This window comes from Phenylobacterium sp., from assembly GCF_035309685.1.
In the GTDB taxonomy this organism is placed as follows: domain Bacteria; phylum Pseudomonadota; class Alphaproteobacteria; order Caulobacterales; family Caulobacteraceae; genus Phenylobacterium.
Window position 1 is genome coordinate 1 of the sequence record NZ_DATGEX010000026.1, and the last position, 112115, is coordinate 112115.

Annotated in this window: 106 protein-coding genes (1 of these 106 running past the window's edge); 52 read left to right on the forward strand and 54 right to left on the reverse strand. The window is 70.0% G+C overall.

The window, feature by feature from the left end; all coding sequences use genetic code 11:
• The 3 genes from VKQ35_RS08035 to VKQ35_RS08045 form a co-directional block, all read left to right on the forward strand.
• The coding region (locus VKQ35_RS08035; protein WP_324360331.1) for an LLM class flavin-dependent oxidoreductase at positions 1 to 425 on the forward strand (425 nt) is incomplete at its 5' end.
• Entirely contained in the window at positions 422 to 1483 is a 1062-nt protein-coding gene (locus tag VKQ35_RS08040) for a type III polyketide synthase (RefSeq protein ID WP_324360333.1), read from the forward strand. The genes VKQ35_RS08035 and VKQ35_RS08040, both read left to right, overlap by 4 nt.
• Positions 1480 to 1989 carry an isoprenylcysteine carboxyl methyltransferase family protein gene (locus VKQ35_RS08045; protein WP_324360335.1) on the forward strand — a complete coding sequence of 170 codons (510 nt, stop codon included), beginning with the start codon at positions 1480 to 1482 and terminating at the stop codon, positions 1987 to 1989. The genes VKQ35_RS08040 and VKQ35_RS08045 overlap by 4 nt, the downstream gene beginning before the upstream one ends.
• Here the strand turns inward: VKQ35_RS08045 and VKQ35_RS08050 are convergent.
• The 3 genes from VKQ35_RS08050 to VKQ35_RS08060 form a co-directional block, all read right to left on the reverse strand.
• On the reverse strand, positions 1955 to 3655 hold the full coding sequence (locus VKQ35_RS08050; RefSeq protein ID WP_324360337.1) for a hypothetical protein: 1701 nt from the start codon (positions 3653 to 3655) through the stop codon (positions 1955 to 1957). The genes VKQ35_RS08045 and VKQ35_RS08050 overlap by 35 nt on opposite strands.
• Before the next feature lie 300 nt (positions 3656 to 3955).
• Positions 3956 to 5422 carry a methyltransferase gene (locus VKQ35_RS08055; RefSeq protein ID WP_324360339.1) on the reverse strand — a complete coding sequence of 489 codons (1467 nt, stop codon included), beginning with the start codon at positions 5420 to 5422 and terminating at the stop codon, positions 3956 to 3958.
• 202 nt (positions 5423 to 5624) lie between these two features.
• The gene (locus tag VKQ35_RS08060) at positions 5625 to 7652 is read right to left on the reverse strand and encodes a winged helix-turn-helix domain-containing protein (RefSeq protein WP_324360341.1); all 2028 of its coding nucleotides are present in this window, start codon (positions 7650 to 7652) and stop codon (positions 5625 to 5627) included.
• Positions 7653 to 7951: 299 nt separating this feature from the next.
• Here VKQ35_RS08060 and VKQ35_RS08065 point away from each other — a divergent pair, with 299 nt between their 5' ends.
• A complete protein-coding gene (locus VKQ35_RS08065) occupies positions 7952 to 9712 on the forward strand; it encodes a TRAFs-binding domain-containing protein (protein WP_324360343.1) in 1761 nt (586 codons plus the stop codon).
• Here the strand turns inward: VKQ35_RS08065 and VKQ35_RS08070 are convergent.
• A complete protein-coding gene (locus tag VKQ35_RS08070) occupies positions 9709 to 11487 on the reverse strand; it encodes a hypothetical protein (RefSeq protein ID WP_324360345.1) in 1779 nt (592 codons plus the stop codon). The genes VKQ35_RS08065 and VKQ35_RS08070 overlap by 4 nt on opposite strands.
• Positions 11488 to 11725: 238 nt before the next feature.
• Here VKQ35_RS08070 and VKQ35_RS08075 point away from each other — a divergent pair, with 238 nt between their 5' ends.
• Complete coding sequence (locus VKQ35_RS08075; protein ID WP_324360347.1) at positions 11726 to 12517, forward strand: PEPxxWA-CTERM sorting domain-containing protein; 792 nt, start codon at positions 11726 to 11728, stop codon at positions 12515 to 12517.
• Between the two features lie 19 nt (positions 12518 to 12536).
• A complete protein-coding gene (locus tag VKQ35_RS08080) occupies positions 12537 to 14510 on the forward strand; it encodes a toll/interleukin-1 receptor domain-containing protein (protein WP_324360349.1) in 1974 nt (657 codons plus the stop codon).
• Positions 14511 to 14602: 92 nt separating this feature from the next.
• Here the strand turns inward: VKQ35_RS08080 and VKQ35_RS08085 are convergent, their stop codons facing one another.
• Positions 14603 to 15307 (reverse strand): PEPxxWA-CTERM sorting domain-containing protein, encoded by a 705-nt coding sequence (locus VKQ35_RS08085; protein WP_324360351.1) that lies wholly within the window; start codon positions 15305 to 15307, stop codon positions 14603 to 14605.
• Between the two features lie 312 nt (positions 15308 to 15619).
• Here VKQ35_RS08085 and VKQ35_RS08090 point away from each other — a divergent pair, with 312 nt between their 5' ends.
• Positions 15620 to 16996 carry a sulfatase-like hydrolase/transferase gene (locus VKQ35_RS08090; protein ID WP_324360353.1) on the forward strand — a complete coding sequence of 459 codons (1377 nt, stop codon included), beginning with the start codon at positions 15620 to 15622 and terminating at the stop codon, positions 16994 to 16996.
• Here the strand turns inward: VKQ35_RS08090 and VKQ35_RS08095 are convergent.
• Positions 16993 to 18507, reverse strand: a complete 1515-nt coding sequence (locus VKQ35_RS08095; protein WP_324360355.1) for a tetratricopeptide repeat protein — start codon at positions 18505 to 18507, stop codon at positions 16993 to 16995. The genes VKQ35_RS08090 and VKQ35_RS08095 overlap by 4 nt on opposite strands.
• Before the next feature lie 172 nt (positions 18508 to 18679).
• On the opposite strand from VKQ35_RS08095, the gene VKQ35_RS08100 reads away from it, so the two are divergent.
• Complete coding sequence (locus VKQ35_RS08100; RefSeq protein ID WP_324360356.1) at positions 18680 to 20113, forward strand: pyridoxal phosphate-dependent decarboxylase family protein; 1434 nt, start codon at positions 18680 to 18682, stop codon at positions 20111 to 20113.
• Here the strand turns inward: VKQ35_RS08100 and VKQ35_RS08105 are convergent.
• On the reverse strand, positions 20084 to 21289 hold the full coding sequence (locus VKQ35_RS08105; protein ID WP_324360358.1) for a tetratricopeptide repeat protein: 1206 nt from the start codon (positions 21287 to 21289) through the stop codon (positions 20084 to 20086). The genes VKQ35_RS08100 and VKQ35_RS08105 overlap by 30 nt on opposite strands.
• Before the next feature lie 142 nt (positions 21290 to 21431).
• Between VKQ35_RS08105 and VKQ35_RS08110 the strand changes: the two genes are divergently transcribed.
• Genes VKQ35_RS08110 through VKQ35_RS08120 form a run of 3 tightly spaced genes read left to right on the forward strand, consistent with a single transcriptional unit; the run spans position 21432 to position 24504 of the window.
• Positions 21432 to 23096: a glycosyltransferase family 4 protein gene (locus tag VKQ35_RS08110; protein WP_324360361.1), complete on the forward strand. Its 1665-nt coding sequence runs from the start codon at positions 21432 to 21434 to the stop codon at positions 23094 to 23096.
• Positions 23097 to 23105: 9 nt separating this feature from the next.
• Positions 23106 to 23303 (forward strand): hypothetical protein, encoded by a 198-nt coding sequence (locus tag VKQ35_RS08115; protein WP_324360362.1) that lies wholly within the window; start codon positions 23106 to 23108, stop codon positions 23301 to 23303.
• Positions 23304 to 23310: 7 nt separating this feature from the next.
• Positions 23311 to 24504 carry an MFS transporter gene (locus VKQ35_RS08120; protein ID WP_324360364.1) on the forward strand — a complete coding sequence of 398 codons (1194 nt, stop codon included), beginning with the start codon at positions 23311 to 23313 and terminating at the stop codon, positions 24502 to 24504.
• Here the strand turns inward: VKQ35_RS08120 and VKQ35_RS08125 are convergent.
• The 5 genes from VKQ35_RS08125 to VKQ35_RS08145 all read right to left on the reverse strand — a co-directional run bounded on the left by VKQ35_RS08125 (position 24501) and on the right by VKQ35_RS08145 (position 29795).
• Positions 24501 to 25727, reverse strand: coding sequence for a glycosyltransferase family 4 protein (locus tag VKQ35_RS08125; protein ID WP_324360366.1), 1227 nt, complete (start codon positions 25725 to 25727; stop codon positions 24501 to 24503). The genes VKQ35_RS08120 and VKQ35_RS08125 overlap by 4 nt on opposite strands.
• Complete coding sequence (locus VKQ35_RS08130) at positions 25724 to 27940, reverse strand: hypothetical protein (protein WP_324360368.1); 2217 nt, start codon at positions 27938 to 27940, stop codon at positions 25724 to 25726. Before VKQ35_RS08130 ends, VKQ35_RS08125 begins: the two co-directional genes overlap by 4 nt.
• A 72-nt stretch (positions 27941 to 28012) precedes the next feature.
• On the reverse strand, positions 28013 to 28201 hold the full coding sequence (locus tag VKQ35_RS08135; RefSeq protein WP_324360370.1) for a hypothetical protein: 189 nt from the start codon (positions 28199 to 28201) through the stop codon (positions 28013 to 28015).
• Positions 28202 to 28212: 11 nt separating this feature from the next.
• Positions 28213 to 28962, reverse strand: coding sequence for an ABC transporter ATP-binding protein (locus tag VKQ35_RS08140; protein ID WP_324360372.1), 750 nt, complete (start codon positions 28960 to 28962; stop codon positions 28213 to 28215).
• Entirely contained in the window at positions 28959 to 29795 is an 837-nt protein-coding gene (locus tag VKQ35_RS08145) for an ABC transporter permease (RefSeq protein WP_324360374.1), read from the reverse strand. Before VKQ35_RS08145 ends, VKQ35_RS08140 begins: the two co-directional genes overlap by 4 nt.
• A 120-nt stretch (positions 29796 to 29915) precedes the next feature.
• Here VKQ35_RS08145 and VKQ35_RS08150 point away from each other — a divergent pair, with 120 nt between their 5' ends.
• Positions 29916 to 30989, forward strand: a complete 1074-nt coding sequence (locus VKQ35_RS08150; RefSeq protein ID WP_324360376.1) for a glycosyltransferase family 2 protein — start codon at positions 29916 to 29918, stop codon at positions 30987 to 30989.
• The gene (locus tag VKQ35_RS08155; RefSeq protein WP_324360378.1) at positions 30986 to 31354 is read left to right on the forward strand and encodes a hypothetical protein; all 369 of its coding nucleotides are present in this window, start codon (positions 30986 to 30988) and stop codon (positions 31352 to 31354) included. Before VKQ35_RS08150 ends, VKQ35_RS08155 begins: the two co-directional genes overlap by 4 nt.
• 241 nt (positions 31355 to 31595) lie before the next feature.
• Here the strand turns inward: VKQ35_RS08155 and VKQ35_RS08160 are convergent, their stop codons facing one another.
• Together VKQ35_RS08160 and VKQ35_RS08165 are read right to left on the reverse strand one after the other, a co-directional pair.
• On the reverse strand, positions 31596 to 32336 hold the full coding sequence (locus VKQ35_RS08160; RefSeq protein ID WP_324360380.1) for a PIG-L deacetylase family protein: 741 nt from the start codon (positions 32334 to 32336) through the stop codon (positions 31596 to 31598).
• On the reverse strand, positions 32336 to 33187 hold the full coding sequence (locus VKQ35_RS08165; protein WP_324360382.1) for a GNAT family N-acetyltransferase: 852 nt from the start codon (positions 33185 to 33187) through the stop codon (positions 32336 to 32338). Before VKQ35_RS08165 ends, VKQ35_RS08160 begins: the two co-directional genes overlap by 1 nt.
• 89 nt (positions 33188 to 33276) lie before the next feature.
• Between VKQ35_RS08165 and VKQ35_RS08170 the strand changes: the two genes are divergently transcribed.
• Positions 33277 to 34743 (forward strand): hypothetical protein, encoded by a 1467-nt coding sequence (locus tag VKQ35_RS08170; protein ID WP_324360384.1) that lies wholly within the window; start codon positions 33277 to 33279, stop codon positions 34741 to 34743.
• Positions 34744 to 34944: 201 nt separating this feature from the next.
• Here the strand turns inward: VKQ35_RS08170 and VKQ35_RS08175 are convergent, their stop codons facing one another.
• A complete protein-coding gene (locus tag VKQ35_RS08175) occupies positions 34945 to 35700 on the reverse strand; it encodes a hypothetical protein (protein ID WP_324360386.1) in 756 nt (251 codons plus the stop codon).
• Between the two features lie 83 nt (positions 35701 to 35783).
• Between VKQ35_RS08175 and VKQ35_RS08180 the strand changes: the two genes are divergently transcribed.
• The gene (locus VKQ35_RS08180) at positions 35784 to 37154 is read left to right on the forward strand and encodes a hypothetical protein (protein WP_324360388.1); all 1371 of its coding nucleotides are present in this window, start codon (positions 35784 to 35786) and stop codon (positions 37152 to 37154) included.
• On the opposite strand, the gene VKQ35_RS08185 is transcribed toward VKQ35_RS08180, so the two are convergent.
• Genes VKQ35_RS08185 through VKQ35_RS08195 form a run of 3 tightly spaced genes read right to left on the reverse strand, consistent with a single transcriptional unit; the run spans position 37151 to position 41433 of the window.
• Positions 37151 to 38284: a glycosyltransferase family 4 protein gene (locus VKQ35_RS08185; protein ID WP_324360390.1), complete on the reverse strand. Its 1134-nt coding sequence runs from the start codon at positions 38282 to 38284 to the stop codon at positions 37151 to 37153. The genes VKQ35_RS08180 and VKQ35_RS08185 overlap by 4 nt on opposite strands.
• The gene (locus tag VKQ35_RS08190; protein WP_324360392.1) at positions 38281 to 40377 is read right to left on the reverse strand and encodes a glycoside hydrolase family 99-like domain-containing protein; all 2097 of its coding nucleotides are present in this window, start codon (positions 40375 to 40377) and stop codon (positions 38281 to 38283) included. Before VKQ35_RS08190 ends, VKQ35_RS08185 begins: the two co-directional genes overlap by 4 nt.
• An 18-nt stretch (positions 40378 to 40395) precedes the next feature.
• Positions 40396 to 41433: a hypothetical protein gene (locus VKQ35_RS08195; protein ID WP_324360394.1), complete on the reverse strand. Its 1038-nt coding sequence runs from the start codon at positions 41431 to 41433 to the stop codon at positions 40396 to 40398.
• Between the two features lie 111 nt (positions 41434 to 41544).
• Here VKQ35_RS08195 and VKQ35_RS08200 point away from each other — a divergent pair, with 111 nt between their 5' ends.
• From VKQ35_RS08200 to VKQ35_RS08210, 3 genes are read left to right on the forward strand one after another with little or no spacing between them, the layout of a single operon-like run.
• Positions 41545 to 43530 (forward strand): hypothetical protein, encoded by a 1986-nt coding sequence (locus VKQ35_RS08200; RefSeq protein WP_324360396.1) that lies wholly within the window; start codon positions 41545 to 41547, stop codon positions 43528 to 43530.
• The gene (locus VKQ35_RS08205; protein ID WP_324360398.1) at positions 43527 to 44552 is read left to right on the forward strand and encodes a hypothetical protein; all 1026 of its coding nucleotides are present in this window, start codon (positions 43527 to 43529) and stop codon (positions 44550 to 44552) included. The genes VKQ35_RS08200 and VKQ35_RS08205 overlap by 4 nt, the downstream gene beginning before the upstream one ends.
• 47 nt (positions 44553 to 44599) lie before the next feature.
• On the forward strand, positions 44600 to 45832 hold the full coding sequence (locus VKQ35_RS08210) for a hypothetical protein (protein WP_324360400.1): 1233 nt from the start codon (positions 44600 to 44602) through the stop codon (positions 45830 to 45832).
• On the opposite strand, the gene VKQ35_RS08215 is transcribed toward VKQ35_RS08210, so the two are convergent.
• On the reverse strand, positions 45829 to 46728 hold the full coding sequence (locus VKQ35_RS08215) for a DUF6270 domain-containing protein (protein WP_324360402.1): 900 nt from the start codon (positions 46726 to 46728) through the stop codon (positions 45829 to 45831). The two genes, VKQ35_RS08210 and VKQ35_RS08215, sit on opposite strands and share 4 nt — an antisense overlap.
• Before the next feature lie 193 nt (positions 46729 to 46921).
• On the opposite strand from VKQ35_RS08215, the gene VKQ35_RS08220 reads away from it, so the two are divergent.
• The 4 genes from VKQ35_RS08220 to VKQ35_RS08235 all read left to right on the forward strand — a co-directional run bounded on the left by VKQ35_RS08220 (position 46922) and on the right by VKQ35_RS08235 (position 54064).
• Complete coding sequence (locus tag VKQ35_RS08220; protein ID WP_324360404.1) at positions 46922 to 48610, forward strand: type I secretion system permease/ATPase; 1689 nt, start codon at positions 46922 to 46924, stop codon at positions 48608 to 48610.
• Positions 48607 to 49977 carry an HlyD family type I secretion periplasmic adaptor subunit gene (locus tag VKQ35_RS08225; RefSeq protein WP_324360407.1) on the forward strand — a complete coding sequence of 457 codons (1371 nt, stop codon included), beginning with the start codon at positions 48607 to 48609 and terminating at the stop codon, positions 49975 to 49977. The genes VKQ35_RS08220 and VKQ35_RS08225 overlap by 4 nt, the downstream gene beginning before the upstream one ends.
• Positions 49978 to 50189: 212 nt before the next feature.
• Positions 50190 to 52235, forward strand: coding sequence for a calcium-binding protein (locus tag VKQ35_RS08230; RefSeq protein ID WP_324360409.1), 2046 nt, complete (start codon positions 50190 to 50192; stop codon positions 52233 to 52235).
• 176 nt (positions 52236 to 52411) lie between these two features.
• A complete protein-coding gene (locus VKQ35_RS08235) occupies positions 52412 to 54064 on the forward strand; it encodes a glycosyltransferase family 4 protein (RefSeq protein WP_324360411.1) in 1653 nt (550 codons plus the stop codon).
• Between the two features lie 252 nt (positions 54065 to 54316).
• On the opposite strand, the gene VKQ35_RS08240 is transcribed toward VKQ35_RS08235, so the two are convergent.
• Both VKQ35_RS08240 and VKQ35_RS08245 read right to left on the reverse strand, forming a co-directional pair.
• A complete protein-coding gene (locus VKQ35_RS08240) occupies positions 54317 to 55318 on the reverse strand; it encodes a M23 family metallopeptidase (protein ID WP_324360413.1) in 1002 nt (333 codons plus the stop codon).
• A gap of 88 nt (positions 55319 to 55406) precedes the next feature.
• Complete coding sequence (locus VKQ35_RS08245; protein ID WP_324360415.1) at positions 55407 to 56165, reverse strand: sulfotransferase domain-containing protein; 759 nt, start codon at positions 56163 to 56165, stop codon at positions 55407 to 55409.
• A gap of 90 nt (positions 56166 to 56255) precedes the next feature.
• Between VKQ35_RS08245 and VKQ35_RS08250 the strand changes: the two genes are divergently transcribed.
• The 8 genes from VKQ35_RS08250 (at position 56256) to VKQ35_RS08285 (ending at position 62637) form a co-directional block, all read left to right on the forward strand.
• On the forward strand, positions 56256 to 57005 hold the full coding sequence (locus VKQ35_RS08250) for an alpha/beta fold hydrolase (protein ID WP_324360417.1): 750 nt from the start codon (positions 56256 to 56258) through the stop codon (positions 57003 to 57005).
• Between the two features lie 61 nt (positions 57006 to 57066).
• On the forward strand, positions 57067 to 57834 hold the full coding sequence (rfbF, locus tag VKQ35_RS08255; protein ID WP_324360419.1) for a glucose-1-phosphate cytidylyltransferase: 768 nt from the start codon (positions 57067 to 57069) through the stop codon (positions 57832 to 57834).
• Positions 57822 to 58886 carry a CDP-glucose 4,6-dehydratase gene (rfbG, locus tag VKQ35_RS08260; protein ID WP_324360422.1) on the forward strand — a complete coding sequence of 355 codons (1065 nt, stop codon included), beginning with the start codon at positions 57822 to 57824 and terminating at the stop codon, positions 58884 to 58886. The genes rfbF and rfbG overlap by 13 nt, the downstream gene beginning before the upstream one ends.
• The gene (locus VKQ35_RS08265) at positions 58883 to 60127 is read left to right on the forward strand and encodes a class I SAM-dependent methyltransferase (RefSeq protein WP_324360423.1); all 1245 of its coding nucleotides are present in this window, start codon (positions 58883 to 58885) and stop codon (positions 60125 to 60127) included. Before rfbG ends, VKQ35_RS08265 begins: the two co-directional genes overlap by 4 nt.
• Positions 60127 to 60666 carry a dTDP-4-dehydrorhamnose 3,5-epimerase gene (gene rfbC / locus VKQ35_RS08270; protein WP_324360425.1) on the forward strand — a complete coding sequence of 180 codons (540 nt, stop codon included), beginning with the start codon at positions 60127 to 60129 and terminating at the stop codon, positions 60664 to 60666. Before VKQ35_RS08265 ends, rfbC begins: the two co-directional genes overlap by 1 nt.
• A gap of 11 nt (positions 60667 to 60677) precedes the next feature.
• On the forward strand, positions 60678 to 61169 hold the full coding sequence (locus tag VKQ35_RS08275) for an acyltransferase (protein ID WP_324360428.1): 492 nt from the start codon (positions 60678 to 60680) through the stop codon (positions 61167 to 61169).
• Positions 61166 to 61987 (forward strand): SDR family oxidoreductase, encoded by an 822-nt coding sequence (locus VKQ35_RS08280; RefSeq protein WP_324360430.1) that lies wholly within the window; start codon positions 61166 to 61168, stop codon positions 61985 to 61987. The genes VKQ35_RS08275 and VKQ35_RS08280 overlap by 4 nt, the downstream gene beginning before the upstream one ends.
• Complete coding sequence (locus VKQ35_RS08285; RefSeq protein WP_324360432.1) at positions 61984 to 62637, forward strand: hypothetical protein; 654 nt, start codon at positions 61984 to 61986, stop codon at positions 62635 to 62637. Before VKQ35_RS08280 ends, VKQ35_RS08285 begins: the two co-directional genes overlap by 4 nt.
• A 14-nt stretch (positions 62638 to 62651) precedes the next feature.
• Here VKQ35_RS08285 and VKQ35_RS08290 read toward each other — a convergent pair whose 3' ends face one another.
• From VKQ35_RS08290 to VKQ35_RS08300, 3 genes are all read right to left on the reverse strand, one after another.
• Positions 62652 to 64937, reverse strand: coding sequence for a tetratricopeptide repeat protein (locus VKQ35_RS08290; protein ID WP_324360434.1), 2286 nt, complete (start codon positions 64935 to 64937; stop codon positions 62652 to 62654).
• Between the two features lie 99 nt (positions 64938 to 65036).
• Positions 65037 to 65306, reverse strand: coding sequence for a SemiSWEET transporter (locus VKQ35_RS08295; RefSeq protein ID WP_324360436.1), 270 nt, complete (start codon positions 65304 to 65306; stop codon positions 65037 to 65039).
• Entirely contained in the window at positions 65303 to 65959 is a 657-nt protein-coding gene (locus tag VKQ35_RS08300; protein ID WP_324360438.1) for a sensor histidine kinase, read from the reverse strand. Before VKQ35_RS08300 ends, VKQ35_RS08295 begins: the two co-directional genes overlap by 4 nt.
• 140 nt (positions 65960 to 66099) lie before the next feature.
• Here VKQ35_RS08300 and VKQ35_RS08305 point away from each other — a divergent pair, with 140 nt between their 5' ends.
• The 4 genes from VKQ35_RS08305 (at position 66100) to purD (ending at position 70091) form a co-directional block, all read left to right on the forward strand.
• Positions 66100 to 67332: an ATP-binding protein gene (locus tag VKQ35_RS08305; protein ID WP_324360440.1), complete on the forward strand. Its 1233-nt coding sequence runs from the start codon at positions 66100 to 66102 to the stop codon at positions 67330 to 67332.
• A gap of 72 nt (positions 67333 to 67404) precedes the next feature.
• Entirely contained in the window at positions 67405 to 68094 is a 690-nt protein-coding gene (phoU, locus tag VKQ35_RS08310; RefSeq protein ID WP_324360442.1) for a phosphate signaling complex protein PhoU, read from the forward strand.
• 14 nt (positions 68095 to 68108) lie between these two features.
• Positions 68109 to 68798, forward strand: a complete 690-nt coding sequence (gene phoB, locus VKQ35_RS08315; protein ID WP_324360693.1) for a phosphate regulon transcriptional regulator PhoB — start codon at positions 68109 to 68111, stop codon at positions 68796 to 68798.
• Between the two features lie 21 nt (positions 68799 to 68819).
• Positions 68820 to 70091, forward strand: a complete 1272-nt coding sequence (gene purD / locus VKQ35_RS08320) for a phosphoribosylamine--glycine ligase (protein WP_324360444.1) — start codon at positions 68820 to 68822, stop codon at positions 70089 to 70091.
• Positions 70092 to 70102: 11 nt separating this feature from the next.
• On the opposite strand, the gene VKQ35_RS08325 is transcribed toward purD, so the two are convergent.
• The gene (locus VKQ35_RS08325; RefSeq protein WP_324360446.1) at positions 70103 to 70534 is read right to left on the reverse strand and encodes an SRPBCC domain-containing protein; all 432 of its coding nucleotides are present in this window, start codon (positions 70532 to 70534) and stop codon (positions 70103 to 70105) included.
• Complete coding sequence (locus tag VKQ35_RS08330; protein WP_324360448.1) at positions 70534 to 70845, reverse strand: metalloregulator ArsR/SmtB family transcription factor; 312 nt, start codon at positions 70843 to 70845, stop codon at positions 70534 to 70536. Before VKQ35_RS08330 ends, VKQ35_RS08325 begins: the two co-directional genes overlap by 1 nt.
• Before the next feature lie 114 nt (positions 70846 to 70959).
• Between VKQ35_RS08330 and VKQ35_RS08335 the strand changes: the two genes are divergently transcribed.
• The gene (locus VKQ35_RS08335) at positions 70960 to 72042 is read left to right on the forward strand and encodes a phosphotransferase family protein (protein WP_324360450.1); all 1083 of its coding nucleotides are present in this window, start codon (positions 70960 to 70962) and stop codon (positions 72040 to 72042) included.
• A gap of 24 nt (positions 72043 to 72066) precedes the next feature.
• Here VKQ35_RS08335 and VKQ35_RS08340 read toward each other — a convergent pair whose 3' ends face one another.
• From VKQ35_RS08340 to VKQ35_RS08370, 7 genes are all read right to left on the reverse strand, one after another.
• Entirely contained in the window at positions 72067 to 72750 is a 684-nt protein-coding gene (locus VKQ35_RS08340; RefSeq protein ID WP_324360452.1) for a hypothetical protein, read from the reverse strand.
• Positions 72734 to 73081, reverse strand: coding sequence for a PadR family transcriptional regulator (locus VKQ35_RS08345; RefSeq protein ID WP_324360454.1), 348 nt, complete (start codon positions 73079 to 73081; stop codon positions 72734 to 72736). The genes VKQ35_RS08340 and VKQ35_RS08345 overlap by 17 nt, the downstream gene beginning before the upstream one ends.
• 67 nt (positions 73082 to 73148) lie before the next feature.
• Positions 73149 to 74168, reverse strand: coding sequence for a tetraacyldisaccharide 4'-kinase (lpxK, locus tag VKQ35_RS08350; RefSeq protein WP_324360456.1), 1020 nt, complete (start codon positions 74166 to 74168; stop codon positions 73149 to 73151).
• Positions 74165 to 75445 (reverse strand): 3-deoxy-D-manno-octulosonic acid transferase, encoded by a 1281-nt coding sequence (locus tag VKQ35_RS08355; RefSeq protein ID WP_324360458.1) that lies wholly within the window; start codon positions 75443 to 75445, stop codon positions 74165 to 74167. Before VKQ35_RS08355 ends, lpxK begins: the two co-directional genes overlap by 4 nt.
• Positions 75442 to 76512 (reverse strand): cation diffusion facilitator family transporter, encoded by a 1071-nt coding sequence (locus VKQ35_RS08360; protein WP_324360460.1) that lies wholly within the window; start codon positions 76510 to 76512, stop codon positions 75442 to 75444. The genes VKQ35_RS08355 and VKQ35_RS08360 overlap by 4 nt, the downstream gene beginning before the upstream one ends.
• Before the next feature lie 30 nt (positions 76513 to 76542).
• Positions 76543 to 77247, reverse strand: coding sequence for a lysophospholipid acyltransferase family protein (locus VKQ35_RS08365; RefSeq protein WP_324360462.1), 705 nt, complete (start codon positions 77245 to 77247; stop codon positions 76543 to 76545).
• Positions 77244 to 79034 (reverse strand): ABC transporter ATP-binding protein, encoded by a 1791-nt coding sequence (locus VKQ35_RS08370; protein ID WP_324360464.1) that lies wholly within the window; start codon positions 79032 to 79034, stop codon positions 77244 to 77246. Before VKQ35_RS08370 ends, VKQ35_RS08365 begins: the two co-directional genes overlap by 4 nt.
• A gap of 107 nt (positions 79035 to 79141) precedes the next feature.
• Here VKQ35_RS08370 and VKQ35_RS08375 point away from each other — a divergent pair, with 107 nt between their 5' ends.
• Positions 79142 to 79825: a fused DSP-PTPase phosphatase/NAD kinase-like protein gene (locus tag VKQ35_RS08375; RefSeq protein WP_324360466.1), complete on the forward strand. Its 684-nt coding sequence runs from the start codon at positions 79142 to 79144 to the stop codon at positions 79823 to 79825.
• Between the two features lie 6 nt (positions 79826 to 79831).
• Here the strand turns inward: VKQ35_RS08375 and VKQ35_RS08380 are convergent, their stop codons facing one another.
• The 4 genes from VKQ35_RS08380 to VKQ35_RS08395 form a co-directional block, all read right to left on the reverse strand.
• Entirely contained in the window at positions 79832 to 80080 is a 249-nt protein-coding gene (locus tag VKQ35_RS08380; RefSeq protein WP_324360468.1) for a DUF4170 domain-containing protein, read from the reverse strand.
• A 60-nt stretch (positions 80081 to 80140) separates the two neighbouring features.
• On the reverse strand, positions 80141 to 81472 hold the full coding sequence (locus tag VKQ35_RS08385; protein WP_324360470.1) for a TldD/PmbA family protein: 1332 nt from the start codon (positions 81470 to 81472) through the stop codon (positions 80141 to 80143).
• A 52-nt stretch (positions 81473 to 81524) separates the two neighbouring features.
• Positions 81525 to 81926 (reverse strand): MAPEG family protein, encoded by a 402-nt coding sequence (locus VKQ35_RS08390; RefSeq protein WP_324360472.1) that lies wholly within the window; start codon positions 81924 to 81926, stop codon positions 81525 to 81527.
• 62 nt (positions 81927 to 81988) lie between these two features.
• Complete coding sequence (locus VKQ35_RS08395; RefSeq protein WP_324360474.1) at positions 81989 to 83515, reverse strand: UbiD family decarboxylase; 1527 nt, start codon at positions 83513 to 83515, stop codon at positions 81989 to 81991.
• Between the two features lie 57 nt (positions 83516 to 83572).
• Here VKQ35_RS08395 and VKQ35_RS08400 point away from each other — a divergent pair, with 57 nt between their 5' ends.
• The 3 genes from VKQ35_RS08400 to VKQ35_RS08410 all read left to right on the forward strand — a co-directional run bounded on the left by VKQ35_RS08400 (position 83573) and on the right by VKQ35_RS08410 (position 85395).
• A complete protein-coding gene (locus VKQ35_RS08400; RefSeq protein ID WP_324360476.1) occupies positions 83573 to 83803 on the forward strand; it encodes a hypothetical protein in 231 nt (76 codons plus the stop codon).
• Positions 83804 to 83817: 14 nt separating this feature from the next.
• The gene (locus tag VKQ35_RS08405; protein ID WP_324360478.1) at positions 83818 to 84372 is read left to right on the forward strand and encodes a lipocalin family protein; all 555 of its coding nucleotides are present in this window, start codon (positions 83818 to 83820) and stop codon (positions 84370 to 84372) included.
• 75 nt (positions 84373 to 84447) lie between these two features.
• Positions 84448 to 85395, forward strand: coding sequence for an RDD family protein (locus tag VKQ35_RS08410; protein WP_324360480.1), 948 nt, complete (start codon positions 84448 to 84450; stop codon positions 85393 to 85395).
• An 18-nt stretch (positions 85396 to 85413) separates the two neighbouring features.
• Here VKQ35_RS08410 and VKQ35_RS08415 read toward each other — a convergent pair whose 3' ends face one another.
• The 6 genes from VKQ35_RS08415 to VKQ35_RS08440 form a co-directional block, all read right to left on the reverse strand.
• Positions 85414 to 86043, reverse strand: a complete 630-nt coding sequence (locus VKQ35_RS08415; protein WP_324360482.1) for a PAS domain-containing protein — start codon at positions 86041 to 86043, stop codon at positions 85414 to 85416.
• Between the two features lie 121 nt (positions 86044 to 86164).
• Positions 86165 to 86515, reverse strand: coding sequence for an MmcQ/YjbR family DNA-binding protein (locus tag VKQ35_RS08420; protein ID WP_324360483.1), 351 nt, complete (start codon positions 86513 to 86515; stop codon positions 86165 to 86167).
• A gap of 12 nt (positions 86516 to 86527) precedes the next feature.
• Positions 86528 to 87109 carry a YdeI/OmpD-associated family protein gene (locus VKQ35_RS08425; protein WP_324360485.1) on the reverse strand — a complete coding sequence of 194 codons (582 nt, stop codon included), beginning with the start codon at positions 87107 to 87109 and terminating at the stop codon, positions 86528 to 86530.
• A 298-nt stretch (positions 87110 to 87407) separates the two neighbouring features.
• Entirely contained in the window at positions 87408 to 88169 is a 762-nt protein-coding gene (locus VKQ35_RS08430) for a PEP-CTERM sorting domain-containing protein (RefSeq protein WP_324360488.1), read from the reverse strand.
• Between the two features lie 274 nt (positions 88170 to 88443).
• Complete coding sequence (locus VKQ35_RS08435) at positions 88444 to 90222, reverse strand: gamma-glutamyltransferase family protein (RefSeq protein WP_324360490.1); 1779 nt, start codon at positions 90220 to 90222, stop codon at positions 88444 to 88446.
• A gap of 532 nt (positions 90223 to 90754) precedes the next feature.
• Positions 90755 to 91210, reverse strand: coding sequence for a VOC family protein (locus tag VKQ35_RS08440; protein ID WP_324360492.1), 456 nt, complete (start codon positions 91208 to 91210; stop codon positions 90755 to 90757).
• Positions 91211 to 91377: 167 nt separating this feature from the next.
• Here VKQ35_RS08440 and VKQ35_RS08445 point away from each other — a divergent pair, with 167 nt between their 5' ends.
• Positions 91378 to 92118, forward strand: a complete 741-nt coding sequence (locus tag VKQ35_RS08445) for a hypothetical protein (protein WP_324360494.1) — start codon at positions 91378 to 91380, stop codon at positions 92116 to 92118.
• 19 nt (positions 92119 to 92137) lie between these two features.
• Here VKQ35_RS08445 and VKQ35_RS08450 read toward each other — a convergent pair whose 3' ends face one another.
• A complete protein-coding gene (locus VKQ35_RS08450; protein ID WP_324360496.1) occupies positions 92138 to 92662 on the reverse strand; it encodes a glycine cleavage system protein R in 525 nt (174 codons plus the stop codon).
• 206 nt (positions 92663 to 92868) lie between these two features.
• On the opposite strand from VKQ35_RS08450, the gene VKQ35_RS08455 reads away from it, so the two are divergent.
• The 4 genes from VKQ35_RS08455 (at position 92869) to VKQ35_RS08470 (ending at position 97362) form a co-directional block, all read left to right on the forward strand.
• A complete protein-coding gene (locus VKQ35_RS08455; protein ID WP_324360498.1) occupies positions 92869 to 95037 on the forward strand; it encodes a hypothetical protein in 2169 nt (722 codons plus the stop codon).
• A gap of 45 nt (positions 95038 to 95082) precedes the next feature.
• A complete protein-coding gene (locus VKQ35_RS08460; protein ID WP_324360500.1) occupies positions 95083 to 95562 on the forward strand; it encodes a hypothetical protein in 480 nt (159 codons plus the stop codon).
• Between the two features lie 47 nt (positions 95563 to 95609).
• Complete coding sequence (locus tag VKQ35_RS08465; RefSeq protein WP_324360502.1) at positions 95610 to 96734, forward strand: FAD-binding oxidoreductase; 1125 nt, start codon at positions 95610 to 95612, stop codon at positions 96732 to 96734.
• Positions 96735 to 96798: 64 nt separating this feature from the next.
• A complete protein-coding gene (locus tag VKQ35_RS08470; protein WP_324360504.1) occupies positions 96799 to 97362 on the forward strand; it encodes a hypothetical protein in 564 nt (187 codons plus the stop codon).
• On the opposite strand, the gene VKQ35_RS08475 is transcribed toward VKQ35_RS08470, so the two are convergent.
• Positions 97359 to 98024: an FABP family protein gene (locus VKQ35_RS08475; protein ID WP_324360506.1), complete on the reverse strand. Its 666-nt coding sequence runs from the start codon at positions 98022 to 98024 to the stop codon at positions 97359 to 97361. The genes VKQ35_RS08470 and VKQ35_RS08475 overlap by 4 nt on opposite strands.
• Before the next feature lie 146 nt (positions 98025 to 98170).
• Between VKQ35_RS08475 and VKQ35_RS08480 the strand changes: the two genes are divergently transcribed.
• Positions 98171 to 99184 carry a Tim44 domain-containing protein gene (locus VKQ35_RS08480; protein WP_324360508.1) on the forward strand — a complete coding sequence of 338 codons (1014 nt, stop codon included), beginning with the start codon at positions 98171 to 98173 and terminating at the stop codon, positions 99182 to 99184.
• 71 nt (positions 99185 to 99255) lie between these two features.
• On the forward strand, positions 99256 to 100251 hold the full coding sequence (locus tag VKQ35_RS08485; RefSeq protein ID WP_324360511.1) for an alpha/beta hydrolase: 996 nt from the start codon (positions 99256 to 99258) through the stop codon (positions 100249 to 100251).
• Here VKQ35_RS08485 and VKQ35_RS08490 read toward each other — a convergent pair.
• The 4 genes from VKQ35_RS08490 to VKQ35_RS08505 all read right to left on the reverse strand — a co-directional run bounded on the left by VKQ35_RS08490 (position 100248) and on the right by VKQ35_RS08505 (position 104193).
• Positions 100248 to 100943: a sensor histidine kinase gene (locus VKQ35_RS08490; RefSeq protein ID WP_324360513.1), complete on the reverse strand. Its 696-nt coding sequence runs from the start codon at positions 100941 to 100943 to the stop codon at positions 100248 to 100250. The genes VKQ35_RS08485 and VKQ35_RS08490 overlap by 4 nt on opposite strands.
• Before the next feature lie 144 nt (positions 100944 to 101087).
• Positions 101088 to 102386 carry a Xaa-Pro peptidase family protein gene (locus VKQ35_RS08495; protein ID WP_324360515.1) on the reverse strand — a complete coding sequence of 433 codons (1299 nt, stop codon included), beginning with the start codon at positions 102384 to 102386 and terminating at the stop codon, positions 101088 to 101090.
• Positions 102387 to 102416: 30 nt separating this feature from the next.
• Positions 102417 to 103769, reverse strand: a complete 1353-nt coding sequence (locus tag VKQ35_RS08500) for a S1C family serine protease (RefSeq protein WP_324360517.1) — start codon at positions 103767 to 103769, stop codon at positions 102417 to 102419.
• Between the two features lie 70 nt (positions 103770 to 103839).
• Complete coding sequence (locus VKQ35_RS08505; RefSeq protein WP_324360518.1) at positions 103840 to 104193, reverse strand: VOC family protein; 354 nt, start codon at positions 104191 to 104193, stop codon at positions 103840 to 103842.
• Positions 104194 to 104329: 136 nt separating this feature from the next.
• Between VKQ35_RS08505 and VKQ35_RS08510 the strand changes: the two genes are divergently transcribed.
• Complete coding sequence (locus VKQ35_RS08510; RefSeq protein ID WP_349254740.1) at positions 104330 to 104764, forward strand: OsmC family protein; 435 nt, start codon at positions 104330 to 104332, stop codon at positions 104762 to 104764.
• Here the strand turns inward: VKQ35_RS08510 and VKQ35_RS08515 are convergent.
• The 3 genes from VKQ35_RS08515 to VKQ35_RS08525 form a co-directional block, all read right to left on the reverse strand.
• The gene (locus VKQ35_RS08515) at positions 104761 to 105615 is read right to left on the reverse strand and encodes an EamA family transporter (protein ID WP_324360520.1); all 855 of its coding nucleotides are present in this window, start codon (positions 105613 to 105615) and stop codon (positions 104761 to 104763) included. The genes VKQ35_RS08510 and VKQ35_RS08515 overlap by 4 nt on opposite strands.
• 13 nt (positions 105616 to 105628) lie before the next feature.
• Entirely contained in the window at positions 105629 to 106291 is a 663-nt protein-coding gene (locus VKQ35_RS08520) for a methyltransferase (protein ID WP_324360523.1), read from the reverse strand.
• 124 nt (positions 106292 to 106415) lie between these two features.
• A complete protein-coding gene (locus VKQ35_RS08525; protein WP_324360525.1) occupies positions 106416 to 106859 on the reverse strand; it encodes a hypothetical protein in 444 nt (147 codons plus the stop codon).
• Positions 106860 to 107056: 197 nt separating this feature from the next.
• Here VKQ35_RS08525 and VKQ35_RS08530 point away from each other — a divergent pair, with 197 nt between their 5' ends.
• Together VKQ35_RS08530 and VKQ35_RS08535 are read left to right on the forward strand one after the other, a co-directional pair.
• Positions 107057 to 107581 (forward strand): GFA family protein, encoded by a 525-nt coding sequence (locus VKQ35_RS08530; protein WP_324360527.1) that lies wholly within the window; start codon positions 107057 to 107059, stop codon positions 107579 to 107581.
• Between the two features lie 105 nt (positions 107582 to 107686).
• Positions 107687 to 109396: a S10 family peptidase gene (locus VKQ35_RS08535; protein ID WP_324360529.1), complete on the forward strand. Its 1710-nt coding sequence runs from the start codon at positions 107687 to 107689 to the stop codon at positions 109394 to 109396.
• A gap of 51 nt (positions 109397 to 109447) precedes the next feature.
• On the opposite strand, the gene VKQ35_RS08540 is transcribed toward VKQ35_RS08535, so the two are convergent.
• Both VKQ35_RS08540 and VKQ35_RS08545 read right to left on the reverse strand, forming a co-directional pair.
• On the reverse strand, positions 109448 to 109777 hold the full coding sequence (locus VKQ35_RS08540) for a hypothetical protein (RefSeq protein WP_324360531.1): 330 nt from the start codon (positions 109775 to 109777) through the stop codon (positions 109448 to 109450).
• 166 nt (positions 109778 to 109943) lie between these two features.
• Entirely contained in the window at positions 109944 to 110321 is a 378-nt protein-coding gene (locus VKQ35_RS08545; RefSeq protein WP_324360533.1) for a helix-turn-helix transcriptional regulator, read from the reverse strand.
• 181 nt (positions 110322 to 110502) lie between these two features.
• Between VKQ35_RS08545 and VKQ35_RS08550 the strand changes: the two genes are divergently transcribed.
• The 3 genes in view from VKQ35_RS08550 to VKQ35_RS08560 are tightly spaced (at most 37 nt apart) and all read left to right on the forward strand, a layout consistent with a single transcriptional unit that may run on beyond the window.
• A complete protein-coding gene (locus VKQ35_RS08550) occupies positions 110503 to 111531 on the forward strand; it encodes an aldehyde reductase (RefSeq protein WP_324360535.1) in 1029 nt (342 codons plus the stop codon).
• 5 nt (positions 111532 to 111536) lie between these two features.
• Positions 111537 to 111905, forward strand: coding sequence for an MmcQ/YjbR family DNA-binding protein (locus VKQ35_RS08555; RefSeq protein ID WP_324360536.1), 369 nt, complete (start codon positions 111537 to 111539; stop codon positions 111903 to 111905).
• A gap of 37 nt (positions 111906 to 111942) precedes the next feature.
• Positions 111943 to 112115, forward strand: partial view of a serine hydrolase domain-containing protein gene (locus VKQ35_RS08560; RefSeq protein WP_324360538.1) — the 5' end (the start) only. The gene runs 1204 nt beyond the window's last position; only the first 173 of its 1377 coding nucleotides appear in the window; it begins with the start codon at positions 111943 to 111945; its stop codon lies off the right edge, out of view.

Genomic DNA, 112115 nt, shown 5'->3' on the forward strand with positions numbered 1-112115 from the left:
GCGACGCCTATGTCATGCACGGCGACACCGCCGACGTGATCGCCGAGAAGATCGCCGACATGCGCGCGCGCCGGGAGAAGACCGGCAAGCCGCCGATGAGCTTCGGCATGGCCGCCTACGCCATCGTGCGCGACACCGAGGCGGAGGCCCGCGAGGAAGTCGCCCGGATCACCACGCTGGACCCCAACGCCCCGGGTTTCGGCAACTACGACCAGTGGCTCAGCGGCACCCAGCTCGAGCGCGAGATGAAGATCGCCGAGTACTCCGTCTCCAACCGCGGACTGCGCCCCAACCTCATCGGCACGGCCGAGCAGATCAAGCAGCGCATCGCCGCCTACGAGGCCGCCGGCCTCGACCTGCTCCTGCTGCAGATGAGCCCGCAGTACGAGGAGATGGAGCGCTTCGCCGAAAAGGTGATCGCATGAGCCGCGCCCAGGCCCCGGTCGCCCTGCTGTCGCTCGCGACCGCCTCGCCGCCGCACGTCCTGGCGCAGGTCGATGTGGCCGAGGCGGCGCGCCGGCTATTCCAGGACCGCTTCCCGCAGTTCGAGCGGATGGCGGGGGTCTTCAAGACGGCCGGCGTCCGCACCCGGCAGGCCGTGCAGCCAATCGAGTGGTATCTGGAGCCTCGCGGCTGGCCGGAGCGCACCGCCGCCTATCTCGAGGGTGGGGTCGATCTGTTCGTTCAGGCCGCCGAGCTGGCGCTCGCAAGGGCCGGGCTCCGCGGCGCGGACGTGGACATCGTTGTCACGGTGTCCTCGACGGGCATCGCCACCCCGAGCCTCGAAGCGCGGGCCATGGCCCGGCTGGGGTTGCGGCCCGACGTCAAGCGCGTTCCGGTGTTCGGTCTGGGCTGCGCCGGCGGCGCCACCGGCTTGGGGCTCGCGAGCGCCCTGGCCCGGGCCTCGCCGCGCGCGATCGTGCTGCTGGTCACGGTCGAGCTGTGCAGCCTGGCGTTCCGTCTCGAGGACCTGAGCAAGGCCGACATCGTCGCCACGGCGCTGTTCGGCGACGGCGCCGCGGCCTGCGTCCTCGCGAGCGACGGCGAAGGGTTCGCCGAGGTTGAGGCGAGCGCCGAGCGGACCTGGCCGGACACCCTCGACATCATGGGCTGGCGCGTCGAACCCAAGGGGCTGGGGGTCATCCTCGCGCGGTCGATACCCACCTTCGCCAAGCAACATCTGCGCGCGGCCATGGTCTGCATGCTCGCCGCCGACCGGCGCGAGCTCGGCGACGTCGACCGGTTCCTCTGCCACCCGGGCGGCATGAAGGTGATCGAGGCTTTGGAGGCCACCCTCGGCCTGCATCAGGGCCAGCTCGATCATGAGCGCGACGTGCTCGCCGACCACGGGAATATGTCGGCCCCGACCGTGCTCTTCGTCCTCGATCGGGCGCGGCGCGCCGGCTTGCCGGATCTCTCCGTCCTGACCGCGCTCGGCCCAGGCTTCACCGCCAGTAGCGTCACCCTGCGGCGGACCAATTGACCGCCGCCGAGATCGTCCTGGCGCTTGTGACGGGCCAGCGTCTGGGCGAACTGATCCTGGCGGCGCGGAATACGCGGCGGCTGCTGGCGCGGGGCGCCATGGAGTCGGGGCGGGCCCACTATCCCTATATGGTCGCCCTCCACGCCGCCTGGCTCGTCGGCCTCTGGGTGTTGGCGCGTCATCGGCCGATCGACCCGGTCTGCCTAGGGCTCTTCGTCGTGCTGCAAGCGGCCCGGATCTGGGTGGTCGCCAGTCTCGGAGACCGCTGGACCACCCGGATCATCACCCTGCCGGATTCGCCGCTGATCCGCCGGGGCCCTTACCGGTTCCTCGCCCACCCGAACTATGTGGTGGTGGCCGGCGAGATCGCCTTGCTGCCCCTGGCGTTCGGCCTGACCGGCTTCGCGCTGCTGTTCTCAGCCTTGAACGCCGTCATGCTCAGGGTCCGGATCGGCGCCGAAGCCCTGGCGCTCAAGCGGTCGCAGTCTCAGGAGCAGGGGGCGTGACCGACCCTCTGGTCTCAACGGCCCGGCCAGCGTCGAACCGGGTCTTGGCCTCCGCCAGGGTGTCGACCAGGTCCGTCGCCGCCTCGGCGTCCAGGAACGGATTGAGGATGTACAGGCGCAAGGCCACCACCGGATCGCCCGCCTCGGTGTAGAAGGCGGCGGACGTCTTGCTGACCGCGAGCCCCGTTTCGCCGGAGGCGTAGTGGCGGCCCAGGAACTGGAAGAACGCATCGTTGTAGTCGGTGATCGCCTTGCGGGCGGCGGCGCACGACATCTCCGTTCGGAACGTGGCGTCCCCGTCCATCTCTGGCGGGTAGGCGCGGATGAAGACGTCGGACCCCGATGAATCCGGATTGACCACCAGCAGGCCCGATCCGCGACGTCCGACATCGCGCTTGATGCGCATGGAGATGTCCTGAGCGTGGCCGAGCAGCACCTGGAACCCTTCCAGGCCGAGGGCCGACACCGACATGAGGGTCGCCACCATGTTGGCCGAAGAGCGCGACGTCTCGAGGCTGTACTTCCCGGGGTTGTAAGCGACCGCGTCGTGAAACAGCGGCGTCATCATGTCGCTTTCTCGGCCGAGGGCGGCGAGCTTTGCCCGGCGTTTGGCGACCAGCATGCTGGAGACGTAGGGCGCGTAGCCGGTCTTATGAAAATCGATCCCGAAGCTGTCAGCCCACCTCAGGGTGCGGATTTTCGATGAGATCCGCCAGAGGCGGCCGAGGACCTCTTCACGGAAGCCGAGCGGATTTCCCGCGAAATCATAGGCCGAGAAATGAAGGTAGGCCCAACCGATGACGCTGTCGGCGTGCAGATGCGGCCGATAGGGAAGGCCGAAGTCCTCCACCAGACGATCGATCAGGCCGGACAGCTGGGCGAAATCGTCGATGCCCATGCAGGAGGTGGTGCCGCCGACGCCCACGATGCAGGCGATCCTCCTGCCGGCGGCGATCTGCGCGCGGCAGATCCGATCGAGATCCTCGAGATCGGTCGTCTGATCGCGGTGAGAGCGCGCCATCAGATAGTTGTCGCGCCCGAGGCCCAGCCAGGAGACCGCCGTCTGGTGAGAATAGTGGGCGGGACGCGAGCCCACCACGACGACATCGCGCGAGACCCCGCGGAGCAGGGCGTCCGGATCGACGTTCAGCAATCCCATCCGGAAGGCGTACAGATTGGTGGCCGTGCCGCCGAAGGTGAACAGGCCGCCGGCCTCCGCGCCGTCATAGCCCGCCAGACCGGCGTAGAGGCGCGCCAGATCGATCTCGGCCTGCAGGGCGGCGCCGGCGTCCTCCGCGCTGACGCCGTTCCCCATGTAGACCGCGGCGGCGACGTAGCTCGACAGATAGGCCAGGGTGGGCGTCGGGATGACGTTCTTGACCATTCGCGGATGGTTCGACTTCACGGTCCCGGCCAGCAGATCGGGGAGGCCGTCCATGTGACGGACGAGGTCGTCCGCCAGACGATCTGGAACCGTCCATGGCGTGGCGGCGGGGTCCGGCGGAGGCGCGTCCGCGTCCCCGAACAGCGGGCCCGCCCCCTGATGGCTGCGGGCGGTGCGGAGGGCCGCCGCGATCGATGCTTCGAACTGGTCGAGGTTCGATCCGCCGGGATCGAGGAAGTGGTTGGCGCGAAGACTCGTCAGCACCGCGCGATAGCGTTCCATGAGCCCCTCCCGTCCGCGTAAGCGTGGCCTCAACCGCGGTCCCACCGCCCCAAGACGGGGCGCAACCGAGGGCCTCAACTCGACCTTGCGCCGCGACCGGAGGCGCTGCGGCCGCTTGTTCGGCCGGCGCCGCCCGATGGGCATGCGAGCGCCGCGCGGCCGGTCGGGCCGGCGGCCGTTCCTTAGATGACTCGCGGAACCTCGATTCTATTCCCGGATCCCTCTGCGCTGTTCAGGCGGCCCGCGCCAAGGCGGCCGCGCCATCCGGCCCCGAGGCGCCGGCCAGCTTCGCCTGCTGAGTCAGGTCACGCGGCGCAGCAGGAAGTAGCCGCCTTCGACGGCCTGCCCTGCTTCGCGCCGCAGCAGGCTTCGATGGTGGACGGCGATGTCGAACCGCCCGACCGCCAGGTGCGCAAGATAGCCGGCCGAATGGGCGAAGCGGCCGTTGCCGCGCAGCTGGTAGCCTTCGCCCTCGATGTGCTCGGTAGATAGGGCGAACCAGCCTCCCGGCCGCAGGACCGCGGCGACCACCTCGAACAAGCTCTCCAGCCCGCCCAGATAGGGCAAGGTGTCGAACGCAACGATCAGGTCCCACCTCTCGCCCAAAGTGAGCATGACCTCGATGGCGTCGCCCTCCTCGAGGCGGTCGTAGAGCGCCCGTTCGCGCGCCTTGGCCAGCATGCCTCCGGACAGATCGATCCCGACGAGCCGTTTGGCGTAGGGTCGCAGCACTTCGCCGCACAGCCCCGTGCCGCAGCCCAGGTCCAGGGTCTCGAGCTGGCCCTGCCGCGCCTCGCAAGCGGCTATCAGGGCGGCGAGCTGGGAGGGCCCGTCATAGGCCAACTGGCCCACCAGGTGCTGGTCGAAGGTTTCGGCGGCGTCGTCGAACTGCTGCCTGACCAGCGCCGCCGGCGGCCGCGCCGCGCCGCGCGACGATTGGGCGTCCCGGAAATACAGCGCCTCCACGCAGTCCGGCCGGCGCTCGACCCATGCCTCCGCCACGCGCGCGGCCGCGTCCGCTTGATCGCCGGCGCCGAGCAGCAGCAGAGCGGTCTTGAAGAGCCTGTCGACGTCGGCGTCCGCGCCGGCGCAAACCCGCACGAGCGTTTCCGCTGAGGCGTCCCGGAGGGCGCCGACGATCACGGCGCACAGCCGTTTGCCCTCGGCGATCGGTCCGGACTCCGGATCGAGATCGAGCGCCCGCGCAAAAGCCGCGTCGGCTTCGGGGAAGCGGCCGCACTTGAGGAGGGCGGCCCCGAGGTTGGCGCGGAGGGCCGCGTTGTCGGGATCGAGGTCTGCCGCTGCGGCCAGCGCCTCGCTGGCGCCCCGGAAGTCGTTCCGCGCCGTCCGACCGTTGGCGCGGATCTGCCAGATCTCCGCGGACTCGCCGGCGAGGGCGACCGCGGCCTCGCCGGCGGCGTCAGCATCGTCCCAGCGCTGCAGCTGGGCGAGGGAACTCGCCAGGCTCGCCCAGACCTCGGCCTGGTTCGCATCGATATCCAGAGACCGGCGCAGCGCGGCGATCGCCTCTTCGCGCCGTTCCAGGCCGGTGAGGGCCATGGCGTGGAGGTTCCACGACAGCGCGTGCTCCGGCCAGCCTCCGACCAGTGCGGTGAAGATGCGGCTCGCCTGCTCGACGTCGCCCGCCGCAAAGCGGCGCAGCCCATGTCGGGTGAGGTCGGTGATCTCGGCCGATTCGGAGGCCTCCGCCGCTGTCGCCGATGGCGGCTGCAGCGCCTCGGAATTCACCTGCTGGGAGACGGACACGGCGAGGCTCCGAAGCGGCGAGCTCTTTGCGCCGCCTGACGGACGTCAATTCGCCGAAACCACCGGCGGAGTTACAGCGGTCCAGGAGGAATTTTCGCAGACGGCTTCCGCGCGTCGTCGCTACGCCGCGGAACCGCTCGACGTGGTCCTGTAGCCGGCCATCGTCGCAGGGCTGTGGTCAGCGCCGTTGGGCGTGGCCGCGCTATGACCAATCCGGGCCGCGCTTGACCGGGCCGGCGGTCTGGCCGGCGGCGCGGGCCGATCGGCGAGACTCCATCAGTTCGATCAGGTGCGGGTCGCTGCGCCAGAGCGCGGCGTAGCGCGGGTCGCTGCGCATCGGCTCGGGGAACTCGGCGGGGCCGTAAGGCAACGCGGCGACATAGTAGAGCGAATGGCCGGCGAGCGCGCGGGCCAGCAGGTCGAGCGCGCGGCCGGTGGCCCCGGCCCAGCCGTACTCCAGGGCCCAGATGTAGAGCAGGTCGACGCTGGCCCGGCCATGCTGGGTCGCCGCCACGCCTCGCCCGGCGGCGTCGTAGGCCGCCACGTCGGCGTCGACCAGGGCCACCAGCCGGTCGGGCGCCCCGCGCAGGGCGGCCACCGCGGCGTCGGTGCGGGTCATCAGCGCAGAGATCTTCGGCGGGACCTGCCGGCCTTTCCAGAGCTCGGCGACCTTGGCCTTGAAGCGCCGCAGCGCGCCGACATTCCCCTCCGCCAGGTAGGTCTGGTAGATTTCCTGGACCAGGAAGACGTTCTCCGGGGCGGCCGCCAGCTCGATGTCGTAGCGTTTGAGCGCCGCCTCCCGTCCGCCCTCGACGAGGTAGAGCAGGCGCGGCAGGGCGATGCGCCGGTAGGGGTCTTCCGGATCCAGGCGAAACACCTCGCGGGCGTGGACCAGCCCTTCCTTCGAGCGGCCGAGCTCGCCCAGCTCATAGCCGTAGGCCCAGTGGGCCTCGATCAGGTTGGGGTTGCCGGCGATGGCGCGGCGGAACAGGGTCTCGGCCTCCTTCCAGCGCCATTCGAAGCGGCGATAGTAGTCACCGAGCGCGGCGAGCGCGGCGGGATCGTTGGGGTCAGCCGTCAGCGCCCGGCGGATGACGTCAGCCGAGGCCGCCGCCCGCTCGGCCTGCGTCGCGGGCTGGGCCGCGAGCGCGCGGGTCCAACCGTTCCGGGTCAGGGTGGCGACCACCAGCAGCGCGCCGACGTCGTTGGGGTCGATCTTCAGCGAGGCCTGGGCCAGGTCCCACGCGCGGTCGGCGGCGTCGAGGCCCTCCGCGTCGTTCCCGACCATCCGCAGGGTGCGCGTGCGCTCCAGGAGGTCGTCGGCCTCCAGGATATTGCGGAAGGCGATCGGGTTGCGGGGCCGCTGCGCCGACGGCGCGCGCAGGCGGTCGGGGCCGACGCGGGCGCTCAGCGCGGCAAGCGCCTCGGCCGAGGCGGTGTCCAGCAGCCGGAAGAGGTCGTCGACGCGGCCGTCCGTGGTGCGGCTCCAGACCTCCAGGCCGCTTTTGGGGTCGACCAGTTCGAGACTGATCCGCACCGCTCCGGCGTTCTCGGTCACCGCGCCGGTGAGCAGCAGGTCCGCGCCCAGGCGCCTGGCGATTTCGGCCAGGCTCAACTTCTTCTCCGACAGCGCCGAGGACGAGGCGTCGGCGATGACCCGCAGGCCGCCGATCTGGCTCAGGCCATCGCGCACGGCGCGGGTCAGGCCGGCCGACAGATAGGCCGTGCCCGGATCGATGCTCAGGTTGTTGAACGGCAGGACCGCAAGGGTCAGGGGCTCCTGCCGCCCTGGCCGCCGCCAGTCCCACACCGCGACCGCGCCGGCGCCGGCGATCAGGGCCGCCGCCGCGCCGCCCGCGATCAGCGTCCGGCGACCCAGCCGAAAGCCTGGCCGTGGCGGCGCAACCTCGCTGTCCGCCGCGGTTAGTTGATAGCCCACCCGGGGAATGGTCTGGAGGCTGAAGGCCGCGCCGCCCGTCCGGTGGGCGAGCTGGCGAAGTTGGACCATGACGCGGGTGATGGCGTCCTCGCCGACAACGCGCCCGTCCCAACAGGCCGCGATCAACCCATCGCGTGACACCACCGCCCCGTTGGCCTTTGCCAGCAGCACCAGCGCCTGCATGACGCGCGGCTGCAAGACTTCCTGGCCCTCCGGCCAGCACACGGTGCAGGTCGACGGCGACACCTGCAGCTTTCCGAGAGCGAACGCCGCCTCTTCCGCTAGGTCCATCCAGACGCACTCCCCCCAGAGCGAATCGAGGCTAGCACGCTCGGTGCTAAGCGCCAGAGTTGCAACCAATGGTTTCGGAGACTGGAGTCGGCGAACGGAGTCGGCGAAAGATCGGCTTCGGATAGGGCATAGATCGGTCCGCGGTTCTGGCGTGCACCCTGGCGCCATGCCCAGCTGCCGAGGCTTTCGGGGCGCTATGAGGCTTCCGCGGCGCTGGCGTCGATGGCGGTCTCCTCCAGCTTCCTGGACACAAACCTGTTCACGAGACTGAATGACGCAGATGGCGACTCGGAAACCCAATGGCGCTCAATTCGGCCGACCCTGAGCAGAACCGGTTCATCGATCGCACGCGCGAGGCGCTGCGGCAGGGCGACCTGCTGCGGGCCTGCGACATCGCCGAAGAGGGCCTGCTGATCCATTCGCAGGACAAGGCGCTGGCCTACGGCCTGGTGCTGGCCTGCGCGCGGTTGGGCAAGCTCGACCAGGCCATGGCGCTGCATGACGTCCATGGCCTGTCAGGGCCTGACGAGGGGCTCGACGCCCATTCCTTGCGCGCCCGGATTCTCAAGGACATGGCGCTCAGCGAGAGGCCGCCCGATCGCGGGAAGCTGGCCGAGGCCATCGGAGCCTACCGGGACGCCTACCAGCGCTTCGGCGATCCGTTCCCGGGGATCAACGCGGCCAGCCTGATGCTGTTGGCCGGTGACGGCGATGGCGCCCGCGAGCTGGCGGCCGCCTTGCTGGACATGCCGCGGCTCCGCACGCCGGAGGGCTACTACGACACGGTCACCCGGGCCGAGGCGCTGCTGATCCTGGGACGGACGGCGGAGACAGCGCAGGCCGTGACCGAGGGCTGCGCCCTGGTCGACGCCAACCCCGGCGCCCGGGCGGGCACGCGCCGGCAGCTGCGGCTGATCGCTCAGCGCCTGAACCTCGACGCCGAGACGATGGAGGCGCTGCTGGCCCCCCTCGCGCCGCCGACCGTGGCGGTGTTCGGCGGCCAGATGTTCGAGGCCGACGCCGCGGGGGAGGCGGCGCTCGCCGAGGAGATCGACGCCGTCGTGCGGCGCCAGGGTGTCGGCTTCGCCTATGGCGCGCTGGCGGCCGGGGCCGACATCGTCATCGCCGAGCGGCTCTTGGAACTAGGCGTCGAGCTGAACGTGGTGCTGCCGTTCCGCACCGACGACTTCATCGCCGCGGCGGTGGGCCGTGACGCTGGCTGGACGGCGCGGTTCGAAGCCTGTCTCAAGCGGGCCGCCAGCGTCAGCCACGCCACCGAAGCCAGCTATGTGGGCGACCCACACCAGATCCGGTTCGGCGCCGACGTGGCCATGGGCATGGCGAAGCTGAGAGCCGCGGCGCTCGACGCCCAGACGGTGCAGATCGCGGCCTGGGACGGCGCGCCCGGCCTGACGGCGGACGATGTCGCACGCTGGCGGGCGCACGGCGGCGTCACCGAGACGGTCGTCCCGCGCTTCGCCGCCCGCCGCGCGGTCGGAGGCCCGACGCCGCCGCAGGCCGACCGCGTCGTCAAGGCGATCATCTTCACCGATTTCCCGGGGTTTTCGAAGCTCTCCGAGGCCGTGCTCCCGGCCTTCTGGCGCGAGGTGATGCAGCGCATCGCGGTCGTCCTGGCGCGCCATGAGGGCGCGATCGCCTACCGCAACACCTGGGGCGACGCGCTCTATGCGGTGATCGATACCGCCGCGGAGGCCGCCGCCATCGCGCTCGAACTGCACGACGAACTGGCCAACGTCGACCATCAGGTGCTGGAGATCGACCGCACGGCGGGCATGCGGATCGGCGCGCACCTGGGCCCGATCTACCGCGGGCCGGACTTCGTCACCGGATCCCTGAACTTCTTCGGGACCGAGGTCTCGCGCACCGCCCGCATCGAGCCGATCACGCCGCCCGGCGCGGTCTATGTCACCGAGCCCTTCGCCGCGATCCTGGCGCTGGAGGCGCCCGGACGGTTCGGCTGCGACTATGTCGGGCGTCTGGAGCTCCCCAAGGCCTTCGGCGTGCAGCGGATGTACCGGCTGGGCCGCGGCGCGAGCTAGGCCGGTATCGCCAGCTTTCGGTGGCGGTAGGCGGTGCGCCAATCGGTGAGGTCCGACAGCATGGTGGCCGCGGCGTTCTCCGCCGCCCGGCAGGACAGCATCAGGTCGGTGGGGTGACTGCGCAGGGTCGCCGCCGCGGCGCGAAGCCGGGCCTCGGTCTCGCTCGATCGGCCCGCGGCGCCGACGAAGTCGCCCTGCCCGCGGATGCCGAACAGCGCCGCGCCGACCGTCGGCAGGCCCGCAGAGATCAGGATCGAAAACACCGACGCGCGATGCAGCGCGGCGCCCCCCAGCAGAAGGCCGGCCAGGGAGGCCAGACCCACGGCGACGGTGATGACGAAGAGCGCGGTCCCCACCAGGTGCAGACGATGGTCGGCGCGGTGCATGCGCTCGGCGTTGGAGGCGTTGTAGCGCACCTGCGAATCCAGCTCCTGGCCGGCGATGTGCGCCACCAGCTCCGCCAGCACCTCGGCGCCGCCCAGGGTGGGTGGCGGCCCCATCTGGCGCCAGATGGCGCGGGCGTACCAATCGGTCCATCGGCCCGCCGGCCCGATCGCGGCGGCGACCTGCCGCGGCGGCGTGGCTGCGCCCAGCAGCTTGAGGCTGCGCAGCGGCCGAAGCTGTTCGGCGAGGTAGCGGTAGTTCAGCCAACGCCGGTGCCATTGGCGTCGCGCGCCGGCGCTGGTGTTGAGGATCAGGAGCGCGATCAGGGCGAGTTCGGCAAGCTCCAGCCCGATCCGGGCCGGGGGCAGGACGATGCCCAGCAACGCCATCAGCACCGAGCCCGCGGCCGCCACATAGTTGAACACCAGGCCGCTGCGGTAGCTCTGGGCCACGTGGTCGGCCAGCCCGTCGGCCCAGACGAAGGCCTCTTCCAGCACGGCCAGCCCTCCGGCGGCGGCGTCGGAGCCGGCCACGGGCTGGTCGCGGAAGGTCTGCCAGTCCTCGCCGCCGCCCCAGCGGGTCGGGCGAAGCGGCGCGCCGACCAGGGCCATGAGCGCGGGATACTCCATCCGCCAGCGCCACCGCGGCTTGCGTTCGGAAAGGTACCAGGCGACGCAGGCGCGCTCGTCGCCATCGCTCGGCGGCGCCAGCACCGCCTCGAGCAGTTGTTTGAGGACGGCGGCGTCCAGCAGGCGCCTGGGCACGCAGTCGCGGTCCAGCCGGTCGGGCGCCCAGCCCTCGAAGCCGGCCCAAAGGACGCTGGGCGGCGAGACCCCGTCGGCCGGAATCCAGATCACCGGCGCCCCGCGCCGCACGGCGTATTCGATGACATCGGCCGTGCCGCCCCGGCCGCGCGCCGGCTCGCCGTCCCAGACCGCGACCAGCAGGTCGGACTGGGCGACCGTGCTCTCGCCGCCGCAGGCGTAGGCCTTCTCGCGCGGCCCGTCCTGAGGCGGCAGCGACCAGGCCTGCGACTGGGCCAGCAAGGCGTCGAACGCCTTGGCGTCCCGGCCCCGGAAATCCTTGCGGTAGACCGCCGGCGCGAACGGCAGGACCGCGCGCAGCGCATAGCCGCCGGCCAGGGCCTGCCGCGCCGCCATCTGGTCGGTTCCGATCGCCAGGCCCGACAGCAGGTAGAAGGCCGCCTCGTCCGGGGCGAACACGCCGGCATGCTCGCCGTGCAGCGCCCGGGTCACCGACGCCAGGTCGGCCAACAGCCGCGCGATCACCGGCGTCAAAGCCGCCTGCGCCTTGGCCGTCAGCTGGCGATGCCCGGTCACGCCGACGCAGAGCGCGAGCTGCGGCCGTGGCGGCGAAGTCGTTGAACTCATGTCGGCCCCGATCGAACGTGACATCAGAGCAGCCGCCGCCCCGCCACCGCAAGGGCGGTTTTGCCGCCCCGCGGGACTCTATTCGCCCGACAGGGGAAAGGCGCCGCAAGATCGGCAATAGATCGGCTTCAGATCGGCGAGAAGTCGTCCCGCGCGTCTATCTGTCCCGCGCCCGCCGTGGCCCCATTCAGGCGTGGAAGCCGCCCCGAGCGAGGGGTGGCGAACGGGGTGGGTTCACATGCGTAAGCAATCGAAGCGTATCGCAAAACAGGCTGGGGCGCGCGCCATCAGCGCAGCCGGATTGGCCGCTGTCGTGCTGCTCGGGGGAGCGGCGCCGGCGTTCGCGGGGAGGCCGCTGGTAGCGGACACGCCCACCAATCCCAACCCGACGCCGTTCGCGGGCTGCTCGCTCGGAAGCGCCTGCAGTCCAACGCTCACCCTGGACGGCACCCCGGGCATTGACGCGTTTAACGACGGGTTCGGCGCCAGCAATGTCTACGTCTACGGCGAGGGTGTGGTGAGCTTCGGTGCGCCGCTGCCGTTGACCGCGAGCCTCGCCGGCGGCACCGCCTCCTTCGGCGACGGGACCTGGTTCGCACCCGGCCTCGGCGCGCCCCTGGAGATCACGTCCTACCAGTCAATACTCGGCAACCATTGGTTCAACTGGGACGACGCGGGGGGCCACATCATGTTCCAGATGGAGATCCGCGACGACGGCGCCTGCCACTCCTGCGTGTTCGGCAATCCATTCTGGAACCCGCGCGACGCGAACCTCGCGGATTTCGATGTGACCTTCAATGGTCCCGGACGTGGGATCGAAGCCTACAATGTGGCCCCCGAGGCGCAGCCTGGGTTCCCACCTTGCGCCCCGGATTCCGGGGGCCCGGGGAACCTCGCCTGTCCAGGGCATTTCAACAATGACCTGCGGGGCTCCAGTGGGACTCCGGAGCCGGCGAGCTGGGCTTTGATGATTGCAGGCTTCGGCGCCGTTGGCTCGCTGCTGCGCCATCGGCGGCGCCTCGTGGCCTGATCATGGACCGCCGGCGGTTGTGAAGTACGCCGCCTTCATCAGCTACAATCATCGCGACCGGCGCACCGCATCGTGGCTGCACCGGGCGATCGAGAACTATCGCGTCCCGAAAGCTCTGTGGGGGCGTGAGGGCGCGTTGGGCGCGATCGGATCTCGGCTTCCGCCCTTGTTCCAGGACCGCGAGGAACTGGCGGCCTCGTCGGACCTGGCGGCGTCCGTGCGCGAGGCTCTGGAGCAATCCAGCAGCCTGATCGTCGTCTGCACGCCGCACGGCGCGAAATCGCGATGGGTCAACGAGGAGGTCCGCGCCTTCACGGCCATGGGCCGCCGGGACCGCATCCAGTGCGTGATCGCCGGCGGCGAGCCGAACGCCTCACGCCGCGAGGACCTGGACTCCGATCTCGAGTGCCTGCCGCCGGCGCTGTTTGAAGGCGGCGGCGGAGAGCCGCTCGGCGCGGACATCCGCCCCGGCCAGGACGGCCGCGAATTGGCGAAGCTCAAGCTCATCGCCGGCGTGCTCGGCGTGGGCTTCGACGAGCTGCGGCAACGCGAGGCGGCGCGGCGGCAAAGGCGGATGATGATCGCCACCACCGCCTCTGTGGCGGGGTTTGCGGCGATGACGGCGCTGGCGGCCACGGCGATCGTGTCGCGCAACGAGGCCGTCCGGCAGCGGGACCTCGCGCGGGAAAAGACGCTTACGGCGCAGCGCACGGTGGAGTTCGTGAAGAGCATCTTCGCCGTGGCCGATCCTTCTGAATCGCGCGGGGCCACGATCACCGCCCGCGAGATCCTGAACCGTGGCGCGGCCCATATCGACCAGGGCCTGGAGCGCGAGCCCACCGTGAAGGCGGAGCTCGGGACCACCCTGGGCGAGGTCTACACCAACCTCGGCCTGTTGCATGACGGCGCGGGTTTGATCAGCCGGATGTTGTCGGTAAGGGGCGTGGCTCCAAGCACGCGCGCTCGGCAGTACTTGGCCCTGGGCGACACTCGCGAGTTGGCGGCCGACGACGAGGCGGCGATCAAGGCCTACGAGCAGGCGCTGGCCCTTGCCGCCGCGCCGGGCGCCGATCGCGAGGACCTGGTTCCGCGGATTCTGAGCGGCCTGGGCGAGGCGCGCGCGAACAGCGGCGACCCGGCCCGCGGGGAGCGCGACGCACGACAGGCCCTTGCCGCCGACCGGCGCGCCAAGCCGGCGTCGGTCGATGTGGCGCGGGACCTTGAGGCGCTGGCCACGACCCAGATCCTCGCCAACAAGCTGGCCGCGGCGCCTGCGCTGCTCCAAGAGGCGCTCGCGCTGCGAACGCGCCTGCAGGGCACCGATCACCCCCTCGTGCTGCAAGACCTCAACCGGCTGGGCTACGTCGCCTACATGCGTCACGATTCGGCCCAGGCCGGGCGGCTGTGGCGCCAGGAGCTGACCAGCGAGGAGCGGCTGCTGGGGCCCGACCATCCGGTGGTCGCCACCGCCCTGAACAACGTCGCCCTTACCGAGGTGGAGCAGCGCCAATACGCCCAGGCCCTGCCGCTGCTGAATCGCGCCATCCACATCAATCTGACGCAGCGCAGCGACACCGTGGCCGACGTCGTCTTCATGTACACGAACCTCGGGATCGCGCTGCGCGCCACGGGCGACCCGGCGGGCGCGGTGGCGGCTCTGCGAAAGGCGATCGTGGCGGGGCGGCTGCACAAACACCGCGGCCTCGCGCCGGCGATGGCCATGCTGAGCGACCTTCAGTGCGCGCGGGGAGACGTGAAGGCGGGCCTCGCGGGTCTGGACGAGGCGACGCCGATCATGGCTCACGACTACCCGGGCGACCCTTGGCGGCGCGCATGGATCGACACGATCCGCGGCGGCTGCCTGCTCAAGACCGGCCAGAAGGCGACCGCGGCGCGTTTGCTGGCCGAAGCGGGTCCGGCCATCCGCGAGCGCTGGCCGCCGGGCAGCCACTATTTGGCGCGCTATGCAGAATTGGCGGCGGCCGCCCGATAGCACGGCGCCCGCGCGTGGCGGCGCTGGCGGGACGCTGGCGAGACTAGGGATCGCGCCAACGCCCCGCCGCGACACGGCGAGGCCTGTGGACGTCAGGCCGCCGTCATCGCGCGCTGCTGGCGGCGGCGAAGGGCCGCCCCCATGCCCCCAAAGCCCAGGATCATCAGCGCCCAACTCGCCGGCTCGGGGGCCGAGGCGAGGGGCGCGTAGGTCGAATTCTCGTTGGTGATGACACTGGCGAAAGACCGGGCGAGGTCGAGATCGCCGGTGTCGGCGAATTGAGTCGCCGTGGTCCTCAGGAAGATGAAGGTCGAGGACGGGTCGGTTGGCGGCAGGCCGTCCGTCCTTACGGTCGGATCGCCGAAGCGGAAATTGATGTCTCCGGCAAAGGGGGCGCCGAAGACGAAGGCGGAGATCGGCAGGACGGTCCCGAGGCCGTCGGTGCGGTAGTCGCCGTCGGTGATGAAATTCGAGAAACCGGCGATGCGCAGGTCCTGCACATTGTCCGTGCTCGACGCGTCCGGAATGACCCGCCAGGCGAAGTCGAGCGTGCCCGTGCCGTTTTCGCGGATCACGCGTTCCTGGACCTGGCCCGTGCCCGAGCCGTCGGTGAAGGCGTAGTCGACGAGCCGGTCGGCGATGACCCCGCCGGCGAGTTCCGGCCGGGCGGCGACCGTGGTTCCCGGAAGCGTGGTGCTCGAGCCGGACGCCAGCGGGACCGCGGCGGCGGGAAGGGCGACGAGCGCGGCGAAGCCGACCCCAAGGGCGAGGCGTGATGCCGAAAGCAAATACTGCATGTCAGATGTCCTCTAAGCGACGCCCGAGCCCCCTTTGAGCGGTCCCGATTCGTCGAAGCGCCGCGGCGACTCCGCGGCGCGTTGCCGGAATTTGACGGTGCGCCTTGCGGCCTCCCGCCACGCATATGGCAACATTACCAAGGCGGCCGCGCTATCCGGCCAAGGCGATCTCTTCCCGAGCGAACGCCGATCTATTGCCGATCTCGGGGCGCCTTTCCCTTTCTAGGCGAGCGACCCCGGCGCGAGCGCTTGGACTGGCGCAAGGGTGGCGTCTTGGCTACCGGTGACACAGCGGGAAGACGGGGGACATCCATGAACCGTAGAAAGCTGTTGGCCGCGGCGGCGGCGAGCGCGGTGGTCTCGGGGACGGCGCGGGCCGCGGCGGCGCCGCCCGCCAAGCGGGCGCCGAACTTCATCGTCGTGCTCTGCGACGACCTGGGCTACGGCGACTGCAGCCTCTACGGGCCGGGCGGGCTTTCGACGCCGCATCTGGAGCAGATGGCCCGCGAGGGCGTGGTCGCCACCGACTACTATTCGCCGGCCAATCTCTGCAGCCCCTCGCGCGCGGGCCTGCTGACCGGGCGCTATCCGGTGCGCACGGGCCTGGGCTACGAGGTCATCATGCAGCAGGACGACCGTGGGCTGCCGCTGTCGGAAGTGACCATCGCCAAGGCGTTGAAGCCGGCGGGCTACGCCACCGCGCTGTTCGGCAAATGGCATCTGGGTCACCTGGGCGCGGCCTGGCCGCCGACCAGGCACGGCTTCGATGCGTTCTTCGGCATCCCCTACAGCCACGACATGAAGCCGCTGGCGCTCTTCGAGAGCCACGCCGGCTCCGACGAGACCGTCAGGAGCGAGGTCGACTATCCGCAGCTGCAGGAGCAGTTCTATAGCCATGCGGAGCGGTTCATCGAGGCGCACGCGAACCAGCCCTTCTTCGTCGAGCTGGCGCTCTCGGCGCCGCACCTGCCGGAGCATCCGCATCCGGGCTTCGACACCCAGGGCTACGCCGGCTCCTACGGCGCTGTCGTCGCCGAGATCGACGCGATGGTGGGCCGGCTGATGGCCAAGCTGCGGGCGCTCAAGCTCGAGCGCGACACGGTGGTGGTGTTCACCTCGGACAATGGCCCCTGGTACGAGGGCTCGCCGGGCTGGTTGCGGGAACGCAAGGGCGGCGGCGGTTTCGACGGCGGCTATCGCGTGCCGTTCGTCGCCTGGGCGCCGGGCCGGCTGCCGGCGGGCAAGCGGACCTCCTCGATCATGATGGGGATCGACCTGCTGCCGACTTTCGTCGCCATGGCCGGCCTGCCGCCGCTGTCAGGCGTCGAGCTGGACGGCCGGGACATCACCAGCGTCCTGACCAAGGGCGCGGCCTCGCCGCACGAGGCGCTGATCCTGTTCGACAACGAGGTTCCCGTGGCCGTGCGCACCCAGGACTGGAAGTACCTCGACACCCTCTACTACCGGGGCATCAAGATGCCGATCGGCGTGTTCGGCTACGAGGAGCTCTATGACGAGCGCGGAAGCCGCGCCGAGAACTACAGCGTTTCCGAGAACCACCCCGACGTCGTCAAGGCGATGAAGGCCCGGCTGGAGGCGGCCAAGAAGGCGTTCGCCCCCTACAAGCACGCCGACATCCCGCAGGCTTTCAAGACCCTGAACGCCCAGCTGGGCCACATCCAGGACTAGAGGTCGAGCGGGACGAACTTGCCGCGGTTGGCCAGCTCCATCTCGGCCTCGCGGCGGCGGCGCGCACCGTCGTCGGCCCGCAATGCTTCGGCGAGGTCGGGCGGCGTCGTGTCCTCGATCAGCGGCGCCTGGGCCATGCGGAAGCTGGTGACATACATCTCGCCATTGATCCTCTCGACCAGGGGCGCGCCGCGCGCGGCCGGCGTGCGCTGCATCTCGATCAGCCAGGGGTGGCCCTCTTCGTCGATCAGCACATCCATCCCGAACAGCTTGGGCGGAAAGCCCCGCGCGGGCCCGCTGGCCGCCTGGCGGGCGAACAGGCCCTCGGCGGCGATCATGCGGACCACCCATTCCACCAGGGCCTTGATCTCGCCGAACGCTTTTTCACCATCCAGGCCGTCGGCGGTCATCCGCCGCAACAGGGCCGAGAGGCTGCGGATCGAGCCGACGTCGTCCTGCTTCGCGTCCTGGCTGATATCCAGGCCGGGGTGGTCGAGGTGCAGCGCGGTGTTGGTCACGTGCATCGAGGGGCCGCCGCCCCGGTCCGGGCTCGCGTCATAGAGTTCCGGCGCGATGCGCACGATGCCCTCGGAATAGACGTAGGCGCGCAGGGGCTCGGCGCTCGTGACCAGGCAATAGATGCGGCAATGGCCCTTGCGGCCCTCGATCAGATAGGGCCGGTCGATGTAGCGCTGCACCACCACGTCGTCCCGCGTCAGGGCGCTGGCGAGGTCGGCGGTGACCTCGATCCCCTGGCCGCCGCTGCCGCGGACCGGCTTGACGATATAGAGGGCCGGCGCGTCCGGCCCCTTGGCGAAGGCCTGCAGGGTCTTGCGGTCCTTGGGCAGGACGAAGGTCTCCGGGAACCGGCCGGCGGGATCGACCGCCTGGCGGGCGGTGAGCATTTCCGCCAGCCGCGACTTGTCGGCGTAGGGCGACCATTCGTGGAAGTCGTCGGAGTTGTTGCGCGCGACGAGCGCGGAGGCGACCTGCATCGGCTCGCGGCGAAACCGCTCCACCAGAGCGCGGGTGTGGTGGTCGGCGGCGAGCGGCCGGCCGGCGTCGCGCAGCGCCGCGGCCAGGCCCTGCAGGGCGTAGGGGATTTCCTGGCTGGTGGGCTGGCACTTGCTGAGCAGGCGCTCGTAGTCGGCGATGGCCTCGTCCACGCGCCCCAGCCGGTGCTTGAGGAGCGCGATGAACCGCAGGGAGCCGGCCCCGGCCAGAATCTTGAACGCGTGCTCGAAGGCGGGCAGCGCGGCCTCGATGTCGCCGCTGGCCAGCAGGCAGAAGGCGGTGTTCCGAAGCGCCTCATCGTTCTTCGGATCGAGCTCAAGGGCCTCGCGGAAGTGGACCAGCGCCTTGTCGAACTCCAGGCGGCGCAGGTGCGACGTGGCGAGCAGGGTGCGCGCCTCGACCGACTTGGGCATGGCGTCGGCCAGCCTGCGCAGCATGACCTGGGCTTCGCCGGTGTCGTGCTCGATCATGTCGAGGATGTCGGCGGTCAGCGGCAAGCGGGCGTCTCCTGGCGCGGGCGGGTGTCCTTGCGTCCTTATGCGGATGCAGCGCGGGTGGAGGCAAGTCGTTCGCGCCCAATGGGGGTTCCGGCGCGCGGCGGCGGCGGATATGGGAGCGCCACGGCGTCGTAGGCTTGGGGGAGCCATAGCGATTCGAACTGGAGCGCCCATGAGCCAAGCCAACCGCAAGGTCAGTCTGGACCCCGAGGACTGGGACGACCTGCGGGCGCAGGGCCACCGGATGCTCGACGACATGATCGACAACCTGGCGGGCCTGCGCGAGCGGCCGCTGTGGCAGGCGCCGACGGCCGAGGCCCGCGCGCGCTACCGCGCGCCCCTGCCGCGCGCGCCCGCCGCGCTCAGCGACGTGCACGCGCAGTTCATGGCCGACTGCGCGCCCTATGGCTCGGGCAACCGCCATCCCGGCTTCATGGGCTGGGTGCAGGGCGGCGGCACGGGCGTCGGCATGCTGGCCGAGATGCTGGCCGGCGGCCTCGACGCCAACCTGGGCGGCCGCGACCACATGCCGATCGAGGTGGAGCGCCAGGTGGTGGCCTGGATGGCGCAGCTGTTCGGCTTTCCGGCCGACGCCAGCGGCATCTTCCTGACCGGCACGTCGCTGGCCAACCTCTGCGCGGTGATGATCGCCCGCGACCGGGCGCTGGGCGTCGAGGTGCGCAACATCGGGGTGCGCGATCCGGGCGTGGCGGCCTACGCCTCGCGGGCGGTTCACGCCTGCATCGTCCGCGCCATGGACATGACGGGGCTGGGCACCGACCGGCTGCGGCTGATCGAGACCGACGCCGACGGGCGGATCAAGCCGGCCGCGCTGGAAGCCGCCATCGCCGCCGACCGCGCCGCGGGGCTGAAGCCGTTCCTGGTGGTGGGCTCGGCCGGCACGGTGGACATCGGCGCGATGGACGATCTCGACGCCCTGGCCGATATCGCCCAGCGCGAGGGCGCGACCTTCCATGTGGACGGCGCGCTGGGCGCGCTCGGGGTGCTGAGTCCCGAGGTCGCGCCGAAGCTGAAGGGCATCGAGCGCGCCGACAGCCTGGCGCTGGACTTCCACAAGCTGGGCCAGGCGCCCTATGACGCGGGCCTGCTGCTGGTCCGCGACGCCGCCGCCCACAAACGCACCTTCTCCTATGGCGACGCGCCATATCTGCGCCATTCCGAGCGCGGCCTGGCGGGGGGCGAGTTCTGGCCCTGCGACTTCGGCCCGGACCTGTCGCGGGGTTTCAGGGCGCTGAAGGTCTGGTTCACGCTGAAGACCTATGGCCTGGACGCGCTCGGCGAAGTGATCGGGCGGACCTGCGCGCTCGCCCAGGCGCTGGCGGCGCGGATCGAGGCCAGCGACGAGCTGGAGCTGCTGGCGCCGGTGGGCCTGAACATCGTCTGCTTCGCCTACAGGGGCGCCGATCAGGCCGCCATCGCCGCCGACCTGCAGGAGGCCGGCCGGGTCGCGCCCTCGACCACGACGCTTGGCGGCCGTACCGCCCTGCGCGCCGCGATCATCAATCACCGGACGTCCATCGAGGACATCGAGGCCCTGGTGGAGGGTGTGCTCGCCCTAGGCCGCGCCCAGCTTGGCCGCGGCTAGATCGGCCAGCACCCGGTCGACCAGCTTCGTCCAATCCTGCTTCGCGCCGTGGCGGTAGAGCCGCATCCCTGGGTACCAGGGCGAGTCCGTGCGGCCACGCAGCCAGCGCCAGTCGGAATGCAGATAGGGCAGCAGGGTCCAGCAGGGCTTGCCCATGGCGCCGGCCAGGTGAGCGACCGAGGTGTCGATGGAGATCACCAGGTCCAGCCGCTCGACGATCGCGGCCGTGTCGGCGAAGTCGGCCGCGCCGGTGTCTTCCGGATGCAGGCTGATGGCGCCCGCCGCCAGCAGGCGCCGCGCCTGATCGGGCGGCAGGCCCTTGTTGGCGCCGTTGAAGCCGGTGGGGCTGGCCTGCCAGACGAGACCCACCCGCGCGCCCGGGCTGAAATCCGCCCAGCGCGCCCGGCGGTCGGCCGGCGCCGCCAGATAGGGCTCCGCCGGCAGGGTCTCCAGGGTCATGCCCAGCGGTTCGGGCAGGGAGAAATAGCGGCTCCAATAGTCGTGCGCGGGAATCGGCACGGTCTCGCCGATCCCGGCCCGGAGCACGGCGTCGACGTCGGCGATGGTCTCGAACAGGTCGCCCAGGGCCGGACGGCAACCGAGGGTGACACGCGCCGCGCCGCGCGCCTTCAGGCTCTTTGCGAAGCGGGCGAACTGGATCTGGTCGCCGAAGCCCTGCTCCACCCAGACCAGGACGGACTTTCCGTCGAGCGGCTCGCCGCGCCACTCGGGGAAACTCAGCTTGATCGGCGGCACAACGTCGGGGTGCAGCGGGATTCGCGCGCGCATCAGGGGCCACCCCTCCGCGTAGCGGCCCAGCGACAGATAGAGGCCGGCGAGCGCGAGCTTCGTCTGGTTGTCGTCGGGCCGCAGCTCAAGCGCGGCGAGGAATTCCTTCTCCGCCGAGTCAGTGCGGCCGGCTTCGGAATAGGTCCCGCCCAGCAGGCGGCGGACGGCCGGCTCCTGCGGGCTGTGGCGGGCGGCGAGTTCAAGGTAGTGCATCGCGCGCGGCAGGTCGCCGGTCTCCCGCAGGCAAAGCCCCAGGTTGATGGCCAGCTTCAGCGTCAGCACGCGGCGCGCCAGGTCCAGATAGACCTCGACCGCCTCGGCGCGGCGGCCTTCGTTCTGCAGCGCCAGACCGCGCTGAAACTGTTCTTCGGGAGACTCTTGCGCCATGCCGTCCAGTTCGCTCGGCCGGCGACATTGTCCGAACCGCCGGCAGTATCTAACCTCGAATGCCTTAGACGGGGAGCCCGCGTGACCGCCCTTTGCCCAGCGCCATTTTCGCACGCGCCGCGACCGCGCCACAGGAGCCCCCGTGGCCAATAGACTTGCGATCTTCCATCCCCGGGGCGAACTCGGGCTCGGTCAGAATTTCTTCGGCAAGGACGTCGCCAACCTGGAGCTGTTCCGGGCGATGGCGCAGCACGGCGGTTTCGACGAGCTGGATGTGCTCAGCGTCATTCCGACCACCGACGAGGCCCTGCGGACCGCCCTGCTGGACGATCCGGAGGCGCCGATCCGCATCCGCGCGGGCTCGGGTCTCAACCAGGGTCCGGCGCGCGACGCCGGCGCCCTGTTGCGCGGCCAGCCGGACCTGCACGACCTGGCCTGGCTGCGGCGGATTTCCGTGGGCGACCGGTCCTACAGCCTGATCGGCCTGGTCCACACGCTGGCCCCGCCGACCATGCGCGCGACGATCGCCCAGGCCCTGGTCGCGCCGGTGCACCCCTGGGACGCGATCGTCTGCACCTCGCCCAGCGTGCGCGACGCGGTCGCCGAGATGTTCGACCAGTGGGGCGACTATCTGGGCGAGCGGACCGGCGGCGGCCAGCCGCCGCGCCCGGCGCTGCCGGTGATCCCGCTGGGGGTCGAGGCGCAGCGCTTCGCCGGCTTCGCCGACCGCCCGGACGCCCGCGCCAAGGTCCGCGCCCAGTTGGGCCTGGCCGACGACGACGTCCTGGTGCTGTGGGTCGGGCGGCTGTCGTTCTTCGAGAAGGCGTTCCCGCAGGTGATGTTCCAGGCGATCCAGCGGGCCGCCCAGGAGAGCGGCGTCAAGCTGCACTTCGCCATGGCCGGCTGGTTCCCCGGCGGCGACCGCGACCGCGGCCTCTACGAGGAGGCGGCCAAACGGCACGCGCCCGATACGCCGGTGCATTTCCTGGACGGCAACGACCGCCAGCTGGTGGGGGAGCTGTGGGCCGGCGCCGACATCTTCACCTCGCTCGTGGACAACATTCAGGAGACCTTCGGCATCACCCCGGTGGAGGCCATGGCGGCGGGCCTGCCGGTGGTGGTCAGCGACTGGGACGGCTACCGCTCGACGGTGCGCGACGGGATCGAGGGGATGCTGATCCCGACGCTGGGCGGGCCGCAGTCGGGCCTGGGCGCGACCATGGTGCAGCGCCACCTGTTCGGGGTCGCCAGCTACCAAGCCTATGCCGGCGAGGTGGCGCAATACACCGCCGTCCATGTGGGCCGGGCGGCAGACGCCATCGCCGCGCTCGCCAGGTCGCCGGAGCTGCGCCGCAAGATGGGCGCGGCCGGGCGCGAGCGCGTGCGCGCGGCCTTCGACTGGCCGGTGGTGGCGCGCCAGATCAGCGCCCTGGTGGGTGAGATGACCGCGATCCGCCAGGCCTCACCCGATCCGGTCATCCGCCAGAAGGCCGATCCGGTGCGCGGCGACCCGTTCATCGCCTTCGCCGGCTTCGCGACCCAGGTGTTCACGCCCGACACGCCGCTGAAGGCCGCCCCGGGGATCGACGGGAGCTATGTGCGCGCCATGGCGCCGGGGCTCGACCAGGCCTTTACCAACCTGCGGGCGCCGCTGGAGGAGTGCGCCCAGGCGCTCGACCTCCTGGCGTCGGGCAAGGCCGCCTCGTCGCGCGAGGTGCTGGCGGCCTTCCCGGTGGTGCGGCGGCGGATGGTGGAGATGGGCCTGGCCTGGATGTGCAAGCTCGGCCTGATCGATTGGCTGGTCTAGACTGGAGCGATGGACGCACGCGACCTCGTGGACGTGGCGATTGACGAGGACCCGCGGGCGCCTTGCCTCTGGGTGCCGTCAGAGCTGTGGCCTGACTTCGTGGCCTCGGTGGGCCAGACCCCGAACGTGATCGGGGCGGTGATCTATCGCGGCAAGACCATCCGCGAGGGCGGCCCGCTCACCGACGTCACCACGCGCCGGTATTGAGGCGCCGATGCGCCCGGCGCTGACCCTGATCGCCGCGCGCGGGGTCCGAGGCTTTGGCGACGGGTTCACCGCGCTTCTGCTGCCGGTCTATCTGTCGATCCTGGGGTTCAGCGCCTTCCGGGTCGGGGTGCTGACCACCGCCACCCTGTTGGGCTCGGCGGCGCTCACGCTGGCGGTCGGGCTGGCCGGGCACCGGGTGCCGGCGCGTCGGCTGCTGTTCGGCGCCTGCGGCCTGATGGGGCTGACCGGCGTCGCCTTCTCCCAGCTTCACGCCTTCTGGCCGCTGGCGGTGGTGGGCTTCATCGGAACGCTCAATCCGTCGGGCGGCGACGTAAGCCCATTCCTGCCGCTGGAGCAGTCACTGCTGGCCCATGCCGGACCGCCCTCGCGGCGCACAGAGCTGTTCGCGCGCTACAGCGTGACCGGGACGCTGATGGGGGCGCTGGGCGCGCTCTCCGTGGGGCTGCTGGAGCCGCTGAAGGCGCTCACGGGCCTGCCACAGCTGACCCTGGTCGAAGGCGCCTTCGCGGCCTACGGCGTCCTTGGCCTGGTCTCGGCGGCGCTCTACCGGAACCTGCCGGCCCGGCCCGCCGAGGCGGAGACCGCGCGGACGCCGCTCGGGCCGTCGCGGCGCAACGTCTACGGCCTGGCGGCGCTGTTCAGCCTCGACTCGTTCGGCTCGGGTTTCATGGTCCAGTCGCTGTTCGCGCTGTGGCTCTTCCACCGTTTCGGCCTGTCGCTGGCGGTGGCCGGGGGCTTCTTCTTCTGGACCGGCGCGCTCTCGGCCGTGTCGCAGCTGGCGGCGCCCTGGCTCGCGCGGCGCATCGGCCTGATCAATACCATGGTCTTCACCCATATCCCCGCGAGCCTCTGCGTCATCGCCGCGGCCTTCGCGCCCAACGTCGAGATCGCCTTTGGCCTCCTAGTGGTGCGCGCCCTGCTCTCCAACATGGATGTGCCGGCGCGGACCTCCTACGTCATGGCGATCGTGACCCCGGCCGAGCGCGCGGCGGCGGCGGGCGTCACCAATGTGCCTCGGAGCCTCGCCTCGGCCTTCAGCCCGGCGCTCTCCGGTCTGATCTTCAGCCTGACCCCCTTCGCCTGGCCGCTGGTGATCGGCGGCTCGCTGAAGATCGCCTACGACCTGTTGCTGCTCTGGCGGTTCCAGAAGGTGCGGCCGCCGGAGGAAGCGGACCCCTAGCCCTTCTTGGCCGCCCGCGTGGCGGCCATGGCGGCGGCCTTTACCGAAGGCGGCAGGGTGGCGAACCAGGCCTGGGGCGAGAGCCGCTCGGCGACCCGGGCGCGGCCGGCGGCGCTGAGGCGCGCGCGCAGATCCGCGTCGTCCCGCAGCCGGACCAGGCCCTCGGCGGCGGCCTCAACGTCGGGCTCGGCCCAGGACTGGCCGCGATAGACGCCCTGCGGATCGGCGACCGGGGTCGGCCGCGAGGGAACCATCAGGCCGCAGGTCTCGTCCATGAAGTCCAGGACGCCGGAGAAGGCGGTCGCCACGACCGGCGTCCCCAACGCCATGGCTTCCGCCGGGGTCAGGCCGAAGCCCTCCGCGCGGTGCAGGGAGATGAGCACGTCGGCGCCGGCGATCAGGCTCTGCACCTGGTCATAGGGCCAGACCTCGTCGACGATGCGGACATTGGCCGGCGCTGTCCCGCGCAGCACGGCCAGCGCGTCGGGGAAGGCCGCGCCGTTCTGGGTCTTGAGAGTCAGCTCGCAGGCGGGATCGGTCCCGAAGGCGCGGACCCAGGCGGCGATGGCGCCCTGCGGGTTCTTGCGGGCGAGCGAGGAGTTGAAGTCGAAGACGCTGACGCCCTGGAATTTCGCGCGCCGCGGGGCGGGGGCGACGTTCGCGTAGTCCTCGATGAACAGCGGATGCGGCACCACGCGCACCGGGGCGGCGGCGCCTTCCAGGGCGTGGGCGGTGTAGGCGCTGGGCGCCCAGACCTCGTCGACGAGGGCGGCGTCGCGGCGCCAGCGGGGCGGCGCGCGCGGCAGCTCCCAGGCCCAATAGCCATAGCGTGGCCCCAGCAGTTGCGTTGGCCCGAGGCACGCCAGCGCCGCCAACAGCTCCGGCGGATTGAGGTGGAAGATCCAGGCCGAGGCGGCCACCGGCGCGGTGAGCCGGCCCTCCCAGCCGAGCTTTGCCTCCGTGACGTCGATGCGCTCCACGGGGACGCCCAGGGCCTCGAAGGCCCGCGCCGCCAGCCGCGCCGAGGCGGCGATGCCGTGCGAGCCGGCGAAATAGCCCACCACCTTGATCGGCCCTTCCGCGCCGTCCGCGCCATGCGGCTTGCGGGCGGCTGAGCGGACGTAGCTTTCCAGGGCGACGTTCAGAGCGGGCGCGGCCAGCTTGCGGGCGGGCTCCGGCAGGGCCGCGCGCCAGAGGCTGCGGGCGGCGCCGAGCAGGGTCATGCGGCTTTCACGGGCCGGAAGAGATCGCCGGCTGCGGCGGGCGCCCAGACCTCGTCGACGAAGCCGAGGCCGACGGTGTCGGCGCTGAGCGACGCGGCGGTGGCGGCGTCCCAGACGCCCACGGCGCGGCTCCAGCGGACGCCCCGGCTGTGCAGGGCGACAGCGTCGGCGGGGACCAGGTCGGGATGGGTCAGGAAGCGCACGAGGTCGGCCTGGGCCGGCGCGGCGGCCGGGCCGGAGGGGCCCAGGAACTGGCCGCCCTGCGCCTCGTAGACCAGGCGGTCGGCGGCGGCTTCCCGGGCGAGCTCGGGACCCTCCACGACCCAGAGCTCGGCGACCCGGGCGGCCGAGGCGGTCGCGCGGGCGGCGGGCTGGCGCTGGCGCACGGTCAGGCGGGCGAGCTGCATCTGCTGGTGCAGGCGGACCTTGGCGGGGAGCGCGTCGAACTCGACGCCGTATTCGGCGAGGCCCCCGCCGACCAGCCAGCGCAGGTAGCGGAACCGCTCGACCATGGAACGCAGGGGGAAGAGGCGCTGTAGATCGACCCGCGCCTCCCAGATTTCCAGGAACAGCCGGATGAACGGCGCGGGCTGGGCGGGCGCGGGCGCGAGGTACGGGGCGCGCAGGGCCTGCGTCAGGGCCGGCGGCCAGCCGGCGCGGGCGGCGACGCCGAAGCCGGCGGAGAGGCGGCGCTTGAGGTCGTTGGCGCCGGGTTCGGCGAGGCGGGCGGCGGCCAGCAGGGGCGCTGGATTTCTGGCTAAGTCATTGATAATACTGGCAGGAAGTAGGTCCGGGGCGAAGCGGCCGGCGGCGGCCTCGGCGCCAAGGCACCAGGCGATCAGGCCGGCGGTGTCGTCCTCGAACCGGGCGCGCAGGTCGCGGCGGGCGGCGAGCAGGGCCTTGGCGGCGCGGGGTGGGCCGTCGGCCGAGGGTTCGCGCAGCCAGTCCAGGGCGCCGGAGGCGGGGCCGCGCCAGGGCGGTTCGTCCCACACGCTGGTGTCGACCTCGCGCGTTCCGCTGCGCCAGGCCGTCAGCAGCGCCTCGGCGGCGGAGCCGGAGATGGCGTCGGCGCCCAAGGTCGTCGCGTGCTCGGCGAAAAACTGATGGAAGCCCAGGCGGCCGGCCTCGTGGTCGAGCTGGAAGCCGGTGGGGATGTCGCGCCAGACCTGGTCCATGGTGCGGGTGATGTCGGGCAGGCCGGCGAGCGCGGCCTCGGGGTCCGGCGCATCGACCCAGGCCTCGACCGCGGCGGTGAGGCCGCCGGAGAAGTCCTTGCCGTCGCGGGCGGCGCGCAGCGCGCGACGGCGCATGGCCGGCGTGATCGGCCGCCCCGAGGGGAACTTCAGGTGGGCGTAGGGGACGGCGCGGCTGGTCTCGTGGCCGTTCCGCAGCATGGCCGCGGCGTAGTCGGCCAGCAGCTCGGCGAGCGGCGAGCCCGGCGCGACCCGCACCCGGTCCTGATGTTTCGACAGCACGTCGGGTCGAGAGGGATCGAAACCGGAGAAGTGGAAGAAGGCCAGCGGCTCGCCATCGACGGTCCAACCGGCGGGCGTCTTGGCGAGCGTTCGGCCTTCGAGGTTCCAGTAGGCGAGGTTCAGGGTCGGCGTCCGGAGCACCGCCAGGCTGTCGACGAAGCCGGGCGCCAGGTCCATCCAGCGCTGATCGGTGAAGAGGCCGTTGGCCAGGTCGACACGGCAGTCGAACTCGCAGCGGTCGGCCCACCAGGCCATCAGGTCGACGACCTTCGGCTCGGCGCGCGCGGCGCAGAAGCCCAGGTTGTAGGAGCCGGACCGCAGGATCGCGTGGTCGTTGGGCATGGCCGAGCCGAGCAGCGGCCGGGTCAGGTGTGGGGTGAGCGCGAGCTGCGCGTCGCTGAGGCCCTGGCGCACCGCGTCCAGCGGGCGAAAAACCACGATGTCCGGGTCGAGGTAGGTGGCCGAGGTCACACCGGGCTCGGTAAGCATCTTGAAGAAGACGTAGGGCTTCACCGCCGTGTTGAGCTCGAGCGCGTCGTAATAGACGCTCATGGCGGCGTAGGGCGCGCCGAACCTGCGCGCGTCGACCACCCTGGCCAACGGTTCCAGCGCGGGGATCGGGCCGTCGGTGGCCACCACCACGCGCCGCGCCTCGGGCTCATGGACCGCCACGCTCTCCATCAGGGTCGCGGCCTGGGCGGCGTAGTTGCGCGAGACGATGGTGAAGATGACGTCCAAGTCTGGTCCTGCCGGCCCCGCGGGTGGGGCTTCCGTCTATCAGGCGGAGGGTTTGCGCCGCAATGCGGGCCTCTAGGTCTCGTCCGGCCCGAGCCTGGCGAGCGCGTCCTCGACGTCCTGCAACTCTTCCAGGAGCTGTTCTTTCAAGCCCGGCTGATAGCCGAACCGGATGCCGCCGACCGCCATGATCTCGACCTGCCGTTCCAGCTTTGCACGCGCTTCAAGGAGCTGCTGCTTCAGGCTGGGTTCGGAGCGTGACATCCGCGAAGTCCTCAGGCGGCCAACAGCTCGTCGAGCTTCTTGATGTCGGTGACCGGGGAGGCGACGCCGCCCTCCAGCCGCATGACCTTGTTGCAGTAGAGCCGCAGCAGTTCCACGTCGTGGCTGGCCAGCACCAGGATGCCGGCCCGCTCCACCAGCTTCAGCAGCCGCTTGTGGGCGATCTTCTGGAAGTCGGCGTCGCCGACCGCGATCCATTCGTCCATCAGCAGAACGTCGGCCTCGACGGCGGTGGCGGCGGCGAAGGCGAGCCTGGCCTGCATGCCCGCCGAATAGGTCTTCACCGGCATTTCCAGGAAGGGCCCCAGGCCCGAGAACTCGGCGATCTCCGGCAGGCGCTCGTCCACCTGCTTGGCCGAGAGCCCGGCGATACGGCCGCGCAGGCGGATGTTGTCCATGCCGGTGGCGGTCGGGTCGATGCCGAGGTTGAGGTCGAGCAGGGCGGCGATATGGCCCTGCACCTCGATCTCGCCTTCGTCGGGTTCGTAGGCCCCGGAGAGCGCCCGCAAGAGCGTGGTCTTGCCCGAGCCGTTGTGGCCGATCAGGCCCAGGCGGTCGCCGGCCTTCAGCTCCAGGTTCAGCTTGGAAAGCGCGGTGACGTCGGTCGAGCCGTGATGGCGGCCGAGCTTGCCGCCGACGGTGATCTTGGCCAGGTGCTTCTTCAGCGACTTGGCGTCGACCCCATAGACCGGGAACCGCAGCGTCAGGTCGCGGCAGGAGATGGAAACGGGCGGCGCCTTCATAGGTAATGCACGATCCGCCGGCGGGTGTTGCTGAACAGGCTGAAGGTCAGCCCCCAGCCCACCACCGCCATGCCGGCCAGGAACAGATAGGTGTGCGGCGCCACGCCCTTGCCGAGCAGCGGCGCGCGCACCGCCTCCAGCAGGTGGTAGAAGGGGTTCAGGTCGAGGATCAGGTGGTAGCGCTCCGGGATGCGGTCGGGCAGCCAGAACACCGGCGTCATGATCGCCGCGGCCTGGGTGATCGACTGGACGATCTGCGGGATGTCGCGGAAGCGCGCCGAGATGATCCCGACCAGCAGCGAGATCCAGGCGATGTTGGCCACCAGGAAGAAAAGGCCCAGGAGCGCGATCGGATAGTTCGCGCTCTGCCAGTAGCCGAAATAGACCAGCACGCCCAAGACGATGACCAGGTGGTGGGCCAGGTAGATCAGGTTCCGCATCACCGTGCGCCAGACGAAGGTCAGCATCGGCAGCGCGGTCTGCGACAGCATGCCGGCGGCGCCCACGAAGGTCTCGCAGCCCTCGTTGATCGTGGTGGTCACCGTGCCGAAGAAGACGATGCCGACGGCGACGAAGGGAATGAAGGTCTGCACCGGCACCCGGAACAGCTCGCCCCAGAGCACGCCGATGCCCAGGATCATCAGGCCCATGGAGAGCGTGATCCACAGCGGGCCCAGGATCGAGCCGCGATAGCGCGAGACCACGTCGTGCCAGGCCAGCGACCAGGCGAGATCGATGCGTTCGCCGGACGCGCGCAGGTCCCGCAAGGCCATCTGGACTTCGAACAGCGGACCTTGCCGTCCGGTCCGCAGCATGTGGGTGGCCGTGTCCATGGATTCCCGAAAGGGGCCTCTCCCGACGAAGGCGCGCTGGTAACAGGCTGATTCCAGGCGCGCAAGCGCGTCACCATAGCCCGCTTTGCACCTGTGCGGCCTTCCGTGTTAGCCGGGCGTATGGCGACCCTCGACAAGACCGCGCCCGGCGGCTCGAAGCCCATCGAGGAGCGGCGGCGGATGCTGCGCGCGCTCGACCCGACGCTGGAGGGCGCGGGCGTGTGGCTGGTGGTCCCCTGCTACAAGGTCAAGGCGCACATCCTCGATGTCATCGCCAAGACCCCGGCCTGGGTCGACGGCATCGTCTGCGTCGACGACGCCTGCCCGGAGGGCTCGGGCGCCTTCATCGAGCAGAACGCCAAGGACCCGCGCGTGGTGGTGGTGAAGCTGCCGCAGAACCGCGGGGTCGGCGGCGCCACCATGGCCGGCTACCGCGAGGCGATCGCGCGCGGCGGCCAGGTGCTGGTCAAGGTCGACGGCGACGACCAGATGGACCTGGGCTACATGGCCCACCTGGTCGCGCCGATCCTGCTGGGCGAGGCCGACTACGCCAAGGGCAACCGCTTCACCTCGATCAGCCACCTGACGACCATGCCGCCGGTGCGGGTGTTCGGAAACGCCGCCCTGAGCTTCGCCGCCAAGCTCTCCACCGGCTACTGGAACATCTTCGACCCGACCAACGGGTATACGGCCATCGAGGGCCAGGTGGCCCGCATGGCGATCGAGAAGCGGGTCAGCCAACGCTTCTTCTTCGAGACCGACCTGCTCTATCACCTGAGCACGCTGCGCGCGGTGGTGCGCGACGTGCCGATGCCGGCGCGCTATGGCGGCGAGGTCTCGAACCTGCGGATCGGGGCGATCGTCGGGCCCTTCGCGCTGAAGCACATCAAGAACTTCTTCCAGCGGGCGCTCGGGCAGTATTTCGTGCGCGACTTCAACGCCGCCAGCCTGGAGATGGTCTTCGGCCTGTTCTTCCTGCTGTTCGGGATCGGCTACGGCGCCCACTACATGAGCGTGAAGCACACCACCGCCGCCTCGGCCGGCGTGGTCATGGCCGCCGCGCTGCCGATCATGCTGGGGGCGCAGCTTTTGATGCAGGCGCTGAACTTCGACGTGCTCAACGTGCCGAGCCGGCCGATCCACCCCTATCTGCGCACCATCGCGCGGATGGAAGCCGAGGAGAGCGCGACTTGAACGTCAAAGACATCGCGCTCTGCGCCGGCTTCTCGCTGGCGCTGCCCATCGGCCAGACGCTGTTCAAGTTCGCAGCGGTGAACAACGCGCGCCTGCAGGGGCCGCTTTTGGTGAAGCTGGTGACCAACGTTCCGCTGATCGGGGCCTTCGCCTGGTACGGCCTCACCGCGCTCTTCTGGTTCTACATCCTGACGCGGGTGCCGCTGAGCCTCGCCTACGCCTTTTCCATCGTGGGCTCGGGCCTGGTGCCGCTGGTCGCCTGGCTGGTGTTCAAGGAGCCGCTCGATTGGCGCTTCGCCATCGGCTACCTGCTGATGCTGGCGGGCTTTGCGGTGATCATGCAGGGGCAGAGAGCGGTGGGCTAGGAGGTCCGCGCAGCGGGCAGTCCCTTTTCAAACCACCAAGAGCACCAAGAACACCAAGGCGACACGAAGACCTCAAAGACCACGAAGACCACGAAGGGGCCGGCGGAAGTTGCGGCGCTGAGACAGGCAGGGCGTCTTCGTGGTCTTCGTGCCCTTGGTGATCTTGGTGTTGAAGGACTGAGCCTCCGCTGCCGCGGAGTCTCAAGGAAGAGGGCCGTTGGGTTCCTGAAAGTAGAGTCGCCTAGCTGCGCAGCGCCAGGAAGGCGTCCGCGGCGGCGCGGACCTCTTCGTAGGGCACGCCGAACATCCGCTCGTAGAGCAGGACGCCTTCGTGCGGCCGTTCGCGGACCCGGGCCGGATCGAGCCGCTGGACCCCGAAGCCGCGGGTGCAGTAGGTCCAGAACATGGTCGGCCAGAGGCCCAGCCAGGCGCGCTGCAGGATGAAGAACCGGACCGCGAGCATCCAGCGGAAGAGGCCGCCGGCGCCCAGCTTGAAGCGCCGCACGGGCCCGTTGTGGGCGAGCGGCCGGCCGCCGTGGAACAGCGGCGCCGGCAGGCCCTGGCCGTTGTAGAGGCTGATCATCTCGACGGGGACGCCGCGCGCGGCGGCGAGCTCGGAGGCCAGCAGCGCGCACATGTCGTGGTCCATGTGGCCGCCTTCCCAGGCCGGGCAGACGATCCGCTCCACCTCGACGCCCTGGAGCGCGGCCTCCAACGCCGCGTAGGCCGAGGGAAGCGACTTGTGCAGGGCGCCGTCGACCGCGCCGGATTGCTGGCCGATGTGGACGGCGCGGCTGGGGTCGACGCCCAGCCAGGTCAGGAAACGGCGGCTCTCGGCGTGCCGGTGCGCGCGGACGGTCTCGCTCGGATAGTCGACGACGTAGACGAACAGCTGGTCCTGGCCCGCGGCCCGCGCCTCGTCGATCAGCGGCAGGCTGCAGTACTCGTCGTCGAAGTGGGCGAGGACGTAGAGGACGGTCATCAGTAGGGATCGAAATCGAGGAAGTTGATGGCCGCCGCGCCGGGCTTGAGCGTCTCCGGAGCCGCGGCGCTGAGCGCGCGCCAGATCAGGTTGAGCGGCGAGGGGCGCAGGCGGTCGGGGATCGGCAGGAAGCCCTGGCGGGCGAGGCTCATGCGGGGCTCAAGGCCGAGGAACAGGGTGGCGGCCAGGGGCGCCGCGCCGACGGCCGCGAGTTCGCCGCTGTAGGGCAGGAAGGCGCCGCAGCGGACGAACGGCAGATGGGTCCTGGCCCAGACGCAGGTCAGGCCGCCCCGCCGCGCGGTCACGTACTGGCCGTCGGGGTTGGCGAGGCGCCAGGCCAGGAGGTCCTCGCGCCAGGCGCCCTGATACTGGACGGCGGCCGGTTCGAACCGGCTGGGGACGCTGGCGAGCAGGCCCGCGTGCAGGCGCCCGGCGTCCTGGAAGCCGAGCTTGCGGAGGAATCCCGGCGTCGAATTGGCGTTGGCGACGCCGATGACGAAGCCGTAGCCGGCGTCGCGCCCCAGACCGTAGGCGTGCTCGGCGAGGCGCGTGAACAGGCCCCGGCCCTGATAGTCCGGATGGGTGGCGGTGTTCAGCGAGACCAGGCCCCGCACCAGCTCGCCGTCGATCCGCGCCTCCAGCGGACAGGCGACGTAGTGGGCCGCCAGCCGCTCGCCGTCCCAGGCGTCGGCGCCGATCACCGCGCCGGCGGGGTTGTCGCGGTAGCGCCAGGCGAGCGCGGCGGGGTTGAACTTGCCGGTGACGAAGGTGGCGTTCAGCAGGGCGCTATAGGCGTCGAGCAGGTCCGGCGTTGTCCCGGCCGGCCGGATGGCGAGCGCCTGGGCGGTCATGGCGGCAACTCACCATGATTGGCCGACCCCGCCAAGCGGCGGCGCTTTTTGCGCTTCTCTTCGGCGGGGGCGCACCGTACCACCTTGCCATGGCTGGGGATTCAGAACCGCGAAGCGGTGGGCGGCGAAGCGGGGGCTTCACCATCGAGATCAAGGTCAACGTCGGCGCGCGCACCGCGTTTCGCGCGGTGCTGGCCGCGGGCCTGCTGGTCATGCTGGGCGCGAACCTGCCGGGGCACCTCTCCTACGACTCGGTGGCGCAGCTCTATGAGGGGCATTTCCATATCCGCGAGACCTGGGGCCCGGCGCTCTACGCCTGGGTGCTGGGCTTCTTCGACGGCTTCATCCCCGGGACCTCGCTCTATGTGACGGTGAGCGCGGCGCTGTTCTTCGGCGCGCTCGCGGCGCTCACCGGGCTTCGCCCCAAGACCAGCTGGTGGGCGGTCCCGGTGGCGGCGGCCGCCGTGCTCACCCCGCAGCTGATGATCTACCAGGGCATCGTCTGGAAGGACGTGATGTTCGCCAACTGCGCGGTGGCGGGCTTCGTGCTGGTGGCCTGGGCCGGCCAGGTGTGGCCAAGACGCGGCCTGCGCTGGGCGCTCCTGATCACCGCCCTGGTGCTGATGGCGGCCGGGGCCCAGGTCCGCCAGAACGGCGTCATCGCCGGCGGTTTCGCGGCCCTGGCGCTTGGGTGGATCGCCGCTTTCGACGACACGCAAACGACCGCCAGAGGCCGCTGGCGGCGCGGGCTCACCTGGGCGATCGGCGCGCTCGTCGCCCTGGTGGTCGTGGGCCAACTGGAGACCACGCTCTCCGAGCCCCCCAAGGCGCCCAGGGACACCGCGCTCGGCACAGGCTTAAGGATCGTCGAGAGCTTCGACGTGATCGGGGCCATGGCGCTGGATCCGACCTACCGCGTCGACCAGCTCAGCGCCGCCAACCCGGCCGCCGCGGCCATCGTCAGGTCGCGGGCCAAGGCCGACTATTCCGGCCGCCGGGTGGATTTCGTCGACCGCGATCCGGCCATCCAGGCGGGCCTGAACCTGATCAGCGACAAGGCCTTCGCCGCCCAGTGGCGCGACCTGGTGTTCAGGCATCCCGGGCTCTATCTGCGGGTGCGGGTCGAGGACTTCCGCTGGGTGTTCAGCCCTCCGGTGGTCGACTGGTGCCTGCCGATCTACGTCGGCGTCGACGCGCCCGCCGAGAAGATGGCGCCGCTGGGGATGCAGCATCGCTACGTGCAGTCCGACGTGATGCTCTACAACTACGCCAGCTGGTTCCTCGACACGCCGGTCTACAGCCACGTGTTCTACACCGGCCTGTCGCTGGTGCTGGGGGTGCTGCTGCTCTGGCGGCGGCAGGGCGCCGACGTGACCATGGCGGCGATGCAGTTCGCCGCGGCGGCCTTCGCGGCGAGCTTCTTCATCATCTCGATCGCCTGCGACTACCGCTATCTCTACTTCACCGACGTCGCCGCCATCGCCGGCCTGATCTACGCCGCGCTGGACCCGCCGACGCCCTGGCGGCGGGAAAGGCCGACGCACACGATCCACTAGGGTGAAAACGCGATCACCGCTGCGCTTCTTTTTTGATCGTCATCCCCCGGCTTGTCCGGGGGACCCATGAACACCGGGCGCGCGCGGTAAGCGCTGCGGCGCCGCTGCGTCCTATCCGTCGACGCGGAGATCATGGGTGGCCCGGACAAGCCGGGCCATGACGTTATTTAATAAATTCAATTATCTGAATGGGTCCGAACCCTAGCCGAACCGCGCGTCCCATTCGGCGGCGAGGTCGAGGCGGGGCTTCGAGGCGGCGAGGAAGCGGTAGAGCGAGAGCTGGCGGCCGAGGCCGAAGCTCTTCACCTCGACCTCCTCGAAGAGGGCGCGGACCAGGGTTTCGATCTCACGAGCGTCGTTGACGTGCTCGTGGGCCATGAGCAGGCCGTAGTCGAGGCCGTGGCGCAGGCGGAACTCCAGGCCGGTGGTGAACATCCAGCCGACCTTCCAGAGGAAGCCGCCCTCGCTGGGAATCGCGGCGCGCAAGGTCCCGTCGGGGGTGAGCAGGCGCGCCGCCCGGGCCAGCACGAACGGCAGGTCGCAGATGTGCTCGAGCGAGGCCACGCTGGTGACCCGCGCATAGCGCCGGCTCGCCGGGATCTGGCGGATGTCGGCGTAGTGGTCGCGCACGCCGCCGATCAGCGGCGAGCCCTGGAACAGCGCCTCGAACGGCTCGACGATGTCATAGGCGCCGCCCGCCGGCTCATAGGCGAGCTGGTTGAGCGTGCCCGCGCCGAGCTCGAGCGTTGCGCCGGGGGTCGCGGCGCCCCGCACATCGGCGGCGACCTGGCGGTGCAGCCAGCTTTCCAGCTTTTGCGAAAGGGACGCGGCCGGGGTCTCGCCGCCGCGGTTCTGCAGGTACTGCTGGGTGTAGATCGCCGCCAGCTTGGGCGGCAGCGCCGGACGGGTCTTGGGGAATCGGGCAAGCCGGGCCGCAAGGTCGCGCGCGCCGCTCATCCAGGCTCCTCCGTCTCGTTTCCCTTGCGCCGCAGCCTTAGCGGCCTTTTACCTGTGAGGCGAGGTGGGGAGCGAGGCGGGTTTTGACTGAGGTGATTCGGCCAGAGGGCGAGAGCCGCGCGGGTGGGGCGTTCCGCTGGGCGATGTTCGGCGGCCTGCTGCTGAGCCTCGCGGCCAATGCGCCCGGCCAGATGTCCTACGATTCGGTGATCTCGCTGGTCGAGGCCAGGACCGACACCCGCCAGACCTGGGCGCCGGTGGTCTCCTCCTGGGTCTTGAAACCCTTCGACCATCTGGTGGCGGGCACCGGGCTCTATGTGACGGCCTCGGCGGCGCTCCTGTTTTTCAGCCTGATGTCGCTGACCAGGCTTCGGCCGCGCGCGACCTGGTGGGCGGTGGCGCTGGGCGTGCTGGTGGTGCTGACGCCGCAGTTCCTGATCTACCAGGGCATCGTCTGGCGCGACGTGCTGTTCGCCAACCTGTCGGTGGCCGGCTTCATCCTGCTGGCGCACGCCGCGCAGCGTTGGGCGGAGAAGCCGACCTGGGCGATCGCCGGCGCGGTCGCCTGCCTGGCGCTGGCGGCGCTGGCGCGGCAGAACGGGCTGATCCTGGCGGTGGCCGGCGCGGGCGTCTTCGCCTGGACGGTGCGCGGCGGCGGCTGGCGGCGCAGCCTGCGCTGGGGCCTGGGCGCGTTCGCCGCCATGGTCGCCGTGGCGCTCATCTGGAACCATGTGGCCCAGCCGGCCCAGACCTCTCCGGCGCTCAAGGCCGACCTCGGCATGGAGGTCCTCGAGCACTACGACATCGTCGGCGCCAAGGCGCACCACCCGACGCTCAAGCTGAAGGAGATCGCCAAGGCCGATCCGGCCGCCGCGGCGCTGATCGAGGGCAAGGCCACCGCCTATTACGATGCGAGCCGGGTCGACAGCCTCGATAACGACGTGAAGTTCCGCTACGCCCTGTGGCACGTGCCCTATCCGGCGATGGACGCCCAGTGGCGCCGCATCATGCTGCACTATCCGGCGGCCTATGCGCTGCAGCGGCTGGACGTCTTCCGCTGGGTCTTCCTGACCCCGAAGCTGGAGCTCTGCCTGCCGGTCCAGGCCGGCGTCATGGGGCCGGACAACCTCTTGCGCGACCTCGACATCCAGAGCGGGGTCAGCCCGCAGGCCAAGGGCGTCGAGGCCTACGCCAAGCGGTTCTACGGCACGCCGATCCTGTCGCACCTGACCTGGGCGGTGGTGGCGACGGGGCTGATCGTGCTGCTGCTGCGCCGGCGCGAGGCGGCCGACTGGGCGTTCATCGGCCTCTTGACCGGATCGCTGCTGTTCGCGGCGAGCTTCGCGGTGATCTCGGTCGCCTGCGACTACCGCTACCTCTACCTGCTCGACCTGGCCGCCATGGTCAGCCTGCTCTACGTGGCGCTGGACCCGCCGCGCTGGCGCAGGGCCTAGGCCCGGCCGATGGCGGCGAGGCGCTCGAGGTAGCGGCGGCCAAGCGCTGCGGTGGAGTAGTGTTCGGCGATGAAGGCCTTGGCGCGGGCCCCCATGGCGCGAGCCTGCGCGGGTTCGTCCAGCAGCTGTTCCAGCAGGCGGGAGGCGTGCTCCGGCGAGGCCGCGGCCCACATCTGCCCCTCGCCGTGCGGATAGGCGCCAGGGGCCACCGGGACCAGCTCGTAGTCGACCAGCAGGCCGGTTCCCTCCGGCATGAAGTCGAGGTTGCCGGAATAGCCGGTGGCGATGGCCGGGCGGCCCATGGCCATGGCTTCCGCCATGCCGCGCCCAAAGCCTTCCGAGCGATGCAGGGAGACGAACACGTCGGCTGCGCGGACCAGGTTCTTGATCTCGTTGTCGGAGAGGTCGCCGTAGATCGCCTGGGCGCGCGGCCCGAGCGCCGCCAGCCGGGCCTCCAGCGCGTCCTGGGCCCAATTTCCATCAAGAGGGGCCATGTCATGGCCGCCGCGCGACTTGATCACGCAGTGGATGCGAGCGTCGGGGCGGCGCGCGGCCAGGCGCTCGAAGGCCTCCAGCACCGCGCCCGGATTCTTGCGGTCGGCGAAGGAGGCGAAGTCGAAGAAGAACACCGCGACGAAGGCCTCCTCCGGAATCCCGAAATGCCGGCGGCCGAGGAAGGAGGACAGTTTCAGGTCGACCGGGAGCGGCATGCGGTGGACGGGCCTGGTCACCGCCTCCTGCAGGGCCGCCTGGACGAAGGCGGACGGCGCCCAGATCTCGTCGAAGCGGTCCAGCACCTTGGCCCAGGCCTTGGGGTAGTGGGCCAGCTCCCAGGCGGGGTAGGCGATGTTGTAGCCGCGGGCGAAGGCCGCCTCGCCGACCTTGGCGATGACGCGTTCGGCCTCGTCGCCGTTGACGCCGAACAGGTTCACGCCCTCGCCGAGCGTCGTGACCAGATGCGGGGCGAAGTCGCGCTCCAGGTCCGGGTCGTAGCCGCGGTTGGCGTCGGCGACGTCGAGCAGACGCGGCGTGATCCCAGCCGACTGGAAGGCGCGGAAGGTGGAGCGCGCGTGCTCGGCCATGCCGGTCGGCTGGAAGGGGTAGCCGACGATGGTGACCTCAGGGCTCACGCGAGCAGGTCCGCGTCGGCGGCGTTGGCGACGGCCTCCAGCCAGCCGTGGCCGAAGCGCAGGTCGGGGCTGAGGGCGGCGCCGGTCTCCCAGTCGTTCCAGGCGTGGACGAAGACCAGGCGATGGTCGGCCGGGCGGCCGCGCACGGCGTCGCCGGCGGCCTGCAGCCAGGCCTGCAGCGCGCCGGGACTGGCGCCCTGCCAGACCCTGGGCGCGTCCTGTGACGTGGGCGTGGTGTCGTGGGCGGCGACGACCAGCGGGATGGCGCCGGCCCTCAAGGGCTGGGCGATCCGCTCGCCGATCAGGGTGAGCGCGTCATGGATGAGGCCGCGGAAGTCCGGGTTGATCACTGGGCCGGGCGGGCCCTCCGGGGCGCGGGGCTCGGCCCCGTCGCTCAGATGCGCGTCGAAACCGGCGACGGGCGCGCCGCCGCGCTGGATCAGGAAGAGCTGGCCGGTCTTGCGCCAGGCGGCCAAGTCAGCGTCGGCCGGCAGCAGCAGGACGGACCGGCCCTCGACGCGGATCGCGTGCGGCGCGCCCAGCGCGGGAAGCGCCCGCGCCGCGCCGCCGGTCCAGGCCAGGCAGAAGGGGAATTTGGCGGAGGCCATGGCCGCGGCCGCCTCTAGGCTGGCGACCTCGTGGCAGAAGCCGCCCAGGCCATAGCGTTGCGCCAGCGCCACGTCGCGGGCGAGGCTCGCCGGATCGGAGGGGTCGGTGAAGCCGTCGGCGGGCAGGCGCGGCTGCAGGTGGCCGCGGAAATTGGGCAGGGCGCGGGCGACGGCGACCCAGTCGGGTGCGGCGGCGCGGCGGATGGCGATGACCCGCACCGGCTCGCGCGGCCCCGCCTCGCCGCGCGGCTGGCGCAGGGCCTCGAAGGCGTCGTTGTCATAGGCCGCCGGGTCCGGGTCCGACGCGCGGCGCAGGTCCTCGAACAGGGCCTCGGCGGAGACCACCCGGCCGGCGGGCGCGCCGGGGAGCGGCCGCTGCGTGCGCTGGCGGGTCCAGTGCTCCAGGCCGCTCAGGCCCGTCGCGGCGGCGTCGGGGTGGGCGGCGAAATAGCCGGCCTCGTCGAAGTCCGGCGCCGGCCACAGGCCTTCGTAGGTTCCGAGCGTCAGGTAGTGCTGCAGCGGGTTGGCGTGGGCCAGCGGCCGGTCGCCCGCCTGTTCCAGATAATAGGCCGGGTTGAAGTGCGGCGTCGGGCTCTTCTTCGCCCGCGCCCCGGCGGCCAGGTAGTCGACGAGCGCGTCGCCCCGCGTCCCGCCGTGGCGCTGGCGGCGATAGTGGACCGTCTCGAACAGCGGATGCGGGTCCAGCCCTTCGGCGGCGCCGGTGGTCACGTAGTGCAGCAGGGGCGCGACGCCGGCGGCTTGGGCGTGGGGATTGCGCTCCAGGTACCAGGCGCCGGCGAACAGCGGATGCGGCTCCAGCCCTTCGCGCCAACCGGCGCGCAAATAGTGGATCAGCGGGTTCTCGCCACTCGCCGCCAACTCGTCCGACTGGCCGACGTAGTGGCGGACGTCGAAGAGGGGATGCGGGTTTGCGCCCGCCGCCGCGCCTTCGAAGAGGAAGTGTTCAAGCGCCGTCATTCGCTTGGTGCTCATCAGCGCCCCTTGGCGGGCGCGATAAGCCGGTGCGTCGAGTAACGGATGAGGGCTGAGGTTATGGCCGTCGCCGACCACGAGATAGTGCGCCAGCGGCGCCCACTGACTGCCAGCCAGAGCCGGCGCGCGATCCAAGTACCAGCATTGATCGAAGAGGGCCCGAGGCTGGAACGAGGCGTTCGGCCCGGCAGCCACATAGTCGTAGAGGGATGCGGTCGGACCGGGGATCGAGCCGAGGCTCGTTTCGATTCGCTCGTTCCAGACGTTGCGCGCCTTCAGAAGGAGCATCCGCCCAGGGCTCTTAGCCCGCGCCAGCACATTGTTGAACATGACCCCACGGCTGACGACCCGCGAACGCTCAATCGGGCGCTGGTAGCGTTTGCGGTTGGCGGCCTGAAAGGCCTTCCAGCGGTCTTCGCCGCGCTGAACCTCGGCCTCGCGGGCGGCGCGGCGCTGTTCGATGAACGCGGCGGGATCGGCGGGCTTGGCCACGCGCTCGGCGTCCCTAGCTCAGCCGTCGGCCAGGATGGAATCGAGCCGCGCGCTGGCTTCGGCGGCGTCGCGGCGCAGGGCGTCGACCTCGGCCTGCAGGCGCTGCCGCTGGCCTTCCTCGTAGGCGAGCCGCTGGCGCACCTCGAGGAGTTCGGCGCGCGCCGCGTCGAGATCGCGGGTCGCCGGCGACACCAGCACGCCGATGTCCTGGCCGCGCTTGGCCAACTCGCGGGCGGCCTTGTCCAGGGGCGCGGGGCCCGGCGCCGCGCCGGCGGACGCGGTCTCGAACCAGCTCAGAACCTGACCGGCCAGCGCGCCCGCCCAGCCGAGGTCCTTCAGGCCCCCGGCCTGTTCGTTGTGGCGCAGCTCCGGCGTCAGGAAGCGGTCGATGGCCTTGCCGGCGGCCTCGGTCATCTTCGGCAGCGGCGCGCCATGGGCGGCTTCGATCCGGGCGACCTCGGCCCTCCAGTCCTTGAGCAGGCCGTCGTAGCTGACGAAGGCGCGCGGCAGGTCGCGGGTGTAGGCCTCCGCCGCCAGCATGTAGGCGCTCCAGATCAGCACCGACTTCTCCGGCGCAAAGCCGTTGCGCCGGGCCAGCGATCCGGCCACCGCCAGCGGATGGCGCACCGGGATCACGCAACGCGCGCCGACCTCCAGTTCAGTGAGCGCCGTGCGCCAGAACGGCATCAGGACGGTGACTCTGGGGTCCTTCAGCAGCGGATAGCGGACCTCGCCGTACTCCTCCTCGAACAGCGCCTCGGCGCGGTTCAGCCAGGTCCGCTCGGCCTTGAGGCTGAGCGGGCGATAGGGAAAGGCGAAGATGTCGTCCCAGGCCGCGCCGCCGGCCCGCAGGCGTCCGTCGTTGAACAGCGCGATCTTCCAGGGTTCGAAGTAGCCCTTGGCGTTGTGCTCGTCGCCGGCCATGACGTTTTCCGGCAGGGACGCGCCGGCCAGCGCCAGCACCTGCGTCACCGCCGAGGTGCCCGAACGGTGCATGCCCAGCACCAGATAGGCGGTGCGTTCGGACGTTGTCGCAGGTGATTTGGCGGTGCTCATAGGGCCTTGGCTGTACGCAGGGACGCTCGGCGCCGCAAGCTCCCCGCCCGGTTGATCGGTAGGCCCTTCTGTTGCACAGAAGCCCTTCTGCTGCAGAGGAAATCGCACCGCATGGCCGTCGTGGCCCCCGCCAGGATGTCGCCAAGCTCGTCACCTGAAGAGGTGCAGCGCGTGATCGCCACCGCGATCGACGGGGCCTTCTACCGGGCGGTCAATCCGGACCTGGCGGAGAGCGGGCTCGATCCCATCCATCACTACGCGGGCAGCGGCTGGCGCGAGGGGCGCGACCCCGCGCCCTGGTTCTCGACGCGGGCCTATGTGGAGGCCTATCCGGAGGTCGCCAAGGCCGGCTGGAACCCGCTGCATCACTATCTGACGGTCGGCCGCCGCGAGGGGCGCGAGATCGTCCGCTCGGTGCTGGCCGACGACTACCTGCTGCGCCGCGCGCGCCGGGGCGAGGAGCCCGCCTGGAATTTCGAGACCCTGCTCGGCGAAGGCCAGGCCGCCGACGCCGTGGCCGAGGAGGCCGCTCAACGCCACCGCGAGCGCACCCTGGCGGCCGGGGAGTTCGACGCAGCCTTCTACCTGGCCAGCAACGTCGATGTGGCCAAGACCGGGGTCGACCCGCTGGACCACTTCCTGGCCAGCGGCTGGCGCGAAGGGCGCGACCCGACCCCGACGTTTTCGGTGAAGGACTATCTGGAGAGCTATCCGGACATCGCCGCGGCCGACATCAATCCGTTCGTGCACTTCCTGGGCGCCGGGCGCGCCGAGGGACGCGCGGCGCGCACCGACCTCGGCTTCCGCTACGAGCTCATCAAGCGATTGGTCCCGGTCGAGGCGCGGGTGGCGAGCGTTGCGCGCGCCGAGGCCAAGCTGAAGCTCGGGACCGCCGCGGCGCTCGCCAAGGGGCTGGCCCAGGCCAAGACGGCGCTGCGCCATCTGCACGTGACCTTCAGCCACGACGACTACACGACCAACACCGGCGGCGTGCAACTTTGCCTGCAGCGCGAGGACGCGCGGATCGCGGCGCTGGGCCGCGACCACCTGCACCTCTACCCCGCCAAGCCCTGGCCGGTGGTGCGGGTGCGTGGCGAGGACGGTCATCTGGGCGTGCTGTTGAACGGCAAGGCGCTCGGCGTCTTTTCGCCCAAGACGGTGATCGCCGCGGTGGCCAAGGCGGCGGGCGCGGTGAAGAGCGGCAAGCGCAGCTTCGCGATCCACAGCCTCCTGGGCCACAACGCCGGCGAGACCGCCGACCTCCTAGCCGCGGCCGGGCTGAACGCCGGATTCTTCTGGCTGCATGACTTCGCCAGCGTCTGCGCCGGCTTCCACCTGATGCGCAACGACGTGGAGGACTGCGCCGCGCCGCCGCCGGAGAGCCAGGCCTGCGGCATCTGTGTCTATGGCCCGTGGCGCGCGCGGCACGTGGCGGAACATGAGCGATTGTTCGAGCGGCTGAGCCTGACGGTGGTCGCGCCGGCCCAGGTCACCCTGGATCTCTGGAAGGCGAGGGCGGGCTATCCGAACGCCGGCGAGATCGTCCTGCCGCACGCCCGCCTGGTCGAGCGCGGCCCCGCGCCCGCGACGCCCGCCGACCGCCCCTTGCGGATCGCCTACGCCGGCATGCCGGCGGCCCATAAGGGCTGGGAGATCTTCCGCGATCTGGTGGCCCGGCACGCCGATGATCCGCGCTACCGGTTCATCCATCTGGGCGGCCGCAGCCCGGCCGGCCTGCCGGTGGAGTTCCACAAGGTCACGGTGACCGAGGCCGCGCCGCGCGCCATGCAGCAGGCGATCGAGACCCACGAGATCGACGCGGTGCTGATCTGGCCGCTGTGCCGCGAGACCTTCTCGTTCATCGCTTATGAGGCCGTCGCCGCGGGCGCCGCGGTGATCACCGGGCCGGACAGCGGCAATGTGGCGGCCTTCGTCGCCGAGGGCGGCCACGGCGTGGTGCTGGAGGGCGAGGACGCGCTGGCCGCCGCCTTCGAGGCGGGCGACCTGGCGGACCTGTCGCGCGCGGCGCGCCAGCCCTTGGTCTACGACCTAGCGTTCAGCGCACTGACGGTCGACCTGCTGGAGGGCGCCAAATGAAGGTGCTCTGCTATTCCAGCTTCACCTTCTCCTACCTGAACCGCGCCCGGGTGCTCTACCAGACGCTGCGCCGCTTCCATCCGGACTGGGAGCTGGTGGCCCTGATCACCGACAGGCCGCCGGCCGGCTTCCGCTTCGACCCGTCAAAGGAGCCCTTCGACCGGGTGGTCTGGGCCGAAGATCTGGGCATCGCCGACTTCCAGGGCTGGCTCTTCAAGCACGACGTGGTCGAGGTCTGCACCGCGGTCAAAGGGCCGTTCATCCACCAGGCCTGCAGCTCCGGCGCCGACGCGGTGATCTACCTCGACCCGGACACCGCGCTGTTCGCCAGCCTGAGCCCCCTGGAAGCGATGCTGGAGGAGCACGACATCCTGCTCACCCCGCACCTGATCGACCCCAACGTCACCGCCGAGGCCATCGCCGACAACGACCTGTCGGCCTCCCGCACCGGCATCTTCAACCTGGGCTTCGTGGCGATCCGCACCACCGGCGAGGGCGCCCGGTTCGCCAAGTGGTGGAACGACCGGCTGTTGGACTGGTGCTACGACGACATGCCGGCCGGCCTCTTCGTGGACCAGCGCTGGTGCGATCACGTCCCGGCGCTGTTCGATCGCGTCAAGGTGGTCCGCGATCCCGGCTACAACGTCGCCAGCTGGAACCTTTCGACCCGCAAGCTCGCGGTCGGCAAGGACGGGCAGGTGACCGTCAACGGCGCGCCGCTCCGCTTCTGGCACTTCACCAAGCTGGGCCCCATGGGCGACGCCATGACCAAGAAATACGGCGCCACCAACTACCCGGTCTACGAGGTGTGGAGCTGGTACAAGCGCCAGGTGACCGCGGCGACCGACGCGGCGATCCCCGAGCGCTGGTGGGCGTTCGGGGCCTATTCCGACGGCGCGCCGATCGAGAAGGCGCACCGCGTCCTCTACCGCCAGCGCACCGACCTGCAGGCCGCTTTCCCCGATCCGTTCGCGGCCGGCGAGGGCGGCTACGCCCAGTGGCTGGAGCGTGAAGGGCTCTGAACGTTCGTCGCCTTGACAGGCGTAGACGCGAGCCCGAGACAACCGCCATGGCCAAGACCGCCGCGCCCGCGCCGAAACCCGCTGACTCGCCGCCGACCACCGAGGTGGCCGCCAAGGCCGTCGCCGTGGCCAAACGGGTCGCCGGGCTGCGCGCCGACCTGGCTCTGGCGCACAGCCTCGCCCACCAGGCGCAGGTCCGCGAGGCGCTCACCCGCAGCGAGCTGACGCTGGCCTTGTCCGAAGCCTTGAGGGCGCGCGCCGAGGCCGACGCCCGGGTCCGCGCCCAGATCACCCGCCAGCACTTCGCCGAAACCGCCGGCGAGGCGATCCGCGGCTACGGCCGGTACGAAAGCCATCTGGAGCGTCTGCTGCTTCGGCTGGGCGTCTGGGGCGACGCGCTGCTGATCGCCCGCACGGGGGTCTGGCGCGGCGCGGGCGGGCTCGCGGAGATGGCGGCCTACGCGCGGCGCGGCGCGGACCCCACCGCGCAGCCGCCGGCCCTGTTCGACCAGGTCTGGTACATGGCCTGCTACCCCGATACGGCGGACAAGGGCCTGGCGCCGCTGGTCCACTACCTGTTCCGCGGCGCGGTCGAGGGACGCTCGCCGCACCCGCTGTTCGATCCGGTCCACTACATCCAGGCCAACGCCTCCGACCTGCGGGGATCGTCCGGCACGCCGCTGGAGCATTTCGTGCGGCAGGGCGCGGTGCGCGGTCGCGACCCGCATCCGCTGTTCAACATCGCCTACTATCTGGGCCAGGACCCGCGGCTTGCGCCGCATGAGGATCCGGTCAGCCACTATGTGCGGATCGGCTGGCGCGATGGCCTTTCGCCGCATCCGCTGTTCGATCCGGAATGGTACCGCCGCCAGATGCCGCGAACGGCCAGCGAGATCGCGCCCCTGACCCACTATACGACCCTCGGCTGGCGCACGGGCCTGACGCCGCATCCCCTGGTCGATCCGGCCTGGTATCTGGAACAGTACGCCGACGTGGCCGAGGCGGGGTTCGAGCCGCTGTCGCACTTCCTGACCAGCGGCGCCGCCGAAGGCCGCTCGCCCAGCCCCTGGTTCGACACCGTCCACTACGTCAAGGCCCGCGGCGCGGGTCTGGCGCCGGGGGCCAATCCGCTGGTCGACTATCTGCAGGGCGGCGCCTGGGCGGTGGCCGAGGCGCGGCCGGGGTTCCCGACCGCGGCCTATCTGGCGCAGAGCCCCGAGCTGGTTGCGCAGGGCATGACCCCGCTGGAGCACTGGGCGCGCAAGGCCGTGAAGGCTTAGGCCGCCAGCGCCGGCTGCAGGCCGAGGTCGGCCAGCTGGCGCCAGATCTCGCCGTAGTAGGCCGGCACGTAGTGGAAGGGGCTCAGGCCCCAGAGATGCTCGTCGTCGGCCAGCCGCTGGGCCGTGGCTTCAACCCGCGCCATCGGCGGCATCAGCTGCGCGAACGCGGCCTCGTAGCGGGCCAGCAGCGCATTGTGCTGGCCGATATCGGCGGCCTGGCCCGGCAGGATCTCGACCCCGGCCACGCGGGCCTCGCGTCCCTGGGCGGTGCGGCGCCGCTCGGCCCAGCGCGCCGAGTGCAGGATCAGCTTCGCCCGCGCCAGCGGCGTGGCGCGGATGAAGGCCGCAAGCTCCGCCGCCGCCTCCAGCCACAGCCGGTCGCAGGCCGCCGACAGCCGCGGGATGCTGCGGGCGCCGCGGAAGGCCGGCTGCCGGCGGTAGCCGCTGGCCTCCAGCTCCCAGCTGTCGGTGATGAGGCTCTGGCCCACCGACAACAGGTCGAAGCGCTCGTCGATGAAGTCGAAGATCAGATGGGTGGGGCGAAACGCCACCAGCTCGGCGAGCGCGGTCTTGCGCAGGTCGGCGACGAGCGCCCGGTGCGGCTGTGGCCGCAGAGCCGCGGGCGGCCTGGCGGCCGGGCGGAAACCGGCGAGGGGTGTGGCAAAAAGGCTCGGAATGCTGGTTCGTGAGACGTACAGCATCGGGGGGAGCTCATCCGGCGCCGTCTTCGCAACCAACCCGCCACGGAACCGCCACAGATCACGGCTTATGCAGCTCCCCACAATGGCGACCCTAGACATTCGAACTCCCGGCCCAGCCTTGGGCGGCCGCGCCGAGGTTTCGCGCGACCGGACGGCTTCTAGCATGGGTCGCGCACGCCTTGGCAGGCGCGGCATTGACTCGGAGAGAGGCCCCACGCATCTCTCCGCCCGCTCCGGGCGTTGCGGGACCGGTGATCTTCGAGCGGCGGCCTTCGCGCCACGTTCATCCTTTTAGACGATCTCTTAAGTATAATTTGACGGTACGGACGGACGGCAAAGCTCGGCGCGCATGAAGATATTCAGCTTTCTCACGAATCAACCGGACAACGTGCTGACCCGCGCCCTGTCGGACGGGAAGCATCCGTTCGCGGTCGCCGCCTCGTTCAGCTTCTTCTCGAACGTGCTGTATCTGGCGCTGCCGCTGTACACCTATCAGGTCTACGGCCGCATCCTGATCAGCCAGAGCCTTCCGACGCTCATCGTGCTGAGTGCGATCACGCTCTTCGTCTTCGCGGTGTCCAGCGCCATCGACGACTTCAGGGCGCGCATCCTGATCAACTACGGGGTGATGCTGGACCAGCGGGTCTCCGGCAAGGTGTTCTCGGCCCTGTTCGACGCCTCGGTGCGCGGCGACCAAGCCGCCCGCGCCCAGGCGCTGCGCGACCTGGACAGCTTCCGCTCCACGCTGACCGGCACCGCCGCGGCGGTGTTCTTCGACGTGCCGTGGATCCCGGTCTTCATCATCGCGCTGTACATTGTCGCGCTGCCGGTCGGCATCCTGGCCACGGTCGGCGCTCTGGTGCTGCTGGGCCTGGCGCTCACGCAGGAGCGGATCATCCGCCCGATCCAGCGGGAGGCCGGCGACGGCCAGCTGCGCAGCTACGCCTTCACCGACGCAGCGCTGCGCAACGGCGAAGTGGTGCGCGCCATGGGCATGCTGCCGACGCTCGGCGGCTCCTGGGCCCGCCACCGGGCCGTTGCCATCGAGCGCGGCGCCTCGGCCGCCGAGGTCTCCAACACCTTCACCGACATCATCAAGGCGGTGCGCATGGGGATCCAGGTGCTGATCATCGCGATCGGCGCCTATCTGATCATCAAGGGCAAGATCCATCAGGGCATGCTGTTCGCCAACATGATCCTGGCCAGCCGCGCGCTTGCGCCGATCGAGAAGATCGTGGGCTCCTGGGACCCCCTGAACAACATGGTCCGCGCCCACGCCCGGCTGATGCAGCTGTTGTCGAAGGCCGAGCCGTCGGGAGGGTCGACCGCGCTGCCGCGTCCGAACGGCAAGCTCACTGTCGAGAATCTGAACTTCGCGCCGCCCGGAGCCACGAAGCTGCTCCTGGGGAACATCAACTTCGCCGTCGGGGCCGGCGAGACCCTGGGCATCATCGGCCCGTCGGGCGCCGGCAAGTCGACGCTGGCGCGCCTGCTGGTCGGCATCTGGCGGCCCAACAACGGCATGGTCCGGCTGGACAGCGCCGACGTGTTTTCCTGGGAGCGCGCCGATTTCGGCCGCTACGTCGGTTATCTGCCGCAGGACACCGAACTGTTCGCCGGCTCGATCCGTGACAACATCGCCCGCTTCCGCAACGACGCCAGCGACGCCGACGTGGTCACCGCCGCCCAGCTGGCCGGCGTGCACGACCTCATCCTGCGCCTGCCCAAGGGCTACGACACCGATGTCGGCGACGACGGCCACACGCTTTCAGCCGGCCAGCGTCAGCGCGTCGGCCTGGCCCGCGCCATGTTCGGCAACCCGGCTTTCATCGTGCTCGACGAGCCGAACGCCAGCCTGGACACCGAGGGCGAGGACGCCCTGATGCGCGCCATCGACGCCATGAAGGCCAACGGCGCCACCGTGGTGATCATCTCCCACAAACCCAGCATTTTCCGCGCCGCCGATAAGATGCTCGTCCTGCGGGAAGGCCGCATCGAGCTGTTCGGTCCGCGCGACCAGGTGATGAGCCGACTGATGAAACCGACTGAAGTGCGCGCCGTTGAGGCCGGACGATGAAACTCGACCTGACCCCCATCCGCTCCTCCTACGTCGCCCCGACCTTCGGCGACGACAGGCTGCCGATCGACCCGGTGCTGCAACAGCGCCTGCGCCGGCCGATGATCGTCGGCGCGGCCGTCATCGGCGTGCTGGTGATCGGCCTCGGGACCTGGGCGTCGCTCAGCCCGCTCAGCACCGGCGTCTCGACCCAGGGCGAGGTGCGCGTCGAATCGAACAAGAAGACCGTGCGCCACAAGGATACCGGCACCATCCGCCAGATCCTGGTGCACGAAGGCCAGCACGTCCGCGCCGGCCAGCCGCTGATCCTCTACAACGACGTCGAGCCGCGCGCCGCCTACGACGTGCTGCAGAACCAGTACGACATGGAAGAAGCCCAGGTCGCCCGCTTCAGCGCCGAGGCCACCGGCCGCGCCGCGCCGGAGTTCCCCGCCGACCTGATGGCCCGCATGTCCGATCCGCGGGTCGCCGGGATGATTCGGGACCAGCAGGTGCTATTCACCACCCGCGCCCAACTGTTCGCCAGCCAGAACTCGGTGCTGCAGCAGCGGCTCGACCAGATCCAGAGCCAGATCGACGGCCAGGAAATCCAGGTCAAGTCGACCGATGAGGCGATCCAGTACGCCCAACAGGAACTGGATGGCTACGAGACCCTGTACAACAAGGGCTTCGCGCCCCTGCCGATGATTCTGCACGCAAAACGCGCGGTCGCCGACCTGGTGGCCCACAAGGGCTCCCTGCAGTCCGACGTCGCCCGCCTGCACCAGCAGTTGGGCGAGACGCGCATGCAGATGGCGCAGAATCGCGACACCCGCACGAGCCAGGCGGCCGAAGGCCTGCGCGACGCTGAGGCGCGGCTCACCGACGCGGCGCCGCGCCTCACCGCGGCCAAGGAGAGCCTCGACCAGACGGTCGTGCGCGCGCCGGTGGACGGCTATGTCTTCAACCTCACCCAGTTCACCAACGGCGGGGTCACGGGTTCCGGCGAGACGCTGCTGGACGTGGTGCCGGCCAATGCGCCGATCATCATCACCGCCCAGGTCCAGCCGCAGGACATCAACAAGGTGCACGTGGGCATGGAGGCGCAGGTGCGCCTGACGGGCTTAAATCAGCGCTGGCACGGTCCCATGAAGGGCGTGATCACCATGGTTTCGGCCGACAAGATCACCAACGAGAAGGCCGGCGTGTCCTTCTACCGGGCCGATATCCGGGTCGATCCGAAGGAGCTCACCAAGCTCAAGAAGGACACCGAGATCACGCCCGGGATGCCCGCGTCGGTATCGCTGGTGAGTGGCAAGAAGACGGTGATGGGCTCGCTCATCTCGCCGATCACCGACACCCTCCGCGGAGCCCTCTCGGACCAATAGATGCGTCTCGGTAACAGGGCGTAAGTGGAAGGAATCCACGGCCTTTTTGCTGTTGCGTAAATGGCGGGCATCCGATAGGTCTTCCTCGGGCTCGTTTAACCTGCGCCGCAGCCATGCTATGGCGCGTGGGATAAATGGATCGCCGGAACTGCCTCATCGGGGATGGGGGTCAGACATTCCGGGGGTTCGTGTGACACAGACTGGAGAGATCTATGGCGACTTATTTCTTTGAGACCATCACCGCGGCGCAGGCGGCGACGTTCAATACGGCGGGCGGCGACCAGCTCGTCTTTACGAACTCGACCTCGTCCGGCCACCTGATGACGGTGCTCTACACCCAGCCGACCGCGCTGGTGCCGGAAACCATCACTCTGATCGACAACTCGGACGGCAGGGCCGTCACCTTCGGCCCGGGCCTGCAAGGCGCTGGCTTGACTGGCCACGCGGTGATCTTCCCCGACGGTTCCGACCTGGTGGTCGGCGTCGACGCCGTCGGCGGGAACGATACCGACATTGTGAGTTCGGGCGGCGGCGCCGCGGCGGTGCTCAATGCGACCTCGAAGGGCGATGGCTTGTTCGGTGGCGCTGGCGACGACACCATGGTTGGTGGCGCAGGCGGCGACCTGATCCAAGGCAACCAGGGCAACGACTCCTTGGTCGGCAGCGGCCTCGACACGAACGGCAACCCGGTGGCCGGCAACGGCCTGTCGAGCGATGGCAACGACACCATCTTCGGCGGTCAAGGCAACGACTCCATCTTTGTCGGCGGCGGCAACAATTTCGCCCAAGGCAACCTGGGTGACGACACCATCACTGCGGTGGGCGCTGACACCTCGACGACCCAAACCCTGCTGGGTGGCCAAGGCAACGACCAGATCACTGGCGGCGCCGGCAACGACATCCTGTCGGGCGACCTCGGCAACGACACCCTGAACGCGGGTACGGGGGGCAACGACAGCCTGGCCGGCGTTGGCGGCAACGACAGCCTGACCGCCTCCGGCGTCGCCGGCAACGACACCATGGACGGCGGTATCGGCAACGACACCCTGGTCGGCTCGACCGGCCTGAACAGCCTGACGGGTGGCGACGGCAACGACTCCATCGACCTGACCGGCTCGACCACCGCCAGCTTCATCGAAGGCAACGCCGGCGACGACACCATCACCGACAGCAGCACCGGCGGAGACACCCTGCTCGGCGGCCAAGGCGATGACTCGATCTCGGTCACCGGCGCCGGCAACAAGCTGATCGACGGCAACCTTGGCGACGACACCATCGTCGGCACGGGCGCTCTCGGCGACGACACCATCAAGGGTGAAGACGGCAACGACAAGATCGACATGCACCTTCAGACCGCGGGCGATGACAACATCGACGGCGGAACCGGCAACGACAGCATCCTGCTCGGCGCCGGTAACGACACCGTGGTTGGCGGCGACGGCAACGACACCGTCAGCGAAGCGGCTGGCGGCAAGGACAACATCGACGGCGGCAACGGCAACGACTCGGTGACGATCGCCGCGGCCGGCAACGACACCGTCACGACCGATGCGGGCAACGACACGATCGACGCCCACACCGCGACCGGCAAGGACAACCTCCAAGGCGGCGACGGCAACGACAAGATCTTCTCGGGCACCGGCAACTCGACCATCACGGGTGGCATCGGCAACGACTCGATCACGACGGCCGGCGGCAACAACAGCATCGACGCGGGTGACGGCAACGACACCATCGTCGCTGGCGCCGGCAACGACACCATCACCGGCGGCACCGGCAACGACATCATCCACGCGGGCGGCCATGCCGTTGGCGGGAGCGACGTCCTCTCCGGCGGCGGCGGCGGTGACCTGTTCACCTTCGCGACGGGCGACTCGCCGGTCTCGGGCGGTGCGTCGACGGCGGGTGTGGGCCTTGGCGCCACCGGCATCGACCAGATCCGGGATTGGGCCGGCGGCACCACCGCGGCGCCGACGAACTTCCTGGAGTTCACCAACGCGATGGCCACCCCGACGCCCTTCGCGGCGGGCTCGGTCTCCAACTACATCGAGACCGTCGGCACCGACTTCAACGACGCGGTCGCTCAGGCCAACAACCACCTGGGCTCCGGCATCTACGTCGCGGTGCAGGTTGGCAGCGATGTGATCGTGTTCGCCGACACCAACGCGGACGGCCACATCACCACGGCTGACGACGCGGTGACCCTGGTCGGCAAGACTCTCGCCGACATCGACTTCACGAACATCGTCGGCAGCTAAGCTCAGCTTCGACGAAAAAGTCTGGGGCCGCCCTTCGGGGCGGCCCTTTTCTTTTGCGCCCTATTCCGTTGCGGCCTGTTCTTTTCCGGCCGGGAATTCTTTAAGACCCCTTCCCATCAGACGGCGGCCTGACCGGGCCGGCCAAGCCAAAGGCGCCTTCCGGCGGCCACATCGCGATGAGCAACGCAGCCCTCCTGCTGCATACCGACGCCTTCGTCACCGACCGCCCGAACCTGCTCGGACGGCAGTCGGCCGGCGAAAGCTTCCTGCGCGGCTTCATCCGCCACGCCGATGTCGACCAGTTCTTCTTCTGGCAATACAGCGGCACGGAGCTTGGCGAGCTCGACGCGGCGGTGCGCCAGGTCGCTCCCATCGACAAGCCCTACCGCTGGCTGAACGCCAGCCAGCGCGGCCTGCTGTCGGAGGTGGGCGTGGCCAACCTGCCCGAGCCGACCATCGACAAGGAGGCCTGGGCGCGCCATCCCTACGGGACCCACGCCTATTCCATCTGCGGCCTGACCCACACGACGGCCACGCCGCGGACGATGGACAATATCTCCAACCTGCTGCTGTCGCCGCTGCAGGATCACGACGCGCTGATCTGCACCTCCAGCGCGGTGCGGGCCAGCGTCGAGACCCAGCTCGACGGCGTGCGCGACTACCTGGCCGCCGACTATGGCCCGCGCGGCCGGCCGGAGCCGCAGCGGGTGACCATCCCCTTGGGCGTCGACACGGCGCCCTTCGCGGCGACGCCCGCCCAGCGCAAGGCCTGGCGCGAGCGCCTGGAGATTCCGGACGACGCCCTGGTCGCCCTCTTCGTCGGCCGCTTCAACGCCGCGGAGAAGATGAACCCCGCGCTGATGGCGATCGCCCTCGAAAAGGCCGCCCAGCAACTCGGCCAGCCGATCTACTGGGTGAACTCCGGCTGGGCCGGCACCGACGGCGAGGCGGCCAACTATCACAACGCCACCCGCGCGCTGTGCCCCTCGGTGACCTATCTGGTCGTCGACGGCCGCCCGCCGGACGTGCGCTATTCCATCTGGTCGGTGGCCGACTTCTTCATCAGCTTTTCGGACAACATCCAGGAGAGCTACGGCCTGACGCCGGTCGAGGCCATGGCCGCGGGCCTGCCCTGCGTGGTCACCGACTGGGACGGCTATCGCGACACCGTGCGCGACGGGGAGGACGGCTTCTCGATCGACACCACGGCGCCGGCGCCCGGCGACGGCTTCGATCTCGCCTACTGGCACGCCAACGGCTGGTGGACCTACACCGACTACGTCGCCGCCGCCGCCCAGCTCACGGCCATCGACTTTCGGCAGGCGACGCAGGCGATCTGCGCGCTCGCCGGCAATCCCGACCTGCGCCGCAAGCTCGGCGGCCAGGCGCAGGCCCGCGCCCGCTCGGTCTTCGACTGGTCGGCGATCGTGCCCCAGTACCAGGCGCTGTGGGCCGACCAGAACGCGCGCCGCACCGCCGTCCCGGCCCCGCCGGGGATCATGAACAACCCCTTCCGGCCCGACCCCTTCCGCCTGTACGCCAGCTATCCGACCCGGCATCTGGCCAAGGACTGGCGGGCGACCCTGGCGCCGGGGACCGATTGGCCGGCGGCCAAGCCGCTGCTGTCGGGGCCGCTCGCCGCCTATGGCGGCATCAACCGCCCGACCCTGGAGGAGTCCGAACAGATCGTGAGCTGGCTCGCCACGCGCCCGGGCGCGCTGGTGAGCGAGATCGCCGAGCTTTTCCCGGCCTGGCGACAGCCGGCGATCTTCCGGGGCCTGCTGTGGATCGCCCGCTTCGGCGTCATCGAACTGTTGCCGCCAGCCTGAAGCGGGAGAAATTGTCCACGAACCACACGAACCACACAAACGGGGCGCGACCTGAGAGGCCCGCGCAGCGGGCAGTCCTTTTGCAAACCGCGGAGAACGCAGAGAACGCGGAGGAGAGCATGACCGCACCATCCGTGCGATTGGCGCGGCTTCTCTGCGATCTTTGCGTTCTCTGCGGTTGAATAGACTGAGCCTCCGCTCCGCGGAGTCTCGAGGCGCGAACCCGTTCGTGTGGTTCGTGGACGATCTTCCTCAGAGCGTGGTCTGCCATCGCTGGCTGAGCGCGATTGCGCCCGCGCGGCGGACCTCGACCACGGCGGCATAGACCCCGCGCACCCAGCCCTGCGGCGGGCGCTTGTGGCCCAGCGCGACCGGCACGTCGTCGCGATTGGTCGCGAGCGGCGCGAGCGTGCCCGACCCCAGAACCTTGCCATCGGGCCCGAAGATGCGGACCTGCACCACGTCGCCCGCCTCCAGGCCGATCAGCCGGGCGTAGGCCACCAACGCCGCGGCGTCGGTGCTGGGCGGCGGCGCCGAGCGCGCCTCGATGGCGGGGCCCGCCACCATGGCGGACGAGAAGCCGGTGTTGAGCACCGCGCCGCGTTTGTAGGGCATCGCGTCCGCCGCCGCCGGGGTCCACAGGGACGACGCCTCCGTGGCGCAGCCGCTAAGCGCGCCGGGCGCGAAGGGATCGACGACCTGGTTGTCGTGGCGCACGCTGAAATGCAGATGCGGGAAATCGGTGCTCCCGGACAGGCCGACCCGCGCCAGCGGCTGCCCGACGGCGACCATGTCGCCCAGCTTCACCTTCAGGCTGCCGTTGGCCAGGTGGGCGTAGTCGAGGATCCAGCCGCCGCCCAGCGCGATGCCCACCCGGTTGCCGGCCATGTGCCCCGCGACCGAAGGCGCGCCGGGCGCGCGGATCGAGACGTCCGGCACGCCATCGCGCACCGCGATCACGCGGCCGGGCGCGGCGGCCAGGACGTCGACGCCGGCCCGCTGGGCGGCCATGTCCAGGATCCGGATGTCGACGCCGTCGTGTTCGGGCTCGGTCCGGCGTCCGCAGCGGTAGTCGAGCAGGCCGGGCCCGGGATCGCGGTCGACGTAGTGCTGGATCTCGCAGCTGCGGCCGATCTCGCAGGCCACCGGAAAGGCGAGCTTCGGCGCGGGCGGCTGGGCCTGGGCGACGCCTAGGCCGCCCAGCGCGATGCCGGTGGCGAGGGCGAGGCCGGCGGCGGACGGCGCCAGGCGCATGGAAGACCTCCCTGGGTGACAACGGCGCCGGACCCTCGCGGGCGGGCGCGACGAAACTGTGGCCTTCACCCCCTGGCTTTCTTGGGGTCTAGGCGAAGCGGATGCCGGCCAGATCCGCCAACCGCTCCGCGTCCCGCGCGTAGACGGTCCGCAGGTGGGCGATATCGGCCGCGGTCGGGGCGGCGCCATAGTCCATCTCGCGGCCCACGTGCACCTCGCGGTGCGCCGGCGCCGGGCCCTGGGGCAGGCCGAGGAAAGCGCGCACCTGACCGAGCGTCGCGCCCGGGTCGGCCCGCAGGTCCGCCGACTTCAGGATCAGCAGCTGATCGCGCGCGAAGAGGCGCAAGGCCCGCTCCAGCTGCTCGCCATAGAAGCCGCGCTCCACATAGGAGACCTCGCGGTCGAAACCCCAGGGCTGGGCGCGGGGCCGCTCGCCGGCGAACAGCCGCTGGCGGCCCTCGCGGATGCACCAGGCGAAGGGCTTCGTCTCCACGCCGCGGGCATATTCCATCTTCCAGTGCGACCAGGCGCGCTCGACCGGATCGCGCAGCATGACGATGAGCCGGACCGCCGCATTGTAGGCGGCGATCCGCTCCAGGCTGTTCGGCCAATAGAGGTAGATCGGCGTCGCCTCGCCGCGCAGCCGGCCATCGGCGGCCCCGAACTGGGCGTGATAGGCGCGGTAGTCCGGCGCCGCCCAGTCCTGGTCCTCGTCGTCGAAGAAGTGGACCTCCTTCTCGCGCGACAGGGACAGCCCCGGCTCGTCGCCCAGATAGTCGAAGAGCGCGGTCGTGCCGCCCTTCTGCACGCCGGCGACGATGAAGGCGACTTTCGGATCGGCGGCCATGTCCTGGGTTCCTCCCCTGGTTCCCCATCCTTGGTTCCGCCGGCCCGCGAGGCCTTGCAAGCCCAAATCCGATCGGGCCTAACAGCGGCGATGCCCACCGTCAGAGCCCAGGGCCTGAAGAACTACACCGTCGTCACCGGCGAAGGTGAGATCGTCTTCACGGCCACGCACCCTGATCCGAGGGTCTTGATGTTCCACGGTTTCATGCGCCAGGCGAACCATGTCCTGCACTGGCGCGACCTGATCGAGGACATCGGCTTCGTCCACCTGCCCGGCCATACCTTTTCGCCGGTGCTGGCCGAGACCTCCATCGAGGGTTGGATTCGGGCTTTTCGCGAGATGACGACCATCTTCAGCCGGCCGCCTCTGATCATCGCCGAGAGCCTGGGCGCGATCGTCGCCATGTCGATCCCGGCGCGCGCGGTGATCGCGGTGGATCCGCCGCTGTCGGTGGAGAACCTCTGGCCCGTGCAGCGCGCGATCCGGCGGGCCCGCGCGCGCGGTACGCAGGTCAGCGCGGAGCTGGAGGCGATGTTCGACGCGCCGTTCAACTGGGTTCTCGACCGCATCTCGGCGCCCACCCTGCTGCTCGCCGGCACGGAGCCCTTGCTGCCGGAGCGGCGCATCGACCGCTCGCCGCCCAGCATCCTGACGGACGACGACTTCGCCGCCTATGCCGCGCACCCGATGGTCGAGTCCCGGCGGATCGAGGGCGGCCACGACCTTCTGGCCGCGAACCCTGAGGGGGTGCTGGCCGCGGCGGCGTCTTTCATGGCGCGTCATGGCTACCCCGTGCGTCCCGGCGTGCAAGGCGGGCCGTTTGAGGATCGGGCTTCATAGGCCCCGCACGGCGATGTAAGAGGGCGTCAGCTTCGCGCGCCCTGACAGGATAGATGAGACGATGAAGACGGTGATCCTGGCGGGCGGCCTTGGCACGCGCATCTCGGAAGAGAGCCACCTGAAGCCCAAGCCGATGATCGAGATCGGCGGGCGGCCGATCCTGTGGCACATCATGAAGCTCTACTCGCACTACGGCTTCAACGACTTCATCGTCTGCCTTGGCTACAAGGGCTATGTGGTGAAGGAGTATTTCGCCAACTACGTGCTGCACAACGCCGACCTGACCGTCGACCTGGCCAAGGGGGCGATCGAGTACCACGCCACCAAACACGAGCCCTGGCGGGTGACCCTGGTGGAGACCGGCGAGAACACCATGACCGGCGGCCGCGTGAAGCGCGTGGCCGACTATCTCGACAAGGATGAGCCGTTCTTCCTGACCTATGGCGACGGGGTGTCCGACGTCGACCTGAAGGCGCTGCTTGCCTTCCACAAGGCGCACGGCAAGGCGGCGACGGTGACCGCGGTCCTGCCGCCGGGCCGCTATGGCGCGCTGGAGATCCAGAACGACACGGTGCGGCGGTTCATTGAAAAGCCGCCGGGCGACAACGGCCTGATCAACGGCGGCTTCTTCGTCGTGGAGCCCAGCGTGCTGAACCGCATCGCCGACGATGCGACGATCTTCGAACGCGAACCGCTGGAGGGCCTGGCGGCCGACGGCCAGCTCGCCGCCTATCCGCACGAAGGCTTCTGGGCGGCGATGGACACCTTGCGCGACAAGAACAATCTCGAGGCGCTGTGGGCGTCCGGCGAGGCGCCGTGGCGGCGCTAGACGCCTCGTTCTGGCGCGGCAAACGGGTCCTGCTGACCGGCCACACCGGGTTCAAGGGCTCGTGGGCGGCGATCTGGCTGCACGGGCTGGGCGCGGACGTCACCGGCCTGGCGCTCGCGCCCGACCAGACGCCCAGCCTGTTCGAGCTGGCCGGCGTCGAGGGCCTGATCGACTCGCGGATCGTCGACCTGCGCGATCCCGCGGCGATCGAGACGGCGCTGAAGGGCAGCCACATCGACCTTGTGCTGCACATGGCCGCCCAGCCGATCGTGCGCACGGCGATCGCCGACCCGGTGTCGACCTTCGCCAGCAATGTGATGGGGACCGTGCATCTGCTGCAGGCGCTGCGGGCTCAGAAGCGGCTGAAGGCGGTGCTGGCGATCACCTCGGACAAGGTCTACGCCAACGCCGAGACCGGCCGCGCCTTCACCGAGGGCGACGCGCTGGGCGGCAAGGACCCTTATTCGGCGTCCAAGGCCGCCACCGAGATCGCCGTCCAGAGCTTCGCCAGGAGCTATTTCGAGCCGGCGGGCACGCCGCTGGCCACCGCGCGGGGCGGCAACGTCATCGGCGGCGGCGACTTCTCCGTCGACCGGGTGGTGTCGGACATCGTGCGCGCCGCGCGCAGCCAGCAGCAGGTGATCCTGCGCCATCCCGAGGCGACGCGGCCCTGGCAGCATGTGCTGGACTGCGTGGCGGGCTACCTCGTCTATCTGCAGGCGCTGGCCACCGATGGGGCGGCGACGCCCCGGGCGATGAACTTCGGCCCCCGGCCCGGCGGCCGCGAGGTCACCGTCGGCGAGCTCGCCACGCTCGGCCTGGAGGCGCTGGGCGCCCAGCCCTGGCGGCACGAGCCGGACCCCAGGTCCATCGAGGCGACGTCGCTGGCCATCGACGCCAGCCTGGCCGGACGCACGCTCGGCTTCGAGAGCCGGTTCGACGCGCCGGCCGCCGTGGCGCTGACCATGGACTGGTATCGCCGCCAGGCGAACGGCGAGGCGGCGCTGGACTTGTGCCGAGGCCAGATCGCGGCCTACGAAGGCGCCCCATGACCGAAACGCCGCCTCTCTGCCGCTTCTGCCGCACGCCGCTGACCCACACCTTCCTGGACCTCGGCCGCCAGCCGCTGGCCAACAGCTACCTGACGGCCGAGCAGCTGGCCGCCGGGACCGAACAGGCCTATCCGCTGCACGTGCGCGTCTGCCACAACTGCTTCCTGGTGCAGGCCGACGACGCCGTGCCGGCCGACGCGATCTTCGACGCCGACTACGCCTATTTCTCCTCCTATTCGACCAGCTGGGTGGAGCACGCCAAGCGCTATGCTGCGGCGATGACCGAGCGGTTTGGTCTGGGGCCGGAGTCGCTGGTGGTCGAAGTGGCGAGCAATGACGGCTATCTGCTGAAGCATTTCGTCGAAATGGACATACCGGTGCTGGGCGTCGAGCCCACCGCCAACACCGCCCAGGCCGCGATCGCCGCCGGCGTGCCGACCGAGATAGCCTTCTTCGGCGAGCTGACCGGGCAGATTCTGGCCGCGCGGGGCGACAAGGCCGACCTGATGGCGGCGAACAATGTGCTCGCCCACGTGCCCGACATCGGCGACTTCGTCGCCGGGTTCCGCGAGGTGCTGAAGGACGAGGGCGTCTTGACCTTCGAATTCCCGCATCTGCTGAACCTGATCCAGAAGGTGCAGTTCGACACCATCTACCACGAGCACTTCTCCTACCTGTCGCTGCTGGCGGTGGAGCAGGTGCTGCGCGCCAATGGCTTGAGGCCGTTCGATGTCGAACGATTGGCCACCCATGGCGGCTCGCTGCGGCTGTTCTGCTGCCACATGGGCTCCGGCCACGAGGAGGCCGACGCCCTGGTCGCCCTGCGCGAGGAGGAGCACGCCGCCGGCTTCGACCGCATCGAGAGCTACGCCGGCTTCGCGCCCAGGGTCGAGGCGGTGCGCGCGAGCTTCCGGGCGTTCCTGGCCGCGGAAAAGGCGGCCGGGCGGCGGATCGCCGCCTATGGCGCGGCGGCCAAGGGCAACACCTTCCTGAACTACTGCGGGACCACCACCGAGGACATCGTCGCGGTGTTCGACGCCAGCCTGGCCAAGCAGGGCCGCTTCCTGCCCGGCAGCCACCTGCCGATCCTCAGCCCCGCCGCGGTGCGCGACCTCCGGCCCGACGACCTTCTGATCCTGCCCTGGAACCTGAAGGACGAGATCATGGGGCAGATGGCCTTCATCGCCGACTGGGGCGGCCGCTTCGTCACCGCCTCGCCGGAGACCAAGGTGGTCGGCTGATGCGGTTTGCGCAGACCGCCATTCCCGGCGTCCTCATCGTCGACGTCGACGCGCATGAGGACGAGCGCGGCGCCTTCGCCCGCCTGCAGTGCCCCGACGAATTCGCCGCCGCCGGCCAGCCCTTTGCGCCGGCGCAGACCAGCCTGTCGCGCAACCCGCGGGCCGGCACGCTCCGGGGCCTGCACTACCAGCCCGCGCCCCACGCCGAGACAAAGCTGGTGCGGACCGTCCGTGGACGGATGTTCGACGTGGCTCTGGATCTGCGGTCCGGCAGCCCGACCTTGGGAAAATGGTTCGGGATCGAACTATCGGCGGACAATGCACGCGCCCTGTTCATCCCGGAAGGTGTCGCGCACGGCTTCCTGACGCTCGAAGCGGACACCGACGTCCTCTACCAGATCGCCCCGAAGTTCGAGCCGGGCCATGAGGCCGGCGTGCGCTGGGACGACCCGGCCTTCGCCATCGCCTGGCCGCTCGCACCGGCATTGATCTCGCAGCGCGACGCGACCTACCCTGACTACCGGCGGTCTGGCGACTAGGGGGCTGCGGGATGCTGAAGATCGATCCCACCGCGAAGATCTCGCCGCTGGCGGATATCGAGGATTCGACGCGCGGCACCCTGATCGAGATCGGCGCCAGGACCTTCATCGACGCCTTCGTGAAGATCAAGCCGGCCGGCGGCATGGGCGACGTGGCGATCGGCGCCGACTGCGCGATCAACTCCGGCGTGGTGATCTACACCGGCAATGGGGTGAGGATCGGCGACGCCGTGGCGATCGCCGCCAACTGCACGCTGGCCCCCACCAACCACGCCGTGGCGGACCCGACCCGGCGCATCCGCGACCAGGGCTTCCAGCCGTCGAAGGGCGGCATCGTCATCGAGGAGGACGCCTGGCTCGGGGCCAATGTCGTGGTCCTCGACGGGGCGATCATCCGCAAGGGCGCGGTGATCGCCGCGGGCTCGGTCGTGCGCGGCGAGATCCCGGCCTATGAGATCCACGCCGGCTCGCCCACCCGCCGCATCGGGAAGCGCGGAGAGTGACCGGGCTCGCCACCATCCTGGGCGCCACGGGCTTTGTCGGCCGGCGGCTGCAGCAGAAACTCACCGCCGAGGGATGGGACGTGTTCGCGCCGGCCAAGGGCGACAAGACCCTGTTCGGCCGCGACATGGGCGTGGTGTTCTATTGCGCGGGGCTCACCGCCGACTTCGACCGCCGGCCCTTCGACACCGTCGAGGCGCATGTCACCCTGGTGGCCGAGCTCGCCCAGGCCGGGCGCTACGAGCAACTGATCTACCTGTCGTCGACGCGGCTCTACGACAGCCAGGCGGCCGCGTCGCTGGACGAGACGGCGCCCCTGCTGTTCGACCCGACCGACCCCAGGCGCACCTACGACCTCTCCAAGGCGCTGGGCGAGAACATCACGCTGACCCGCACCGAGGGCCGCGGCGCCGTGGCGCGCCTGGCCAATGTCTTCGACTGGGAGCCGGAGGCGCCGGGGTTCCTGTCCGAATGGCTGATCGAGGCGGCGCGGACGCGTGAGCTGCAGCTGGATTCCAGCCCGCACATCGCGCGCGACTACATCCATCTGGACGACGTGGTCGCCGCGCTCATCGCCATGTCGGAGAAGCCGGCGTCGGGCGTGGTCAACGTCTGCGGCGGCGAGCTCACGGCCAACGGCGAGATCGCCAACCTCTTCCTGCAGGCGGGCTGGCATGTGAGCTTTTCCCGCGACGTCTCGCCCGCCCCGCCGCCGCGCGCCGACAACGCCCGCCTCAGGGCCCTTGGCGTGACGCCAGCGCCGGTGAAGGATGTGGTCCGCCGCTACCTGGAAGGCCTGAAAGAAAGATCGCTGGCGTGAAGCTTCGGGGCCATACCCGCGAGACCTTGCTCGCCTACGTCACCGCCCAGTGCGCCCATATCGTGCCGGATGGGCGCGAGGCGGTGTTCCGCGCGGTGGCCGACGTTCATCTCGACGAGGCGCTGGAGCGGCTGCATCGCTGCATCAACGCGTGTGCGCCCTGGCGGCCGGACGAGTTCAACGTCCTGCAGTCCTCCCAGCACACCGCCTTTCTCTATTACCTGGCCAACACCATCTGGCGGCGCTCGGGCGACACCGAGGCGCCGACGCGCCTCTTCCTGATGAACAAGGCCTTCAACGGCATCGACCTCTTCTACGAGATCGCCATGCCTGAGGTGTTCTACATCGGCCACAGCGTCGGCATCGTGCTGGCCAAGGCGACCTACGGCAATTTCCTGGTGCTCTATCAGGGCGCGACGGTGGGGCGGCACAAGGACCAGATCCCGGTCATCGGCGACCGGGTCGTGCTCTATCCCGGCAGTTCGGTGGCGGCGGGCTCGGTGATCGAGGACGATGTGGTGCTGTCGCAGGGCGTGCGGGTCATCAACAAGCGCGTGCCGCGCGGCATGATGGCCTTCGCCGGGGCGGGGAACGAACTGGTGCTGCGCCCGCGGCCCGACGATCTCCTGGCCGAATACTTCCGCCTCTGAGATCGGCTTGGGGATCAGCCCTCCGGCCGCACCGTGCGGGCGATCAGGTCGTAGAAGTCGGCGGCGAACTGCTGGGTCTGCCCGAGCGGGCCGGCCTTGATCTGGTCGCGAATGTTTTCCCGCAAGGTCCTGCGGCGCTCCGGGTCGGCGGCGAGCGCGACGGCGATGCGCACGAACTCGTCCTTGTCCGAGGTGGCGAGGTCGCCAAGCCCGCTGTTGGCCAGGATCGAGGCGCTCAAGCGCTCGAAGAAGGCCTCGCCGACCAGGCTGACGACCGGCACGCCCATCCACAGCGCCTCGGTCGTCGTCGTGCCGCCGGTCAGCGGGAAGGTGTCCAGGCTGATGTCGACCTCGTTGTAGAACGGCATGTGGGCGCCGCGGATGGTCGAGAAGACGATCCGCTCGGGCGCGATCCCGCAGCGGCCGAACTCGGCCTGCAGATTGTCGCGGAAGGTCTTGGTGCCGCCTTCCGGACGGATGAACATGAACCTTGAGCCGGGCGTGGCCGCCAGCACCTGCGACCAGACCTCGACCATCTCGCGATTGTATTTGTGCGGATTGTTGGCGGTGCCGAAGGTGAGCACGCCGCCATTGCGGTCCTGCGGCAGGCCCGGCGTGATCTCCTGGCGGTCGGAGAACACCATGCGGCCAAGCGCGATCCAGCTCTTGGGCATCATCAGCGGCTGCTCGACCAGGAGGTCGCGGCGCGGCGGGGTGTTGTAGGGATCGGTGATTAGGTAGTCGATCGACGACAGCCCGGCGGAGTGCGGATAGCCCAGCCAGCTCCCCTGTTTCGGCGCCGGGCGATAGGCCATCACGTCCAGCTTGTTCATGTGCGTCGTGCCGCCGAGCTCGAAGAGGATGTCGAGCTGGTCGTCGGCGATCATCTGGGCGACGCGCTGGGAGTTCATTTCCGGCTCCCAGCGGTAGGCGGTGGACTTCGAGGCGAAGAACTCCTGCATCCGGTCGGCGCTGGCGCCCTGGTAGAACGAGTAGCAATAGATCTCGAACCGCTCGTCCAGGTGTTCGAACAGCGGCAGCGCGAAATAGCCGACCGGGTGGGCGCGCAGGTCAGAGGACATGAAGCCCAGCCGGATCTTGCCGCCGCGCGGACGGGCCGGCGGGTGTTTGATCTTGTGCTTGGCGGCCTCGGCCTCGATCAGCCGTCCCCAGATCTGGTGCTGCTCCAGCAGCTCATAGCGGTCCTCCAGCGTCCGGACCTGGGCCAGCTGCTTGAGCAGCGCTGTGTGGCGCCCGGTGGAGGCGAACAAGCGCCCCAGCGTCTTGAAGTCGCCCAGCTTGGGCAGGTCATCGAAGGCGCAGACCCGGATCAGCACCTCGTTGAGGATCTTCACATGCGCCGAGTTGGTCGGCTTGAGCGCCAGCGCGCGCCTGGCGAGCTGGTAGGACTCCTCGATGTTGGCGCCCTCGTCGCCCGTGCGGGTGCGCTCCAGGCTTTCGATCAGCGCCATCAGGCGCTCGAGGTTGTCGGGGTCGAGCTCGACCGCCCTGCGCAGGTGGACGTTGGCGCGGTCGCGGTCGATGTCGGCGGCGGTGACGCCGATCTGGTAGTGCAGCCAGCCGGCGTCCGGGAACTTACCGAGCAGCCCGACCAGGTAGGCGTCGGCGCGGCGCATCTGCTGGGCGCGGCGCATGATCACCGCGCGCGCTTCCAGGATCTTGGGGTTGTCGGGATTGGCCGCCAGCGCCTTGTCGAGCACCTCCTCGGCCTCTTCGCCCCTGTGCTCGTCGTTGAGCAGGCCGGCGATGTCCAGCCAGGCGTCGACCATGGTCTTCTGCAGGGCGATGGCCTGGCGCGCGCGGCTGATGGCGGCGGCGCGCTTGCCCTGTTTGGCGAGCGCGCGGCCGAGCTGGCGCAGGTGCTCGGCGTTGCGCGGGTCGCTGCGCACCAGCTTGGTGAAGACCGCCTCGCCCCGCACGCCGTCGTCCATGTCGAGCAGCACATTGCCGCGGTTGGACTGCACCGCGGCGTTGCCGGGATTGATCTTGGCCGCCCGGTCCAGCGTCGCCAGCGCCTCCGGGTAGCGGCCGAGCCGGCGGTAGAGCACGCCCAGCACGTTGAAGAGGTCCATGTCGCGCGGGTAACGGGCCACGGCGCGCTCGCCCCAGGCGACGCCCTCTTCGTTGCGTTGCGCCAGGTAGAGCTGGGTCAGCAGGACCCGGTAGATGGGGCTCGGCTGGTTGGGGTCGGCCTCGACGGCGGCGATCAGCAGGGGGAGCGCCTCCGCCCGGCGGCCCGCCTTCAACGCCGCATCCGCCGCCGCCAATCGTTCGTCCATGCGTCCACTCAGGTCTCAGCGCGCCCGCTGCGGCGGCGATTTCGGGCCAGCCTTAAGGCCGCCTGCCGCCCATGACTAGAGCCGGGGCGCAACGCCGGCTCATCGGCCGCGGCCGAACCGCCATTTCAGCGCCAGCACCGCCGCCGCCATGCCCAGGCAGATGAGGTTGGAGACGGTGACCGGCCAGCTTTTCACCAGCACCCCATAGGCGCTCCACAGGCAAAAGCCGGCGACCGTCACCAGGTACATGGCGAGCGACACCTCGCCCGCGTCGCGGTCGCGCCAGATCTTGGCGATCTGGGGCGCGAAGCTGGACATCGAGCACAGGGCCGCGACCGTGCCGACAGCATTGGCGATCAGGTTGCTCATGACGCCCGAACCGCCATTGGGGCCGCGATCGGGACCGCCACCGAGGCGCGGACGCCAGGCGCGGTGTCGGCGATCTCGAACTCGGCGTGAAGCTGCTGGCAGAGCAGCTTGACGACAGTCAGGCCGAACCCGGGCGGCTGGCCGCCCAGGCCGATCCCGTCGTCGGCGATGCTCAGCCGGCAGGAGCCCTCGCCGCCGCGCAGGCTGACGGCGATACGGCCGCCGCGCGGAGGCGGAAAGGCGTGCTTGAGGGCGTTGCCCAGGAGTTCGTTGACCACCAGGGCGAGCGGCGCGGCGGCGGCCGCCGGAACGCAGACGCGGTCCAGGTCCAGCGCGATCTCCAGGTCGTCGCGCCTTGCGGCCGCGGCGAGATCGCCGGCCAGGTCGCGCACGAAATCGGCGACATCGAAGCTTGAGGGGTCGCCCTGGAACAGCCGGCGATGGACGGTGGCGACGGCGTTCACCCGCGCCAGGACCGAACCCAACGCCGCGCGGGCGGCCTCGTCCGTGGCGCGGCGGTTCTGCAGCAGGATCAGCGAGGCGACCAGCTGCAGGTTGTTCTTCACCCGGTGGTCGATCTCGTGCAGCAGGGCGTCGGTCTGGGCCGGGGCGTCGCAGAGGCCCGGTGGGCCGGCGTCGGATGGATCGCTCATCTGGTCACGACAGGCCCTTGGGCGGCCCGTTCCCTCCCTGACGCCGAACAACGGCTCCAGCCAAGGTGGGTTCCTCACGCCTCGTCAACAGCTCATCGACCCGAGCGTCACCGACCTGACACACGACTGGGGATGTTAGAGTGGGCAAATACGGAGAATCACCGCTGTCGCTGCTCGATCCCCTTCCGACGTCGATTCCAGCCTCGCAACTCTATGCGGCGCTGATCGACGCCCTGCCGGATCCGATTCTGGTGGTGACGGGGCTGGACCGCGACGATTTGACCGGGCGGCGCTACATCCTCGCCAACGCGGCCGCGCGCGAACTGCTGCGGATCACCGCCGAGGAGGGGATGCTGCTCTCCGCCGTGCGCGATCCGGAGGTGCTGGCCGCGGTCGACCGGGCGCTGTTCGACGAGACCGACAGCGAGGGCTTCTACGAGACCACCGGCGCCCAGACCCGCTCCCTGCGAGTGCGGGCGCGCTCGCTGGGGCGCGGCCTGGACGGGACGCGGCTGGCGCTCCTGACCTTCCACGACGAGACCGAAGTGCGCCGGGTGGAGCGCACGCGGGTCGATTTCCTGGCCAACGCCAGCCACGAGCTGCGCACGCCGCTGGCCTCGCTCTCCGGCTTCATCGAGACCCTGCGCGGCCACGCCCGCGACGACGTCGCCGCGCGCGACAAGTTCCTCGGCATCATGCAGGCTCAGGCCGACCGCATGGCGCGCCTGATCGCCGACCTGACCTCGCTCAGCCGCATCGAACTCGACGAGCACGTCGCCCCCAAGGGCGTGGTCGACCTGGTGCTGCTGGTCGGCGAGGTGGTCGAGGCCGCGGCTCCCCTGGGCGCGCAGCGGCGCATCAGCCTCGACTGGCGGCCCTGCGGGGCCGGCAAGGTCTTCGTGCGGGGCGAGCGCGACCAGATCGTCCAGGTGGTCCAGAACCTGCTGGACAACGCCATCAAATACTCTCCGGACGGGGCCGCGGTGCGGATCGAACTGCAGAGCGGCCTCACGGACCTGGCCGCCGCGGCGAGCCCGGAGGGCGTGCCGCGGCTGTCGCTGGTGGCGCCCGATCCCTCGGCGGAGACCTATGCCGCGCTCAGGATCGTCGATCTTGGCCCGGGCATCGCGCGCCAGAACCTGCCCAGGCTTTCCGAACGGTTCTATCGCGTGGACGGTCAGAAGAGCGGCGCGCGGTCCGGCACGGGCCTCGGCCTGGCGATCGTCAAGCACATCATGAACCGTCACCGCGGCGGCCTGGTGGTCGCCAGCGCCGAAGGCGAGGGCTCGACCTTTACCGCCTATTTCCCCATGGCGAACGCGCCAGATGGCGTCCCTGGGGGTCTCCCGGGCGGCGTCGTCAAAGCGTCATGAGACTGTAGCATAGCCGGGCGTGCGGACCGCCCCGATCCCGAGTAACCTTGGGGCGTCCGAGAGGCGAGCCAGATGAACGAGCACATCGTCAAATCCTACGAAGATGAGCTGAACAGCCTGGCGGCCGAGTGTGTGCGCATGGGCGGGCTGTGCGAGGCGCAGGTCGCCGACGCCGTCCAGGGCGTGGTCAAACGCAACCAGGAGCTCGCCTCGTCGGTCGTCGTGCGCGACGACAAGCTGGACGAGGCGGAGCGCGACATCGAGCGCAAGACCATCCGCCTGATCGCGCTGCGCCAGCCGGTCGCGGACGACCTGCGCCGCGCCGTGGCGGCCATGAAGGTCGCCGGCAACCTCGAGCGCTGCGGCGATCTCGCCAAGAACATCGCCAAGCGCACCCTGGTGATCATCGAGAGCGACCCCTTGACCCCGCTCACCCGCTCCATCGAGCGGATGGGCAAGCTGGTGCTGGGCCGGCTCTCCAGCGTGCTGGACGCCTACTCGCGTTCGGACCTGGAACGCGCGCTGGCGGTCTGGAGCCAGGACGACGAGGTCGACGAGCACTACAACTCGCTGTTCCGCGAACTGCTCACCTACATGATGGGCGACCCGCGCACGATCACCGCCTGCGCCCACATGCTGTTCGTGGCCAAGAACCTCGAGCGGATCGGCGACCATGCCACCAACATCGCCGAGATCGTGCACTACGAGATCACCGGCGCCGAGATGACCGGCGGCCGGCCGAAGACCGACGGACTGGCCTGAGCCTCGCCATGCAAATGACGCCGCACATCCTGGTCGTCGAGGACGAAGACTCGCTCGCGACCCTGTTGCAGTACAACCTGCAGAAGGAAGGCTACGACATCGCCGTCGCCGGCGACGGCGAAGAGGCGCTGATGCTGGTCGACGAGCGTTTGCCCGACCTGATCGTGCTCGACTGGATGCTGCCCAAGGTCTCCGGGATCGAGGTCTGCCGGCGCCTGCGCCAGCGCAACGAAACGCGCAATGTGCCGATCATCATGCTCACCGCCCGCGGCGAGGAGAGCGACAGGGTGCGCGGCCTCGACACCGGCGCCGACGACTATCTGGTCAAGCCCTTCTCGATGACCGAGCTGACCGCGCGCATCCGCGCGGTGCTGCGCCGTATCCGCCCGGGGCTGGCCGAGGACCGCGTCCGCCGCGGCGATCTCCTGATCGACCGCGTCGCCCACCGGGTGAAACGCGCCGGCGCCGAGATCCACCTGGGCCCGACGGAATTCCGGCTGCTCGACTATCTGATGCAGCATCCGGGCCGGGTGTTCTCCCGCGAACAGCTCCTGGACGCCGTCTGGGGCTCCGACGTCTACGTCGAGGCCCGCACGGTCGACGTGCACATCGGGCGCCTGCGCAAGGCGCTGGGGGTCTCGGAGTCCGACGACCCGATCCGCACGGTGCGGTCGGCGGGGTATTCCCTCGACCTCGAAGGCTGAGCCGCGCTAAAGCGCGGACCCATGAACATCCTCCTGGTGGGTTCCGGCGGGCGCGAGCATGCGCTGGCGTGGAAGATCAAGCAGTCGCCGCTGCTGACGCGGCTCATCTGCGCGCCGGGCAATCCGGGCATGGCTGGGATCGCCGAAGTCCGCGACGTCAAGCCCACAGAGGTCGGCCGCCAGGTCGAACTGGCCCTCGAGATCAAGGCCGACCTGGTGGTGATCGGGCCGGAGGTGGCGATCGAGGCGGGCCTCGCCGACGCCCTGGCGCAGGTGGGCATCCCCTGCTTCGGCCCCACCGCGGCGGCGGGCCAGCTGGAAAGCTCCAAGGCCTTCACCAAGGCGTTCTGCGACCGCCACCATCTGCCGACCGGCCAGTACCGCATCTGCGATGACGCCGCCGCCGCCAAGGCCGCGCTCGCCCACTTCCAGCCGCCCTATGTGGTCAAGGCCGATGGCCTTGCGGCCGGCAAGGGCGTGGTGATCGCGCCCGACCGGGCGGCGGCCGAGGCGGCGATCGACGACACCTTTGGCGGCAGCGTCGGCGCGGCCGGCGCGCGGGTGGTGATCGAGGAATATCTCGAGGGCGAGATCGGCTCGCTGTTCGCGCTCTGCGACGGCAAGACCTCAATGCTGTTCGGCTGGGCGCAGGACCACAAGCGCGCCTTCGACGGCGACGAGGGGCCGAACACCGGAGGCATGGGGACCTATTCGCCGGCCCCGGTCTTCACCTACGACCTGGTCGAGCAGACCCGCACGCGGCTGGTGGAGCCGGCCTTCAAGGGCATCGCCGCCGACGGCGCGCCCTATCGCGGCGTGCTGTTCGTGGAGCTGATGGCCACGCGCCACGGGCCCAAGCTGGTGGAGTTCAACGCGCGTTTCGGCGACCCCGAATGCCAGGTGCTGATGCTGCGCCTGGAGAGCGACCTCGTGCCTTATCTGATGGCCTGCGCCACCGGGCGGCTGCACGAGATGCCGCAGCCGAAATGGCGCGACGACGACGCGGTCTGCGTGGTGCTGGCCACCGAGGGCTATCCCGGCCCCGCCAAGGCCGGCAGCGTGATCGGGGGGCTCGACGCCGATTTCGGTGCGGGCGTGGTGGTCTTCCAGGCCGGGACCTCGGCCGGCGACGACGGCGCGATCCTCGCCGGCGCCGGCCGCGCGCTCAACGTCTGCGCGGTCGGCAGGGACCTCGCCGAGGCCCGCGAGCGGGCCTATGGCGCCGTGGCCCTGATCGACTGGCCGCAGGGCTTCCACCGCACCGACATCGGCTGGCGCGCCCTTCTTCGCTGAAAGAGGTGCCGCTAGGGCGCCTCCGACAACCGCTTCAGATTGGGCAGGCAATAGCCGCCCCAGCCGCCGATCAGCGCATCGTGCACGGCCTTGATCTCGGCCTCCGCGAACTGGTCCCAACCCGCGTGGACGAGCGCCGCCCGCGTGCCGCCGGCGATGGCGGTCAGGCGAAGCTCGACCCGCGTCTTGGGCGCGCCGGGCATGAACCAGGTGAAGACGAACCGGGTCGGGGGCTCCATCGCCTCGATCTGGCAGTGCGTGGCGCCGGACATGTCTTCCGCGGCCCGCTTGGCGCCGTCCGGCTGCATGTAGAAGACGTGGCCCACCTGCGCCTTGAACCGCTGGCAGCCGAGCCACTGCTCGATCAGCCCCTCGCCGGTGAGCACCGCCCAGACCCGCTCGACGGGCGCGGCGATATCGATGTGAGCCTCGATGTCGTCCATCACGCATCCCCCTCCGAGAGCCGCTTCAGAAGCAGCAGCCGTTCGTTCCAGAAGCCGTCGAGCCAATCGCGGACCGCGGCGAACGGCGCCGGCTCCAGGGCGTAGATGTTGCGCCGCCCGTCGGCCTTGGCGCGCACCAGCCCGGCCTCGCTCAGCACCCGCAGATGCTTGGAGATCGCCGGCCGGCTGACCGCGAAGCGCGCGGCCAGATCGCCCACCGCCTCGGGCCGTTCGCCGAGCAGTTCCAGGATCCGCCGCCGGGTCGGGTCGGCGATCGCGCTGAACACATCCTCGGAGGCGGCCGGGCTCATGCGGGGAGTATTGGTAACCATGTGGTTACGAGTCAAGGCGTTTTGCGCCGCCGCGGCTTGCGGGCGCTGGGGGCGGCTCGGTAAGGTGGTTCAAACAACTGTAGGGGAAACGCCATGGCCGACGTCGTCGACGCCGCCGAGCAGGAGCGCGAGGCGCTCAACACCGGCACCAAGCCCGTGGCCGAGTCCCACAAGTTCGACGAAGCGGCCCTCGACGCCTGGATGAAGGCCAATGTGAAGGGCTACGCAGGTCCCCTGGAGGTGCGCCAGTTCAAGGGCGGCCAGTCCAATCCGACCTACCAGCTGATCACGCCGAACAAGAAATACGTCCTGCGCCGCAAGCCGCCGGGCAAGCTGTTGCCCTCGGCCCACGCGGTCGACCGGGAGTACAAGGTGATCACCGCGCTGGGGACGACCGGCTTCCCGGTGGCGGAGACCTATGGCCTGTGCGTCGACGACGGGGTCATCGGCACCTGGTTCTACATCATGGACATGGTCGAGGGCCGCATCCTCTGGGACCAGTCGCTGCCGCAGTACCAGCCGGCCGAGCGGCACGCGATCTTCATGGACAAGATCAAGGTCCTCGCCGACCTCCACAACACCGACTACGTCAAGATCGGCCTCGAGGATTTCGGCCGTCCCGGCAACTACATGGGCCGGCAGGTCGAGCGCTGGACCCGGCAATACAAGGCGTCGGAGACCATCCACATCCCGGAGATGGAAAAGCTCATCGCCTGGCTGCCCAAGACGCTGCCCGAGCAGGAGAAGACCTCGATCGTCCACGGCGACTACCGCCTGGACAATATGATCTTCCACCCGACCGAGCCCCGGGTGATCGCGGTGCTGGATTGGGAGCTTTCGACGCTGGGCGATCCCTTGGCGGACTTCACCTATCTGCTGATGAACTGGATCAACGGCTCGCTGTCGATGATCCCGGACCAGAAGGCCCACGGGGTGCCGACCATCGAGGAGACGGTCGACTACTACTGCAGCCTGACCGGGCGTTCCGGCCTGCACGACCTCGACTGGTTCTGCGCCTACAACGCCTTCCGCCTAGCGGGCATCCTGCAGGGGATCGTCGGCCGCGTGCGCGACGGCACCGCCAACAGCCCGCACGCCGCCCAACAGGCCGACCGGGTGCTCAGCCTCGCCCAGGCAAGCTGGAAGTTCGCCCAGAAAGCGGGCGCGGAGGGCTAGAGCCCGCCGCGCCAACGCCTTAAATCACCCGCCTTGGCGCTCGCGGGCGGCGCGCCACAGCAGGAGCGCCGCATAGGGCAGGGCGGCGAGCCCCAGGATGACCGCGAAGGCCGCGCCCCCGTCCGGCGAGATCGCGACCTCGCCGTGCGTCGTCGCGGTGGGCAGCGTCAGGATCGGGTGGAAGATGCTGCCGAGCGCCGCCAGCGCGACGATCCCGCAGGCCGGCCAGAGCGGGGCCGAGCGGTTGCGGACCGCCGCAAAGCTGAGCGCCCAGGCCAACAGGACCGGCAGGATCGCATGGCTGAAGAACATCATGCCGGTCGCGAACTCGCTGAGCCAGCCGGGCAGGGCGCCTCCGCCGCTCGCACCACGCACCTGCTGAACCGTCATCACCACGGCCGCGGCCGATAGCGCCGTGGCCGCCGCCAGGCCGAGCGTGGGCGCGATCAGGTAGGCCGTGACCGGCGCCTTTCGGCCCCAGGTCTGAAATTCGCGGCGTTCAATCATGGCGTCGGCCAGCATTTCGAAGCTCCCTAGTCTGGAAAGCGCCCGGGTTTCCGCGTCGCGCGGATCGTTCATCGCCCGGCGCTCCTCGGCGATGAGATCGTCCAGATGGTCTTTCAGCTCAGCGAGGTAGCGGCGGGCTGGGCGCCGACGGACGCCGCCGTCGAGCAGCCGGCGCCACAGGGGATCAAACGAGGCCTGCACGGTCGCCTCCGACCAGCACTTGCCCCACCGCACCGGTGATCCGCGACCAGAGCTCGGTGAGCTCGGTCAGGCGCGACACGCCCTGGGGCGACAGGGCGTAGTAGATGCGGCTGCGGCCGCCGACGGAACGGCGCTCGGAGGTGATCGCGCCGCTGCGCTCCAAGGCGTGCAGCACCGGATAGACCACGCCCTCGCCCAGGCTCACGACCTCGGCGGTCTCCTCGCGGATCGCCTGCACGATCTCGTAGCCGTACATCTCGCGGCCGCGCAGCAGTCGAAGGACTAGAAGCTCCGGCACGCCGTTCATGAAACTGGGATTGGTCGTCGCCATCGCCGCGGGCCTTATACCTCGAACTGAAAGGTATAATGCCTAGAACTGCGAGGTATGCAACTGCGATTTAGATCCCGGTCTTGGCCAACAAGGCGTCGAGGGCGGCGGGGTCGTCGAAGACAGCCTTCACTGGCCAGGCCGTGACCCTCGTGCGCCAGGCGGCGGGCAGGCGGACCCAGTCCTTCTCGGTGGTCACCAGGCCGGCGTTGAACAGGGCCGCGCGGTCCGCCAGGGCCTTCAGCGCGGCCTCGTGATAGGCCGCGTGGTCGGGGAACGGCGCGAAGTCCTTGAGGTCGCAGCCGGCGGCCTGCAGGGCGCGCTCGACCTTCCAAGGCTTGCCGATGCCGGCGAAGCCCACCTGCGGCCCCTTCGGCGGCGCCTGGGCGGCTGCGAGGTGGCCGGTGAGCAGGGGCGGCCCCTTCAGGAGCGCGATCAGGCCGGCGTCGGCCTGCGGAAGATCGGCGGGCAGCAGCACCAGCACCCCGTCGGCGCGGGCCAGACCCGTCGCCAGGGGCTCGCGCATGGGCCCCGCCGGGAAGACGCGGCCATCGCCGAACGGCCAGTCCTCACCGCGCGTCTCGCCGTCGACGACGACCAGCGAGAGGGCCTTTTTCACGGAAGGGTTCTGGTGGCCGTCGTCCATGACGATGACCTGCGCGCCGGCTTGCGCGGCGGCCAGCGCGCCGGCGGCTCGGTCGCGGGCGACCCAGACCGGGTAGTCGCAGGCCAGCATCAGGGGCTCGTCGCCGACGTCGGCTGAGGTGTGAACCTTAGGGTCCACGCGCACCGGGCCCGCCAGCTTGCCGCCGTAGCCGCGGGACAGCAGGTGGACGGCCTGGCCCTTGGCCGCCAAACGCTCGGCGAGGGCGCGCACGACGGGCGTCTTGCCGACGCCGCCCATGGTGAGATTGCCGACGCATATCACCGGGACGCCGACGTCCAGCGGCTGCGCTCGGGCGATCCGCCGCGCGGTCACCGCCGCCCAAATCCAGGAGACCGGCGTCAGCAGCATCCGGATCCCAGACATGCCGCCGCGCCGCTGCTGATCGTCGCGCACGTACCACCAGCGGGGTGTCGAGAGCTTCATGCCGGCAACAGGGGTTCGATCAGCGCCATGGCCGCCGTCAGCGCCGCGCCTTGGCGCCCGGCGTAGTCCGCCGCCGCCTCGCCGATGCGGCGCGCGATGACCGGATTGGCCAGCAGGCCCGTGATGTGGCGGGCCAGCGCCGCGCCGTCCTCGGCCTCAAGGGCGGCCACGAGTGCGAACATCTCGGCGTAGATTTCGCGGGCGTTGAAGACGTGCGGCCCGGTGACGATGGCGCAGCCGAGCCGCGCCGCTTCCAGCGGATTGTGCCCGCCCACGCCTTCGGCGAACCCGCCGCCCAGCACCACCGCGTCGGCGATCCGATAGAACGCGCCCAGCTCGCCCAGGGTGTCGGCGACATAGGCCGTGGCGTCGGGCGCCAGGGCCTCGCCCGCCGCGCGCCGGGCGACGGTGAACCCCAGGGCTTGCAGATCGGCGGCGACCTGCGGGCCTCGGTCCGGGTGGCGCGGCGCGACGATGAGCACGGCGGGCGTTCCCTCCGTCGCGGTCCTGAACGCCTGCGCGATCAGGCGCTCCTCGCCCGGATGGGTGCTGGCGGCCAGCACCGCCTTGCGGTCGCCGATCCCGGCCGTCAGCGCCGCGGCCAGGGCGGCGTCCACCGGCGGCGCGCCGCCGACCAGCTTCAGGTTCAGGTAGGGGCCGGTCTCGGCGCCCAGGCCCTGCAGGCGGCCTTGCGTCGCGGCGTCCTGCGGCAGGATCAGGTCGAAGGCCCGCAGCAGGGCGCGGGCGGTCGCCGGCGCGCGACCCCAGCCCGCCGCGCTGCCGTCCGTCATCCGCGCCGACAAAAGGGCCAACTTCACGCCCCGCGCCTTTGCCGCGACGATCAGGTTGGGCCAGAGGTCGCTCTCAACGAACAGGGCCGCGCCCGGCCGCCAGTGGTCGAGGAACCGCGCCGCCGCGCCCGGCGCATCCACCGGCAGAAACTGGTGGATCACGCCAGCCGGCAGGCGCTTGGCCAGCACTTCCGCCGAAGTCACGGTGCCGGACGTGACCAGCAGGTCGAGGTTGGGCCGCGCGGCCTTCAGCGTCGCGATCAGCGGCAGCAGCGACAGGCTTTCGCCGACGCTGACGCCATGCAGCCAGACCAGCGGGCCGTCCGCCCGCGCCTGCGTCGGCCGACCGAGGCGTTCGGAAATGCGGGCGGGGTCTTCCTTGCCGGCGCGCGCCCGGCGGGCCAGCAGGGCCGGGGCCAGCGGCTCGAAGAGGCCGGTCGCCGCGGCGTAGATCGCCAGCGGCAGGGTGCGCCTGACTGGGCTCACACCACCCCGTGCGGCGCCAGCCGGCAGGCCGTGTCGGCGTCGGTCTCCACCTGCAGGGTCGAGTGGCCGATGTTGAACCGCTGGGAAAGCGCTTCGCAGGTCGCGTGCAGGAAGTCGTCGGCGTCGTCGTTGGCCGGGCGGATGACGTGGGCGGTGAGCGCCGTCTCCGTCGTACTCATCGCCCAGATGTGCAGGTCGTGGATTTCCTCGACGCCGGGCTGCGACGCGAGCCAGGCCCGCACCTCGGCCACGTCGATCTCGCGCGGCGCGCCGTCCAGCGCCAGGTTCACCGAGTCGCGCAGCAGGCCCCAGGTGCCGATGACGATCACCACGGCGATGCCCAGGCTCAGCGCCGGGTCGATCCACTGCAGGCCCGTCAGCATGATGACGCCGGCGCCGATCACCACGACCAGCGAGATCACCGCGTCGCTGGCCATGTGCAGGAAGGCCCCGCGGACGTTCAGGTCCTCCTTGCTGCCGCGCATGAACAGCAGGGCGGTGGCGGTGTTGATGGCGATCCCGACGGCGGCGGTGAGCATCACCGTCCGGGTGTCGATGACGCTGGGCAGCGTCAGGCGGTGGATCGACTCCGAGACGATCCCGCCGATCGCCAGCAGCAGGAAGACCGCGTTGCCGAGCGAGGCCAGCACGGTCCCCTTGCGCAGGCCGTAGGTCCGCCGGCTGGTCGGCGCGCGCTTGGCCAGCACCGTCGCGCCCCAGGCCATCAGCAGCGCCAGGACGTCGGAGGCGTTGTGGCCGGCGTCAGCCAGCAGCGCCATGGAGCCGGACCAGAAGCCCGCGCCCACCTCGACGATGACGAACAGGGTGTTCAGCGTCACCCCGATGGCGAACACCATGCCCATGTCCTTGGGCACGTGATGGTGATGGCCGCCGCCGTGGTGGTGGTGATGGCCGTGGCCATGATCGTGCTTGTGGGCGGCGTGGTCGTGATCGTGCGCCCCATGATCGTGAGCCCCATGATCGTGAGCCCCATGAGCGTGAGCCTTGTGATCATGGTGGTCATGACCGTGGTGGTCGTGATCGTGGTGGTCGTGCGCCTTGGCCATGCGCCTATGTCTCACCACAGGCCGGCCGGATCAATGCGGCGTTCGCCCCACCAGGGTTTCCGCACGGCGTGTGACCGCCGAGAGACGGGCCGACCAATCGGCCAGCAGGGCCGCAGCCATAGCGTCGTCGGCGTCCGGCGGAACGTGCAGCGGGCCTTCCCAGACCACGGCGCCTTTGCCGAACGGGGCGGCGAACATGATCCTGTCCCAGGTGTCGAACTGCTTGGAGGGATTGGCCGCGATGCCCATCAGGAAGACCGGCTGTTGCGAGCGCTTGGCGATCTGCAGGGCGCCGGCGGCGATGATCTCATTGGGTCCGCGCGGCCCGTCCGGCGTGATCACCAGGGCGCCGCCGCCGCCGACCCAGGTCACCGCTTCGCGCAGGGCCGCCACCGCCTGGCGGGCCTTGGCCGAGTCGCCCTTCTTGGCCGAGGAGACGCGGATCGCCGGGAAGCCGGCCATCTCCAGGGCCGTGGCGATGAACTGGCCGTCGGAGGAGGGCGAGACGAAGGCCCGGGTGCGCTTGCGCCACCACTGCGGGGCGGTGGCCAGGCACAGCGGGATGCGGCCATGCCAGAACAGCGCGATGGCGCCGCTGTCGCCGGCCAGCACCGGCTCGACGCAGTCGAGGTTCTCATGCGTCCAGCGCACGGTCGAGAGGATCAGCCGGATATAGGTCCCAAGCAGCCAGCCCAGCAGGTTCTGGACGGCGTCGCTCTTGAAGAGCTTCTTCAAGCCCCGACACCTACTTCCGGGGTTTCCGCTTCCAGGTCCTGGCTCTTGGCCAGGCGCGCATAGAGCCCGCGCTTCTTGATCAGGCCGGCGTGGTCGCCGGTCTCGACGATCCGGCCCCTGTCGATGACATAGATGCGGTCGGCGCCCCGCACGGTGGACAGGCGATGTGCGATCAGGATGGTCGCCCGGCCCGCCATCAGCCGCTTCAGCGCCACCTGCACCTGCGCCTCGCTCTCGGTGTCCAGCGCGCTGGTGGCCTCGTCGAGCAGCAGGATCGGCGCGTCCTTCAGGAAGGCCCGCGCAATGGCGATCCGCTGGCGCTGGCCGCCGGAGAGCCTGGCGCCTGCCTCGCCCACCTGGGTGTCATAACCGTTGGGCAGCGCCAGGATGAAGTCGTGCGCGGCGGCCTCGCGCGCGGCGCGCTCCACGGCGTCGGCGTCGGCGTCCGGCCGCGCATAGGCGATGTTGGCGCGGATCGTGTCGTCGAACAGGAAGGGCTCCTGGGTCACCAGCGCGATCTGGCTGCGAAGCGACGCCAGCGTCACATCGCGCACGTCGACGCCGTCCAGCATCACGCGCCCGCCGGTCACGTCATAGAAGCGCGGGATCAGGTTGAGGATCGTCGACTTGCCGCCGCCGGAGGGGCCGACCAGGGCGACGGTCTCGCCGCGCCGCACGTCCAGGCTGACCCCGCTCAGCGTCGGCGGACCGTCGCCGTCATAGCGGAAATCGACATCCTCGAAGTGGATCGACCCTTCGGTCAGCGCCAGCGCCGCCGCGCCGGGGCGCTCGCGCACCTCCGGCTCCACGTCCAGCGCCACGAACAGCCGGCGCATGGCCGCCATGCCCTCGGCGAAGACGGTCTGCAGATTGGCCACCTGGCGCAGCGACTGCGACCCCATCGCCAGCGCCGCCATGAACGAGACGAAGGCGCCGGCGGTCATGTGGCCGTGCTCCGAACGCCAGCCGGCGTAGAACAGCACGCCCGCGGTGAGCAGCGTCATCACCAGCTCGGTGGAGGGGGCGGCGAAGGCCCGCGCATTGGCGCCCTTGATCAGGTGGCTCTGGCGGCGCGTCACCACCTCGGCGACGCGGGTCTCTTCGTAGGCCTCGCGGTTCTCGATCTTGACGATGCGGACGCCGTCCAGGCTCTCCATGATCGCCGTCGACAGGGCCGAGGTCTCGGCCATGGCGCCCTTGGCCGCCTTGCTGGAGCGCCGGGAGAAGCGGCGCATGATGTAGCTGGCGACCGGGGCGACCACCACGACGCCGAGCGTCAGCCAGCGGTCGTTGCCGATCATCACCGTGAACGCCCCGATCACGATCAGCAGCTCGCGGGTGTAGTTGATGAAGCCCGAGGTCACCGCCTCGCGGATCAGGCCGGCGTCATAGAGCACCGAGGCCACATAGGACCCGGAGTGCTGGCTGCGAATGCGGGCCAGGTCCGCGCGGACCATGCGGCCGAACAGCTGCACCTGCACGTCGCCGACCACGCCGTTGCCCATGCGGTTGACCAGTGTGGCCTGGATCAGCGAGGCCGCCAGCCGCGCCACGGCGATGGCCACGATCATCAGCGGCAGGCGCTCGAGTTGGCCCGGCTTGTGGTTGATGAACAGGTCGTTGGTCGCCGGTTCGAGGATCTGGGCCAGCTCGGTGGTGAGGAAGGCGGTCGCGATGGCCGCCGCGAAGGCGGTGATCCAGCCCTTCCAGCGCGGCAGCAGGTAGGTCCGCGCCACCCGCGCGATCAGGGCGCGGGCCGGCAGCTCAGGCGTCTGGGAGGCGCTCATAGGGGTTGGCGTCGTCCGATGCGGGGGCGAAGTCAAGCAGTCGGCCTCTCGCGGCGGTTTGCCTCCGCCGCTTCCGTCGGCGGGGCGGAGGCCTTAGGTAGGGCGCCATGTCGCTTGCGCCAACCAAGCCCGGATTCGACCTCGCCACGCCCGGCGGGCGGTTCAAGACCTATGCCGACTACCTGTGGAACGACCACGCCTATCTGCGGCTCGGCTTTCAGAACGCCCACTGGATCAGCGACGAGCTGGTCCGCACCAACCAGCCCTGGCCGCATCAGCTGGCCGCCTGGAAGGACAAGGGCGTCAAGACCATCGTCAACCTCCGCGGCGGCTTCGACGCCAGTTTCCACGCCCTGGAAAAGGACGCCTGCGCGCGGCTCGGCCTGACCATGGTCGACTTCACCATCACCTCGCGTGAGGTCCCGATCCGCGAGCGGGTGCTGGGCGCCAAGCGGCTCTACGAGACCATCGCCTACCCGGCGCTGATCCACTGCAAGTCCGGCGCGGACCGGGCCGGGATCATGAGCGTCTTCTACATGCATTTCCGCAAGGGCCTGCCGATCCGCGAGGCGCTGGACCAGCTCGACCTCAAGTATCTGCATGTGAAGCAGGGCAAGACCGGGGTCCTCGACTACGTCTTCGAGCGGTACCTGGCGCAGGGCGAGCCCGCCGGCATGTCGTTCCTCGAATGGGTCGAGAGCCCGATGTACGACCCGGCGGGCATGAAGGCCGACTTCCGGGCCGGCATGATCGGCTCGGTGCTCACCGAGAAGCTGCTGCGCCGGGAGTAGCCTCGATCAGTGATGATCGTGGTCGTGGTCGTCGGATTCCGGATCCAGCAGCTTGTGCGCGTGGATGATGAAATAGCGCATCAGCGCATTGTCGACGGTCTGCTGCGCCTTGCCGCGCCAGGCGGCGAGCGCCTGCCGGTAGTTGGGATAGGCGCCCACCAGGTCGACCTTGGTGAGGTCCTTGAATTCCGCGGGCCCTTCCAGCGAGTTCAGCTCGCCGCCGATCACCAGATGGAGGAGTTGTTTGTCAGGCATGGTCTCGTAACGCGTGAAGCGATTGTTGGCGCTGCCGATAGGCCTTGGGCGCGCCCGGGTCTAGAGCCCCGCGATGGCGAGCGCGTCGATCAGGATCGACGGCGCGTTGGCTGAACCCCGAATCTCCAGGTCGGCGCCCGGGACCAGGCGGGCGTAGATGTCGATCAAGTTGCCGGCGACGGTGATCTCATTGACCGGATAGGCGATCTCGCCGCCTTCGAACCAGAAGCCGGAGCAGCCCACCGACCAGTCGCCGGTGTTGCCGTTCAGCGAGGGGCCGAACATCGAGGTGACCAAGAGGCCCGCGCCGGCGTCGGCCATCAGTTCGGCCTGGTTCCGCGTTCCCGGCTGCAGGGTGAGGTTGGAGGTGCTGACGCCCGGTGGGCCGGCGAGGCCGCGCGAGGCGTGGCCGGTGGTGGTCAGGCCCAGCTGGCGGGCGGAGGACGAATTCAGCAGCCAGGTGGTCAGCACCCCGTCGTCGATCAGACTGCGCGCGCCATTGGCCACCCCCTCGTCGTCGAAGGGCGAGGAGCCGAGGCCGCGCGGGCGGTGCGGGTCGTCGGTGACGCTGACGCCCTTGGCGAACACCGGCTGGCCGAGCTTGTCCTTGAGGAACGAGGTGCCGCGGGCGATGGCCGGGCCGGAGATCGCGCCGATGAGCGGACTGAGGAGCGAGGCCGCCAAGCGGTTCTCGAAGATCACCGGGGCGGTGGTCGAGGCGATCTTGCGCGCGCCCAGCCGTCCGGCGGCGCGGCGGCCGGCCTCGGCGCCGATGTCGGCGGCCTTGGGCAGGTCGGCCTGCCAGCGCACGGAGCGGCCATCGTAGCCGGTCTCCATGCCGTCCGCGTCGCCGGCGATGGCCGAGGCCCCCAGCGAGAAGGACGAGGCGCGGTGCAGGCCGGAAAAGCCGGCGCTGGTCACCATCCGCCATTGTCCCGCCGACCAGGAGGCCGAACCGCCGTCGGAGTTGGTGACCTTCGGGACCGCGCGGGCGGCGTCCTCGGCGGCGCGCGCCTTGGCCTCCAGGGCTTCGGGCAGGGGCTCGGCGGGGTCGTAGAGATCGAGGTCGGCGAGCGGGCCCCGCGCGAGGCGCTCGGGATCGGCCAGGCCCGCGTAGGGATCGTCCGGCGCCAGTCTCGCCATGGCCACGCAGCGGGCCACCAGCTTCGCCCGCGCCTCGGCGCTGACGTCGGAGCCGGAGACGCTGGCCTGGCGCTTGCCGATGAAGACGCGCAGGCCGAGGTCGCGGCTCTCCTCGCGTTCGACTTCCTCGAGCGCGCCATTGCGCACGGTGATCGAGAGCGCCCGGCGCTCAGCGCCCACGGCTTCGGCCGCATCGGCTCCGGCGGCCAGGGCGGCGGCCACCACGTCGTTCAGCAGGTTTTCGTCCATCCGGGCCATATGGCCGAGCGGACGGCGAACAACAAGCTCAGGGGCCAGGACGCTAGGGGATGGCGTAGAAGATCAGCGCCACGCCGCCCAGGATATAGGCCACCCAGGTGGCGATCACGCCTGCCGAGCGCAGCACCGACGATCCGCCGCTGCGCGACAGGCCGATGGCGTGGGCCACGCGCCCGACGAACAGCGTCAGGCCCACCGCATGCACCACCATCGGCGGCGCGCCGGCCATGGCCAGGACCGCGATGGCGATCAGGCCGCCCGGCACATATTCGGTGGCGTTGCCGAAGGCGCGGATCGCCTGGGCCAGCTGCGGGATCTCGGCGTCGCCCAGCACCACCTGATGCTTGCGCCGCTGGCGCACCACCAGCACCGACAGCACCAGCAACAGGATCAGATGTAAGCCCACCCAGAGGGCGGCGGCATGAGCTGAAGGCGTTGCATCCATGGCGTTTTCCCCGTCAGCGCCAGAAGCCGCGCAGTTGGTCGCGCTTCGCGGGCGGGCGCAAGTCAGCCGACCGGCTTGCCGTCTCCCGGCAGGCCCAGGCGCGACCACATCTGCGTGACCGCCTCGACCGTGGCGTCGTCCATGGCGAGCTTGCGGCCCCATTCACGATGGGTCTCGGGCGGCCATTTGTCGGTGGCGTCGAGGCCGATCTTCGACCCCAGGCCGCTCTCTGGGCTGGCGAAGTCCAGGTAGTCGATGGGCGTGTTCTCGATCACCGTGATGTCGCGCGCCGGGTCCATCCGCGTGGAGACCGCCCACATGACGTCCTTCCAGTCGCGGGCGTTGATGTCGTCGTCCACGACGATCACCCACTTGGTGTACATGAACTGCCGAAGGTAGCTCCAGACGCCCATCATCACCCGCTTGGCGTGGCCGGCGTAGGCCTTCTTCATCGAGACCACGGCTATCCGGTAGGAGCAGCCCTCCGGCGGCAGCCAGAAGTCGACGATCTCCGGGAACTGCTGGCGCAGCAGCGGGACGAAGACCTCGTTCAGCGCCTCGCCCAGCACGCTGGGCTCGTCCGGCGGGCGGCCGGTGAAGGTGGTCAGATAGATCGGGTCCTTGCGCATGGTGATGGCGCTCACCTGGAAGACCGGGAACTTCTCCACGGAATTGTAGAAGCCGGTGTGGTCGCCGTAGGGCCCTTCGTCCTCGTAGTCGTCGAGCAGGACGTGGCCTTCGATGACGATCTCAGCCTGGGCCGGGACCAGCAGGGGCACGGTCTTGGCCGGAACCAGGTCGACCTTGGCGCCTCGCAGCAGGCCCGCGAACTGGTATTCCGAGAGCGTGTCGGGGACCGGCGTGACGGCGGCCAGGATGGTGCCCGGGTCGGCGCCGATCACCGCGCAGGCGGGCAGCGGCTCGCGCTTGCCTTGCGCCTTCCAGCGGCGGTGGTGCTGGGCGCCGCCGCGGTGCGCCAGCCAGCGCATGATGGTGGTGTCGCGGCCGGTCACCTGCATGCGGTAGATGCCCAGGTTGTAGTCGTCCTCGCGATCCGTCGAAGGTCCCTTGGTCACCACCAGCGGCCAGGTGATCAAGGGCGCCGGCTCGCCCGGCCAGCAGGTCTGGATGGGGAGCTTGCCGAGGTCGATCTTGTCGCCGGTCCACACCACCTGCTGCACCGGCGCGGACTTCACCGTCGCCGGGCGCATGGACATCACCGTCTTGGCGAGCGGCAGCATGTCCATGGCGTCCTTGAAGCCGCGCGGCGGCTCCGGCGCTCGCAGGAACGCCAGCAGTTCGCCGACCTCCCGCAGGTCAGCCGCCGTCGTCCGTTCGCGGCCTTCGAGCGTCACGCCCATCGCCACCCGCTTCACCGTGCCGAACAGGTTGACGAGGCAGGGCATGGGCGAGCGCTCGCCGTCGGCCCGGATGACGTTTTCGAAGAGCACGGCCGGTCCGCCGTGATGCAGCAGGCGGCGGTGAATCTCGGTCATCTCAAGCACGGTCGAGACCGGCTCGGTGACGCGCACCAGTTCGCCGGCGGCTTCGAGCTTCTTCAGGAAATCCCGCAACGACTTATAGGCCATGATCCCTCGCCGCGCGGACCCTAGAGGGGCGTGGCGGCGCGGTCTAGGATCGGCGCCATGACGCGCATCGACCTCGAGGACCTGCCGCCGAAAGTCGCCGCCCTGCTGGTGGGCGTTGCAACCGGCGAGGAGGTTCTGCTCGTACAGAAGGGTGTGGTGGTGGGCCGCCTGACCGCCGGCGCCGCCGCGCCCGCGCCTCAGGCCGGGGCCGAGCCGCCGCTGGCGCCGGAGGAGAACGCCAAGGAGATTTTCGAGCAGTTCCGCTCGGCGATAGAAGACGAGTTCTAGAGGGGCGAGAGACGATGAAGACGACCGTTCGGGCGGCCAGCGCCGCGGTGCTGCTGGCGGCCTTTGTCAGCGTGAATGCGGCCCGGGCCGAGGCGCCCAAGGCGCCGGAACCCGTCAAGCCGGTGGACGCCGCCAGCTTCTTCGCGGGCCGCTGGTACGAGATCGGGCGCACGCCCATGTCGCTGACCGACGGCTGCGTCGCCGGCTACACCGACTATCTGAAGACGGGCGATGGCGGCCTCACCCAGCGCGACGCCTGCCGCGACAAGACGCCCGCCGGCAAGGAGAAGGTGATCGCCGGCCCCTTGAAGATCCTCAACCCCGGCCAGAACACCAAGGTGCACGTCAGCTACCGCTTCGCCGGCCTGATCCCGATCGCGCGCGAGTACTGGATGCTCGACCATGGCGACGGCTGGTTCATCCAGGCCACGCCCGACATGAAGATGATCAACATCTACACCCGCGACCCCAGGCCCTCGCCGGACCAGGTCGTGCAGCTCACCGAGCGCACGCGGGCGCTGGGCTACGATCCCGGCAAGCTCGAGTTCCCGCCGCTGCAGCCGAAATAGGCGGCTCATTCGCCACCTTGGTGTTGCGGTTGCAAACCCCGGTTGCACGGCTACGGTGGCGCTTGGGGGGAGCGCATGACGGACGAACAGACGGCAAAGTCGCGCTCCGTGGGGTGGCGCCGGGTTGGGGCCTTCGTCATCGACAGCGTTGTCGTCGGCCTCATCGGAGTCGTGCCGGGATTTGCGGCCTTCGACGCGATGGCGCGGATGGGCGAGTGGGCCCGGCTGATCGGCCTCGCCATCGCCGTCGTCTATTTCGGACTCTTCGCCACCCGGCTCGGCGGGGGCCGCACGCCCGGCCAGCGAGCTCTGGGCCTCAAGGTCGTGGGCCGCGACGGTCAGCCGCCGGGCCCGGCTCGGGCCGCGCTCCGCGCGGCGATCCTCGCGGCCCCATTCGTCCTCAACGGCGTCTCGCTGAACGGGACGGAGGGCGGCGTGCTCGCCATTGCGGTAGCCATGATCGCCGGCGCGCTGCTGTTCGGCCTCGGTCTGGCTCAGCTCTATCTGCTTCTCTTCAACGGTCCGGAGCGGCGGCTGGCGCACGATCTCGTAACCCGCACGGCGGTGGTTGCGGCCGATCGCACCGAACCGCTTGGTCCGGCCCGCAAGCTGCCCGTCCGCATCGCCGCGGGAATCTTCGCGGTCGTGTTCATGCTGCTGGTCGGCGTGTCGGTCTACTTCGAAGCCAACACCACCGTCCTGGCCGCGTCTCGCGATCGTCTCAGCAAAGTTGAGCGTCTGCAGGAGGTGATGAGCGCGACCGCAGGCGAGAACACCACCGCCGCCGCCACCTTGCAAACGGGCACAACCGTCACCCATGCCGTCTTTGTCGCAGCGCGGCTGAACCGCTGGCCGAAGGATCCGAACGCCGAGGTGCGGCGGCTGGCCCAAGCCGCCCTGGCCGCGGCGCCGCTGGCGTCAGGGCAGCGGCTGTTCGTCAGTTTTACCTACGGCTTCAGCATCGGCTTCGGGAGCGGCTGGCGGAGTTATGGCAGAGCGGTCGATACGCCGCCGGCGACGTAGGTTTGCTCAGACGATCGCTCAGGCCGCCGAGGAGCGGGCCTGGATGACCTGCTCGGTCACCTCGTCGACCAGGTGTTGCAGGAAGATCAACCGGCCGGCGGCGTTGAACAGCGCGGTATTGGCGTGGCGCCAGTAGCGCTTCACGAAGGCGCCGTCGGCGTCGCGCACGTCGTAGCGCATCGGGGCCATGTGATCCGGCTGGCCGGTCTCGGCGACCCTGCGCATCGAGGCGTAGATCTGCCAGGTCCCGTCGGCGGTCGCGTCGTTGGGGTTGTCGGGGAAGAGCGTGAACAGCGGCTGGCCCTCGATCTGATGGCGCGACAGGCTGGTGGCCTGCTCGAAGGCGGTGTTCACCGCCACGAAGCTGAGGCCGGGCGCCGGGTCGATCAGATAGGCCACCTGAGGCCAATCCTCGAACTTCGCCCGGAACTCGCCGGTCAGCCGCGCGCGGTCGGCCGCGAGCTGCGCCTGCGCGCCGATCGGCCAGGGCCGCGCGCCGACGCCCTCGGCCTCGGCCGCGTAGAGCGCCAGCTCCCGCTCCACCGTAGACAGCATGACCGTAAGGCGGTCCCGCTCGCCGGGGTCCTTCGCCTCCGCCAGCCGGGCGCGATAGCGCTCGGCGTTCTGCTGCAAAACGAAACGCTGCACGCGACTGCTCCTGGCCAACGACACGCGCCGGACCGGCCCCAGTCGTGGGGTGAACGATCGACAAACGCAACCTCAGGACGTTATCAGACGGCGGTCGCCTCAGTCCCGAACGGCAGGCGGGTCAAGACGCCGCAGCCTGCGCCTCCCAGGCCTTCACCGCGGCCTTCTTGGCGATCTTGCGGAAGCGGCGTTCGAGGAAATTGCGGAACGAGCCTGGGTGCAGGCTGTCGATCCGCGCCAGCACACAGGGGTAGTCCCTGTAGTGGGCGGTGAAGTGGAAGGTGCCGGGCTCGGCCTCCATCAGCATCTCGCGCTCGTCCAGGCTCACCTCCATGATCACCATCGAGGCGTCGTCGCGGCGCAGGCGGGTGAAGAACTTGCCGTTCAGCTTGTAGGCGGGCGAGCCGTAGCTCATCCCCTTCTCCACGCCGGGGAAGCTCATGACGATGGCTTCCATCTCCGCAGGCGTCACGTTTTTCGCACCTTATTGGGGCTCCATCTGGGTTGCGGTGGCCATCCTGCGCCCCTGCGCCGAAGCGTCAATCAAGAGCGCGAGCCGTCTGGCCTGGGTTCCTTCGGTCTTGCCCGCGAGGATCCGGTGGACGGTCAGCTTGCGGTAGCCGGGCGGCTGGGCCTGGAAGAAGGCCCAGGCCTTGGCGTTGGCCTTGAACAGCTTTGTCTGCTCGCGGCTGAGGTCGGAGGCGGCGCGTTCGTAGGAATAGACCTTGGTGCGGCCCTTGCCGGCCTCCCAGGCCGCGCGGCCGGCCGGCGCGATGCGGCCTTCGGCGTCCAGCTCGGCGAAGCGCTTGAGGTTCACCTGGCTCCAGATGCCCGTGGGCTTTCGTGGGATAAAACGGATGCGGTAGGCCGTCTCGTCGATCCGATGGCGCACCCCGTCGATCCAGCCGAAGCAGAGCGCCTCGTCGACGCTCTGCGGCCACGTCATCGAGGGCTTGCCGGAACCCACCTTCCAGAAACCGACCGAGAGCTCGGCGGCGGTGGCGTGATGGGCTTCCAGCCACGCCCGCCATTCGGGCGATGTCGCGAAGAAGGTGGGAGCGGTCACTTCGAACTTCTCACCTGATCGTCATCCCCCGGCTTGTCCGGGGGACCCATGATCTCCGCTTTTGGCCAAGGATGTCACGGCATCGCCACCGCGAAACTTGCGGCTCTGAGATGATGGGTGGCGCAGACAAGCCGGGCCATGACGATCAAAAAAGCGGGTCAGTACGCCAACGCGGTCCCGTCCTTGCGCCTCTCGGTGGATTGGCAGGGCCGGTCAACACCGACAGCCTAACGCAAACGAAAACGGCGGCCCACAGGCCGCCGTCCCCGAGGCTCCGTCGGGAGCCAAACTTGATTGCCTAGGCTGTGGCCGCCGTCGCGCGGCGGCGCCGCAGCATCGAGCCGGCGCCGAAGAAGCCCATCAGCATCAGGCCCCACACCGCAGGTTCCGGCACGCCGGGAGGCGGCGGCACGCCGAGGTCGATGTTGGCCAGATCGCCTGTGATGACGCCGCTGTGCACATCGAACGGCGATTCGGAGAAGCCCTTCTGATCCAAACCCTCCCAGCCGACGAAATGGCCGGTCGCGTTGGTGGTCGGGCTGAAGACCGCGAAGACGGCATCGGTATCATAAAGGCCACCGGAGACCGTCGCGGTGAAGGTCACATCGAAATTGCCCGGTTGCGCGTACCAGTAGGAGCCGCCGCCATCGACGCAGCCCACGTTGGCCGGCTGGCCGCAAAGCGGGTCATTGATGTGGTAGGGCGACGGGTCGTGGTATTCGTCGTCGTAGTCGTAGGCCGCCAAATTTCCCGCCGAGGTGCTTCCGTCGACCCCGGGAAGACTGCCCCAGCTGAGCTGGGTCGAGCCGGCGCCCAGGTTGCCGAGATTTACCGTCAGGGAGATGCCGTTGTTTACGCCCTGATACCCGTGCAACACCATCTTGGCATTGTTCAGCGTGCCCCCCGTCGAGTTCTGGATGACCAGCACCGGCGTGTCGAACTGGGAAAGACAGTCGTAGCAGCCATCGATGGTCGCCACGGTGGTCGCGCTGGCCGGCGTGACCATCGCCAGCGTAAAGCCGGCGAAAATGAGGGCTCCTAGAGCCGCGAGCGTTTTCATCGTCATAGTCCCCGCGCAACGACCCGGGCAACCCGAGTCCTACCAACCCCCGCCAACGACACGTCGGAAGCGAGATCGTCGTAAATTAAGACTCCATAATGAAGTTCGGTAAACCACGTTCTTCGGATTCCCGTCAGTTTCAACTGTGAGGAGAATCTTGAATGTTCAATGACATGGGGGAATTCGAGGCGCCTATTTAGGCATGTCGGGCGCTTTACCGTCGCGCGCGAAGGCTCGCCGGCAGGGGTCACGGACGCCCGCGACGGCGGCCGGCTCAATAGGCCAGCGCCGCGCCGTCCTTGCGCATTTCGGTGGCGGCGGCGTAGCGGCCGGGGTGGCGCTGGATCGCCTCGTAGCCGCCATAGACGCCGGGGTTCGGGCCGAGCTTCCAGCCGATCTCCGCCAGCGCCTTCTTCGACGCGTCGGGCACGCCGCTTTCCAGGTTCAGCGTCCCCAACGGCCCCAGGTCCTCGCCGGTCGGTTCGTGGCCGCCCTCGTGGTGCCAGCGGGGGCTGTCGCCGGCCTCCTGCAGCCCCAGATCGAAGTCGACGATGTTGGAGACGATCTGCGCCTGGCCCTGCGGCTGCATGTCCCCGCCCATGACGCCGAAGCTCATCAGGGGCTCGACGCCGCCTTCGCCCTTCCGGGTCGCGAAGCCCGGGATGATGGTCTGGAACGGCCGCTTGCCCGGCGCATAGATGTTCGGGTGACCGTCCTGCAGCGCGAACAGCTCGCCCCGGTTCTGGAACATGAAGCCCAGGCCGTCCGGCATCAGGCCCGAGCCCATGCCGCGGTAGTTGGACTGGATCTGGCTCACCATCATCCCGTCCTTGTCGGCGACGGTGAAATAGGTGGTGTCGCCGTGGCTGGGCGCCTGCCCAGCGTAGGCCGGGATGAGGATCTTGTCCGGCCGGATCAGCTTGGCGCGCTCGCGCGCATACTCCTTCGAGAGCAGCCAGTCGGTCGGCTGCTTGTAGAAGTTGGGGTCGGCGTAGAACTTCGCCCGGTCCTCGAAGGCCAGCCGCTTGGCTTCCACCTCGTGGTGGATCGCCGCCGCCGACTGGAAGCCCATCCCCTTGATGTCGAACTGCTCCATGATGTTCAGCATCTGCAGCGTGACCAGGCCCTGGCTGTTGGGCGGCAGGCCCCAGACGTCGGTCCCGCGGTAGTTGATCGAGCGCGGCTCCACCCATTCGGTGTGGTGGGCGGCGAGGTCGGCCTTGGTCATCCAGCCGCCGATGCGCTTGAAATAGGCCTCGATCCGGTCGGCGATCTCGCCCTCGTAGAAGGCGCGCCCGCCGCCTTCGGCGATCAGCCGGTAGGTGTGGGCCAGCATCGGATTGCGGAAGATCTCGCCCTCGCGCGGCGTCTTGCCGTTCGGGACCCACAGCGCGTTGAAGTTGGCGACTTCCTCGATCCTGTTCTCGGGCTTGTTGAAGGTGCGCTGCGAGCCACCGACGTAGAAGGCGACGTTCTGGACGATCGGCGCGCCTTCCTCGGCGTGGCGGATGGCGGGCTGGAAGAGGTCCTTCCAGGGCAGCTTCCCGAACTTGCCGTGCAGCGTCCACCAGGCGTCGACCGCGCCCGGCACGCTGACCGAGACCGCACCGAAGGAGTTGATCAGCCCCTTGGCGTTGGCGCGCTTGCGCTGTTCGGCGAGTGTGAGGCCCTTTGGGCTGCGGCCCGAGCCGTTCAGGCCCAGCACCTTCTTCTGCCTGGGGTCCCACAGCATCACGAAGCAGTCGCCGCCGACCCCGCAACTGATCGGCTCGCCGAAGCCCAATACCGCGTTGGCCGCCACCGCCGCGTCCACCGCCGAGCCGCCGGCCTTCAGCATCTCGATGGCCGCCAGGGTCGCCAGCGGATGGGCCGTGGCCGCCGCGCCGTGGATGCCCCAGGCCGCCGACCGGCTCGCCCAGGTCGCCCCATCGATCCGGTCGCCGCCATGCACGTCCGGCCGGTCGCGGTTGGGGTTTTCCTGGCGCGACGTGGCGAAGGCGCGGCCGGCGAACGCCGCGGCGGGCACAGCGGCGATGAAGTTGCGACGGTTCATGGTGGGGCCCCGGCTGACATAGGCCTAGTGTTAGCGGAGGCCGACGAAGCGGGCGAGAGGGCCCGCTGCTGGTTCAATTGCAGTGGGCCGAAAGGTCCGCTTCTGGGATCGATGCCAAAGTCCGCTTTCGACCCATAGCGGACATTCTCCAGAGTCTGTGTACGGTGAAGTTTCATCAACCGCTGGGGGGCGGCATGGATACTTCGAGGTCTGGGGGCGCGATGGCGCTCGGGGTCGCCGTCGGTCTTGCGATGGGACTAGCGGGGGGTGCGCTCGGTGCGCCCAATGGATGGCGGGACGTGGGCGACCACTACGAGATGGGCTGGACGGTGCTCATATCGGGTAAACCGATCTGCTCTGACCCGTATGTCCGCCCCGGTGAGCGCGAGATCGAGTGCCGCTCCGCGAAATGGACGCAGTAGCTAGCGACCACCCACACGAGGCCAACCTCACCAAGGTCTGGCGGTGATCGTCTCGCCGGCCCAGGCGCGTGGTCCATCGGCGGCGGGTCGGCGTCGGGCATCGGGGACGGCTACCGATTGTTCCCCAGCGGCTGCGCCAGTCCGATGAGAATTCCCTCCGGACCGCGGATGTAGCAGAGGCGATAGGCGTCCTCGTACCGCACCACCTCGCCGACGAGCTGGGCGCCGTGCTCGCGCAGTCGGGCCAGGGTGTCGTCGATGTCGCTCACCGTAAACATGGCGCGCAGGTAGCCGAGCGCGTTCACCGGGGCGCCCCGATGATCGGCGACGACGGCGGGCCGGAGGAACCGCGAGAGCTCGAGGCGGCTGTGGCCGTCGGGAGTGACCATCATGGCGATTTCGACGCACTGATCGCCCAGCCCGGTGACGCGTCCGGCCCATTCGCCCTCGATGGTGGCGCGGCCTTCGAGCGTCAGGCCGAGCTCGGTGAAGAAGGCGACGGCGTCGTCGAGCGACTCCACGGCGATGCCGATGTTGTCCATCCGCATGAGTCTGCTGTTGGTCATGGCTTCACTCGTGTCCCGGCGATGGCGCCGCCGGCCCCGTCAAAATTGTACACTTCAACGCGCCAGCCACCCCTCTAGTCTGCCATCGGCCGGCGGCGCATGCGCGACCGGTCCGGGGAAGGCGGCGGCGCGCGGATCGCCGCCAAGACGACGGGGGCGTCGGGATCATGTCGACCATCACTCTGCCCGTTCAGGCCGACCGCAGGGTCACGCTGGTCTGGATGCTGGGGATCTGGGCCTTCGCCCTGTTCGGGTTCGGGGCCGATGTCGCGCGCTTCCTGCACGAACAGCCGGCGCCGCCGCCGATCCTGGCGCTCCACGGCGCGTTCAGCGTGGCCTGGCTGGGCCTGGTTTCGACGCAGGTCATGCTGGCCGAGACCGGCAATATCCGGCTCCATCGCAAGTTGGGCTGGGCGGTGGTCGCGGTGTCGGCGGCGATGGTCCCGCTGGGCGTGGTCGCCGCCCTGGTCGACATGGCGCGGCAGGTCGGCCACCCCGACTATGCGCCGCAGTTCCTGGGCGAGGAGTTCCAGGACATCTTCGCCTTCGCGGTCTGCACGGCCGCCGGGGTGGCGACGCGCCGGAACCGCGCCGATCACAGCCGCTTCATGGTCATCGCGGCCATAGCGCTCGCCGACGTCGGGCCCGGCCGCATCGCGACGAACCTGATCAGCGCGACCCCCGACAATCCGCTCTCGGTCTGGCTGACCTACTATTGGGGAACGGCCCTGCTGCTGCTCGCCATGTTCGCGTGGGACCTGATCCGGCATCGCCGCGTCACGCGGTCGCTGGCGTTGGGCGCCGCTCTGCTGTGGACCGGCGAAGCCATCATGTCGGTGCTGTTCTTCTCGCCGGCGTGGAAATCGGCGATGGCCGGCCTGGTGCGGGCCTGGGGCTGGGCAGGGTAGGCGCGGGCGCCGAGCGCGGTCAGGCCACCTCGCTGGGGGTGAGCGCGATATCGACCATGATCTCGCCGGAGATGTCCTCCAGCGCGGCCTGGACCTGCGAGGGGCCGAGCGCCGGGGGCAGGCGCAGGCGGGCTTCCATGTGGAACAGCGGCGCGCCGGAGTGCGGCTCGGCGCTGATGCGGGTCTCGAAGTCCTCGATGTTGACCGCCAGGCGGCTGAGGATCGCGGTGACCTGGTGGACGATCCCCGGCTGATCCTGGCCGACTAGGCTGAAGTGGACGGCGTCGCCGGCGGGTCCCGTCGCCTCGACCGCAGGCGTGATCCGCACCTCCAGGCCGTGGGCGTCCACCGCCTGGACCGCCGCGCGCAGCCGCTCGACGCCGTCGGCCGCCAGCTCGACCAGCACCGAGCCCACATAGAGCCCGCCCAGCCGGCTCAGGTGGCTCTCCAGCCAGTTGCCGCCGCTGGCCAGCACCGCGGCCGCCAGCGCCTGGGTCAGGCCCGGCCGGTCGCTGCCCATCACACTCAAGATCAGCGTCGCCATCGGCCGCCTCCTTAGATGCCTCGCCGCCTAGGCGCCCGCGCGCAAGGGCGATGTCAAGCGGGGCGCCTCGCGCCCGGCGGGCCTCGCCTAACCTTGGCGAGAGTCGAGAAATTACACACGCACCGGTGGTTGATCCTTCAATCGGGATAACATAGGTTTTCCGATGGGGAACGCCGGCGCCTGCGCGCCGCGAAACGGGGGGCGCGATGAAACCGCCACAGACTGCGCAGCAGCGCGAGGCGGACACCGCCAAGCTGAACGGCCTGCAGAAGGCTTGGCTCGACGTGGCCCACGCCTTTGCGCAGCTCGGCGCGGTGCCGCTGATCGCGGGGCTCCTGGCCCTGGTGGCCTATCTCCTGCTGGGCACGCCCCAGGGGCCGGACCTGACCAATACGGTCAGCGTCGGCACGCCCTACTTCGCCCAGGACCTGATCATGCTGAGCCTGGCCAGCCTCTGGCTCGGCGGCGAGGCCTGGTTCTGGTCGCGGCGCATGGTGGACGACGCCTGCCCGGGCGGCCGCAGCACCTGGAAGCCGCAGTGGCTGCTGGCCTGGTTTCCGCGTTTCCTGGGCGCGGCGCCCTTCCTGATCGCCGCCCTCGCCTTCGCGCTCAACCGCGGCGACACGACGGTCACGGCCTGGCTGCTCGCGGGCCTGGGCGTCGCCTTCCTGGTGATGTTGCGCGTGCGCACCGCCTTGCTGGCGCGCGCGCCAGGCCTCACCGCACACCTGAATCGCCTGCCGGACATCATCGTCATCGCAGGCTGGGTTTTCGCCGGCGCGACCCTGGCGTGGGTCTCATTCGACCCCGTGCGCCCGGCGCGCTTCGTCGGCGCGATCGGGGTCGTCTACTTCGGTGTCGGCATGATCATCGCGGTCATGTCCTCGCTCATCCACTGGGGCCGCTCGTGGCGCCTCCCGGTCCTGGGCGCGATGATCCTCTGGGCGGTGATCCTCACCGGGCTGGGGACCTGGCTGCAGGACAACCACGCCGTGGGCCGCCGCGCCCTGCTGGGCCGCGGTTACGACATCGGCGGTCAGCCGGTCGCGACCCGCCGCATCTTCGACGACGCCTTCGCGGCCTGGTACGCCAACGCGCCGGTGGGTCCGGACGGCGTGAACAAGCCGATGATCGTGGTGGCCGCCGCCGGTGGCGCGTCGCGCGCCGGCTACTGGGCCGCCGAGGTCCTGGGCCACCTGCAGCAGGTCTCCCACGGACGCTTCGCCGACAGCGTCTTCGCGGTCAGCTCGGTCTCCGGCGGCTCGGTCGGGGCGGCGGCCTTCGTCTCGCAGCTGCGCGATCAACCGGAGCCTCCGAAGGGATTCCGCAACGCCGTGCGCAGCGCCGCCGGCGGCGACTATCTCAGCCCCGCGCTGGCAGGCGTGCTCTATCCTGACCTCGCCCAGCGCTTCTTGCCCACCATCCCGGTCGGCGGCGGCAAGGTCATCGCCTTGCCCGACCGCGCCGAGGGCCTGGAAAAGGCGTTCGAGCTCACCTGGGCGGAGCATTGCGCGGACAAGGTCTGCCAAGACCCCGATCTCTGGACCAAGCCGTTCACGACGCTGTGGGCGGGGTCCGGGCCCCGCGTGCCGCTGTGGTTCGTCAACGGCGCGCGGGAGGAGGACGGCCGCCGCGTCCTGACGGCGCCGGTGCAGATCACCTCGGACTATTTCCCCGACGCGGTGGACTTCTTCGTGCTCACCGGCGGGCGGGACCTGTCGATCTCCAGCGCGATCCACAACGGCGCGCGTTTCCCGCTGGTGAGCCCCGGCGGGACGTTGCTGGGCGGCGACGGCCGGCCGCGCGGCCACATCCTGGATGGCGGCTATTTCGAGAATAGCGGCGTCACCACCGCCGGCGACATCGTCCGCGCGGCCACGCACATCGCCGCGCTCAGGGGTTACAAGATCCGGCCGATCCTCATCGAGCTCAACAACGACAGCGCCACGCGCGTCGACAGCCCCGCCCTCTACCGCGGGTCGAAGCCCCAGCCGCCCATCACCCTGGCGCAGGCGCAGACCCACTACTTCCTCGCCGACCTTCTGGGCCCGCTTGGCGGCATCACCTCCAGCAACGACGGGCGCGCGACGCCGGTGTCCATCGCCATCTCGCGCGAGGTCGGCGACGACTACCTGCTCATCCACCTCTGCGACGTCGACGAGCACGGCAAGCCGAGCAGCCGCCGCGCGCCGATGGACTGGGTGCTGTCCGACAGCGCCAAGAAGGCCATGAGCTGGGCCGACGAGCTCGCCCATGGGCGCGACTATTGCGGCAATCGCGCCGCTTTCGGGCGAATCCTCGACGCCCTGCCGAAGACGCGCGCGGTGGGGGCCGCCGCGGCGCCGACAGCTCTGGGCGCCCCGCCCCGCCGGTAGGAGGGTATTTACATGCGTAGTCCAAGTGGATTACATATGTAAATCATGAAGCCTGCCGCCGCGTTGTCCGCCGCCCTGCTGCTCGCCGCCTGCCAGCGCGGGCCGTCGACCGAGGCGCAGCTGACGGCGCGGCAGCAGGCGGTGGACCCGCCGTCCCTGTGGCTGATGGAGGACGCGGAGGTGAGCGCAAAGGGCGCGGTCAGCGGCGCGGCCTGGGTCTGCGCCGACACGCCCATGCACAGGACCTTCGCCAAGACCAATCCTGAGATCGGCGGCGGGCCCTGCATCGAGACGGCGCCGCCGGTCATTCGGCGGGGATTCTCAGCTCTCCGCTGCGAGGCGGACGGGCGGCGCTTCGCCATCACCTCGCAGACGCAGGGCGATCTGGACCGCGATTTTCAGGTGACCGTCATGGTGACGCCGCTCAGCGCCGATCTGGGCCCGGCGCGGACCACGCGCCACTATCGCCGCCTGGGCGCCTGTCCGGCCGGCTGGCGGGTCGGGGACCTGCAGCTGCGGCATTGACCGGCGATTTTGCTTCCTGGGGCGCGAGCGGCTAGCGTCGCGCGGGCATGGCGGGCGAGGTTTTCGACTATCTGATCGTCGGCTCCGGCATGGCCGGGGCCGGGGCGGCCTATGAGCTGGCCGACGGCGCCCGCGTGCTGCTGCTCGAGCGCGAGGACGCTCATGGCTACCACACCACCGGACGCTCGGCGGCGCTCTACTCCGAGGTCTACGGCAATGCGATGATCCGCGGCCTGACGCGGGCCAGCCGGCCGTTTTTCGAGGCGCCGCCGGAGGGCTTCGCCGCCCATCCGCTGCTGAGCCCCCGCGGCTGCCTGTACGTCGGGCGGCCCGATCAGGCCGACGCGCTCGCCGCCATGCTGGCCGCGGAGCCCGGCGCGCTACGGTTCGTCAGCCGCGAGGAGGTGCTGGCCCTCGTGCCGGCGCTGCGCCCCGGCTATGTGGGCTCCGGCCTGCTCGAGGATGGGGCCATGGACGCCGACGTGGAGGCGATCCACCAGGGCTTCCTGCGCGGCGCCAAGGCGCGGGGCGTGGAGATCCGGCTGGGACAGGAGGTGGTGGCCATCACGCCCACGGCCGAGGGCTACTCGGTGGGCACGGCGTCCGGCGAGACCTTCGCGACCCGGGTGCTGGTCGACGCCGCCGGCGCCTGGGCCGACGTGGTGGCCGGGCTCGCCGGCGTCCGGCCTATCGGGCTCACACCCATGCGGCGCACGGCGATGATCATCGACGGGCCGCCGGGCGCCGACGTGCGCGCCTGGCCGATGGTGATCGACGCCGACGAGGACTTCTATTTCAAGCCCGACGCCGGGCGTCTGTTGGTTTCGCCCGCCGATGAGACGCCCGCGGAGCCGCACGACGCCTGGGCCGACGAGATGGACGTGGCGATCGGCATCGAGCGGGTGCAGACCGCCGCCGACATCCCGGTGCAGCGGATCGTGCGGTCCTGGGCGGGCCTGCGCAGCTTCGTCGCCGACCGCTCGCCGGTGATCGGGTTCGACGCGGAGGCGCCGCGCTTCTTCTGGCTGGCCGGGCAGGGCGGCTATGGCGTGCAGACCGCGCCGGCCGCCGCGCGCGCCGCCGCCGCCCTGGCGCGCCGCCAGGCCTTGCCCGCCGACATCGCCGCCGAAGGCGTCACCGCGCAGGCGCTGTCGCCAGATCGGCTCCGCTAGTTTGCAAAGATCGCGACGCGCTCAGGCCTTGTTCCCGTCCATCTTGGGCGGCAGTGTCGCGGCGATGCGTAGTTTCATCTTCGTCCTGACCGGCGCCCTGTTCGCCACAGCCGCGCACGGCCAGCCGGCCGCCCCGGCCAAACCGGCGCCCGTGCTGCCGGGACACGAGGTCTCGCCGGTGACGGTCTCGCCGCCGACCGCGGCGCCGAAGATCGTGAAGTCCTATCCGGCCGCCGGTCAGGCGCTGCAGGCCGGCATACTGGTGCTGACCGTCACCTTCGATCAGCCGATGGTGAAGACCGGTTTCGACTTCGGCTGGGCCGCCGGCAGTCCGAAGCTCAACTGCCTGAAGACGCCGCGCCTGCTGGACGACAACAAGACCTTCGTCCTGCTCTGCACCAGCGAGCCGCAGAAGACCTACAACCTGACCTTCAACGCCCAGACGCAGGGCGGCTTCGAGAATGTCGCCGAGCACAGGGCGGAACCCGCGAGCCTCACCTTCACGACCACCGACGGCGACGGGGCCGAGGACATCCACCAGGCGATGAAGAACGCCAACCTGCGCCCCATCGACCTGCCGATCCAGGACACCCCCGAGCTTCCGCCCGAGCCCGCGAAGCAGCCCTAGGCGGTCCTGGCCGCGGCGATCAGCGCCAGGGGATTGGGCGTGGGTTCGGCCACCTTCACCAGGGTGTTGCGGTCGCGGTGGCGGAAGGGCTCGGCCTGGCCGCGGACGCTCAGCATGGTGTCGGAGACGTAGGACCAGCTGCCGTCCGGATTGAAGGTGATGGTCAGCTCGAAGCTGTCGGTGCGGAACGCGTGCTCCAGGAAGCCGGTGGAGACGATGCCGTAGTCCGTCTCGCCGCGCCGCGCCGCGACCTTCAGGCTGGAGCCGTCGGCGCTCGCCCGGCCGGCGGACAGCGCCGCCTGGCCGCGCGGGATTGTCAGGCTCTGCAGGATCAGGCCGGTCGCCGGCTCATAGCTCCAGTAGCCGACCTGGTCGTGGAAGGTGATGTCCTCTTCCTCGGTGTTGATGTGGATGTGGTAGCGCAGGCCGTAGAACAGCTGCGGGCCGTTGGCCTGCGGGTCGATGGGCTGCAGCTCGATGCGCTCCAGAAAGGCCCGCCGCTCCGGCCCGTCGGCCTTGGGGTTGAGGTCGACGCCCTTGCGGCCCTCCCAGATCCCGGCGAGCCGGGTCAGCGGCCCCAGGTTCGCCAGCGTGTCGGGGTCGACGTCTTCCGGCTCGGTGAAGATGTCGTCCGGCCAATCCTGAGCAGGGAAGGGATTCATCGCGGCCCCCGGTTGTCTTTCGCCTCGATACCTCGGGGGTGCGGCCGCTGGGGTCAAGGGCTGCGAACACCACCTCGTGATCGCTCGCCTCATCTGGAAGCCGCCGCGGCGGCGACTTACATATGTGAGGTCAGGGAGATTCTTGAATGACCACCCGTCTTTGGCCCAAGGTCAGCGCCGTGCTCGGCGTCGCCTTGGCGCTCAGCATGATCGTCGCCCAGCCGGCGGACGCCCGGCGCGGCGGCAGCTTCGGCAGCCGCGGCTCGCGCACCTATTCGCAGCCCGCGCCCACCGCCACCGCGCCCGGCTACACCGCGCCCGTGCAGCGCTCGATGACCGCGCCCGGCGCGGCGCCTGGCGGGGCCTATGCGCCCCGGCCCGGCATGCCCGGCTACGCCGGCTATCAACCCGGCTTCGGCATGCGCAGCGGCATGGGCGGCTTCTTCGGCGGCCTGCTGGCCGGCGGTCTGATCGGCGGCCTGTTCGGTCACGGCTTCGGCGGCGGCTGGGGCGGCAGCGGTTGGGGCGGCGGCGGTGGCGGCTTGCTGACCATCATCATCCAGCTGCTGATCCTGTTCTTCATCGTGAACCTGGTGATGCGGATGTTCCGCAGGCGGGCCGGCTATTCCGCGTTTGACGCCCAGCCGGCGTTCGGCGGCCCCGCGGGCCCCGGAGGCTTTGGGAGCGGCGGCGGTTTCGGCGGCGGGCCCTCGGCCGCGCCCTTCGTGCCGACCACGGGCCCGTCCTGGGACATCCCGATCTCGCCGCAGGACCAGGCCCAGTTCGAGACCCTCTTGAAGGAGGTGCAGGACGCCTTCGGGCGCGAGGACTACGCGGGCCTTCGCGAGCGCTGCACGCCTGAGGTGATGAGCTATCTGTCCGAGGAGCTCAGCGAGAACGCCACCCACGGCCGCCGCAACGAGGTCACCGGCACGCGCCTGCTGCAGGCCGACGTCGGCGAGGCCTGGCGGGAGGGCGATGTGGACTACGCCACCGCGTCGATGCGCTACGAGAGCATCGACATCATGCGCGACCGGGTGAGCGGCGCGGTGCTGTCGGGCGACCCCAACACGCCAACCCAGACCACCGAACTGTGGACTTTCGCGCGGCACATCGGCGGCCCCTGGAAGCTCTCGGCGATCCAGGAGACGCGGGCCTAGCGTCGCACGTCTTCCCACCTTGCACCCGCCGCCGCCTTCGATAGCGTGGCGGCGGGCGAGGGATGATCCACATGGGACTTGCGAAGATGGCGGCGGCCGTGCTGGCCCTGGCGCTCGCGGCGCCGATGGCGGCGCACGCCGACCCCAACCCCTGGTGGAGCGGTTTCATCGGCCAGGGAAAGCTCGTGCCGCTGGGCGATGGCCGCGCGCTGTATCTCTATTGCGAAGGCGCCGGCGCTCCCGTGGTGGTGATGGACTCCGGCCTGGGCGACGACGCCTCCAGCTGGCGCCAGGTGCAGGACCAGATCGCGGCCAAGGCCAAGACCCGCGTCTGCGCCTATGACCGCGCCGGCTATGGCCGCAGCACCGGTCCCGCCGGTCCGCGCGACACCAAGACCGAAGCCGCCGACATCGCCCAGATGCTGCAGGCGGCCAAGCTGCCGGGGCCCTACGTCCTGGTCGGCCATTCCATGGCCAGCTTCAATCTGCGGCTCTTCGCCTACCAGCATCCGAAAGAGGTGGCCGGCATCGTGCTGGTCGATCCTTCGGCCGACAACCAGATGGCGGTGATCGCCGCCAATTCGCCCAGCACGCTGAAGATGCAGGAGGCGCAGAACGCCCACACCCACGCCTGTGCTGCCCCCGACGCCTCGCCGGCGATGCTGAAGAGTTGCGCCGGGCCGCCGCCCGCCGACCTGCCGCCGGAGCTGTCAGGCAAGGGCGTCGGCATTCCGCCCGCCGGCTACTACGCCGCCCAGGCCGCTGAGCTGGACGCCTTCGCGACCATCGATTCCAAGCAGACGGTGGCGGCGAAGCGCAAGCTCGGCGCGATGCCGCTGATCGTGCTGACCGCGTCCGACACCACCAAGGCGCCCGGCCTGCCGCAGGCCGAGATCGACGCCGGCGCCAAGGCCTGGAGCCGCCTGCACGACGAGATCGCCGCGCTCTCGACCAAGGGCGTGAATCGTCTGGTGGAGGGCTCGGGCCACTACATCCAGAAGCAGAAGCCGCAGGTGGTGATCGACGCCGTCGCCGAGGTGGTGGCCGCCGCCCGCGCTAACCGCTAGCCGCCGGGCGGCGAGAACGAGCGCGGGGCCGACGCCGCGCCGGAGGGCAATGGCGCGGTGATCGTGAACCGCGCGCCATTGTCGCTGACCGCATGGAACGTGCCGCGAAGCTGACGCACGATCGCCTGCAGGATGGTCATGCCCAGGCCCTGGGCGCGGGCGATATCGAAGTCCTTGCCCAGCCCCTGGCCATCGTCCGAGACCACCAGCACGAGGCTATCGCCGCGCCGGCGGCAGACGATGTAGAGGGCGCCGCGATGGCCCCAGGGGTAGGCGTGCTTGGCGGCGTTCATGGCCAGCTCGTTGGCCGCGATGGCCAGCTGCTGGGCGGTCTCCGCCGCCACCACGACAGCATCGGATTCCACCGAGCAGTACAGCCCCGTCGTGTCGCCGATCAGTTTACCAAACTCGCTGAGGAAGGGGTCCAGGTCGACGCCCGAGGCGCCGTGGTGGACGGCCAGGAACCGGTGCATCTGGCCCACGGCCGACAGCCGCTCGGCGGTTTCCACCAGGGCCGCGCGGGCGTGGGCGTCGGCGACGCGGCTGTGCTCGAAGATCAGGAAGTCGGCGGCCAGCTGCAGGCTGTTCGCCAGGCGGTGATCGAGCTCGCGATGCTCGTCCTGCCGCGTCCGGGACGTGGGCCCGGCGGCAAGACTGGCGTGGTCTGTCGTCGTGGGTCCTGAGGGCGTCAAGACGGTCTCCGCTTGGTTGGCCCCCCAACCTGTCGGGCGCTCATCAAGGCGTGGGAAGGTGAGGAAGGGGTAAAGGAACGCGGTTACCGGCCGGCCTTTCGTGCGCGGTAACCAAGGTTTCTTCGCCGACAGGGTTAAGCGGCCTCAGATCGGGTCTTCGATCGACCGCGCCAGCGGGGTGAACAGCTTGGGCCCGTCCAGCGTCATGTGCCAGCAGTCCTCCAGCCGGATGCCGAATTCGCCGGGGATGTAGATGCCGGGCTCGTCGGAAAAGCACATGCCGGGGGCGAGCGGCGTCATGTCGCCGTGCACCAGATAGGGCGGCTCGTGGCCGTCGAGGCCGATGCCGTGGCCGGTGCGGTGCGACAGCCCCGGCAGATGGTAGCCGGGCCCCCAGCCTTCCTTCTCGTAGTAGGCGCGCACGGCGTCGTCGATCGCGCCCACTGGCGTTCCCAGGTTGGCGGTGGCGAGCGCGATCTCCTGGCCCTTCTTCACCGTCGCCCAGACCTTGCGCTGCTTGGCGCTCGGCTGGCCCATGACCCAGGTGCGCGAGATGTCGGACTGGTAGCCATGCACGGTGCAGCCCACGTCCATCAGGATCGTCGAGCCTTCGCGCAGCGTCTGCTTCTGGCGGCTGCCGTGCGGATAGGCGCTGGCCTCGTTGATCAGCACCAGGCTGAATTCCGGCGCGCCGCCCAGGGCGACGGTGGCGGCGTTCATCATCTGGCCAATCTCGCCCGGGCTCATGCCGGCCCGGACATTGGCGTGGACATGCTTCAGGGCCGCGAGCGTGATGTCGTTGGCGGTCTGCATCAGCGAAAGTTCCGCGGGCGATTTGATCAGCCGCACCTGCTTCACGAGCGCGTCGCCGGACACCACCCGATAGGCGCCCGCGCCCGCCTCGCGGACGCCATCGACGATGAACAGGCGGGTGGTGGACTCAAACGCGATGTCGCCGCCCATCACGCTCCTGTCCTTCATGGCGCCGACCATGCGGGCGAAGGGGCTCTCGTGCTCGTTCCAGGGCCGCACGTCGCCGCCGACCTCGAGCGTTTCGCGGACCGAGGGCTCCTCGAAGGCCGGTGTGACGAGGACCACCTCGCCTTTCACCGGGATCACCGCGGCGGTGGTCCGCTCCGAGCGGCGCCATTGGACGCCCGTGAAGTATTCCAGGCTGGAGCCGCTTTCGATGATCATGGCGCCCACGCCCTTGGCGGCCATGGCGCGCTGCAGCGCAGCGATCCGCGCGCGCCGCTCTTCCGGCGTGATCGGCCGGGCGCCCGCGCTCAGCGACTTCAGGCCGCGCATGGCGGGATCGGCGCCTGGGGCGGGGGCCCGCGCCTGGGCGAGAGCCTGGTTGAGGCTCTGAGCGAGGGCCGCGGGTGGAAGCAGGGCGCCGGCCCCCAGGCCTGCGGCGGCAGTGAGGAAGGCGCGACGGCGCATGGGGTCTCCGGTTCGGCTCAGGGCTTCAAGTCAGGGCTTTCGGGCAGTCTGACCCTGAGTCGCCTGCGCCGCCACTGCCGCGCTTGGGGCCGCCGGCGCAGTCAGGGACAGGGCGCGTAGCGCGTCGCCGATGGGGATGAAGAAGTTGAGGCCGATGGGCGTACCGGTGGGCGCCAGGCCGGAGTGGGTGATCCCGATCACCCGGCCCTTGTCGTCGAGCAGCGGGCCGCCGGAATTGCCGTGGGTCACCGCCACGTCACTCTGGATGTAGGGCAGGCCCTCGCGCTCGCGGAGCGCCGACACGATCCCCTTGGTCATGGTGTTCTGCTGCGCCTCGCCGAGCGGCGAGCCGATGGCGAAGACCGCGTCGCCCTGCTGCACCTGGCCGAGGTTGAGGTCGAGCGGCGCGCGGCCATGGGCGTCCGCCTTGATCAGGGCCACGTCGCGCCGGGGATCGCTGCGGATCACCTCGCCCACGGTCTCGGAGCCGTCCGACCATTTCAGCTTCACGTATTTTGTCCCGCCGACCACGTGCTGGTTGGTGATCAGATAGCCATCGTTCGAGACCAGGAAGCCGCTGCCGGATCCGTCGGCGGCGAAGACGACGGCGACCCCGCTCGCCGCCTGGCCGAGCGAAAGGTGTGCGACGCCGCCCTGCAGACTTATGGGCGTCAAGGTCGGCGACGTGGCAGGGCCGGTCGCCCCCTGCGGTGTCGTCACCAACTTGCGGATCTCGGCGTTGGACAAGAACTGCCGAACGTTCTCTCGGAAGCCTTCATAGACGGCCGGCAGGAAACTGGTCCCAAGCCGGGTCTTGTAGTCTGCGCCGCCACTGGTGGTGATCTTGGCGATCACCTTGCGTTCGAGGGTCGAATAGATCTCCCAGTTGGTGGTCATGACTACGGTGCCTGGCACACCGTCGCGATTGAAGAGGTTGGGGCAGTCGATGCAGAATCGACCTTCAATGTCGGTGATCAGGACGCCCACTTTCAGGTCCGCGGAACCGCCGGCGTCGGCGAACACGCTGTCCGAGGCGGCCGCGTCGAACCCGGCCTTCTGCAATTCCTCGTCAAAGACGTTCTTGAACGGCGCCGGCTGTTCCTGCACCCGCCCGGAATTCCACGTCATCAGCCGGTTGACTGGCGAAGTGTCGCCCTCGGCCCTTATGGTCCACGAGGTGTAGGCCAGCGCCCAAGCCTCGCCATTCGGCGGTTGAATCACGATCCTGACGAACTGTAGCGGTCGAGGATGGGCATCTGCTGCCAGTGGCGTCACCGACGTGGGCGGCGGCGCATTCAGATGGCGCAGCGTCTTGAAGTCCGCCCCGTGCGCCGTTCCGCTCGCGAAAGCCAGCGCCACCGCCAGCCAAGCCAACCGTTTCATGCGTCTCCCCCCGAAGGACCCGCAAACTATCAAACCCTTGCGGGATGAATAGTCCGTCGCAACCTCAGCGCTAGGCCACCGTGAACACGCCCAGTTCATTGCCGCCCGGATCACGGAAGTGGAACCGGCGCCCGCCCGGGAAGCTGAAGATCTCCCTGGTGATCACCCCGCCCGCCGCCTTCACCTTGGCCTCCATGCCTTCCAGGTCGTGGGCGAAGAGGATGACCAGCGGCTTGGCGACCACCTGGGTCATGTCTTCCTGGGCGCCGTAGAAACCGCCGTCCAGGCCTTCGTTCATGGCGGCGTAGTCGGGGCCGTAGTCGGTGAAGCTCCAGCCGAAGGCGGCGGCGTAGAACGCCTTGACAGCCGGCAGGTCGCCACCGCCGGGAAACTCCACATAGTCGATCTTGCCGTCTTCGCGCATCGTCCGTCGTCCCGAGATGTTGCCAATTTGTTCCAGCATATTTCGCGGGTCTGGGCGAGTCGAGTCGATTGTCGCGCGGCCGAGGTGGCGGCGGGGCGCGCGGACGCCTAGCTGGTGTCGCAGGCAACCTCAGGAGATGACGATGATCCGCAAGGCGAACGCGGTGTGGCGCGGAACAGGGCGCGATGGCGCGGGCGATCTCTCTACCGCGTCCGGTGTGCTGAACCGCACGGCCTACAGCTACAAGACCCGCTTCGAGGACGAGCCCGGGACCAATCCGGAGGAGCTGCTGGCCGCGGCCCACGCCGGCTGTTTCACCATGGCGCTGGCCTTCGCCCTGCAGCAGGCGGGGATCACGCCGCTGGAGCTTTCCACGGAAGCCGCGGTCTCGCTCGATCCGGCGGACGGCGGCGGGTTCAGGATCAGCCGGTCGGCGCTGACGCTGCGGGCCAAGATCCCCGGGATCGACGACGCCAGGTTCCAGGACCTGGCCAAGACGGCCGAGCAGAACTGCCCGGTCTCCAAGGTGCTGAACGCCGAGATCACGCTGGACGCCCGGCTGGAGGTCTAGCTCGCCAGCAGCAGGGCGCCGGCCGTAATCATCACCGCGCAGACCCCGCGCCGCACCGTGAAGCGCTCCTTCAGGAACAGGGCGCCGATGATGGCGGCGAACAGGATCGCGGTCTCGCGCAGGCCGGAGACCTGGGCCATGGGCGCCCGCGACAGAGCCCAGACGACCACGCCGTAGCCCAGGAAGCCCAGCACGCCGCCGCCCAGCGCCTTCAGCGTCTCCGGATCGAGGCGCAGCGGCGGGAAGCGCCGGCGGATCGCCAGATAGACGAACGGCATCGGCGCGCCTTGGGCGAGCGTCATCCAGGCGACGTAGGAAAAGGCGTGGCCGGATAGCCGCACGCCCACGCCGTCGGTCACCATGTAGCCGGCGATGAAGCCGCCGGTGATCAAGGCCGCGACCGTCGAGCGCAGGTCCGGCCGGTCCTTGCCGAGGCTTAAGGCCACGATGCCGCCGCTGACCAGGGCCAGTCCCGCCATCGCCTGAGGCGCCAGACGTTCGCCCGCGAACACCGCCGCGCCCAGCGCCACCAGCAGAGGCGCCGAGCCGCGCGCCACCGGATAGACCTGGCCCAGCTCACCCTTCTCGTAGGCGCGCACCAGGAAAAGGCAGTAGCCGATCTGCAGAGCCGAGGAGAGGATGGCATAGGGCCAGCTCGCCGCCGCCGGAAGCGGCAGGAAGAAAATCGCGACCGCTGAAAAGGCCGCGGCCACCACGCACATCAGAGTCATCGACCACAGCCGGTCGAGCCCGCTGCGCAGCATGGCGTTCCAGGTCGCATGCATGAGGGCTGCGCCCAGCACCAAGGCCACGACGAACGGCGGCATGCCGAAGCTTGGGGGCGCGCTCAAGGCCTGGTCCTGCTCAAGGCAGGGCCCAGACGGCTGTCTTCTTCACCGCCATGTCTTCCAGCTCCCGGGTCGTCGGGACCTGGTATTCGGCGAGTCGGGTGAGACCCGTGCGCGGGAAATAGCTGCGGCCGGGATCGCCGATCAGCACGGTCGCGCCGGCCGCGCGCGCGGCGGCGAGCCAGGCCAGCACGCGCTCGGCCAGCGGCTTCTCGTAGCAGATGTCGCCGGCCAGGATGACGTCGGCCCAGGCGGGCGCTGGAGCGTCCAGCAGGTTCTCCGAGGTGAAGCCGCAGGCGACCCCGTTGACCGCCGCGTTCGCCGCCACCGCCGCCTCGCAGAAGAGGTCGATGTCGGCGCACAGCACGTCCGCCGCCCCGGCCTTCATCGCCGCGATGCCGACCATCCCGGACCCCGCCGCGAAGTCGACGACGCGCTGGCCGGCGACGGTCTCAGGATTGTCGATCAGATAGCGCGCCAGCGCCTGGCCGCCGGCCCAGGCGAAGGCCCAGAAGGGCGGCGGCAGGCCGATCGCCTCCAGCGCCTCTTCGGTCAGTTTCCAGATCGGGGTGATCTCGTCGGCGAGATGCAGCTCGATCTCGGCGACGTGCGGCGGGCGCTGCAGGCGGGTGTTGGCGACGATGAAGTCGCGGCGGCCTTGCAGGGTGGCGGGGATCATCCGCTCCCTGTCGGGGCGCGGGCGGTTCAGGTCAAGGCTGAGCCGGCGCCACCCGGCCGCCGTCCACGCGCCAAGGCGTGGGGGATAGCGGCGGCCGGGCCCCGGAGGACAGGGTCAGCTCAGCTTAGGAGCACGGAATCCAGTTGTAGCGCTGGGCCTGAGCGTCCCAGGACCAGTTGCCGCACGCCTGCGCCGGAGGCGCGGCCTGAGCGGGCGGCGGCGGGGGCGCATAGCCGTAGTCCGAGGCGTAGGGGTAGGGCGCGTAGCCGTAGCCCGGATAGAAGCCGTAGTCCGGGTACCAGGGGTAGGCGCCGAGCGCCAAGCCCAGGCCCACGCCGCCGAAAAAGGCGCCGCCGCCGTAGAAGTGGCCGCCGCGGAAACCACCATCGCGGAAGCCGCCGCCGCGGAATCCGCCACCGTGGAAACCACCGCCATGGAAGCCGCCGCCATGGAAGCCGCCACCGCTATGGCCGCCGCCGCCATGGGTTTGCGCCGCCGCGCTCAGCGGGACGGCGATCAGGGAGGCGCCCGCGAGGGCCGCCAGAACGGGTTTCAGAAGGGCTTTCAAATGGACCTCCATTTTCCAGAGGCCGTGGGTCACAATGGCCGACGGTCGAAGTCGCCGATCGTCCCAATCGGGTCTTCCAAGAGATAGGGGCGAAACGGCCCGGCGCCAGGGAAAAACGTGATGCATTTTGGGTCTTTAGGTGACCATTGCGGGGCATTTCTTGCGGCGCTGAATTATCCGGCCCCGGGGTGTCGGCGATGAAGCAAGCCGCTCCGAAACCCGGGTCCGACCCCAAGGTCCGCAAGGCCTCCGCCGTCCAGGCGAAAGGCGCCTGCGTCTGCGGCGCGGTCCGCTTCGAGATCGACGTGCCGGCGGTCTGGGCCTGGCACGATCACTCCGAGCGCAGCCGCCGCGCCCAGGGCTGCGCCTACGCGACCTATGTGGGCAGCTGGAAGAGCCGCTTCCGCCTGCTGGCCGGCGAGGAACATCTGACCCGCTACGAGGACGCCGACGCCGGCACGGCGCGCAGCTTCTGCGCCCGCTGCGGCACGCCGATGTTCTACGAGCGCGCCCGCTCGCCCAAGATGGTCAACATCCCGCGCGCGGTGTTCCGCGAACGGACCGGCCGCGACACCCGCTATCACATGAACCTCTCCGAACAGGCCGACTGGACCTGGACCGGCGAGGCGCTGAAGCCGCTCAAGGGCTATCCCGGCGTGATGTGGGAGCCGCCGCGCAAGAAGAAGCCGGCGCGCGTCGTCGACTCGATGTTCGAGGCCTGAACGCCGGGCAGACGCGCGGAAATATCGCCGGTCTTTCGGCGCCCGGTTGTCAAGGCCGGCCCCCGCGGCCTAGCTTGCGCGCACAATTTTTCGGGGGATTCCGACGTGCTGAGGAAAGTCTTGTTGGCGGGCGCCGCCATGTCGTTTGTCGTGGGCGCCGCCATGGCCCAGCCGCCGGCCGCGGAGCGCGGCGGTGAGCGTTCCGGCGACCGTCCCGCCGCCGCGCGGCCCGGGCCCACCATGCAGGCGGAAGGCAAGAAGCCGGACGCCTCGACCGCCGAGCCGAACGCCGGCGTGCTGTTCAAGCCGGAGCATTTCGAGAGCGAGGGCGTGGTCACCGTCGAGGGGCAGGCGATCCCCTACCGCGCGGTCGCCGGCGCCATCGTCGTCCACCCACGCGGCTGGGACGATGCGGCGCGCAAGGAAGCCGCGCCCGGCCCAGGCGCCAACCTAGGCGCCGGCGGCAATCCCGAGGCCGAGGCCTCGATGTTCTACACCGCCTATTTCAAGAAGGGCGCGCCCTCGGCCGACCGGCCGATCACCTTCATCTACAACGGCGGTCCCGGCTCCTCGACCATGTGGCTGCACCTGGGCGCCTGGGGGCCGAAGCGGATCGTCACCGCCGACAACGGCGCCCACACGCCGGCCGCGCCCTACCAGCTGATCAACAACAGCTATTCGATGATGGACGTCAGCGACATGGTGTTCATCGACGCCCCGGGCGCGGGTTTCTCGCGCATCGCCGGGCGCGACAAGGAAAAGGCCTTCTGGGGCGTCGATGAGGACGGCGCCGCCTTCACCCAGTTCATCCTGGCCTTCCTGTCGCAATACGGCCGCTGGAACAGCCCCAAGTACCTGTTCGGCGAGAGCTACGGCACGCCGCGCTCGGCGGTGCTGATCAACAACCTGGAGACCGGCGAGAGCGTCGACTTCAACGGCGTGATCCTGCTCTCCCAAATCCTCAACTTCGCGCTCAGCGTCGACGGCGCCGAGAACAATCCGGGCAGCGACCAGGCCTATATCACCGCGCTGCCGACCTATGCGGCCAGCGCCTGGGCCCGCAAGCTGGTGCCCGGCGCGCCGGCGACCATCGAAGCCTATATGAAGGAGGTCGAGGACTTCGCCACCGGCGACTATGCCGTCGCCCTGCAGAAGGGCTCCGAGCTGGACCCGGCCAGGAAGCGCCAGATCGCCGAACGCTACGCGCACTACACGGGTCTTCCCGCCGCGTATGTTCTCCGCGCGGACCTGCGGATCACCGGCGGCGAGTTCGAAAAGGAGCTGCAGGTCGATCAGGGCCTGACCACCGGGCGCCTCGACACCCGCTTCTCCGGCCCGGACCTCGATCCGCTCTCCAAGGAAGCCAGCTACGACCCGCAGTCCTCGGCGCTCTCGTCGGCCTATGTAAGCGCCTTCAACGACTATGCCCGCAAGACGCTGGGCTACGGCGAAGGCAAGGTCTTCAAGCCTAGCGTCAACGTCTTCCGCTTCTGGGACAACAACCACACCCCGCCTGGGCGTGGCGGCGGTTCGCCGCGGGCCATGCTGAACGTCATGCCGGACCTGGCCAACGCCATGAAGCAGAACCCGGGCCTGAAGGTGATGCTGCTGGGCGGCTACTACGACCTGGCGACGCCCTTCTACGAGGGCTGGTACGAGATGCACCACCTGCCGATGCCCGACAGCCTGCAGCCGAACATCAGCTACCACTACTACGAGAGCGGCCACATGGTTTACGCCAAGGAGTCGTCGCTGAAAGCGATGCACGACGACGTGGCCGCCTTCATCTCCAAGACCCACGGGCCGGCGCGCTAGGCCGAAATAGAGCCTCCTCCTTCCCTTGCGGGAGGAGGATTCGATAGCGGTTCAGTCTTCGCCGTCGGTCTTGGCGATCGCCTTGCCGTTCCGGCCGCGCCGCAACAGCGAGGCCTGCCTGGGCATGGCGCGGCGCTTCTCCAGGTGCTCGTGAAACTGGCCGGCCTGGTTGATCAGCAGCGCCACGTCCATCAGGGCGACGAGGATGGTGCTGATCCCGCCGCCATGGGCGAAGTCCTTCGGCAGATCCTGGAACTGGTGGATCAGGCCCAGCACCAGGCCGAAGCCCAGGAAGGTGTTGTAACGCCGCCCGAGATTGGCCTGCAGCCATTCGTCGAGATGGTAGGCGAGCTTCGCCAGGTGGCGGATTCTGTACTTCATTCCCCAAGGCTCCTGCTTCGGGGACAGTCTAGCGCGTCAGACGCCCTCGGGGATGGGGAACCGACCACAAATGGAAATCCCCTCCCTGTGAAGGGAGGGGACAGCCCCGCGTGTGATCCAAGGGGGTGGCCGCGGGGCCTTGCGCGCGCGCTTGGCGCGCGGGCGTTCAGTCGAGGTCTTCGTCGTACTCGTCGGCGGGGACCATCAGCTCCGGCGTCGCCAGGGTGTCGTAGAAGTAGGACACCGGCACGTTCAGCGCGACGGCGACGCACCAGAGCTGCGAGGCGGACATGCTGCAAAGCCCGGACTCGTACTTGTGGACCTGCTGGAAGGTGACGCCGCAGGCGCCGGCCAGATCCTGCAGGGTGAGGTCCATCATGCGGCGGCGGATCCGGATGGCCTTGCCGAGGCGCTGCTGGATCATCTGGGTGGTGGCCGGGGTGATCGGCGCCGGGCGCAGGCGCAGCTTCGGGGCGTCGTTCGCGGCGCGCAGGTCCGAGACGGCGCTGGGGAGGGCGGGGGCGTATGCGGGGTGAGCTTCCATGCCCGCCAGAATGGCTGCGGCAGCCTGCCACGGGCAGTTGCAGCGACGGTCGGCGGGATGCACGGAGTTGCAAACTCGCTTGCCGAGCGAGTTTGGTTGCGCGCGCAAGTTAGGATTACGCGGGTCCGGAAACCTGCTATCAGCGCCATCTTAGCAGTGTAAACATAGCGGTGAGGCGATCATGAGCGGCGGCGAAACGGTGCTGGTGACCGGAGGATCGGGCTACATCGGGGGGTGGTGTGTCGCGAGCCTGCTGAGCCAAGGCTATGTGGTGCGCGCCACGGTCCGCGACCTGGCCAAGGAGGCCGCCGTCCGCGCCTCGCTCTCCAAGATCACCGATCCCGGCAACCGCCTCAGCTTCTACGCCGCGAACCTGACCTCCGACGACGGCTGGGACGCGGCCGTGGACGGCTGCGACTACGTCCTGCACGTGGCTTCGCCCTTGGGCGTCGCCGACCCGAAGGACCCCAACGACCTGATCGTCCCGGCCCGCGAGGGCGCGAAGCGCGCGGTCGGCGCGGCGATCAAGGCCGGCGTCAAGCGCGTGGTCCTGACCTCCTCGGTGGCGGCCACCGGCAAGGGCCGCGACTTCGCCGGCGACTGGACCAGCGACGAGACCGTCTGGACCGATCCCACCGAGCCCCAGGTCAGCGCCTACGCCCAGTCCAAGACGCTCGCCGAGCGCGCCGCCTGGGAGCTGATCCATTCGGCCAGCACGAAGACCACGCTCGCCACGGTCAATCCGGCCCTGGTGCTGGGTCCGGTCACCAGCGGCGACTTTTCCGACTCGGTGCAGGTGGTCGAGCGGCTGCTCTCCGGCCGCGTCCCCGGCATCCCGCGGCTGGGCTTCAACGTGGTCGACGTGCGCGACGTGGCCGACCTGCACATCCGCGCCATGACCGACGCGCACGCCGCGGGCGAACGGTTCATCGCGGCGGGGCAATTCGCCTGGATGGCCGACATCGCCTCCCTGCTGCGGGAGCGGCTGGGACCGGCGGCGGCCAAGGTCCCCACCCGCAAGGTGCCGAATTTCGTCATCCGGCTGGCCGGGCTGTTCGACAAGGACCTCGGCTCGGTCACGCCGTCGCTGGGCCTCAAGCACGACTATTCGTCGGACAAGGCCCAGCGGATCCTCGGCTGGAAGCCGCGCCCGATGGAGGAGACCATTCTCGACTGCGCCAACAGCCTGATCGCCAACGGGGTGGTCTGACAGCGATGCTCGCCGACCCCAATGCGGCGGCGGCCCGGTTGCGGGCGATCTGTCTGGCGCTGCCCGGCACAGGCGAGCGGCTCAGCCACGGCATGCCGGCCTTCGACGTGGCCGGGAAGATGTTCTGCTACTTCTGGCGCAACCACCATGGCGACGGCCTGACCGCCGCGGCGGTGAAGACCTCCGGGCGCGATGAGCAGGACCTGCTGATCGAGGTCGACCCCGACCTCTACAAGTGGCTGCCCTACATGAGCCCCGGGGGCTGGATCGGGCTCAACCTGGAAGCGGACAGCCATGACTGGGCCCACGTCGAGGCCCGGGTGCTGACGAGTTGGCGCCTGGCCGCGCCAAAACGGCTGGCGGACTCGGTCTGATCGGCCATAGTCGCGTCCTCGGATTGGGGAGCGGATCATGCGGATATGGGGTGTAACCCTTGCGGCGGCGACGCTGGCTTGCGCCCTGCCGGCATCGGCCGCTCCGCTCACGGCCCAGCAACAGCACGACATCGACGCCAGCGTCGGCGAGTGGCTGGCCAAGGCCGGCGCGCCGTCGGTCTCCATCGCGGTCGCGAGCGGCGGCGAGGT

Coding starts and splice junctions, on each gene's coding strand:
- VKQ35_RS08040 (WP_324360333.1), top strand. CDS start 422: ATGAGCCGCGCCCAGGCCCCGGTCGCCCTGCTGTCGCTCGCGACCGCC.
- VKQ35_RS08050 (WP_324360337.1), bottom strand. CDS start 3,655: ATGGAACGCTATCGCGCGGTGCTGACGAGTCTTCGCGCCAACCACTTC.
- VKQ35_RS08060 (WP_324360341.1), bottom strand. CDS start 7,652: ATGGACCTAGCGGAAGAGGCGGCGTTCGCTCTCGGAAAGCTGCAGGTG.
- VKQ35_RS08065 (WP_324360343.1), top strand. CDS start 7,952: ATGGCGCTCAATTCGGCCGACCCTGAGCAGAACCGGTTCATCGATCGC.
- VKQ35_RS08070 (WP_324360345.1), bottom strand. CDS start 11,487: ATGAGTTCAACGACTTCGCCGCCACGGCCGCAGCTCGCGCTCTGCGTC.
- VKQ35_RS08075 (WP_324360347.1), top strand. CDS start 11,726: ATGCGTAAGCAATCGAAGCGTATCGCAAAACAGGCTGGGGCGCGCGCC.
- VKQ35_RS08085 (WP_324360351.1), bottom strand. CDS start 15,307: ATGCAGTATTTGCTTTCGGCATCACGCCTCGCCCTTGGGGTCGGCTTC.
- VKQ35_RS08090 (WP_324360353.1), top strand. CDS start 15,620: ATGAACCGTAGAAAGCTGTTGGCCGCGGCGGCGGCGAGCGCGGTGGTC.
- VKQ35_RS08100 (WP_324360356.1), top strand. CDS start 18,680: ATGAGCCAAGCCAACCGCAAGGTCAGTCTGGACCCCGAGGACTGGGAC.
- VKQ35_RS08105 (WP_324360358.1), bottom strand. CDS start 21,289: ATGGCGCAAGAGTCTCCCGAAGAACAGTTTCAGCGCGGTCTGGCGCTG.
- VKQ35_RS08115 (WP_324360362.1), top strand. CDS start 23,106: ATGGACGCACGCGACCTCGTGGACGTGGCGATTGACGAGGACCCGCGG.
- VKQ35_RS08120 (WP_324360364.1), top strand. CDS start 23,311: ATGCGCCCGGCGCTGACCCTGATCGCCGCGCGCGGGGTCCGAGGCTTT.
- VKQ35_RS08125 (WP_324360366.1), bottom strand. CDS start 25,727: ATGACCCTGCTCGGCGCCGCCCGCAGCCTCTGGCGCGCGGCCCTGCCG.
- VKQ35_RS08135 (WP_324360370.1), bottom strand. CDS start 28,201: ATGTCACGCTCCGAACCCAGCCTGAAGCAGCAGCTCCTTGAAGCGCGT.
- VKQ35_RS08140 (WP_324360372.1), bottom strand. CDS start 28,962: ATGAAGGCGCCGCCCGTTTCCATCTCCTGCCGCGACCTGACGCTGCGG.
- VKQ35_RS08145 (WP_324360374.1), bottom strand. CDS start 29,795: ATGGACACGGCCACCCACATGCTGCGGACCGGACGGCAAGGTCCGCTG.
- VKQ35_RS08150 (WP_324360376.1), top strand. CDS start 29,916: ATGGCGACCCTCGACAAGACCGCGCCCGGCGGCTCGAAGCCCATCGAG.
- VKQ35_RS08160 (WP_324360380.1), bottom strand. CDS start 32,336: ATGACCGTCCTCTACGTCCTCGCCCACTTCGACGACGAGTACTGCAGC.
- VKQ35_RS08165 (WP_324360382.1), bottom strand. CDS start 33,187: ATGACCGCCCAGGCGCTCGCCATCCGGCCGGCCGGGACAACGCCGGAC.
- VKQ35_RS08170 (WP_324360384.1), top strand. CDS start 33,277: ATGGCTGGGGATTCAGAACCGCGAAGCGGTGGGCGGCGAAGCGGGGGC.
- VKQ35_RS08175 (WP_324360386.1), bottom strand. CDS start 35,700: ATGAGCGGCGCGCGCGACCTTGCGGCCCGGCTTGCCCGATTCCCCAAG.
- VKQ35_RS08195 (WP_324360394.1), bottom strand. CDS start 41,433: ATGAGCACCGCCAAATCACCTGCGACAACGTCCGAACGCACCGCCTAT.
- VKQ35_RS08200 (WP_324360396.1), top strand. CDS start 41,545: ATGGCCGTCGTGGCCCCCGCCAGGATGTCGCCAAGCTCGTCACCTGAA.
- VKQ35_RS08205 (WP_324360398.1), top strand. CDS start 43,527: ATGAAGGTGCTCTGCTATTCCAGCTTCACCTTCTCCTACCTGAACCGC.
- VKQ35_RS08210 (WP_324360400.1), top strand. CDS start 44,600: ATGGCCAAGACCGCCGCGCCCGCGCCGAAACCCGCTGACTCGCCGCCG.
- VKQ35_RS08215 (WP_324360402.1), bottom strand. CDS start 46,728: ATGCCGCGCCTGCCAAGGCGTGCGCGACCCATGCTAGAAGCCGTCCGG.
- VKQ35_RS08225 (WP_324360407.1), top strand. CDS start 48,607: ATGAAACTCGACCTGACCCCCATCCGCTCCTCCTACGTCGCCCCGACC.
- VKQ35_RS08230 (WP_324360409.1), top strand. CDS start 50,190: ATGGCGACTTATTTCTTTGAGACCATCACCGCGGCGCAGGCGGCGACG.
- VKQ35_RS08235 (WP_324360411.1), top strand. CDS start 52,412: ATGAGCAACGCAGCCCTCCTGCTGCATACCGACGCCTTCGTCACCGAC.
- VKQ35_RS08240 (WP_324360413.1), bottom strand. CDS start 55,318: ATGCGCCTGGCGCCGTCCGCCGCCGGCCTCGCCCTCGCCACCGGCATC.
- VKQ35_RS08245 (WP_324360415.1), bottom strand. CDS start 56,165: ATGGCCGCCGATCCGAAAGTCGCCTTCATCGTCGCCGGCGTGCAGAAG.
- VKQ35_RS08250 (WP_324360417.1), top strand. CDS start 56,256: ATGCCCACCGTCAGAGCCCAGGGCCTGAAGAACTACACCGTCGTCACC.
- rfbF (WP_324360419.1), top strand. CDS start 57,067: ATGAAGACGGTGATCCTGGCGGGCGGCCTTGGCACGCGCATCTCGGAA.
- VKQ35_RS08265 (WP_324360423.1), top strand. CDS start 58,883: ATGACCGAAACGCCGCCTCTCTGCCGCTTCTGCCGCACGCCGCTGACC.
- rfbC (WP_324360425.1), top strand. CDS start 60,127: ATGCGGTTTGCGCAGACCGCCATTCCCGGCGTCCTCATCGTCGACGTC.
- VKQ35_RS08275 (WP_324360428.1), top strand. CDS start 60,678: ATGCTGAAGATCGATCCCACCGCGAAGATCTCGCCGCTGGCGGATATC.
- VKQ35_RS08290 (WP_324360434.1), bottom strand. CDS start 64,937: ATGGACGAACGATTGGCGGCGGCGGATGCGGCGTTGAAGGCGGGCCGC.
- VKQ35_RS08295 (WP_324360436.1), bottom strand. CDS start 65,306: ATGAGCAACCTGATCGCCAATGCTGTCGGCACGGTCGCGGCCCTGTGC.
- VKQ35_RS08300 (WP_324360438.1), bottom strand. CDS start 65,959: ATGAGCGATCCATCCGACGCCGGCCCACCGGGCCTCTGCGACGCCCCG.
- phoU (WP_324360442.1), top strand. CDS start 67,405: ATGAACGAGCACATCGTCAAATCCTACGAAGATGAGCTGAACAGCCTG.
- phoB (WP_324360693.1), top strand. CDS start 68,109: ATGACGCCGCACATCCTGGTCGTCGAGGACGAAGACTCGCTCGCGACC.
- purD (WP_324360444.1), top strand. CDS start 68,820: ATGAACATCCTCCTGGTGGGTTCCGGCGGGCGCGAGCATGCGCTGGCG.
- VKQ35_RS08325 (WP_324360446.1), bottom strand. CDS start 70,534: ATGGACGACATCGAGGCTCACATCGATATCGCCGCGCCCGTCGAGCGG.
- VKQ35_RS08330 (WP_324360448.1), bottom strand. CDS start 70,845: ATGAGCCCGGCCGCCTCCGAGGATGTGTTCAGCGCGATCGCCGACCCG.
- VKQ35_RS08335 (WP_324360450.1), top strand. CDS start 70,960: ATGGCCGACGTCGTCGACGCCGCCGAGCAGGAGCGCGAGGCGCTCAAC.
- VKQ35_RS08345 (WP_324360454.1), bottom strand. CDS start 73,081: ATGGCGACGACCAATCCCAGTTTCATGAACGGCGTGCCGGAGCTTCTA.
- lpxK (WP_324360456.1), bottom strand. CDS start 74,168: ATGAAGCTCTCGACACCCCGCTGGTGGTACGTGCGCGACGATCAGCAG.
- VKQ35_RS08360 (WP_324360460.1), bottom strand. CDS start 76,512: ATGGCCAAGGCGCACGACCACCACGATCACGACCACCACGGTCATGAC.
- VKQ35_RS08370 (WP_324360464.1), bottom strand. CDS start 79,034: ATGAGCGCCTCCCAGACGCCTGAGCTGCCGGCCCGCGCCCTGATCGCG.
- VKQ35_RS08375 (WP_324360466.1), top strand. CDS start 79,142: ATGTCGCTTGCGCCAACCAAGCCCGGATTCGACCTCGCCACGCCCGGC.
- VKQ35_RS08380 (WP_324360468.1), bottom strand. CDS start 80,080: ATGCCTGACAAACAACTCCTCCATCTGGTGATCGGCGGCGAGCTGAAC.
- VKQ35_RS08385 (WP_324360470.1), bottom strand. CDS start 81,472: ATGGACGAAAACCTGCTGAACGACGTGGTGGCCGCCGCCCTGGCCGCC.
- VKQ35_RS08390 (WP_324360472.1), bottom strand. CDS start 81,926: ATGGATGCAACGCCTTCAGCTCATGCCGCCGCCCTCTGGGTGGGCTTA.
- VKQ35_RS08395 (WP_324360474.1), bottom strand. CDS start 83,515: ATGGCCTATAAGTCGTTGCGGGATTTCCTGAAGAAGCTCGAAGCCGCC.
- VKQ35_RS08400 (WP_324360476.1), top strand. CDS start 83,573: ATGACGCGCATCGACCTCGAGGACCTGCCGCCGAAAGTCGCCGCCCTG.
- VKQ35_RS08405 (WP_324360478.1), top strand. CDS start 83,818: ATGAAGACGACCGTTCGGGCGGCCAGCGCCGCGGTGCTGCTGGCGGCC.
- VKQ35_RS08410 (WP_324360480.1), top strand. CDS start 84,448: ATGACGGACGAACAGACGGCAAAGTCGCGCTCCGTGGGGTGGCGCCGG.
- VKQ35_RS08430 (WP_324360488.1), bottom strand. CDS start 88,169: ATGAAAACGCTCGCGGCTCTAGGAGCCCTCATTTTCGCCGGCTTTACG.
- VKQ35_RS08435 (WP_324360490.1), bottom strand. CDS start 90,222: ATGAACCGTCGCAACTTCATCGCCGCTGTGCCCGCCGCGGCGTTCGCC.
- VKQ35_RS08440 (WP_324360492.1), bottom strand. CDS start 91,210: ATGACCAACAGCAGACTCATGCGGATGGACAACATCGGCATCGCCGTG.
- VKQ35_RS08445 (WP_324360494.1), top strand. CDS start 91,378: ATGTCGACCATCACTCTGCCCGTTCAGGCCGACCGCAGGGTCACGCTG.
- VKQ35_RS08450 (WP_324360496.1), bottom strand. CDS start 92,662: ATGGCGACGCTGATCTTGAGTGTGATGGGCAGCGACCGGCCGGGCCTG.
- VKQ35_RS08455 (WP_324360498.1), top strand. CDS start 92,869: ATGAAACCGCCACAGACTGCGCAGCAGCGCGAGGCGGACACCGCCAAG.
- VKQ35_RS08460 (WP_324360500.1), top strand. CDS start 95,083: ATGAAGCCTGCCGCCGCGTTGTCCGCCGCCCTGCTGCTCGCCGCCTGC.
- VKQ35_RS08465 (WP_324360502.1), top strand. CDS start 95,610: ATGGCGGGCGAGGTTTTCGACTATCTGATCGTCGGCTCCGGCATGGCC.
- VKQ35_RS08470 (WP_324360504.1), top strand. CDS start 96,799: ATGCGTAGTTTCATCTTCGTCCTGACCGGCGCCCTGTTCGCCACAGCC.
- VKQ35_RS08475 (WP_324360506.1), bottom strand. CDS start 98,024: ATGAATCCCTTCCCTGCTCAGGATTGGCCGGACGACATCTTCACCGAG.
- VKQ35_RS08480 (WP_324360508.1), top strand. CDS start 98,171: ATGACCACCCGTCTTTGGCCCAAGGTCAGCGCCGTGCTCGGCGTCGCC.
- VKQ35_RS08485 (WP_324360511.1), top strand. CDS start 99,256: ATGGGACTTGCGAAGATGGCGGCGGCCGTGCTGGCCCTGGCGCTCGCG.
- VKQ35_RS08495 (WP_324360515.1), bottom strand. CDS start 102,386: ATGCGCCGTCGCGCCTTCCTCACTGCCGCCGCAGGCCTGGGGGCCGGC.
- VKQ35_RS08500 (WP_324360517.1), bottom strand. CDS start 103,769: ATGAAACGGTTGGCTTGGCTGGCGGTGGCGCTGGCTTTCGCGAGCGGA.
- VKQ35_RS08505 (WP_324360518.1), bottom strand. CDS start 104,193: ATGCGCGAAGACGGCAAGATCGACTATGTGGAGTTTCCCGGCGGTGGC.
- VKQ35_RS08510 (WP_349254740.1), top strand. CDS start 104,330: ATGACGATGATCCGCAAGGCGAACGCGGTGTGGCGCGGAACAGGGCGC.
- VKQ35_RS08520 (WP_324360523.1), bottom strand. CDS start 106,291: ATGATCCCCGCCACCCTGCAAGGCCGCCGCGACTTCATCGTCGCCAAC.
- VKQ35_RS08530 (WP_324360527.1), top strand. CDS start 107,057: ATGAAGCAAGCCGCTCCGAAACCCGGGTCCGACCCCAAGGTCCGCAAG.
- VKQ35_RS08540 (WP_324360531.1), bottom strand. CDS start 109,777: ATGAAGTACAGAATCCGCCACCTGGCGAAGCTCGCCTACCATCTCGAC.
- VKQ35_RS08545 (WP_324360533.1), bottom strand. CDS start 110,321: ATGGAAGCTCACCCCGCATACGCCCCCGCCCTCCCCAGCGCCGTCTCG.
- VKQ35_RS08550 (WP_324360535.1), top strand. CDS start 110,503: ATGAGCGGCGGCGAAACGGTGCTGGTGACCGGAGGATCGGGCTACATC.
- VKQ35_RS08555 (WP_324360536.1), top strand. CDS start 111,537: ATGCTCGCCGACCCCAATGCGGCGGCGGCCCGGTTGCGGGCGATCTGT.